General features: G+C 43.8%; 102 protein-coding genes and 1 other RNA gene. 64 read left to right on the forward strand and 39 right to left on the reverse strand.

What is annotated here, in order from left to right; genetic code table 11:
• Positions 1-219: 219 nt before the first annotated feature.
• From RTN07_RS01835 to RTN07_RS01850, 4 genes are all read left to right on the forward strand, one after another.
• On the forward strand, positions 220-912 hold the full coding sequence (locus RTN07_RS01835; protein WP_076774625.1) for a DUF4124 domain-containing protein: 693 nt from the start codon (positions 220-222) through the stop codon (positions 910-912).
• 44 nt (positions 913-956) lie between these two features.
• Positions 957-1,607, forward strand: coding sequence for a 4'-phosphopantetheinyl transferase superfamily protein (locus RTN07_RS01840; protein WP_312175134.1), 651 nt, complete (start codon positions 957-959; stop codon positions 1,605-1,607).
• A 272-nt stretch (positions 1,608-1,879) separates the two neighbouring features.
• Complete coding sequence (locus RTN07_RS01845; protein ID WP_312175137.1) at positions 1,880-2,092, forward strand: cold shock domain-containing protein; 213 nt, start codon at positions 1,880-1,882, stop codon at positions 2,090-2,092.
• Positions 2,093-2,216: 124 nt separating this feature from the next.
• Complete coding sequence (locus tag RTN07_RS01850; RefSeq protein ID WP_312175139.1) at positions 2,217-3,392, forward strand: DEAD/DEAH box helicase; 1,176 nt, start codon at positions 2,217-2,219, stop codon at positions 3,390-3,392.
• Positions 3,393-3,475: 83 nt separating this feature from the next.
• Here RTN07_RS01850 and RTN07_RS01855 read toward each other — a convergent pair whose 3' ends face one another.
• Together RTN07_RS01855 and ssrA are read right to left on the reverse strand one after the other, a co-directional pair.
• Complete coding sequence (locus tag RTN07_RS01855) at positions 3,476-3,814, reverse strand: septal ring lytic transglycosylase RlpA family protein (RefSeq protein WP_062330141.1); 339 nt, start codon at positions 3,812-3,814, stop codon at positions 3,476-3,478.
• 340 nt (positions 3,815-4,154) lie between these two features.
• Positions 4,155-4,515, reverse strand: a transfer-messenger RNA (tmRNA) gene (gene ssrA / locus RTN07_RS01860).
• Between the two features lie 278 nt (positions 4,516-4,793).
• Here ssrA and RTN07_RS01865 point away from each other — a divergent pair.
• Positions 4,794-5,591 (forward strand): hypothetical protein, encoded by a 798-nt coding sequence (locus RTN07_RS01865; RefSeq protein ID WP_312175146.1) that lies wholly within the window; start codon positions 4,794-4,796, stop codon positions 5,589-5,591.
• 47 nt (positions 5,592-5,638) lie between these two features.
• Here RTN07_RS01865 and RTN07_RS01870 read toward each other — a convergent pair whose 3' ends face one another.
• The 3 genes from RTN07_RS01870 to ilvA form a co-directional block, all read right to left on the reverse strand.
• Positions 5,639-6,388, reverse strand: coding sequence for a YebC/PmpR family DNA-binding transcriptional regulator (locus RTN07_RS01870; RefSeq protein ID WP_282840924.1), 750 nt, complete (start codon positions 6,386-6,388; stop codon positions 5,639-5,641).
• A 151-nt stretch (positions 6,389-6,539) separates the two neighbouring features.
• Positions 6,540-7,883, reverse strand: a complete 1,344-nt coding sequence (locus tag RTN07_RS01875) for an ABC1 kinase family protein (RefSeq protein WP_312175149.1) — start codon at positions 7,881-7,883, stop codon at positions 6,540-6,542.
• Between the two features lie 212 nt (positions 7,884-8,095).
• A complete protein-coding gene (gene ilvA, locus RTN07_RS01880) occupies positions 8,096-9,646 on the reverse strand; it encodes a threonine ammonia-lyase, biosynthetic (protein WP_312175152.1) in 1,551 nt (516 codons plus the stop codon).
• 224 nt (positions 9,647-9,870) lie between these two features.
• Between ilvA and rpiA the strand changes: the two genes are divergently transcribed.
• Positions 9,871-10,560, forward strand: a complete 690-nt coding sequence (rpiA, locus tag RTN07_RS01885; protein WP_159676155.1) for a ribose-5-phosphate isomerase RpiA — start codon at positions 9,871-9,873, stop codon at positions 10,558-10,560.
• 120 nt (positions 10,561-10,680) lie between these two features.
• On the opposite strand, the gene phbB is transcribed toward rpiA, so the two are convergent.
• Complete coding sequence (gene phbB / locus RTN07_RS01890) at positions 10,681-11,454, reverse strand: acetoacetyl-CoA reductase (protein ID WP_312175156.1); 774 nt, start codon at positions 11,452-11,454, stop codon at positions 10,681-10,683.
• Between the two features lie 582 nt (positions 11,455-12,036).
• Between phbB and glnE the strand changes: the two genes are divergently transcribed.
• From glnE to RTN07_RS01925, 7 genes are all read left to right on the forward strand, one after another.
• Positions 12,037-14,859 (forward strand): bifunctional [glutamate--ammonia ligase]-adenylyl-L-tyrosine phosphorylase/[glutamate--ammonia-ligase] adenylyltransferase, encoded by a 2,823-nt coding sequence (glnE, locus tag RTN07_RS01895; protein WP_312175159.1) that lies wholly within the window; start codon positions 12,037-12,039, stop codon positions 14,857-14,859.
• Positions 14,860-14,944: 85 nt separating this feature from the next.
• Positions 14,945-15,889, forward strand: a complete 945-nt coding sequence (locus RTN07_RS01900; protein ID WP_007116868.1) for a branched-chain amino acid transaminase — start codon at positions 14,945-14,947, stop codon at positions 15,887-15,889.
• Between the two features lie 112 nt (positions 15,890-16,001).
• Positions 16,002-16,829 carry a glycosyl transferase gene (locus RTN07_RS01905; RefSeq protein ID WP_312175162.1) on the forward strand — a complete coding sequence of 276 codons (828 nt, stop codon included), beginning with the start codon at positions 16,002-16,004 and terminating at the stop codon, positions 16,827-16,829.
• A gap of 10 nt (positions 16,830-16,839) precedes the next feature.
• Positions 16,840-17,709 carry a glycosyl transferase gene (locus RTN07_RS01910; RefSeq protein WP_312175164.1) on the forward strand — a complete coding sequence of 290 codons (870 nt, stop codon included), beginning with the start codon at positions 16,840-16,842 and terminating at the stop codon, positions 17,707-17,709.
• 15 nt (positions 17,710-17,724) lie between these two features.
• Positions 17,725-18,822 carry a glycosyltransferase gene (locus RTN07_RS01915; protein ID WP_312175166.1) on the forward strand — a complete coding sequence of 366 codons (1,098 nt, stop codon included), beginning with the start codon at positions 17,725-17,727 and terminating at the stop codon, positions 18,820-18,822.
• Positions 18,823-18,840: 18 nt separating this feature from the next.
• Positions 18,841-19,596 carry a glycosyltransferase family 25 protein gene (locus tag RTN07_RS01920; protein ID WP_096488768.1) on the forward strand — a complete coding sequence of 252 codons (756 nt, stop codon included), beginning with the start codon at positions 18,841-18,843 and terminating at the stop codon, positions 19,594-19,596.
• A gap of 16 nt (positions 19,597-19,612) precedes the next feature.
• Entirely contained in the window at positions 19,613-20,710 is a 1,098-nt protein-coding gene (locus RTN07_RS01925) for a glycosyltransferase (protein WP_312175169.1), read from the forward strand.
• Here RTN07_RS01925 and RTN07_RS01930 read toward each other — a convergent pair.
• The 5 genes from RTN07_RS01930 to aspS all read right to left on the reverse strand — a co-directional run bounded on the left by RTN07_RS01930 (position 20,688) and on the right by aspS (position 26,039).
• The gene (locus tag RTN07_RS01930; RefSeq protein WP_312175171.1) at positions 20,688-21,542 is read right to left on the reverse strand and encodes a hypothetical protein; all 855 of its coding nucleotides are present in this window, start codon (positions 21,540-21,542) and stop codon (positions 20,688-20,690) included. The two genes, RTN07_RS01925 and RTN07_RS01930, sit on opposite strands and share 23 nt — an antisense overlap.
• The gene (locus tag RTN07_RS01935; protein ID WP_312175174.1) at positions 21,533-22,342 is read right to left on the reverse strand and encodes a hypothetical protein; all 810 of its coding nucleotides are present in this window, start codon (positions 22,340-22,342) and stop codon (positions 21,533-21,535) included. Before RTN07_RS01935 ends, RTN07_RS01930 begins: the two co-directional genes overlap by 10 nt.
• Before the next feature lie 108 nt (positions 22,343-22,450).
• Positions 22,451-23,233 (reverse strand): glycosyltransferase, encoded by a 783-nt coding sequence (locus RTN07_RS01940; RefSeq protein ID WP_409455524.1) that lies wholly within the window; start codon positions 23,231-23,233, stop codon positions 22,451-22,453.
• An 18-nt stretch (positions 23,234-23,251) separates the two neighbouring features.
• On the reverse strand, positions 23,252-24,196 hold the full coding sequence (locus RTN07_RS01945; RefSeq protein ID WP_312175176.1) for a lysophospholipid acyltransferase family protein: 945 nt from the start codon (positions 24,194-24,196) through the stop codon (positions 23,252-23,254).
• Positions 24,197-24,218: 22 nt separating this feature from the next.
• Positions 24,219-26,039 (reverse strand): aspartate--tRNA ligase, encoded by a 1,821-nt coding sequence (gene aspS, locus RTN07_RS01950; protein ID WP_312175177.1) that lies wholly within the window; start codon positions 26,037-26,039, stop codon positions 24,219-24,221.
• Positions 26,040-26,289: 250 nt separating this feature from the next.
• Here aspS and sohB point away from each other — a divergent pair, with 250 nt between their 5' ends.
• The 4 genes from sohB to RTN07_RS01970 all read left to right on the forward strand — a co-directional run bounded on the left by sohB (position 26,290) and on the right by RTN07_RS01970 (position 31,408).
• On the forward strand, positions 26,290-27,282 hold the full coding sequence (sohB, locus tag RTN07_RS01955) for a protease SohB (protein WP_312175180.1): 993 nt from the start codon (positions 26,290-26,292) through the stop codon (positions 27,280-27,282).
• 121 nt (positions 27,283-27,403) lie between these two features.
• Positions 27,404-28,066 (forward strand): DUF1543 domain-containing protein, encoded by a 663-nt coding sequence (locus RTN07_RS01960; RefSeq protein ID WP_312175182.1) that lies wholly within the window; start codon positions 27,404-27,406, stop codon positions 28,064-28,066.
• Between the two features lie 134 nt (positions 28,067-28,200).
• A complete protein-coding gene (locus RTN07_RS01965) occupies positions 28,201-30,291 on the forward strand; it encodes an AAA family ATPase (protein ID WP_312175185.1) in 2,091 nt (696 codons plus the stop codon).
• Positions 30,292-30,319: 28 nt separating this feature from the next.
• Positions 30,320-31,408, forward strand: coding sequence for a type I glyceraldehyde-3-phosphate dehydrogenase (locus RTN07_RS01970; protein WP_312175186.1), 1,089 nt, complete (start codon positions 30,320-30,322; stop codon positions 31,406-31,408).
• 100 nt (positions 31,409-31,508) lie between these two features.
• Here RTN07_RS01970 and purH read toward each other — a convergent pair whose 3' ends face one another.
• From purH to prmA, 4 genes are all read right to left on the reverse strand, one after another.
• Entirely contained in the window at positions 31,509-33,089 is a 1,581-nt protein-coding gene (gene purH / locus RTN07_RS01975; protein ID WP_312175190.1) for a bifunctional phosphoribosylaminoimidazolecarboxamide formyltransferase/IMP cyclohydrolase, read from the reverse strand.
• 152 nt (positions 33,090-33,241) lie between these two features.
• Complete coding sequence (locus tag RTN07_RS01980; protein WP_409034774.1) at positions 33,242-33,571, reverse strand: helix-turn-helix domain-containing protein; 330 nt, start codon at positions 33,569-33,571, stop codon at positions 33,242-33,244.
• 253 nt (positions 33,572-33,824) lie between these two features.
• Positions 33,825-35,003: a DUF3426 domain-containing protein gene (locus tag RTN07_RS01985; RefSeq protein ID WP_312175193.1), complete on the reverse strand. Its 1,179-nt coding sequence runs from the start codon at positions 35,001-35,003 to the stop codon at positions 33,825-33,827.
• Between the two features lie 234 nt (positions 35,004-35,237).
• On the reverse strand, positions 35,238-36,146 hold the full coding sequence (gene prmA, locus RTN07_RS01990; protein ID WP_312175196.1) for a 50S ribosomal protein L11 methyltransferase: 909 nt from the start codon (positions 36,144-36,146) through the stop codon (positions 35,238-35,240).
• 227 nt (positions 36,147-36,373) lie between these two features.
• Between prmA and RTN07_RS01995 the strand changes: the two genes are divergently transcribed.
• Positions 36,374-36,520, forward strand: a complete 147-nt coding sequence (locus RTN07_RS01995) for a hypothetical protein (protein WP_312175198.1) — start codon at positions 36,374-36,376, stop codon at positions 36,518-36,520.
• Here the strand turns inward: RTN07_RS01995 and mrcB are convergent.
• A complete protein-coding gene (mrcB, locus tag RTN07_RS02000) occupies positions 36,517-38,967 on the reverse strand; it encodes a penicillin-binding protein 1B (protein WP_312175201.1) in 2,451 nt (816 codons plus the stop codon). The genes RTN07_RS01995 and mrcB overlap by 4 nt on opposite strands.
• A 187-nt stretch (positions 38,968-39,154) precedes the next feature.
• Here mrcB and RTN07_RS02005 point away from each other — a divergent pair, with 187 nt between their 5' ends.
• Entirely contained in the window at positions 39,155-41,893 is a 2,739-nt protein-coding gene (locus RTN07_RS02005; RefSeq protein ID WP_312175204.1) for a heavy metal translocating P-type ATPase, read from the forward strand.
• Positions 41,894-41,913: 20 nt separating this feature from the next.
• Here RTN07_RS02005 and RTN07_RS02010 read toward each other — a convergent pair whose 3' ends face one another.
• The gene (locus RTN07_RS02010) at positions 41,914-42,834 is read right to left on the reverse strand and encodes a hypothetical protein (RefSeq protein ID WP_312175207.1); all 921 of its coding nucleotides are present in this window, start codon (positions 42,832-42,834) and stop codon (positions 41,914-41,916) included.
• Positions 42,835-43,199: 365 nt separating this feature from the next.
• Between RTN07_RS02010 and RTN07_RS02015 the strand changes: the two genes are divergently transcribed.
• Positions 43,200-43,985, forward strand: a complete 786-nt coding sequence (locus RTN07_RS02015) for a DnaA ATPase domain-containing protein (RefSeq protein ID WP_239742054.1) — start codon at positions 43,200-43,202, stop codon at positions 43,983-43,985.
• Positions 43,986-44,062: 77 nt separating this feature from the next.
• Positions 44,063-44,755 (forward strand): DUF2057 family protein, encoded by a 693-nt coding sequence (locus tag RTN07_RS02020; RefSeq protein ID WP_312175211.1) that lies wholly within the window; start codon positions 44,063-44,065, stop codon positions 44,753-44,755.
• A 68-nt stretch (positions 44,756-44,823) separates the two neighbouring features.
• Here the strand turns inward: RTN07_RS02020 and gspM are convergent, their stop codons facing one another.
• The 8 genes from gspM to RTN07_RS02060 form a co-directional block, all read right to left on the reverse strand.
• The gene (gene gspM / locus RTN07_RS02025; protein WP_312175213.1) at positions 44,824-45,315 is read right to left on the reverse strand and encodes a type II secretion system protein GspM; all 492 of its coding nucleotides are present in this window, start codon (positions 45,313-45,315) and stop codon (positions 44,824-44,826) included.
• Positions 45,316-45,336: 21 nt separating this feature from the next.
• Entirely contained in the window at positions 45,337-46,641 is a 1,305-nt protein-coding gene (gspL, locus tag RTN07_RS02030; protein ID WP_312175216.1) for a type II secretion system protein GspL, read from the reverse strand.
• A gap of 36 nt (positions 46,642-46,677) precedes the next feature.
• The gene (sixA, locus tag RTN07_RS02035) at positions 46,678-47,130 is read right to left on the reverse strand and encodes a phosphohistidine phosphatase SixA (RefSeq protein ID WP_312175219.1); all 453 of its coding nucleotides are present in this window, start codon (positions 47,128-47,130) and stop codon (positions 46,678-46,680) included.
• Between the two features lie 33 nt (positions 47,131-47,163).
• Complete coding sequence (locus RTN07_RS02040) at positions 47,164-48,390, reverse strand: NAD(P)H-dependent glycerol-3-phosphate dehydrogenase (RefSeq protein ID WP_312175220.1); 1,227 nt, start codon at positions 48,388-48,390, stop codon at positions 47,164-47,166.
• Positions 48,391-48,478: 88 nt separating this feature from the next.
• Positions 48,479-49,051 carry a nitroreductase family protein gene (locus tag RTN07_RS02045; protein ID WP_312175222.1) on the reverse strand — a complete coding sequence of 191 codons (573 nt, stop codon included), beginning with the start codon at positions 49,049-49,051 and terminating at the stop codon, positions 48,479-48,481.
• Between the two features lie 2 nt (positions 49,052-49,053).
• The gene (locus tag RTN07_RS02050) at positions 49,054-49,707 is read right to left on the reverse strand and encodes an FMN-binding negative transcriptional regulator (protein ID WP_312175224.1); all 654 of its coding nucleotides are present in this window, start codon (positions 49,705-49,707) and stop codon (positions 49,054-49,056) included.
• A 44-nt stretch (positions 49,708-49,751) separates the two neighbouring features.
• Entirely contained in the window at positions 49,752-50,876 is a 1,125-nt protein-coding gene (gene zapE, locus RTN07_RS02055; protein ID WP_159769828.1) for a cell division protein ZapE, read from the reverse strand.
• A 200-nt stretch (positions 50,877-51,076) separates the two neighbouring features.
• Entirely contained in the window at positions 51,077-51,772 is a 696-nt protein-coding gene (locus tag RTN07_RS02060) for an alpha/beta hydrolase (protein WP_312175233.1), read from the reverse strand.
• Positions 51,773-52,041: 269 nt separating this feature from the next.
• Here RTN07_RS02060 and RTN07_RS02065 point away from each other — a divergent pair, with 269 nt between their 5' ends.
• Positions 52,042-52,434: a hypothetical protein gene (locus RTN07_RS02065; RefSeq protein WP_312175236.1), complete on the forward strand. Its 393-nt coding sequence runs from the start codon at positions 52,042-52,044 to the stop codon at positions 52,432-52,434.
• Positions 52,435-52,502: 68 nt separating this feature from the next.
• On the opposite strand, the gene RTN07_RS02070 is transcribed toward RTN07_RS02065, so the two are convergent.
• Entirely contained in the window at positions 52,503-52,994 is a 492-nt protein-coding gene (locus RTN07_RS02070) for a hypothetical protein (protein WP_050324312.1), read from the reverse strand.
• 201 nt (positions 52,995-53,195) lie between these two features.
• Between RTN07_RS02070 and RTN07_RS02075 the strand changes: the two genes are divergently transcribed.
• Entirely contained in the window at positions 53,196-53,564 is a 369-nt protein-coding gene (locus RTN07_RS02075) for a hypothetical protein (protein ID WP_312175240.1), read from the forward strand.
• A 107-nt stretch (positions 53,565-53,671) separates the two neighbouring features.
• On the opposite strand, the gene ppc is transcribed toward RTN07_RS02075, so the two are convergent.
• Positions 53,672-56,527, reverse strand: a complete 2,856-nt coding sequence (gene ppc, locus RTN07_RS02080) for a phosphoenolpyruvate carboxylase (RefSeq protein WP_312175242.1) — start codon at positions 56,525-56,527, stop codon at positions 53,672-53,674.
• 305 nt (positions 56,528-56,832) lie between these two features.
• On the opposite strand from ppc, the gene RTN07_RS02085 reads away from it, so the two are divergent.
• The 9 genes from RTN07_RS02085 to RTN07_RS02125 all read left to right on the forward strand — a co-directional run bounded on the left by RTN07_RS02085 (position 56,833) and on the right by RTN07_RS02125 (position 66,783).
• Positions 56,833-58,815 (forward strand): propionate--CoA ligase, encoded by a 1,983-nt coding sequence (locus RTN07_RS02085; RefSeq protein WP_312175244.1) that lies wholly within the window; start codon positions 56,833-56,835, stop codon positions 58,813-58,815.
• A gap of 58 nt (positions 58,816-58,873) precedes the next feature.
• Complete coding sequence (locus RTN07_RS02090; protein ID WP_312175246.1) at positions 58,874-59,482, forward strand: PAS domain-containing protein; 609 nt, start codon at positions 58,874-58,876, stop codon at positions 59,480-59,482.
• A 108-nt stretch (positions 59,483-59,590) separates the two neighbouring features.
• A complete protein-coding gene (locus RTN07_RS02095; RefSeq protein ID WP_312175248.1) occupies positions 59,591-61,084 on the forward strand; it encodes a CoA-acylating methylmalonate-semialdehyde dehydrogenase in 1,494 nt (497 codons plus the stop codon).
• Positions 61,085-61,253: 169 nt separating this feature from the next.
• Entirely contained in the window at positions 61,254-62,414 is a 1,161-nt protein-coding gene (locus RTN07_RS02100) for an acyl-CoA dehydrogenase family protein (protein WP_007116828.1), read from the forward strand.
• Positions 62,415-62,443: 29 nt separating this feature from the next.
• Positions 62,444-63,220, forward strand: coding sequence for an enoyl-CoA hydratase (locus RTN07_RS02105; protein ID WP_284033924.1), 777 nt, complete (start codon positions 62,444-62,446; stop codon positions 63,218-63,220).
• Between the two features lie 13 nt (positions 63,221-63,233).
• On the forward strand, positions 63,234-63,674 hold the full coding sequence (locus RTN07_RS02110) for a hypothetical protein (protein ID WP_099807927.1): 441 nt from the start codon (positions 63,234-63,236) through the stop codon (positions 63,672-63,674).
• A 13-nt stretch (positions 63,675-63,687) separates the two neighbouring features.
• Positions 63,688-64,884, forward strand: a complete 1,197-nt coding sequence (locus RTN07_RS02115; protein ID WP_312175252.1) for an enoyl-CoA hydratase/isomerase family protein — start codon at positions 63,688-63,690, stop codon at positions 64,882-64,884.
• Positions 64,885-64,918: 34 nt separating this feature from the next.
• The gene (gene mmsB, locus RTN07_RS02120; RefSeq protein WP_312175254.1) at positions 64,919-65,845 is read left to right on the forward strand and encodes a 3-hydroxyisobutyrate dehydrogenase; all 927 of its coding nucleotides are present in this window, start codon (positions 64,919-64,921) and stop codon (positions 65,843-65,845) included.
• 122 nt (positions 65,846-65,967) lie between these two features.
• On the forward strand, positions 65,968-66,783 hold the full coding sequence (locus tag RTN07_RS02125) for a Cof-type HAD-IIB family hydrolase (protein WP_312175256.1): 816 nt from the start codon (positions 65,968-65,970) through the stop codon (positions 66,781-66,783).
• Positions 66,784-66,886: 103 nt separating this feature from the next.
• Here the strand turns inward: RTN07_RS02125 and RTN07_RS02130 are convergent, their stop codons facing one another.
• On the reverse strand, positions 66,887-67,642 hold the full coding sequence (locus RTN07_RS02130; protein ID WP_050324324.1) for an IclR family transcriptional regulator: 756 nt from the start codon (positions 67,640-67,642) through the stop codon (positions 66,887-66,889).
• Between the two features lie 266 nt (positions 67,643-67,908).
• On the opposite strand from RTN07_RS02130, the gene xthA reads away from it, so the two are divergent.
• Genes xthA through RTN07_RS02145 form a run of 3 tightly spaced genes read left to right on the forward strand, consistent with a single transcriptional unit; the run spans position 67,909 to position 70,161 of the window.
• Complete coding sequence (gene xthA, locus RTN07_RS02135) at positions 67,909-68,721, forward strand: exodeoxyribonuclease III (protein ID WP_312175259.1); 813 nt, start codon at positions 67,909-67,911, stop codon at positions 68,719-68,721.
• Positions 68,722-68,750: 29 nt separating this feature from the next.
• Positions 68,751-69,965, forward strand: coding sequence for a bifunctional glutamate N-acetyltransferase/amino-acid acetyltransferase ArgJ (gene argJ, locus RTN07_RS02140; RefSeq protein WP_312175261.1), 1,215 nt, complete (start codon positions 68,751-68,753; stop codon positions 69,963-69,965).
• 31 nt (positions 69,966-69,996) lie between these two features.
• Positions 69,997-70,161, forward strand: a complete 165-nt coding sequence (locus RTN07_RS02145) for an NF038104 family lipoprotein (protein WP_167541431.1) — start codon at positions 69,997-69,999, stop codon at positions 70,159-70,161.
• A gap of 101 nt (positions 70,162-70,262) precedes the next feature.
• Here RTN07_RS02145 and RTN07_RS02150 read toward each other — a convergent pair whose 3' ends face one another.
• Both RTN07_RS02150 and RTN07_RS02155 read right to left on the reverse strand, forming a co-directional pair.
• Positions 70,263-71,039 (reverse strand): TrmH family RNA methyltransferase, encoded by a 777-nt coding sequence (locus RTN07_RS02150; RefSeq protein ID WP_312175263.1) that lies wholly within the window; start codon positions 71,037-71,039, stop codon positions 70,263-70,265.
• Positions 71,039-72,016, reverse strand: coding sequence for a class 1 fructose-bisphosphatase (locus tag RTN07_RS02155; RefSeq protein ID WP_312175266.1), 978 nt, complete (start codon positions 72,014-72,016; stop codon positions 71,039-71,041). The genes RTN07_RS02150 and RTN07_RS02155 overlap by 1 nt, the downstream gene beginning before the upstream one ends.
• Positions 72,017-72,265: 249 nt before the next feature.
• On the opposite strand from RTN07_RS02155, the gene RTN07_RS02160 reads away from it, so the two are divergent.
• The 3 genes from RTN07_RS02160 to RTN07_RS02170 all read left to right on the forward strand — a co-directional run bounded on the left by RTN07_RS02160 (position 72,266) and on the right by RTN07_RS02170 (position 75,060).
• A complete protein-coding gene (locus RTN07_RS02160; protein ID WP_409455528.1) occupies positions 72,266-73,249 on the forward strand; it encodes an aspartate carbamoyltransferase catalytic subunit in 984 nt (327 codons plus the stop codon).
• Positions 73,250-73,314: 65 nt separating this feature from the next.
• Positions 73,315-74,481, forward strand: a complete 1,167-nt coding sequence (locus RTN07_RS02165; RefSeq protein WP_312175269.1) for a dihydroorotase — start codon at positions 73,315-73,317, stop codon at positions 74,479-74,481.
• Between the two features lie 54 nt (positions 74,482-74,535).
• A complete protein-coding gene (locus tag RTN07_RS02170) occupies positions 74,536-75,060 on the forward strand; it encodes a DUF2127 domain-containing protein (protein ID WP_144917556.1) in 525 nt (174 codons plus the stop codon).
• A gap of 82 nt (positions 75,061-75,142) precedes the next feature.
• Here RTN07_RS02170 and RTN07_RS02175 read toward each other — a convergent pair whose 3' ends face one another.
• Positions 75,143-77,158, reverse strand: coding sequence for a YihY/virulence factor BrkB family protein (locus RTN07_RS02175; protein WP_312175272.1), 2,016 nt, complete (start codon positions 77,156-77,158; stop codon positions 75,143-75,145).
• 250 nt (positions 77,159-77,408) lie between these two features.
• Here RTN07_RS02175 and wrbA point away from each other — a divergent pair, with 250 nt between their 5' ends.
• Positions 77,409-78,014 carry an NAD(P)H:quinone oxidoreductase gene (gene wrbA / locus RTN07_RS02180; protein ID WP_076775979.1) on the forward strand — a complete coding sequence of 202 codons (606 nt, stop codon included), beginning with the start codon at positions 77,409-77,411 and terminating at the stop codon, positions 78,012-78,014.
• Between the two features lie 13 nt (positions 78,015-78,027).
• Positions 78,028-78,450: a hypothetical protein gene (locus RTN07_RS02185; RefSeq protein ID WP_312175274.1), complete on the forward strand. Its 423-nt coding sequence runs from the start codon at positions 78,028-78,030 to the stop codon at positions 78,448-78,450.
• A gap of 65 nt (positions 78,451-78,515) precedes the next feature.
• On the opposite strand, the gene RTN07_RS02190 is transcribed toward RTN07_RS02185, so the two are convergent.
• Entirely contained in the window at positions 78,516-79,184 is a 669-nt protein-coding gene (locus RTN07_RS02190; RefSeq protein ID WP_312175275.1) for an alpha/beta hydrolase, read from the reverse strand.
• Positions 79,185-79,416: 232 nt separating this feature from the next.
• On the opposite strand from RTN07_RS02190, the gene hrpA reads away from it, so the two are divergent.
• From hrpA to lpxA, 14 genes are all read left to right on the forward strand, one after another.
• A complete protein-coding gene (gene hrpA, locus RTN07_RS02195; protein WP_312175426.1) occupies positions 79,417-83,619 on the forward strand; it encodes an ATP-dependent RNA helicase HrpA in 4,203 nt (1,400 codons plus the stop codon).
• A 321-nt stretch (positions 83,620-83,940) separates the two neighbouring features.
• Positions 83,941-85,428 carry a 30S ribosomal protein S12 methylthiotransferase RimO gene (gene rimO / locus RTN07_RS02200; RefSeq protein WP_198510998.1) on the forward strand — a complete coding sequence of 496 codons (1,488 nt, stop codon included), beginning with the start codon at positions 83,941-83,943 and terminating at the stop codon, positions 85,426-85,428.
• Positions 85,429-85,436: 8 nt separating this feature from the next.
• A complete protein-coding gene (locus RTN07_RS02205) occupies positions 85,437-85,781 on the forward strand; it encodes a DMT family transporter (RefSeq protein ID WP_099807945.1) in 345 nt (114 codons plus the stop codon).
• Between the two features lie 213 nt (positions 85,782-85,994).
• Entirely contained in the window at positions 85,995-86,723 is a 729-nt protein-coding gene (gene pyrH / locus RTN07_RS02210; RefSeq protein WP_312175278.1) for a UMP kinase, read from the forward strand.
• Positions 86,724-86,767: 44 nt separating this feature from the next.
• Positions 86,768-87,322: a ribosome recycling factor gene (gene frr / locus RTN07_RS02215; protein WP_007116803.1), complete on the forward strand. Its 555-nt coding sequence runs from the start codon at positions 86,768-86,770 to the stop codon at positions 87,320-87,322.
• Positions 87,323-87,366: 44 nt separating this feature from the next.
• Complete coding sequence (uppS, locus tag RTN07_RS02220) at positions 87,367-88,107, forward strand: polyprenyl diphosphate synthase (protein ID WP_312175280.1); 741 nt, start codon at positions 87,367-87,369, stop codon at positions 88,105-88,107.
• 19 nt (positions 88,108-88,126) lie between these two features.
• Positions 88,127-89,014: a phosphatidate cytidylyltransferase gene (locus RTN07_RS02225; protein ID WP_312175282.1), complete on the forward strand. Its 888-nt coding sequence runs from the start codon at positions 88,127-88,129 to the stop codon at positions 89,012-89,014.
• 265 nt (positions 89,015-89,279) lie between these two features.
• Complete coding sequence (gene ispC / locus RTN07_RS02230) at positions 89,280-90,500, forward strand: 1-deoxy-D-xylulose-5-phosphate reductoisomerase (protein ID WP_312175284.1); 1,221 nt, start codon at positions 89,280-89,282, stop codon at positions 90,498-90,500.
• A gap of 128 nt (positions 90,501-90,628) precedes the next feature.
• Entirely contained in the window at positions 90,629-91,996 is a 1,368-nt protein-coding gene (gene rseP / locus RTN07_RS02235) for an RIP metalloprotease RseP (protein ID WP_312175286.1), read from the forward strand.
• Positions 91,997-92,326: 330 nt separating this feature from the next.
• A complete protein-coding gene (gene bamA / locus RTN07_RS02240) occupies positions 92,327-94,720 on the forward strand; it encodes an outer membrane protein assembly factor BamA (RefSeq protein ID WP_312175287.1) in 2,394 nt (797 codons plus the stop codon).
• A gap of 13 nt (positions 94,721-94,733) precedes the next feature.
• Complete coding sequence (locus RTN07_RS02245) at positions 94,734-95,246, forward strand: OmpH/Skp family outer membrane protein (protein WP_312175288.1); 513 nt, start codon at positions 94,734-94,736, stop codon at positions 95,244-95,246.
• A gap of 109 nt (positions 95,247-95,355) precedes the next feature.
• Positions 95,356-96,408 (forward strand): UDP-3-O-(3-hydroxymyristoyl)glucosamine N-acyltransferase, encoded by a 1,053-nt coding sequence (lpxD, locus tag RTN07_RS02250; RefSeq protein WP_312175290.1) that lies wholly within the window; start codon positions 95,356-95,358, stop codon positions 96,406-96,408.
• A gap of 129 nt (positions 96,409-96,537) precedes the next feature.
• Entirely contained in the window at positions 96,538-97,053 is a 516-nt protein-coding gene (gene fabZ / locus RTN07_RS02255; protein ID WP_203171797.1) for a 3-hydroxyacyl-ACP dehydratase FabZ, read from the forward strand.
• A 247-nt stretch (positions 97,054-97,300) separates the two neighbouring features.
• Entirely contained in the window at positions 97,301-98,077 is a 777-nt protein-coding gene (gene lpxA / locus RTN07_RS02260) for an acyl-ACP--UDP-N-acetylglucosamine O-acyltransferase (RefSeq protein ID WP_050324348.1), read from the forward strand.
• A 117-nt stretch (positions 98,078-98,194) separates the two neighbouring features.
• Here lpxA and tgt read toward each other — a convergent pair whose 3' ends face one another.
• The 4 genes from tgt to RTN07_RS02280 all read right to left on the reverse strand — a co-directional run bounded on the left by tgt (position 98,195) and on the right by RTN07_RS02280 (position 101,624).
• Positions 98,195-99,331 (reverse strand): tRNA guanosine(34) transglycosylase Tgt, encoded by a 1,137-nt coding sequence (tgt, locus tag RTN07_RS02265; protein ID WP_138018920.1) that lies wholly within the window; start codon positions 99,329-99,331, stop codon positions 98,195-98,197.
• A gap of 67 nt (positions 99,332-99,398) precedes the next feature.
• On the reverse strand, positions 99,399-99,965 hold the full coding sequence (locus RTN07_RS02270; RefSeq protein WP_312175293.1) for a hypothetical protein: 567 nt from the start codon (positions 99,963-99,965) through the stop codon (positions 99,399-99,401).
• Entirely contained in the window at positions 99,962-101,035 is a 1,074-nt protein-coding gene (gene queA / locus RTN07_RS02275) for a tRNA preQ1(34) S-adenosylmethionine ribosyltransferase-isomerase QueA (RefSeq protein WP_312175294.1), read from the reverse strand. The genes RTN07_RS02270 and queA overlap by 4 nt, the downstream gene beginning before the upstream one ends.
• Positions 101,036-101,042: 7 nt before the next feature.
• Complete coding sequence (locus RTN07_RS02280; RefSeq protein ID WP_007116790.1) at positions 101,043-101,624, reverse strand: acyl-CoA thioesterase; 582 nt, start codon at positions 101,622-101,624, stop codon at positions 101,043-101,045.
• 115 nt (positions 101,625-101,739) lie between these two features.
• Here RTN07_RS02280 and RTN07_RS02285 point away from each other — a divergent pair, with 115 nt between their 5' ends.
• Positions 101,740-102,318: a DUF924 family protein gene (locus RTN07_RS02285; RefSeq protein WP_312175296.1), complete on the forward strand. Its 579-nt coding sequence runs from the start codon at positions 101,740-101,742 to the stop codon at positions 102,316-102,318.
• On the opposite strand, the gene queG is transcribed toward RTN07_RS02285, so the two are convergent.
• On the reverse strand, positions 102,315-103,442 hold the full coding sequence (queG, locus tag RTN07_RS02290; protein WP_312175299.1) for a tRNA epoxyqueuosine(34) reductase QueG: 1,128 nt from the start codon (positions 103,440-103,442) through the stop codon (positions 102,315-102,317). The genes RTN07_RS02285 and queG overlap by 4 nt on opposite strands.
• A gap of 70 nt (positions 103,443-103,512) precedes the next feature.
• Between queG and RTN07_RS02295 the strand changes: the two genes are divergently transcribed.
• Positions 103,513-105,225 carry an NAD(P)H-hydrate dehydratase gene (locus RTN07_RS02295; RefSeq protein ID WP_312175300.1) on the forward strand — a complete coding sequence of 571 codons (1,713 nt, stop codon included), beginning with the start codon at positions 103,513-103,515 and terminating at the stop codon, positions 105,223-105,225.
• A gap of 111 nt (positions 105,226-105,336) precedes the next feature.
• On the opposite strand, the gene RTN07_RS02300 is transcribed toward RTN07_RS02295, so the two are convergent.
• Positions 105,337-105,813, reverse strand: a complete 477-nt coding sequence (locus tag RTN07_RS02300) for a DUF4124 domain-containing protein (protein WP_096488819.1) — start codon at positions 105,811-105,813, stop codon at positions 105,337-105,339.
• A gap of 757 nt (positions 105,814-106,570) precedes the next feature.
• Here RTN07_RS02300 and RTN07_RS02305 point away from each other — a divergent pair.
• The 8 genes from RTN07_RS02305 to RTN07_RS02340 all read left to right on the forward strand — a co-directional run bounded on the left by RTN07_RS02305 (position 106,571) and on the right by RTN07_RS02340 (position 114,039).
• Entirely contained in the window at positions 106,571-108,286 is a 1,716-nt protein-coding gene (locus RTN07_RS02305) for an acetolactate synthase 3 large subunit (protein ID WP_312175427.1), read from the forward strand.
• A complete protein-coding gene (ilvN, locus tag RTN07_RS02310; protein WP_096488820.1) occupies positions 108,286-108,777 on the forward strand; it encodes an acetolactate synthase small subunit in 492 nt (163 codons plus the stop codon). Before RTN07_RS02305 ends, ilvN begins: the two co-directional genes overlap by 1 nt.
• 56 nt (positions 108,778-108,833) lie before the next feature.
• Positions 108,834-109,850, forward strand: a complete 1,017-nt coding sequence (ilvC, locus tag RTN07_RS02315) for a ketol-acid reductoisomerase (protein ID WP_007116783.1) — start codon at positions 108,834-108,836, stop codon at positions 109,848-109,850.
• A 135-nt stretch (positions 109,851-109,985) separates the two neighbouring features.
• Complete coding sequence (locus RTN07_RS02320; protein WP_312175302.1) at positions 109,986-110,537, forward strand: hypothetical protein; 552 nt, start codon at positions 109,986-109,988, stop codon at positions 110,535-110,537.
• Between the two features lie 211 nt (positions 110,538-110,748).
• Positions 110,749-110,961, forward strand: coding sequence for a cold-shock protein (locus RTN07_RS02325; protein ID WP_007116781.1), 213 nt, complete (start codon positions 110,749-110,751; stop codon positions 110,959-110,961).
• Positions 110,962-111,430: 469 nt separating this feature from the next.
• Positions 111,431-112,180 carry an electron transfer flavoprotein subunit beta/FixA family protein gene (locus RTN07_RS02330; protein ID WP_219331180.1) on the forward strand — a complete coding sequence of 250 codons (750 nt, stop codon included), beginning with the start codon at positions 111,431-111,433 and terminating at the stop codon, positions 112,178-112,180.
• A gap of 83 nt (positions 112,181-112,263) precedes the next feature.
• Positions 112,264-113,196, forward strand: coding sequence for an electron transfer flavoprotein subunit alpha/FixB family protein (locus RTN07_RS02335; protein ID WP_076776032.1), 933 nt, complete (start codon positions 112,264-112,266; stop codon positions 113,194-113,196).
• 207 nt (positions 113,197-113,403) lie between these two features.
• Positions 113,404-114,039, forward strand: coding sequence for a hypothetical protein (locus tag RTN07_RS02340; protein WP_157797019.1), 636 nt, complete (start codon positions 113,404-113,406; stop codon positions 114,037-114,039).
• 89 nt (positions 114,040-114,128) lie between these two features.
• Here RTN07_RS02340 and corA read toward each other — a convergent pair whose 3' ends face one another.
• On the reverse strand, positions 114,129-115,289 hold the full coding sequence (gene corA, locus RTN07_RS02345) for a magnesium/cobalt transporter CorA (RefSeq protein ID WP_312175429.1): 1,161 nt from the start codon (positions 115,287-115,289) through the stop codon (positions 114,129-114,131).
• Positions 115,290-115,343: the final 54 nt, after the last annotated feature.

Here is a 115,343-nt window from a genome sequence, read left to right on the forward strand (position 1 = left end):
TTCAAAAAACCCAACTTCACATTAAGTTGGGTTTTTTTATGTGAAATTTTTAGGCTAATAGGCAAAATTATTTAGGGATTGATTATCAAGCTTGCTAAAATATGCACAATAATGGGTTTTGAGGGGAAGGCTTATATGATTTTGACAAAATATAGTACAGATAATAAATATAGTACCGATAATAATAGTAGTTTACGCTATGGTTATAACTTTCCACTTATGGCTTCATTGTTATTGCTGTCACAGTTAAGTCATGCTCAAGTGTATAAGACGACCACCTCAGACGGTCAAGTGGTATATACCGATAATATCAATACCGCTTATCAATACAATAAAAGCAGCAAGAATATCAGCGTATTAGATAAATTACCCACCCAATCACAAGTATCATCGACGATCAATCAATCAACAAAGACATCTAATAACTTGAACAATGAAGTTGATAACGCAGCGAGTACGGCTACTGACAATCGTTTGCCTGATAGTTTAGGTGATAGTTTAACTGATCGCTTATCGACCCAATCTATCTCAGCAAGCCACCAGGGCGATTATGTCATAAAAATTGTAGCGCCTGAAGCCGGGCAAACGCTGCGACGGGGTAGTCAACCAATTGAGATTAACGTTGCTTTGACACCGAGTTTAAAAACAGGCGATAGAATCGTCTATCAACTCAATAACCAAACCTTAGCGACCATAAAAGACACTAGCTATACTATCGCAACTACCACGCTCGATCCTAACCCTTATACCATTACTGTAAGTGTTGAAAACATCTTAGGGGAAGTCATCGCGCAAGACACTCGCGCTATTAATCTCATCAGTAATAATGTACTGTATCAAAAAAAACGTAAAGCAATTGCAGAAGCACAAAAGAAGAAAGCCAATCAACCTTGGTATAAAAAAATACTTTAAGGCGTGATTAAATTTGCTTATCCCATAAGGCACTACCATAACCGATGCAGTTTTATCCAATCGAACACCATAGCTGGGTGGCTATTGATATTCACCATAATTTGGGTGAACAGGTTACCCTATTAACCCATAAATCAGGGTCGATGTCTTGTCGTCAATTACTAAAAAAGCTACAGCAAGCGCTCAATGTGACAGGCGAGTTAATGGATACAAACTTTCCTTATCATTTTATAACAGCTGACGGTTACACTTGGTATGTCAGTTTTAGCCATAGCCGCCAACATGCCGCAGTATTGATTTCGCCCTATACCAATATCGGCATTGATGTCGAAGACACCGCAATTAGTCATCAGGTTGCTTCGCGCTTTTTTTCACCCCATGAATACCAATGGTTGAATCAAAAGCCTGCAGTCAATCAAGCAGTTTTACGAAACCTACTATGGCGACTTAAAGAATGTTCAATCAAAACCCATCAACATGCCGACAAGCAATTAATCAAAGAATTAAAGCATGATGTGCTAGATGAATGGGGCGAGGAAGTTATCAATCAACTTATTGGCGCCCATGAGATAAATGCTAAAGATAAGTCTAAAAATAAGCCTAAAAATAAGCCCATACAATGTGTGCAAACCGACGCTAAAATAATTGGCAATTTTAGTAGCAAACCTTGCAGTTTTATTATTGTAAACCGTTAAATAAGGCTAAAAAATCGCTGTTTAAAAAAATAACCAATTCTTACGAAATTACTTTTTTTTGTAAAAAACCCGTGCTATGATTGCTATAAGAACAATTTACTATGTGAGCGACATTGTAGAGAAATGTTTTAACAAACTATTACAAAAGCTTAACTAGTATATTATTTAGCAGGCGTAGGTAGCGGGTAGCTAAACTTAACTAGGCTTAACTAGCCTTGTTTAAAAAACTACTTTAAAAACCTACCATTAATAGTGTTAAAGGAAGTTATAATATGTCAGTTCGTGAACAAGGCGTTGTAAAATGGTTTAATGATTCAAAAGGTTTTGGATTTATTCAGCGTAACAGCGGTGAAGATATTTTTGTTCATTTCCGCGCGATTCAAGGTGACGGCTACCGTTCACTTCAAGATGGTCAAAAAGTTGAATTCATCGTGGTTGAGGGTCAAAAAGGTCTTCAAGCTGAAGAAGTTACCAAAGTCGAATAAGTTGAGCCAAAAAGGGGTTGAAGTGTTATTTTTGACCTTTTTGCAAACCAAGTTGATGTCATTAACTTGGTTTTTGTTGTTTCTCATAGCCAATGATTGATTGGTCAAAATAGGTTAACTCTCTGTGTTTCAAACTTTCTCACAACTACCTCTTCATCCAGCGCTCAAACAAGCGATTGACCAACTAGGTTATCAAACGCTGACCCCTATACAAGCGCAGATATTGCCCAATACACTCGCTGGGCAAGACGCCATTGGGCAGGCACAAACAGGTACAGGTAAGACAGCAACGTTTTTACTGACCATCATCAATGAATTGCTGAATAATCCTATAAACCCTGAGGTTGATGGCGATCGTTTTTTGGGTGAAACCCGTGCGCTGGTGCTCGCGCCGACTCGAGAATTGGCTCAACAAATTTATCAAGATTGCCTTGAACTCACCAAGTTTACCGAACTGCATACTGTTTGTTTGCTCGGTGGCACAGACTATGAGACGCAGTTAAAGCAGCTGCATCAAAAGTTTGTCGATATCATCATCGCCACCCCAGGTCGTTTGATTGATTTTTGCTTTCAGCACCATGTGTATCTCGATCGTCTTGAAATTTTGGTATTAGATGAAGCAGATAGAATGCTGGATATGGGATTTATACCTGATATCAAACGCTTGATTCGTATGATGCCTGCCAATACGCATCGGCAAACCCTGCTTTTTTCCGCTACTTTTAACCAAGATGTGATGAATTTAGCTTATCGCTGGTTATATCAGCCGATTTTTGTAGAAATTGCGCCTGAACAAAAAACCAGTCAAAACATCGAGCAGTTATTTTTTACCCTGATGGAATCGGATAAACTGGCGGCGTTACAGCAAATTATTGAAAAAATTTCCCCCAAGAAAATGATTGTCTTTGCCAATCGTAAAGACCAAGTCAAGCGCCTGTATGACAAACTTAATCGTCAGTATAAAGTAGTGATATTGTCAGGGGATGTCATACAGGCCAAACGCGAGAAGTATTTGGCACAATTTCGTCAAGGCGATGCCAATATTTTAGTGGCGACTGATGTTGCAGGGCGAGGTATTCATGTGGATGATGTGGCTTGTGTGGTCAATTACACCTTGCCAGACAGTCCTGATGATTACGTTCATCGTATCGGTCGCACCGGTAGGGCAGGCAATAAAGGCATGAGTATAAGCTTTATCAGTGAAAACGACGGATTTAACTTACCGGCTATCGAGCAATATTTGGATGAAAGTATCAAAATGCAGCAATGGTCGAATGATACCCGTTTTTTAGAGGATTAAATTTTTTAATTGATAAAACATTAAGGGCGCTATCAATCAATAGCGCCCTTTTTTACAGCAAAAATACATTAATAAAAATAACGCTATAATCTAACGATATCGACTTTAGCAAGACCATTTGAAGGATTAGCAATTCTGCTAAAAGCACCTTTTGACAAATCTAGCGTACGGCCATATTTGCCGAACCCACCTGTGTCAGTCACGCGTACAACCACACTTTTACCATTGGCTTTGTTAGTGACTTTAAGTAGGCTACCTAATTTGTGCACGTTGCTGGCGGCAGTCAGTGCATTTTGATTGAATTTCTCGCCAGACGCCGTGGTACGACCATGATGCTTGCCACCATACCATGAAACAACATCAGCATTGGCTTGCTGGGTGGCTAAAGTAGTAACAAACAAACTGGCAATGATATATTTCATCGGATGTTCCTTTTATCAATTAAAGCGGTCAATAATCTGACTGCTTAAAGGTATCAAGGGGCATTTCCCGTGATTTACATAGTAAAAACAAAGTAATATTGTTTAATATCACTTAAGCGGTGTGTATTCTAATTACAAAGTTATGTTATTTCAAATATTTTATTGTAAACAAAATCTTTAATATCGGATGTGTTTTGCTAAACATATAAATTGTGTAACTATATCAGCTAGTTTTTCTAACCTGTTGATTTTGTGTAAAAATGCTATCTTGAGTCGCTAATCGGATATAAAAAATGCAAAAAAAAGAGAATGCAAGTTATTGCATTCTCTTTTTTATATATGGTGGAGATGGCGGGAGTTGAACCCGCGTCCGCCAGCACTACGCCCATGACTCTACATGTTTAGATTCTGTCTATGGCTTTAATGGTTGGCGAACCGACAGTCAGGATGCCAACCACGAGCCTCTTAAGTTTTGCTCAAATTGGCGAGACAACAATTTAAGCTATCCATCGTGCGTTCGCTTCAAGGAGAGCAACCAGACCAATGGCAATCTGTGCCGTCCCAAGCAGCCCTTAGGCTGCTAGAGCGTAAGTTTCGTCGTTTGCGACTAGTTTAAAATGTATATTTTATTTACGAGTGGACATACTCACTCGACATGCATCATTGAGTTTCATTACCAGCGTCGAAGCCAGAACATCCCCAAATGAACTGTTAATTATATAAGGTTAGTAGCTTAAAATACAAGGCTAAACGTCATAATAGTCAGATAAATTACTAAAAACACACAGACCCCAAAACCGTTCAGATTATTGTCATGCATTTGACGTATTGACCTGATAAGCTGAGGTGTTGAAGTAAGTAAAATTTTTTTGATATATTTTTAGTCAAAGAAACAATAGGCTGGGTAACTTAGAATAGGTAAATTAGACTGAGCCATTGAATAAGCTAATCAGGTAATTAATGAATGGCAGGTAGCTGAATGGCAAGTAGCAAAAAAAATTCGCCAAGCATCATGCGGATGTCACAAAATCAGCTCAAACGCCAGCGTGAATGGGTGTATTTGGTGCATTTTTTAGCCATGCTGCATTTACATCCTGCCAAAACCATCTCAGGTACGGATGATGGTAATGAGCCTGATTTTACCTGTATTTTTTATTGTGACAAAGGTGAATACGCAATTGGCATCGAATTAACCACTTTGCCAAGACTACGCGATAGACTCAGTAATGACAATTTAATATTAAAGCGTTGGTACTGGCAGTCACTGCTACAGGTGTCAACCAAATTTACACCAACGCGGTTTAATGGTGCGGGCGAGATAGTAGGTGCCAAGGCTAATTGGGCCAATTGGGTCAATTGGCAAAAGATTGATAATCGTAATATTTCAAATATATCGCAGCAATTTATCGAGCCATCGAGTGATTTGTCGCATCCTACGCTCAGTAGCAAATTACAAAACGGTATTGCCAAAACCATGCGTTGGTTACCCAGTGCGTTTTTTACCGATATGGCAGATGAAAACGAAGATTTACCAATTGATTCCTACATCAATCAAAGTGATATTGATGCGGTGATGAGCAAAAAAGCGCATAAAGTCCAAGCGTACCACAAAAAAAGAGCGTTGGATGAAATCTGGTTATTGATTCATACCAATGAACAGCAAGAAAAGGGCGTATTAACTTTTGATACAAGTGAAGCCTTGCATCACGGTAGTGAGTTTGATCGAGTGTTTTTAACCTTATATCCCACCACGACACTGCTACAAATTGCTCAATAAAAAAGGCTAAATCTACATTTAGCCTTTTTTATACTGAAAAATTTCATTTAATCATCAAGTTGTTCCATGACATCATCAGTAAAGTTGACGTTGGTATAGACTTCTTGCACATCGTCCAAATCTTCTAGCATATCAATCATTTTCATGATTTTTTTAGCGTCTTCGACATCAGTGACATCTGCCATGGTTGAAGGGGACATGGTCACTTCTGCGTTGTCGGATTTTAAACCGGCTTTTTCTAAGGCATCCATCACGTCACCGAAATTCTCTGGCTCAGTGACCACTGTGATGCTATCACCGTTATTTTCAATATCGGTTGCCCCTGCTTCAAGCGCGACTTCCATGATGGTGTCTTCTAGCGAAACATCATCAAAGGTAATTTCACCGCGTTTGCTAAACATATAAGCCACTGAGCCTGATGTACCCAAGTTGCCACCATTTTTGCTAAAAGCGTGACGCACTTCGCCAACAGTACGGTTGAGGTTATCCGTCATGGTCTCGACAATCACCGCAACACCGCCCAAGCCATAGCCTTCATAGGTGATTTCTTGCATGTTGTCATTATCACCGCCGCCGGCACCACGTTCAATCGCCCGTTTTACAGTGTCTTTGGTCATATTAACTGAGTTGGCTTTTTCCACCGCCGCACGCAAACGTGGGTTATTTGCTGGGTCTGGGTCGCCTTGTTTGGCAGCAGAGACCAGCTCACGAATGATTTTGGTAAAGATTTTACCTTTTGCCGCATCTTGTTTGGCTTTACGGTGTTTGATGTTTGCCCACTTGGAATGTCCGGCCATGAGTGTATCCTTTATCTAACTTAACCTATATAACTTGGTAATCTGATTTTCAAAATTTTGCGTGCGCTATTATAAACGAGCAACCCGGATTTTTGATAGGGGGTTGCGCCTATGTCATCGCAGGAAATGTTATTGAAAGTGAAAATCAAACCTAAGGGCGAGGCGAATCATCAGGTCGTGGCAATGTCGGCAAATCAATATAGCGGTGTATCAACTCACTTAAATCAATGGTTACTTTTAAATTGACCAAGTTCCAATACTGTCCAGAAATGGTTCGATCAAGCATCATGGTAAGTGGGGCAGGTTGAAAGCTTTGCCAGTATTTAAGCGACTCTTTTGCTTTGGCAATCGCTTGAAAATGGGTTTGGCTGGTGGCAAAGTCATAAGGCGCATGTTTGGATAAATCAAACAACTGGGTAAAACCATACGGGGTCAAACCAATCTGCAACCAATCGTTATAAAAGTCCGTGGGCAGTGGCTCATCATTGTCTTTTTTGATGCCAATGCTGACCAAATCTTGCTCAAGCGCTGTCACATCACCGCTTAAGCAGTGAATGGCAAAGCGTTTGAATAACGCAACTTCGTCATGGCTGTAAGATTTGATACCACCAAAGTCATAGGCAATGACCGAGCCATCAGGGCGAAACGCAAAGTTACCTGGATGGGGGTCACAATGCAGACGGTACAGTTTGAACAATTGACCGGCACTAAAATCAAATAGGCGAGTAGCGATTTTTTGTTTGATGTCATTGCCCCAAGTGGCAGCCACTTCGAGCTTTTCACCCAGTTCTTGTGATAGGGTTAAAATACGTTTGGTAGAATGGCTATGAAAAACTTTGGGGATAATCAGCCCATCATCATCACTGTGGAAACTGCCAAAAATTGCTAAGTTATGGGCTTCTTTGCTGTAGTCAAGTTCGTCATACAGGCTATCACGGATTTCTGCAAAAATTTTATCTTGCAAGGTTTTATCCATATTGAGCACGCCAGTTATCTTAAGCGCCAAGCGAACGTGTTTTAAGTCACTATCGATGCTGGTATCAACGTCAGGGTATTGCACTTTGACCACGACCGCTTCACCGGTTGGCAACACCGCTTTATGGACTTGACCGATAGAGGCTGCCGCAAAAGGTGATTGATCAAACTGGGCAAACAACGCCTCAATCGGTTGCCCCAATTCTTTTTCAACCTGCTGTTTGATGACGGCAAACGGCATGGGCGGCGCGTCTTTTTGTAATTTCTCCAGCGCTTTTGAGACTTCAGGCGGGAACACATCTTTATACTGCGAGGCAATTTGACCGACTTTCATCACCGCGCCTTTCATTTCGCCTAAGGTGTCGGCGATTTGCAGCCCTACGGTTTGCAGCATTTCGCTACGGGCTGTGAGTTTATCTTCTTCAGAGCCTGCAAAAGACTTAATAGAATTTTTAGCTGCTTTCCCTGCGATACTGGCAGTCATACCGGCAAGTTTTAAAAAACGTTTTTTTGATGACATAGTGGTTGTCTTATAGCAGAATTTTTTAATTAATTTATCAGTGAAACTATCAGGTAAATTATCAAGTTTTAAGTATTGAGATTAGCAGAAAATGGCTATTTTTACTATGTACCGTGCTGAAATTTAGCGAATTTTGTGCATAGCTTGGCATAAAAAACTTGGCACAAAAAAAGGCGCCACGATGACACCTTTTTTATCCAAACCGTTAAAAACTATTGTAAAAATAAGCGATAGCCCAAGTTATCGGTGAGGTTTTCGCACTCATAGCCAATGTCTTGCAGTTTGGCAAGTAATTGCTCGGCGGTTTGCTCACCCATTTGAATGCCTGCTAAGATACGCCCTTCAGCCGCCCCATGATTGCGATAATGGAATAAAGAAATGTTAAACTGTGAGCCCAATTTTTCAAGGAAGTTGAGCAGCGCACCAGGACGCTCGGGAAATTCAATGCGAAATAATTGCTCGTCTTTTAATCCCGCATGTCCACCGATTAAATAGCGAATATGGGTCTTGGCGACTTCATCATCGGTCAAGTCAATCGCGGCATCATCGGCTTCATTGAGTAACTGGTGGATTGCTTTGCGCTCTTTTTCCCCTTCTTTGAGGGCGATACCGACAAAAATATTGGCAGCGTGATGGGGGTAGTTGGGGTTGGTGTTGATGCGGTAGTTAAATTCGGTGATATTGCGACCTTTGAGTGAGCGGCAAAAATCCAAAAAGGCGCCTGTGCGCTCAGGAATGGTCACCCCAAAAATCGCTTCTTTTTTCTCACCAATTTCGGTACGTTCAGCGATATAGCGTAACCGGTCAAAATTCATGTTGGCACCACATAAAATCGCCACGCAGTTTTTGCCCTGTAGATTATGATCTTCGATGTATTTTTTCATACCTGCGACAGCAAGCGCCCCTGCAGGCTCAACGATGGTGCGGGTTTCATCATACACGTCTTTAATCGCCGCACACACTTCATCATTGCTACAAGTGACCACATCAGGCTCGACCACGGGACCTGAGTTATCGCTTTTTGGCATACGGCAGACGTCAAACGGTATTTCACCCAGCTGCGCGACTGCCACCCCATCGACGAACAAGCCCACTTGGGGCAGACGTTTGCGTTCACCGGTATCAAGCGCAATTTTGAGACAAGCTGCTTCTTCTGGCTCGACTGCCACGACTTTGACATGCGGTGCAACTTCCCCCAAAAACGCCGCGACACCTGAGATTAAGCCACCGCCACCAACCGCAACAAACACATATTCCATTTTACGCCATTGTTGTACTAGCTCCATGGCAATGGTACCTTGACCTGCGATGACCAATTCATCGTCATACGGTGGGATAAAGGTCAAACCATCGGTCTGGGCGCGTTCAATGGCATAGCGGTTAGATTCATCAAAACTATCGCCATATAGCACCACATTACCGCCCAAGGACTTGACGGCACTGACTTTGATATCGGGGGTGGTGGTCGGCATCACGATAATGTTATTGAGTCCCAAGCGGCTAGCCGAGAAGGCGACGCCTTGCGCGTGGTTGCCGGCAGAGGCACAAATCACGCCTTTGGCTTTGTCTATTTCACTCAACTGGCTAATTCGATTGTAGGCACCCCGCAGCTTGAAAGAAAACACTGGCTGAAAATCTTCACGTTTAAAACGAATATCGTTGTTAAACCGTTCACTGAGTTTTTTGGCGGGTTCAAGCGGCGTTTGAATAGCAGCATCATACACGGTCGCTTGAAGGATAAGGCGTACCCAATCTGATAACATAATAATGACCTAAGTTTGAAAAATACGTTTGAAGATTTATTTTTACCCTCTATGTTCTTTCATAACTAAAACACAGTAAATCGTTAGAGAAGTAAAAAATAAGTGATTAGATTAGGACTTTAGGGTTTAGCTTGCAAGTGCTTTTACGGTAAAATAAGTTGGGTAATTGATAGCATTAAGTTTTCTATCTGTTTTTTTGATAAATTCCTAACAAGGCTGGGTCTATGAGTACGATGAATGCAAGCACGCAACAACAACAAAAACAAGCCGTGGCAGCAGACGCGTTAAAATATATCGAATCAGGCATGATTTTGGGCGTGGGGACGGGTAGTACCGTCAATTGCCTCATTGAATTATTGCCAAAAGTTAACCTAAAGGGCGCTGTGGCAAGCTCAAAGGTCACCGAAGATAAGCTTAAAGCCCTCGGTATTGAGGTGATGGATTTAAATTTCACGGGTGAGTTAGACTTATATATTGATGGTGCCGATGAAGTAAACGAGCACTTACAGCTAGTCAAAGGCGGTGGTGGCGCTTTAACCCGTGAAAAAATTGTTGCCGCTGCTTCTAAGCAGTTTATTTGCATGGTTGATGAAAGTAAATGGGTGCAGCAATTAGGCGTTGGCTTTCCACTACCGATTGAAGTGTTGCCACAAGCGCGCTCGTATGTGGCGCGTGAGCTGGTGCAGCTTGGCGGTGAGCCGGTCTACCGTGAAGGATTTGTCACCGATTATGGCAATTTAATTTTGGATGTTTATGGCTTAGATATCGGCTTGAACATTGAGAAGGTAGCAGCGTTTGAAGCAAAGTTAAACAATATCGTTGGGGTGGTATGTAATGGGCTATTTAGCGCACAGCGCGCTGATATCTTGCTGATGGCAACGGCAGATGGCGTGAAAAAATTGACAGCCAAGTAAGTAACCAGTAAGTTAACGCTTGTCAGCAATGTTGTCACACAACAAAAAAGACCAAGTCACGATGACTGGTCTTTTTTAATTTATAACCGATTTAGTTCACAAATGCTAATGGCAAGCTCATTAGTGCATGTATTGACCGCCGTTTACGTTGATGGTCTCACCTGTGATATAAGCAGCGCCATCGCTGACCAAATATACCACGGCAGCAGCAATCTCTTCAGGTTGGGCGAGACGACCCATTGGGATGCCGGCTTTAATGCTTTCCATCACTTTTTCTGGCACCGCCATCACCATCTTAGTACCCGTATAACCCGGTGCAACCACGTTAACGGTCACCCCAGATTTAGCGCCTTCTAGTGCTAGCGATTTACTAAAGCCGATGATACCCGCCTTGGTGGCTGAGTAGTTAGTTTGACCAAACTGACCTTTTAAGCCATTAACTGAGCTGATACTGACAATACGCCCAGATTTTTGCTCAAGCATTTTGTTAAAAACCGGTTGGGTGACCGTGAATAGTGATTTTAAGTTGGTATCAATCACCTCTGACCATTGCTCATAAGTCATTTTTTTGAAAGTCGTATCACGGGTGATACCTGCGTTATTTACTAGCACATCAATGTGACCTGCTTTTTCAATTGCATCAACAATGGCTTTGGTGGCTGCTTCATGGTCAGTGAGATTGGTTTCAACAAAGGTGAAATCGCTGGCATTCATGCCTTCTTCTTTTAACCAAGCTTCGCCGCGGTTGACTGTACTATCCGCTTTATGGGTGTAAGTTGCAATGATGTGATAGCCAGCTTGGATTAGCGCATGACAAATAGCCGTGCCAATACCACCTAGCGCACCTGTTACCAGGGCAATTTTTTTATTTGCAGTTGGGTTGTCCGTTGTCATCACAATACGCTCCTTGTTTGTTGTGATTGTTGGTTGTACTAAAAAATTCAATGATTAGGGTAGTTTATAAGATAAATGTGTTGGTTTTTTTACAATTTAATATGCGGCTAAAAAATCAGTCACACGTGATTGATATCAGGGTCACAAAAAATCTATAGACCGAATATTCACATAAATTTATTGACTTTTACTTCCTTGTTTTTTTCATCATATATGAAAATTTGATAACTACCAATATTTTTTACGTTTTTATTTTTATTACAAACATTTTGCTACGCGCAAACGAGTATTTATAGGTTTGTGTGCTAAAAAAATTTGCAACAATAGCGGTTTGTGCTAGGCTATAAGGATAATTTTAAGCAATGTAAGATTGAGCAAAATACCTTGTATCAACCGCACTTAATCAAGGCTAATTGCTAAATTTCTTTCCTGATGGTACAAAGTTGGCTTAATTGTACAAACTTGATTGGACAAGATTGATTGTATCGATACGCAAGCGTGAATGCTTAGTACTTATATATACCACGATGAGCTGGGTCTGTTTATTTAGTCTGTTTATTTATTTGCCACACGGAAATTAGAATGCCGCAACGCTTACCGACGATGGAACAAATCGCTGTATTACAGCAAGCTAGTAATTTTGGCTATCAGTATTGGCAGACTAAAACAAACGTTGTACAAAGCTTTTTAAAAAGCTATCCGCTTACCCAAACGCTCGATGTCCAACATATCAAAGATTTAATACGCGATTATACGCTGGATGAAGATTACCAATTGGCGGATGAAGCAGCCGTTATGAGGGGGCTGCGTCATCTACGTAATTTGTTGATGGTGCGCTGGATTTGGCAAGATGCATTAAATCTGATTAGCCTAGAGCAGCTGACATGGGAGCTATCAAAATTTGCCGATTATTGTCTCATCTTTGCCAAAGACTATGTGTATCAAGATTTAATCAGTCGCTATGGCGAGCCGTATTTTTTTGATGAAAAAAATAAACCACATAAAGATGATTTAGCCATCATCGCCATGGGTAAAATGGGGGCAGAAGAGCTCAACTTATCCAGCGATATCGATTTGATTTTTGTCCATCAAGGGCAAGGTGAGACGGTGGTTGACCCGTTAAAACAACCAGGGTCAAAAGCTGCTAAATCCATCGACAACAAGAAATTTTTTACCAAATGGGGTCAAGGCATCATCAATCTGCTGGATAAAAACACCCAAGACGGTTTTGTATTTCGCATTGATATGCGCCTGCGTCCTTGGGGCGATGGCAGTGATTTGGCAATTCATTTATCGGCACTGGAAAAATATTTTGCCCAACATGGACGGGCATGGGAGCGATTTGCTTGGCTAAAAGCCAGAATCGTCAATCCTGTCACCTTTAGCGATAGCTTAGAAGCCCTTATCAAGCCGTTTGTATTTCGTTATTATGTCGATTATAGTGCCTTTGCCGCCCTACGTGAGATGAAATCGCTGATTCAAAACCAAGTCGAACAACGTCAAGATACCGACAATGTCAAGCTTGGGGCAGGTGGTATCCGTGATATTGAGTTTATTGTGCAGTCGTTTCAGTTGATTTATGGCGGGCGTGTCAGTGATATCAGAGTAAAAAACTGCCTACAAGCGATGAGCCAACTGGAAAAACATGGCTTTATCGATGCTGTGACCCATGAGCAATTGGCACAAGCCTATCGTTTTTTACGCAGATTAGAGCATGGTATCCAAGCCATCAATGATGAACAAACCCAGCGATTACCTCAAGATGCCATGCAGCGACATCAGCTTGCCCAAGTGTTGGGGTTTGCCGATTGGGCGGCATTGTTAGCCAAACTTAATGAATACCGCCAAATGGTAAAAATACCTTTTGACGAGCTGGTCAGTGATCGTCAGCAGTCTGATGAACAACTACAAGTGGATCATCAGCACAATTTATCTGAGCTTGAGCAAAAATTAAGTGCTGACAATAAAGATAAATTAAGTCAGTTTTGGCAAAGTAAGCTCATCGCAGGGCTTAGTGAAGAAGCCAAGACTCGCTTAAATGCTGCCTATCCGATTCTAATCAATGGGTTGTTACATTCTGATTTAAGCGAAGATGCAATCAACGTGGCGTTGCCTAGAATGTTGACACTGCTAGAGGCGGTAAGTCGTCGGTCAATTTATTTGGTCATGTTTGTCGAAAACCCAACGGCAGCCGCCAAATTGATTCCCATGTTGGCAGCAAGCCCTTGGATTGCGAGCGAATTGGTCAGTTATCCTGTTTTGCTGGATTCATTTATCCGTGAAAAATACCGTCATTTACCTGATAAGGCAGAACTTAGTGACATCTTGCGTCAGCAGTTGTTACGGGTAGAGCCTAATGATGAAGAAGGGCTACTCAACGCCTTTCGTTTTTTCAAAAAAACCCAAGTCTTGGCAGTGGCGGCGAGTGATGTGTTGGCGGATAGACCGTTGATGAAAGTCTCTGATTCACTCACCTTTATCGCTGAAGTGGTTCTTGAAAAAGCGTTGCAACGGGTATTTGGTGAATTGGTAAAAAAACATGGGTATCCTGTTAATGCCCAAGGCGAGCCTGTGAGTGAAGCGCATAATGGCTTTGCGATTATCGGTTATGGTAAGCTTGGCGGACTTGAGATGAGTTATAGCTCAGATCTTGATCTTGTGTTTATTCATGACATTGATGAAGAAGCGATGACGCTCGGTGAAAAACCCATCAGCGGTATGAAGTTTGCCGCACGCCTAGCCCAAAAACTGATGAATTATTTGACCACCCAAACGCGCGATGGTCGTGTCTATGAGATTGATATGCGTCTGCGTCCTTCGGGTCAAGCGGGTATGATGGTGGTTTCTACCCATGCGTTTGAACTTTACCAAATGCACAAAGCTTGGGCGTGGGAACACCAAGCGTTGGTTCGCGCTCGTGCGATTTGTGGCGATAACCGCGTGATGACGCGATTTGACCAAATTCGTAAAGAAGTATTGTGTCTGCCGCGCGATAAAGATAGTGTCCGTATCGAAGTATCGACCATGCGGCATAAGATGCAAGACCATTTGGGCAGCAAACCGCATACCAAGCAGCAAGGGTTATTCCATCTGAAACAAGATGCAGGCGGATTGGTTGATATTGAGTTTATTGCCCAGTTTGCTGTCTTGGCGTATGCCAATCGTTATCCTGCGTTGGCAGTTTGGAGTGACAATGTGCGTATCTTTGAAGCGCTTGCCAAAACGGGCATCATCGAGGCAGAAATATGCCAACAGCTAACGCATGCTTATCTTCGCATCCGCAGTATGACGCATCGGTTGGCTTTAGCAGAGCAGCCGATACTGGTAGATGAAGCCCAGTGGCATGAACTACGTAATTTTGTTGATGCGCAATGGCATCGTTTAATCGGGCAGCGTCCAGAATAGATGTAACATCACTTTTTATTTCAAACAAAAACTTTTATTTCAAACAAAAAACTTTTTATTTCAAACAAAGCACTAGGAGTAATCAATGGCAACAATTCCCAGCATGGCAGACCGTGATGGTTTTATCTGGATGGATGGCAACATGGTAGACTGGCGTGATGCCAAAATCCACGTATTAACCCACACACTGCACTATGGTATGGGCGTATTTGAGGGGGTGCGAGCCTACAAAACCCATGATGGACGTACGGCGATTTTTCGTCTGGAAGATCATACCCAGCGCCTGCTAAATTCAGCTAAAATTTTCCAACTTGCTGTACCCTATTCGTATGAAGAAGTATTACAAGCACAAAAAGCCGTGGTACGTGAAAATAACCTTGAATCGGCATACCTACGCCCATTGATTTGGGTAGGTTCTGAAAAATTGGGTATCGCTGCCAAAGACAATAGCATTCACACCATCGTCGCCGCTTGGGTTTGGGGTGCTTATCTGGGTGAAGAAGGCATGGCAAAAGGTATCCGGGTAAAAACCTCAAGTTTTACCCATCACCATCCAAACGTCACCATGTGTAAAGCCAAAGCCGTCAGCAACTACCCAGTATCTATCATGTCAAACCAAGAAGTCACCCGTCATGGCTATGATGAAGCGGTATTGATGGATACCCAAGGCTATGTTTGTCAAGGCTCAGGGGAAAACTTATTTTTGGTCAAAGACGGTGAGCTTCATACCCCAGATTTGTCAGGGGGGGCATTGGACGGCATTACCCGTCGTACGGTGATACAGTTTGCACAGGACTTGGGCATCAAAGTCCATGAGCGTAGAATCACCCGTGATGAGTTTTATATCGCGGACGAAATCTTTATGACAGGTACTGCTGCCGAGATTACCCCAATTCGTGAATATGATGACCACGTCATTGGCTGCGGCGCGCGTGGTGAAATCACCGAAAAACTGCAAAGTCTATTTTTTGACGTGGTACAAGGCAAAAATGATAAATACGCGCACTGGCTCAGCTACGTGGATGAATAATCGGTAAAATTGTAGATAAGTGAAAATAAGTAGATAAGTGAACATAAAAGGATAGTTATGTTAAAATGACTATCCTTATTTTTTGAAAAATTATCGGTACTTTGGAAGTGACATGACAACATCGAGTGCAACCACCCCGCTTAAACAAATTATTTGTATCAAATGGGGCACCAAATATGGCGCAGATTACGTTAATAAACTCTATGGGATGGTAAGCCGTAATATCACCCCGCCGTTTCGCTTTGTCTGCTTTACCGACAATACCGATGGCATCCGTCCTGAAGTAGAATGTCAGGATTTGCCGCCCAGCGATATTGTGATGCCTACCAATACCCTTGGTAAATGGCCTAAGTCACGGCTTTGGAATGCACAGCTTGGCAATGTCACAGGAACGGTATTATTTTTAGATCTTGATGTAGTCATAGTGGGTAGCCTTGACGACTTTTTTAGTTTTGGCGATGACGATCAGACGGTTTTATCTTACAACCCAAGTAACCCCTTAGAGAAGCTAGGTCAAACCTCGTGTTTTCGCTTTAAAGTCGGTAGTTTGGTTAGTTTGCTAGAAAAATTCCGTGCCGATCCACAAGGGGTGGCGGATAAATATCGCTTTGAGCAGCGTTTTGTCACTCGTAATGCCCCAGGCGGGGTTAAGCTTTTTCCCAAAGAGTGGGTGGTGCATTTTCGCCGCAAATGCCGGCAGCCATTTCCGCTAAATTATTTTATTCCGCCAAAACTGCCTCATGATGCACGCATTATTATTTTCCCTGGGGATTTGTATCCGCAAAATGCGATTGCAGGACAATACAATAAAAATTCTGCTGATAACGCTAAAGAACATTTAGGGCAATTATTCACCGCTGAAAAAATCAAAAAACCGATTTCGCATTTACGCCATTTTATTTTGCCGACTGATTGGGTGGCAACGCATTGGCGAGAATAGAGGATAAACTATGGCGAACTTAGACCAACCTATCAAAATCTTTATCGGCTGTGATCCTAATAACAGCGACCTTGAGCAGATGATGGTGCTAGATTATAGCTTGCACAAACATACCAGCGAGCCTGTCGAGATTATCTGGATGCAGTTAAGCCGTGACCCAAGCAGCGTATGGTATTCCAACCCGCAAACAGGCGAAGGCTGGCATACCGAAAAATGGGCGACCCCGTTTTCGGGCTTTCGTTGGGCAATCCCCGAATATTGTGGCTTTAGCGGACGGGCGATTTATATGGATGCCGATATGGTGATGTTGGACGATATCGCTAAATTGTGGCAGCACCCGATATCCGATGAGGCGATTCTTGCGGCTAAAGGCGATGGCGATTTGATGCGACTGTGCACCTGCGTATGGGATTGCCAAAAAGCCAAGGATTATCTTGAGCCTGTCGCCCATCTACAAGCCGATCCTGAGAGCCATAGCAAAATGATGGCAAAATTTAAAGCCAATCCGCAACTCATACAACTCTACCAAGACAGCTTTAATTGTGTGGATGGCGAAGATTTAGCGATTGAGGATATTCGGATTTTGCATTATTCGGACATGGGAACACAGTTTAGCCATAAATATTCCTTACCGCGCTTACAAGCCGAGGGCAAAACGCATTGGTTTGATGGGCAGATTTTGCCGCACCCTCGTCAAGATTTGGTTGAGCTTTTCGATACCTATTATCAAGAGGCAATACAAGCGGGCTATAGTATTGAAAACTATCGCACTACGCCGTTTGGCGAGTTTCCGAAAAGAACTTATAAAAAAGGTTACAAAGGTAATGCGGTCACTCGTCCTGCGAAAAAACCTTCTTTATTTAGTCGTTGGTTTAAATAGTCAATAGAGTATTAAATGGCATTGGTTCAGTCACAAAAAATCGTATTAGTGATTAATTCACTGCAAGGCGGTGGGGCAGAAAAATTTGTTTTGACCTTGGGGGAAGCCTTTTACCAGATGGGTTTTGAGGTGCATATTGTCCGATTTGACCCGATTGTCGAACATACATTAAGCGAAAATTTAATCTATCATCTTATTCCTTTTCGCAATTATCGACGGTTTCCGAAAGGTAAAATTCGGCATTTCTTTTTTGCTCGCGCGGTCGATGGCTATATCAATAAACATATTGGTCAGCCTGTGGCAATATTCGTGAACTTATACCGTGAACATGAGGTATTTTATTATTCAAGGCAAAAAAAGGTGGCGTATGTCATCCATAATCAACTGAGTGAAAAATTAAAACTTGCTACCTTATCTCCCAAGCAGCTTTCTTACTTTCAACGGATTTATACCAAATACCCTGCTATTTGTGTGAGCGGTGGGGTGGAGCAAGATTTTGTCCGTCAATTTGGCGAACCGACCAAAACCACCACGATTTATAACCCCATCGACCGTGATAACATCCGTGTATTAGCTGAGGCAGCCAGCCCAGATTTACCCGCCATTACCCGACGGGGCTATCTTATTCATGTGGGCAGTTTTAAAGCGCAAAAAGGGCATGAAATTTTATTGCAAGCTTATGCCAATTCGGCACAGACATTGCCCTTGGTATTGGTGGGTAAGGGTAATTTGAAAGCGCAAATTGAACAAAAAATTATTGCGTTAAACTTGCAAGATAAAGTGATTTTAACTGGGTTTCAAAAGAATCCTTACCCATTGCTAAAGCACGCCACAGGATTTGTGTTATCCTCTCATTTTGAGGGCTTTGCATTGGTATTGGCAGAGTCATTGGCATTGGGCGTGCCTGCGATTAGCACCGATTGTCCGTCAGGACCTAGTGAGATTTTGCCGCCGCAGAATTTGGTGGCAGTGGCAGATATCCCTGCTTTAACTGAAAAAATCAACCAATTAATGAGCCATCCTAGCCAGTTTAACGTGCCATTTAACGAAGCTTTTTTGCCGCAAAATGTTGCCGGTCAGTATTTGGCGTTTATGGGGGTTGATTGTGAATAAGCCCAAGCGAGAAAAGTGATGCTAAAAAATTATGTGATTAGTCTCGCTCATCATAGCAAGCGGCAAAGCCATATCCAACAAGAGTTTGCTAAGCAGCACATACCTTTTACTTTTTTTTCGGCGGTCACCCCGGATAAAAATACCCAAGTCGCTCAGCGACTGGCGATTGATATCACAAAGTCGGTATCTAGTGACACCGAAATTGCCTGTTTTTTAAGTCATGCTAGCCTGTGGCAACACTGTGTGGATGAAAATCTTGATTATATCGGGATTTATGAGGATGATATTTTTTTAGGTCAGCAGTTCGAGCAGTTGATTCGTCAAATTGATGTTTTGCAAAGCCAAGCTATCGATATTTTAAAATTAGAAAAGGTAAGCCCAAGGGTGCATTTGGCTCATCCGATAGTCTTACCTCAGAGTAAACGGACGATTTATGAATTAAAGTCTCGCCATTTAGGCGGGGCAGGTTATCTGCTATCCCATCGCGCTTGTCAGTATCTATTACAATATATTAGAAACCTACCGCAGCTTGAGGCAGTCGATGTGATGCTATTTGATGTGGGAAAATACCCCAAAGCCCTGCCTGTATATCAGCTTGTACCTGCTATTGTGATTCAGGAGCATCATCTATTACCTCAAGTTGCTTTGGCAAGCAGCCTGCAGGCAACCAGAAGCCGAGAAATTAAACGACCTTTAACAGGGCTACAAAAAATCAAACGTGAAGTCCTGCGTGCGACACGCCCACTATATATGACCAACCTTACCTTTGAATAAACCTAAGGAGCCACTTGTGAGCTGCAACCCCTCAAATATCATTGTGTTGGTTATCAACTGCTTGCAGGGGGGCGGGGCAGAAAAGTCAGTATTGACGCTCGCGGAAGGCTTTTATCAACTGGGCTATAAAGTCCATGTTATCCGATTTAAAGCCACCACAGAATATGAGCTTAGCCCACACATTGATTTTCATATTGTCAACTTTAAGTGGTTTAAATTAATCCCCAGTGATAGGGTGCGTTACCAACAATTTGCCAAACATTTAGATAACTATATTTTAACGCATATTGGTCAGCCATGTTTGACGATTTCAAATTTGGAACGGGCGGACAAGGTGTTAAGCTATAGCCAATTACCCAATGTTATTCATGTGATTCGTAATACACTTTCTCAAGAACTGAAATTAGCCCAAGCTCGCAATAAGCCTATGGATATAGCGCAGCTAAAGACGACCTATCATGCGCAGCCTTGTGTGGCGATTAGTGAAGGAGTGGCGGTGGACTTTAAGGCGACCTTAGGGCTGACGAATATTACCACGATTTATAACCCGATTGATAACAAACTTATTGAGGCAATGGCAGAGGCATACCCGCTAGAGATTGCGGAGTTTATTGTGCATGTGGGCAGCTTCAAGTACCAAAAAGCGCATGATATTCTGCTAAAAGCCTATGCCAAAACCTCTCAACGCTATCCGCTGTATTTGGTGGGTCAAGGCAAGCTGATGGCAGAAACCAAACAGCTTGCGGTTGATTTAGGCATTAGCGACAAGGTGGTATTTACTGGCTTTAAATCCAACCCTTATCCGTATATCAAACACGCTAAATGCTTAGTGTTAAGTTCTCGATTTGAGGGCTTTGGGCGAGTGATTGCCGAAGCATTAGCCGTGGATACGCCTGTAATAAGCACCGACTGTCCGTATGGTCCTAGTGAGTTGTTACCAAGGCAAAGTCTTGTCCCTGTCGATGATATTGACGCCTTAGCCCAATTATTAGAACAAGCAATGGCAAATCCATCAGCGTTTGCCGTGCCGTTTGATGAGCGATTTTTACCCAAAAATATCGCTAATCAATACATTGAGCGATTCGTGACCTCTAATCTGCACGATACGGAATAAATGTAAACAAATCCTTAGAGATGGGCGAGTGGTTATAAATTTGCACGCCTTTTTGCTGATAGTTGTTGGCTACCCAATCAAACGAGGGTACGATACGGTGGGTGATAGCCTTATCAAGTTTGGTCGGGGCAGCATTGTCTTGGTTTTCATAAAACCGTGGCTGCTGGCTATTGATTAAATCAATGCCATACAGATGTATCATTTGAAACCCTAAAGAATAAGCAAGCTGTAACGCCACCAACGCTACCGTTCCCCCTTCAACAAAGCCGTAACGAATATCCCAAGACACACCAATTTTTTTGTTGATGCTATGATAAGGGCTATGTTTTAGGTGTTTTAGTCGGGTACGTTTATTGAGTGTGACAGCTATTTTGCCTAAAAGGCTAGTTTGCTGAAGGGCAATCAAACTATCATCAATCGGTCTATCGACTGGATAGATGATATAGATATGGTCGGCATATTGAACTAAAAAATCGGGCGCATCTTGCCATAGTTGTTCTGCTACTAACGCACTGATATACAGCGGATACTCCCCCCGATAATATTGCAGCGGAATACTACAGTTATGCTTAATAAAGCGTGGGTCGGTGATGACATACGCCACAATCTTATCAAATTTATAGTGTTCGGTCAGGCTAATACTGCCATTTACAAATATAACCGACTCACAACCAAGCAGGTCAATGGCATTGGTTTGGATGCTCGGTCCTGACGCCAAAATATGTACCGTCGTATCAGAGACTTTTGGTAGCACAAATGCAGGATTGACAATACGTAGGGCGATTGTCTGAGTAGATTGAGTAAATATCAAAGAATGATTGGCTACCACCATGCTGATTTTTCATCCTTATGTAGTTGTTTTAATGTGGTGAATGCGCTAGGTTGGTCATGCAATCTAGCAAACACCTTGAGTAAGAGTGTGGTAGAAAAAGGGTCTTCAGCGTAAAAATGCTGATACCGCTCACGCATATGTTTTAGTGTATCGTCCTTACCTAGCCTAAAATAGGTCAAACCAGCATACAGTGGTTTATGATGCGCGTACAAAATAGCGGATTTTTCCTCATCTAGGCTGGTAGATGAACGACACAGATACTGCTGGGTTTCGTAGACTTTTACCGTATTAATCAAAGTAATAATATTGAGTAATATTGCCTTTCTAGTGGGCTTTGGATCAAAATCAATAAAGGTATCGCAGGCAGAGGCAATCCACCGTAAACTTAAATTATCCATCAAATAGTCAGTCTGCGTTTGCCAAAGATGGGTAAAGGTTTGAAAAGTTTTTTCAGGTTGAAACCGGCGGCGTAATAATACAATCAGTATCGCATGGTAAAAACTAAGTTCAGATTGTCCTATAAACTCGCGTTGCAACGTGGTTAAATGCGTGTATAAATTGCGAATACGCCGTGGCTCATAGTCCTTAAGCGGGTTTATCGGCTCATCCACTTGGGTATCATCTAATAAATGGGGGTGAGCTTGAATAATCGTGTCAATGATAGAACAAGTATCACTATCAATCACACGACTTTTCATCGCCTCAATATTTTGCCCGGCATAGTAGTCAATAATTTGATTCGCCCCAAGGCGTTTTTCACTTTTAAATAATAAAATAAACTTACGATACCAGTTTGCCATTTTTTATTATTCCTAAAACCGCAAGCTTATGTGAAATTTCTTCTAAGTTTAATTATCCAATGCTCAATTATCCATTAACTATCTAAGGCTTAACTATCAAAGGTTGAGTTATCGCCAATAATCCCTAATCCAGTTAGTGGGTAATACCTTACGATACCACTTACCGCTTTTGCCCATGATGGCATCGGGTGGATTTACTTCCCCATGAAAAATCACCATTTTTGCCCCTTTAGGCAAAATCGGCGGTTTGACAAAACTTAAGGGAAATGGCTGCACACATTGGTATTTAAAGCTCACGCACCAAGACGCATCCCAATATTCAAGGTGATGATGCTCACGCAAATAATTGGATAGGTAAGCTTGCTCATGGCGCACTTGGCTACGAATCTTGTCAAAATTTTGCTCAAAATTTGATAACAAATTCGGATAGGTATGTTGTCCAACCTTGAAACGATACACCGATGAATTACCCACCATGCGCCACGGTTTTTTCCAATCACGGATAATCACCACACTGTCATCGTGCTGCGCTTGATAAGTAAAAAAGCAATCAATATTATCGACAATCACAATATCAATATCCAAAAATAACGCCGTGCCTTTCAAATCATATAATTCAGGGCTAAAGGTGGTCAGTTTTTTCCAGCCACGTTCAGGAATATTACTGGGTAAATTGAGCTCAGGAATTGGGTAGCATTTGACGTTGGCATCTATCCCTGTACTATCATCGGTCAAACATACCATTTGAAAGGGCAGTGTTAAATATCTGTTAACCATATTGTACAGGCGATTAACGTACTCAGCACCGTATTTGGTGCCCCATTTCATACAAATAATGTAACGGTTTTCATCGGGCAAAGCAGGCGCTGAAGTATAATTTGGTAAAGTCATAAGTAAATGATTATCATATTAAGTGAATGGATTGATAATATCATGATTGCCAAGTTTTGGATAACGCTGGCGAACCGCTACCGCGATAGATGGCTTGGCATTATAAATAACCGGAAATCCTGGCACACGTTTAAAGCGCTTATAGCCCCACATGTATTGACTAGGGAAACGATCAATCATCCGCTCGATGGCGTGGTTCATCGCGGTTGAAGCTGTCACCATGTTTTTATCATACAAGGCGGGGTCAGTTAACTCATCACAATAAATATCAAAGCCTTGACCATCATCACGGCGTACACAGGTCAAACCTACCAAGCTACACTTTGTTTTACTGGCTAATTTGCTAGCAAGAGTACTGGTTAGTGTCGGAATACCAAAAAACGGCACCACTTCACCGCCAGATGGGTCAGGGACATGGTCAGGTAATATGATACTAAAACCGCCTGCTTTTAGGGTTTTAAAAATCGCTTTGACCCCAGTCGCATCAGTTGGTACCAAAGTTGCATTTAGTCGCTGACGCCCTTGTAGCACAAACTGATTGGCTTGTTCACCTTTCACGGGTTTATACATGATGGTCGGTGCGCCGAACTGGTTGAGCCACGCATTCATGATTTCCCATGTTCCCAAATGCGGCACAATTGCAAGCATGCCATTGGGATTTTGTAAGCCTTGCATTAAAACTTGTTGATGATGCACGGTATGGATTTGTTTGACCGACCACGCAGGTGGCATCGCCCAGCTTTTAGCCGATTCCACCATATTTTTGCTTTGATTGGCAATACAGGCTTTGGCAAGCTGGTCACGCTGAGTTTCGGTGAGTTCAGGATAGACAAGTCGTAAGTTAGTATCCACCGTTTTCATGATACTTTTGTCACGACGAAGTGAAATGATAAAGCTTGCGATATGTGCCAATAGATATAGCATCCACATTGGCACATATTTAAGGAGAGTAAAGGCATTCATCTAATTAAAGGTGTGACCTTGATTAAGATTGTGGCGCTTTACTGTCTTTTTCGCGTATACGGATACCCAATTCACGCAGTTGTTTGCCATCCACAGGCGCAGGGGCTTCAGTCAGCGGACATTCAGCCGTTTTGGTTTTTGGGAAGGCGATGACGTCTCGAATCGATTGTGAGCCTGTCATTAGCATAATTAAACGGTCAAGACCGAATGCCAAACCACCGTGCGGTGGCGCACCGTATTTTAGCGCGTTAAGTAAGAATGAGAATTTCTCTTCGGCTTCGGCTTCAGAAATACCCAATGCTTCAAATACCGCTTTTTGCATCTCTAAGGTATTGATGCGCAGTGAACCACCACCGATTTCAGTACCGTTTAATACCATGTCATAGGCGATAGACAGCGCGGTTTCTGGGTTGTTTTTCATCGCTTCAACCGTGCCTTTTGGCTTGGTGAAGGGGTGGTGCACCGACGTCCATTTACCCCCCAGCCCATCACCACTGTCGGTTTCTTCAAACATCGGGAAATCCACCACCCAAAGCGGCGCCCACTCACAGGTCAGCATATTTAGGTCTAGACCCAATTTGACACGCAGCGCACCCATGGCATCATTGACGACTTTGGCTTTATCCGCGCCAAAGAAGATGATATCACCGGTTTGCGCCTCAGTACGTTTAATCAGCTCGATTAATACTTCATCGGTCATGTTCTTGATAATCGGTGATTGCAGACCTGATTCTTTATCAACACCGTTGTTAATGTTGCTCACATCATTGACTTTGATATAAGCCAAACCTTTTGCGCCATAGATGCCGACAAATTTAGTATATTCGTCAATTTGTTTACGGGTAAGGTCGCTACCCTGTGGCACCCGAAGCGCCACCACACGACCTTTTGGGTCTTGAGCAGGGGCTGAGAATACTTTAAATTCCACAGACTGCATGATATCAGCCACGTCAATTAACTTCATAGGAATACGCAAGTCTGGTTTGTCAGACGCATAGTCACGCATGGCTTCAGCGTAGGTCATACGTGGGAAGGTATCAAATTCAATGTTCATCATGGTTTTGAACAAGTCTTTGGTTAATCCTTCGGCAATGTTCATGATATCTTCATCACTTAAAAATGAGGTTTCGATATCGATTTGGGTAAATTCTGGCTGGCGGTCAGCACGTAAGTCTTCATCACGAAAACATTTAGCAATTTGATAATAACGGTCAAAACCTGCCACCATCAATAACTGTTTAAATAGCTGAGGCGACTGTGGTAGGGCATAAAACTCACCATTTGACACGCGGCTAGGTACCAAATAATCACGCGCGCCTTCTGGGGTGGCACGGGTCAAGATAGGGGTTTCTACATCCAAGAAACCTTGGTCATCTAGGTAACGGCGAATGGTTGATGTCGCTTTGGCACGAAACTTCATACGCTCTTGCATCTCTGGACGGCGCATGTCTAAAAAGCGATATTTTAGGCGCAGTTCTTCAGAAACGTTGGTAAACTCATCATTGAGGGGAAATGGCGGCGTCTCAGAAGTGGCGATTGTTTCGATGTCTTTGGCCAATAACTCCACTTGACCGCTGGTCATGTTTTTGTTTTCAGTACCGGCATAACGCTGACGCACACGACCGGTAATTTTGAGCACATATTCAGAACGCGCGCTATCTGCTGTAGCGAATGCTTCTGGGGTATCTGGGTCGATGACCACTTGCAGTAGGCCTTCACGGTCACGCATATCCAAGAAAATAACCCCACCGTGGTCACGGCGACGATGCACCCAACCGCAAATAGTGATGGTTTGGTCGTTTAAGTTTTCGGTGACAAGCCCGCAATAGTGTGTACGCATCATAATGAAGCAATCCCAATATTTTTCGTAATGTACGAAGTAGCAAAAATTTTTATAAACGAATATTATGCCTTGTTTACTCAAATTTCACAATATGAAACACGGTTTATCATGCATCTCTACTAGCCATGCCTGTCACAGACATTTCGCGAATATTGTGTGGATAAGCGATTGAAAACAGCAAAATAAACGCTATATAAAACCCATTGTGTCAATTTTTTCCTTAATTAGAGCCCTTAATTAGAGAGTTATTATGCTATTTCAAAACGCCAAACATCCGCTTGAAATGAAAGTCACCCATTTAAATAAAGTCAAAGCCCAGCGCAAACAACAATTACAATTGCAAATGGTGAATGATAAAGGGTTAACATCACTCATCAGCCGCGCATTGACAGACTTGACGAAAAAAGACAATCCCAAAAAAACCCCTTCAAAATTTGGTCTGTTCAAAAATAAACCCGCTAACAAAAATTGTTTTGTGCTGGATTTTCATGGCGATATAAAAGCCACTGAAGTACAGCAACTGCGTGAAGAAATCAGTACGCTATTGACGGTTGCGCAAGCTGAAGATGAAGTCATTGTGCGTCTTGAATCCTCAGGTGGCATGGTACACGCGTATGGTCTAGCGGCAGCGCAGTTGGCACGTATCAAAGAAGCAGGGCTACACTTAACGGTCTGTATTGATAAAGTCGCCGCCAGTGGTGGCTATATGATGGCGTGTGTGGCTGATAAAATTTTGGCGGCGCCATTTGCGGTGGTGGGCTCGATTGGTGTGGTGGCACAAGTGCCTAATTTTCATGATTTATTAGAAAAACATGACATCGATGTCGAAGTATTTACCGCAGGTAAATACAAACGCACGGTAACCGTGTTTGGTGAAAATACCGAAGAAGACAAACAAAAATTCCAACAAGAACTGGAAGAAACGCACAAACTATTTAAAGACTTTGTGCGTAAATACCGTCCAAGTTTGGATGTTGAACAAGTGGCAACTGGTGAGCATTGGTACGGTGAAGATGCGATAACGCGCAATTTGGTCGATGCCCTGCAAACATCGGACAGTTATATCTTAGAAAAAATGACAAATAGCGAATTGTATGCCATTCAATCTCGCCAAAAACCGACCATCGCGCAGAAGCTAGGCATCTCGCAAGCGGCACAAGCGGTGGTAGCGACGGCGATTGATAAACTACCAAATGCGTTGGCAAAGTTAGAAAGCGCTAAAATGCAGATGGTCAAAAAATAACCGTAAGATAAAATAATAAAAACCTGTGGTGATAAAACCTGTGACAAAAACCCGTGACGAAAACCTATGAGGCTTGGCAGGTTTTTAACTTTTTAATGGCGAAACATTTGGGCGTATAACTATGAAACTATTTATGTTAAAAATCGGGGCGCGCCCCCAAGGACGACTCATTGAACAGCATGATGTGATGTTTGTGATTGCAAATAGCCTAAGTGAAACAATTGAGACTGTCAATCAGCACTGGCCGGCAGTCAAAAACAACTGGCACTTAGACGCATGGCGAGAAGTGAAGCGGGTGGGTGATTATCAAATTTTGTTGTCGACAGATAGCTTTTCAAAGGATGGATTGTCAAAAGATAAAGCGCTTGCAGATAGCAGGTTTGAAGATGATAGGGTAGATAACAAATTAGATAGTCAGGGCAAACAACTTTATTTTGTCAATTTAGGCGGTTATCTACCGGGTCAATTTGAAGAGTTCCATTATAAAACACTTGTGGTAGCCGAGACGCTAGGTAAAGCAACGGCGCAAGTTAAAAAAACGGCATTTTATCAAGATTATACATTTGATAATGTCGATACCGCCAAAAGCGGCGTGGCAACCAGTCATGTAGATGATAAGTATCAACTCGACTTGGATGATATTCACTGTGTGGCTGATTTACTGCCAAATGACGTGGCGTTAACCATTCAGCCATTAACCGAGCCTGAAAAAAATCAGTTACCTGACGATGCGCTACATATTGGTTATTTAAGTCTCAAGCAAATCAAAACCATGATTGACTAACCCGTGAAGCGTTTGATGGCGTATTTTGGTGCTGTCAATCATTGCCTTTCATAAGCTTTGCCTTTATAGTAGGCTCATTTTTAACTCGCTTTTTTTAACCCCTTCTTTTTATCTACAAAAGCTCTTTATAACCAATGAAACAAGCCACCGCCCTTGATATCCTTAAAACTGGTAAAAATGTATTTTTAACAGGCTCAGCAGGGGCGGGCAAGACCTATACCATCAATCAGTATTTGCATTATCTGCGCGCAAGGGATGTGGCGGTGGCGGTGACGGCAAGCACAGGTATTGCTGCTACCCACATGAACGGCATGACCATTCACAGCTGGGCGGGCATCGGCATCAGTAATGAGTTAACCGCCAAAGACATCGCCCGCATCAAAAAACGCACGGTGGTTGTGGAGCGCATTGAACGCACCAAAGTATTGGTGATTGATGAAATCTCAATGCTGCATCGACAGCAATTTGAGCTGATTAACCAAGTGCTACAAGCCATCAAAGAAAACACATTGCCATTTGGTGGGATACAGCTATTGGTCGCCGGAGATTTTTTTCAGTTGCCGCCGATTGGTGAGCCCCATGAGAGCAACCGAGATAAATTTGCCTTTATGGCGCAAGCTTGGTTGGATGCAGATTTTCAAATTTGCTATTTATCTGAGCAGCACCGCCAAAAAACTGACAAAACAGCGGTGGCAGGCAACACGTATTATGGCTTGGATTTAAATGCGATTTTAAATCAAATTCGTAGCCAACAGTTTACCCCCCATATCATGCCTGCTTTGACCGCTACGGCTGAGCATGTGCTAGCCGACAACCGTACCCGACTGTTTACCCACAATGTCAACGTGCAAGCCATCAATGAGCAGGAACTTGGCAAACTTACCACAGCGGCGCATACTTTTCACGCTTGGGGAGAAGGCGATGAAAAGCTCGTTGAAACGCTAAAAAAATCCGTGCGCAATACCCCCGAACTGGTGCTCAAACTTGGTGCAAAAGTGATGTTTATCAAAAACAACGCCGAGCTTAATGTCTCAAATGGCACCATGGGCAAGGTAGTTGATTTTGTTGCCACTACCCTTAAACAACCAAATAAACAAACAGACGATAGTCCATCAAAAAACAGCCCGTCAAACAATCATCCATCTGAGCCGCTCGATGAACAAGCGCTAGCAGCAGATGCAAGTGCCTTGCTCGATGCCATTGAACAAGAACAACAAGCCGATATGGCTGACTTGCTGGATGAAGTCAATGGGGGTCAATCACAACAAACTCACCCCAGGGATGAGGAGAGGGATGAGGATGATACCGCCGCGACAGACACGGCTGATGACAAATTATCGGAGTTACTTTATCCCTTGGTTGAGCTCAATGACGGCCGCAAAGTCATTGCTGAATATGATTCATGGCGTATTGATGATGAAGAGGGCGAAATACTCGCTGCCTATTATCACATCCCCTTGACGCTAGCGTGGGCGATTACCATTCACAAAAGCCAAGGCATGACGCTGGATGCGGCAGAAGTGGATTTGTCGAAAACCTTTGAAAAAGGGCAGGGCTATGTGGCTTTATCACGGTTAAAGCAGCTATCTGGACTACAATTACTGGGCGTCAATGAATTAAGCTTACAGCTTGATCCCTTAGCGCGCGGGGCTGACCAGCGATTTCAAGCGATCAGTGCAGAGCAAGAATGTGAATTTTTGACGCGCAGTAAAAAACAGCTCAATGACCTTCATCGTGAATTTATCATTCAATGCCGGGGTACGCTGGATAAAGAAAAAATCGCTGCGTATGAAAATCGCGCCAAACAACAGCAAAAACTGATTGAAAAACGTCGCCATGCTGTACAGCAGCTGCAATCTTTGGCGGATGATGCGGCAGGCGTTATCACCCCCACGGTGCTTGAAACCAAAGCCCTGCTGGATGAAAGTTTGACCATTGCAGAAATTGCGCAAGCCCGTAATCTCGCCCAATCAACCGTGATGGGACATATCGAGAAAATTGCTGAGCATTTTCCCCGCGCTAACATAGCGCATCTACGCCCTGAGGACAAATGGCTACAGCCGATTGATAAGGCGTATCAAAAAATAGCCAAACGTGATGACAAACGCGATAAAGATAACGATGGCAAAATCAAAATTCGTGCGATTGTCGAAGAGTTAAGAAACGCCTATTCTTATAATGATGTCAAACTTGCCTTGTTGTTTTTAAAACCGCATGGCAATTGAGCACTTGTTTAGTAAGGAATATCCCTGATTGAATGCTTCTACCATCAAACCTTTTAACATCGCTATTAATGGCTTTGGTCGTATTGGGCGCAACGTGCTACGTGCTTATATCGAACGGTTTTGTCAAAATCCTTTACAATTACAGCCGTTAAATATCGTCGCCATCAATGATATTGCTGAGCCAGCAACCCTGTTACATTTACTCAAGTATGACAGTACCCATGGTCGATTATCTGCGGTCAGTGATATTCATATTGAATTAAAAACAGTGGATTTGGGGGAAAAACAACAGCATTTCTTACTATTAAGCCAAGGGGAGTTTCGGCAAAAAATTGCATTGATACAGCAGCCCATTGCCACCAAATTACCTTGGGAAAAACTGGGCATCGACATGGTGCTTGAGAGCACGGGTCATTTTCGTAGCTATGAACAGGCGTCGCAGCATATTATCGCGGGCGCCAAGCAGGTAATGATTGGGGCTGCTCCGTTTGATTATGTAGATGCCAGTATCGTCGTGGGCGTCAATGACCATGAGCTTAGCCGTGATAAAAAGATTTTATCCAGTGTGTCGTGTACCACCCAAGCGCTCGTGCCTTTACTATATGTATTGCACCGTGCCTATGGTATCGAATCAGCAATGATGACCGAAATCCATGCGGTAACCGCTGACCAAACCGTGCTTGACCAAGTGCACCGTGATTTGCGCCGTGCACGGGCTTCTGGGCATAACATTATCCCAACCACATCAAGTAGTATCGCTGCGGTCAATCGGGTGATGCCGCATATGGCAGGCAAGGTGAATGGGTATTCTATCCGCGTACCGACCATGGATGTCGCGGCAATTGATGTGACATTTACCTTTGACAAAGCCACGGATGTTCCCGCTATCAATCAGCTGTTAAAACATGCCAGTGAACAAGATTTATCGGGTATCATGGATTACAGCGATGAGCCATTGGTGTCCAGTGACTTTATCCATGATGCGCATTCATTGGTGATTGATAGCTTACAGACCATGAGCGTGGGGCGGCAATTTAAAGTGTTTGCTTGGTATGACAATGAATGGGGCTACGCCAATCGCATGCTCGATATTTGCCAAACCTTAGCCAAACTCTAAACCTAAGCTATATACTCTAACGAAGCTATAAAAAGAAAAAAATTATCAATTAAAAAAGGCGAAACCTAGTCAGTTTCGCCTTTTTTATGCCTAACAAAAATTAATGTCTAAAATGACGCATACCGGTGAACACCATCGCAATGCCATGTTCATCGGCTGCAGCGATGGTTTCGTCATCGCGCATGGAGCCACCGGGCTGAATAATCGCCTTAATTCCCACCGCTGCAGCATTATCAATACCATCACGGAATGGGAAGAAGGCATCTGATGCCATTACCGCACCCACAGGCGATAGACCAGCGTGCTCAGCTTTAATCGCGGCAATACGTGCTGAGTTGACGCGGCTCATTTGACCTGCGCCTACCCCAATGGTACGCCCATCTTTGGCATACACAATCGCGTTGGATTTCACATATTTGGCGACTTGCCAAGTAAATAGCAAATCATCGAATTGTTGCTGAGTCGGCTGTACTTTTGTCACCACTTTTAAATCATCTAAAGTGATTAAGCCTAAATCTTGCGCTTGCACCAATAAACCACCGGTGACGCGTTTGAAATCAAACTGGGCTTGGCGCTCACTTGGGTTTGGTAATTCACCGCAGACTAACACGCGCACATTTTTCTTGGCAGATGTGACATCGAGCACACCCTCGGCAACGCTTGGGGCGATAATGACTTCAACAAATTGCTGATCCACAATCGCTTTTGCTGTTTTGATATCTAATTCACGGTTAAAGGCAATGATACCGCCAAACGCAGATTCTGGGTCAGTGGCAAAGGCTTTTTGATAAGCATGGGTTAAGTCGGCATCCACGGCCACACCACAAGGATTGGCGTGTTTAACAATGACACACGCAGGCATATCAAACGATTTCACGCATTCTAACGCCGCATCGGTATCTGCGATGTTATTGTAAGATAGTTCTTTACCTTGTAATTGCTTGGCAGTGGCAATACTGGCTTCTTTTTGACCATTAACCTGCGCTTTTTCGACATAAAAAGCGGCTTGTTGATGCGGGTTTTCACCATAGCGTAAGTCTTGCGCTTTGTCCATTTGCACGTTAAAGGTACGCGGGAATTGGTCAGCCGATTCAAAGCTTTGCAGGCGGTTGCCTAAAAAGTTGGCAATCATACCGTCATAATGTGCGGTATGCTCAAATGCTTTTACCGCTAAATCAAAACGGGTGGTATCACTGATACGGCCGTTTGCTGTTAGCTCACCCAAGATGGCTGCATAATCGTTGGGGCTTGTCACAATGCTGACATGGTCATGGTTTTTTGCCGCGGCACGCACCATGGTAGGACCACCAATATCAATGTTTTCGATGGCGTCTTCTTTGGTGACATTTGGGTTGGCAACGGTTTGGGCGAATGGATATAAATTGACAACCACCATATCAATGCGGTCGATACCATGTTCTTGCATAATCGCATCATCCGTGCCGCGACGACCTAAAATACCGCCATGAATTTTTGGATGCAGGGTTTTTACCCGACCATCCATCATCTCTGCAAAACCTGTGTATTCTGCGACCTCAGTCACTGCTAAGTCATGTTGTTTGAGTAGTTTGTAGGTGCCGCCTGTTGATAGTAGACGAAAACCGTGGGTGATTAGACCTTTGGCAAAATCCACAATACCCGATTTATCAGAAACAGAGAGCAATGCATAAGCTTGATTCATAATTGACTCGACTCGTTGACAAAAAAACACTAGGGGCAGAAAAAACAAAAAAGTCAGTTATGACGAACTGACTGATTGGCTTTCATACCCCAGCTCTATAAATCCCTAAATATAGGGATATCTTATCATAAAAAAGCGGGTATTTTTATCAATTATAGCAATTGGTGGGTTTTGAGTTTTTTCCGCAATGTACCGCGGTTAAGTCCTAAAATCTCGGCGGTTTTGGTTTGATTGCCGCGGGTATGTTCAAGGACGACACTGATTAGCGGTTTTTCAAATTGTGACAACATAAGCTCATAAAGTTGGGTCGGTTGTTGTTCTTTTAAATTATCGAAGTACTCTCGCACTACAAGCTCAATGTGATGAGCTAGGCTTGCGCTGGGAGAAGTTTGCGATGGGGTATGGGTAGTGTAGGGATTAGATGGGTTATCTGACATATTGGAATACTTGGCGCGATTTTGTAAAGCAACAGAATTGGGCATAACAGATTCTCAAACTAAATTTGATTACAAATTTATTGAATAATTCGTTAGTTAACAGATTAAATAAAACTTAAATATCAAGACGAATAATAAAGTTATTAGTACTTATACTAAAACAATTATGAAACTGATAGCAAGCTTAAGTTGTTTACAATATGTAAAATTCTGCGATAAATACTAGATACTGGAGGCTTGGTGTATCAATATTGGAATGAAGCTAAAAAGAAGCTCAATTGAATGAAGCCAAAAAAATTTAATAAATCAGCTCAATATTAGCGGCTTGAACTTTGGTTTTTGGAAAGTCAATACGCAATTTGACGGGTTTTATTTGATGCGGCATCAAATAGTTGTTACCGGCTTCCAAATAATGGCTAGGGGTGAGTAGGGTTTGCGCAAGTATGGTATTGCCACTGCGCAGCGAAACCTTAACACTCGGATAGACAATATTATTATCCGTGGTATTGGTCAGAGTAAATATCATGTCAGTTTTCCCCGCTAGTTTGGATGAATGGGCAAGCGCTAGCATCTGCACATCAATAAGACCCGTATCAGCGATAGGCAATTGACAGGCAGGGATTTTATGGCAAATATTTGAGAGCACGGCCGCGTTTGTTTTTGAAGTGATTAGGGTGTCGATGTTAAAAATAATATATTGCGCGGCTAACAAAAAGACTAATAATAAGCTACCTAATCCCCAAATAATGCCCATATTAAAAATTTTTGCATTCGCCAATTGCTGCGAGGAAACTTGTTGTGACAAGCGTTCATCAATCTTTTGTTGATAGGCTAACAAATCTGCTTGTTGCTCACTACGAGTATCAATCGGAATTTGGTCAAAAATATCTGTGTTAAACACCCCATCCATGCCTCGCTTGGCGCCGGCTGTGTCGTCCGCTGCTTCGTTGTCATCCGCTTGTGCCATTAAGCTTAGCAGCCAAGCCTGCTCATCGCCTAACGTCTCGTTATCTTGGGCGAGGTCTATCGCTTCAACGGCGTCCTCATCGCCAATCAATACTTTGGGGTTGGTATTTTTGGCTATGGGCAGTTGGTCAAAATTGTCTATAATCTCTAAGTCATCTATGGTGCTGTTTGATTTAGCATAGGCTGATTTTGTATGAGATTGTGACAAGGGATAGGGTGAGATGGGTTTAACGGGTTCATCGACAATGAGATTGCCGGCTTCATCAATACCTGACTCATCGTCAAATAAAATCTCCTCAGATTTATCATCGATGAGCGCTGAGGGCGTCTGAGGGTTTGGGCTTGAGAGCGGATTGTTGTTAGCAAATTTTTTTTGTTCTAGCTGTTCAGTAGCTGAGAAAATGGTTTTGCAATAGGAACAACGAACGTACCCATGTCTAACGGCTAACTGTTCATCATTGATTTTAAATGCGTGTTGACAGTTTGGGCATTTGGCATTGTACAAATTCATCGCAACATCACTTCCCTTTTAGCATTTTTAGTTTGCGTCTTTGATTGTTAATAATGTCGTGTGCTAAATCATTTAATGACGAATAAAAAATAAAGTCAACAAATTTTCTAGAATTTATGTTCACTAGGCTGCTAGCTATGTTACTAGCTATGTTGTTAGGCTGTTACTAGGCTTTGACGGGCAAAAGACGACCTTACTTCCTTGTAAGGCTTTTTATACCAATCGCGACTTGTTCTACGCGCGGCGAAAACCTGAGAGGCGATGCCAATGTTTATCTTCCTGCGCGCTAAAGGTAAATTCGCCATCCATCTCAAAATAAGGCTGATAGGCAGCTTTTACATCTTCCACTTGGTTTTCAATCAGACCGGCCAACACAATGCTACCTTGAGATTTCAATAATGTCGCAAAATAAGGGGCAAGGCTCATTAGTGGTTTGGCTAAAATATTTGCGGTTATCAAGTCCACGGGCAAAATAGCCTGCTGTTTACAATAGTCACTAAATTGTTCGGGTAAAAATGCCTGAAGCTGATCGGCTACCTTGTTGCGCTCGGCATTTTGATGGGTGGCTAATACCGCTTGGGGGTCAATATCGACCGCATACACCTGTTTTGCGCCTAACAAAAGCGCCGCAATGCCCAAAATACCTGAGCCGCACCCATAGTCAATCACCACTTTATCTTGCAGGGGCTGTTCTGTCAGCCAATCAATACAAAGACGGGTGGTTGCATGATAACCTGTGCCAAATGCCAAGCCTGGATCCATGATGATGTTAATCGCATTGGGGTTAGGGGGTGACATCCATTTGGGCACAATCCAAAGTCCATTGGCACATTCAATGGGATGGTAGTTCTTCATCCACTCACGTTCCCAATCTTTGTCATCCACTCGGCTGGTCCAAACTCGCGTCGCCACCACATCATTGGCGATATCTTGACTCAAAGTTTCCAAATTACAATCACCATCAAATAGCCCAGTCACAATCACATCATCCCACAATGGCGATTCACCTGGCAATGGTTCAAATAGCGGTTGGTCACCTGCATCATCTAAACTGATACTGAGCGCATCGGCTTCTAGCATCAAGGTTTCCGCCAGTTCGGCTTGCGATTTTTCGCATTGAATATGTAATTGCTGCCAAGGCATAAACAGTCCTTAAAAATAACAAATAAAATAATGAAAAAATAAAATAATGAAACAATAAAAGGCGAGCGCACTGAGTTGGTAGTATAAACGCATTCAGCCAAAAATGCGATGTGACTCAAAAATGAAAACGCCCATGTTATTGCTTGGCGCACCTAAGCCAAAACACCTAGCGGTAAGGGTAAGGACAAATAAGAAGGTTTGCCTGTTATTGTCTTTAAAACATTTCTTTGACCGATTTTTCTAACCAAGACTGCGAGCGCGGCGCTGCATTGAGTGGTTGGTTGGTATGGGTCGGGTCGCTGCTATTATTAGCGGTATTGGGGGTATTAGGGTTAGTCTGGGTATTCCCCGTATTAGTCGCCTCATTTTGCTAAGGATTGGCTGCAGGTGGGTTATTACCAATGGTATCTTCATCGGTTTGTCTACGCTCAATATTGTCATAGCGCTGTTGTTGGCTCTGTCCAAACTCACTCATTGCCTGTTGTTGCTGTGCCGCAAATCTAGCTTCTTGCTCACGTTGATAAATTTGCACCGCACATTCACTACTATCTTGCGGTAGATTGTCGGTATCAACAGGTACATAGATGGCATTTGGACATTTTTCATTGGATAATTGTGATTTGCCGTTTTCCATCCATAGCCATTCGATATTGCCTGGCGCGATGAGATTAACCGGGGTAAGCTTTTGCTGCTTCATAAAATTCATCCACATCGGCAAAGCGCCATTACCGCCACTTAGACCTGTGGGTTTGTTGTCATCTAAACCGACCCAAACAACGCTGACCACATTGCCACTATAACCTGCAAACCACGCATCGCGATAATCATTGGTAGTCCCTGTTTTACCTGCAAGATTGAGATTGTCACCGAGCGCTAGCGCCGCTTTGGCGGTACCTTGCTTGATGACCTGCTGCATTGCATAATTGGTGAGATAGGCAGCCGTGGGGTTGATAACTTGCTGATTTTTTTGTTCCATGCCCTGAACCACTCGTCCTTGGTCATCGATAATCGTGCGAATGGTATGAATTTCATGACGCAAGCCACCGGTTGCCAGTACTTGATAAATCCCCAACATATCCATGGGCGATAGATTCACCGCGCCAAGCAAGGTAGATGGATAATTGGGCAATGGGCTGTTGATACCCATACGGTACAATTGATTTAAAAAATTGGGAATACCGACTTCCATGCCCACACGCACTGCGGCTTGGTTATAGGAATTGGCTAAAGCGCTGGTGAGTGGGACAATACCATGACTGCCGCCACCGTAATTGCTGGGTGTCCATGTCTTACCATCGGTCATTTTTAGCACAATCGGGCTGTCATCGACACTACTTGATAAATTGTAACGACCCTGCTCAAATGCGGTTAAGTAAATAATCGGTTTGAGTAAAGAGCCAACTTGGCGCTTGGCATCGACGGCGCGATTAAAACCGGTAAAATCACGACTACTTCCCACCACAGCGAGCAGTTCACCGTTGTTGGGATTGGCGCTGACTAGGGCGGCTTGCAAATTAGTGAGCTGTTTGGGATTACTTTTTTTTAACTGATTGACGCTTTGAATGACCGCGCTGGTAGCGGTTTTTTGAACATTGGGATCAAAACTGGTAAATATTCTTAACCCTTCGTTTTTGAGATCGTTGGCATCATAGGTACGGGTGAGTTCTCGCTTGACCACATCGAGATAATCAGGGAAACGCGTTTTACCAATCACAGGATTGTAAGAGATGCTCAGTGGCTGTTGCACCGCTTCATCATATTGCTGTTGGCTGATTTTACCGGTTATGAGCATATTACTCAGCACCACGTTACGGCGTTTTAGGGCAGCATCGGGGTAGCGTAGCGGATTGTACTGGGTAGGACCTTTGGCAAGCCCTACGAGCATCGCCATTTGGTCGAGTCGAAGCTCTTTTAGCGGACGGTTAAAGTAAAACTGCGAGGCAAGCCCAAACCCGTTGATGGAGTGATTGCCATTTTGACCTAAGTTAATCTCATTCATATAGGCTTGCAAAATCTCACTTTTGGTGTAATGCATTTCCAGCAAAATCGCCATCACTGCTTCATTGGCTTTACGTTTGATAGTACGATCTGAGTTGAGATAAAAGTTTTTAACCAGTTGCTGGGTGATGGTGGAGCCGCCTTGGCGTGAACCGCCCATAAAATTGCTATAAATCGCACGTCCTATCCCGCGGATAGACACGCCGTGATGCTGATAAAAACTGCGGTCTTCGGTTGCCACCAGCGCATCAATTAATGGCTGCGGATAGTCATTGATGGTCAAAACGATGCGATCTTCATTGTTGTCTGGATAGATACCGCCAATAAAAATTGGCTCAACCCGCGCCACACCCGATGGATTGGGATGGGTACTTTGTAATTTTTCAATTTGGTTATCTTTGAGCGTGACCTTAATAATTTGCGATGGCTCAGTATCGTTGGCGGCAAATTTAAATTCGCGGGTATGAATATAGTACTCGCCATTTTTTTTGGTGAAAGTGCCGGCATTGTCATAGTTTTTGTCAGGGGCATAGGTGAGTAAATTTAACCAATTTTCCAATTCATCATCGCTAAGGGGATTACCCACCGTCAACGTTAACGGTTGCGAGTACACTTTTGCAGGGATATTCCAGCGTTTGCCCTCAAATTTTTGGGTGATGACATTATCTTGGCGCACCAAATATAACCCAAGCAAGACCAAGCCGACCAATACTGCCACCACAAAGATGAAACTCAGGATAAACATTCCTTGTTGGTTTGAGCCATGCTGGAATTTAGGCGAGTTTAGGCGATTTTTAGCGGCAGAGATAACGGTTGAATTCATACAAAAATGCGTCACGATCAAGGGTATAAAAAAGTGCTTTATCATGACCCAAAATACGCCAAAATACAATGTAAACATCGTGCTATTTTGCCACGTTTATACAGGATTTTTAAACTTTAATAGACCGTTTTGGAGTACAATAACAGTCATTTTTGGGTGAGTTAGGGTTTTTGCCCTAGGGGATTTGATGATGCCAAACAATAGCCAATTTGGGGCAAAACAATCGGATATTGGGCAGTCGGTTGTGACCGATGTGCCTAGCCGTACGCATAATGAGGTAGGTAGCAAATTTACTACCACATATCAAGATGTGGAGCTGGTGTTGCCAGCAGAAGGGCATTGTTTTCATTGTGGCGACCCGCTACCGAGCCCGCCATTTTTTACCCATGTATTGGGTGAAAATCGGGCGATGTGCTGTATGGGCTGTCAGCTTGCTTCGCAAAGTATCATCGAGGCGGGGCTTGAGCAATACTATCTTGACCGCAGTGAAATCAATCGTACCGCCAGTCTCCCTGATTCGTTATATCAGCTACAAGCCTATGACCACGATGATATCAAATCGCAATTTATTTACCATCAGCAAGGGCAAAGCGTTGCCGAGCTGTCAATCAGCAATTTGCGCTGTGCTGCCTGTAGTTGGCTGATTGAAACCCAATTATATCGCCTTGATGGCATGGACACTTGCCAAGTCAATCTCACCAATCAACGGATGCGCGTGGTATGGGATGAGAAAAAACTGCCGATTAGCCAAATTTTGGCAAATGTGCAAGCCATTGGGTATGATGCCAAACCCTATCGGCAAGATACCCATGAAGCGATGCTCAAGCGAGATAATCGCCGTATGTTGTTTCAATTGGGCATTGCGGCATTGGGTGCCATGCAAGCGATGATGTTTGCAGTGGCGCTATATTTTGGGGAATATTCAGGTATCGGCGTCAACGATCGGCAATTTTTACGCTGGGTATCGCTGTTTGTTAGTATTCCTGTGTTTTTGATTGCAGGATTGCCATTTTTTCAATCGGCGTGGTCAGCGATTAAAGCCCGCCAAGTCAATATGGATGTGCCGATTAGTATCGCCATTGTCATTACCTTTTTGGCAAGTTTATATGCGACATTGACTAGCACAGGCGAGACCTATTATGACTCGGTTAGTATGCTGATATTTTTCTTATTGGCGGGCAAATTTGTCGAGCACAATGCCAGGCTGAAAGCTGCCAATTTAGCCAATGATTTGGTGGTCGTCGAGCCTGTGTTGGTCGCAAAGCTGGGTCATGAAGCGCCGTTAGCGCTAGAGAATACGGATACCTCACAAGTAGCGCTATATGCCAGTCAATATAAAGACCTTTTTTATCAGTCACTTAGTGTAGACCCTGCCAATAGGGGTGATAATGAGCAAATGGTTTCGGCGCAGTCGCTAAAAGTTGGTGATATTGTCCGCATTGATGCCGGTAGCAGTATCATCAGTGATGGTATTTTGCTGTCGGATAGTGCCACGGTGTCCGAAAGTTTATTGACCGGGGAGAGTGACTTAATCATCAAACGCTTGGGCGATAGCATTGTGGGCGGTAGCCAAAATGACAGTCAGCCGTTTGTGATGCAAATCACCACATTACCCAATGATAGCCAAATGGGCGTGATTGACAGGCTAGTGAATCGCTCGCTCAGTGAAAAGCCGCAAATCGCCTTAAAAGCAGACAGACTGGCACGCTGGTTTGTCGCGCGGGTACTGGTGATTGCCAGTATGGTGTTTTTGGCATGGTATTTTATTGAGCCGAGTCATGCCATTTGGGCAACGGTTGCCGTATTGGTCGCTACTTGTCCCTGTGCCTTGTCACTGGCCACGCCCATCGCATTAACCGTTTCTACCAATCGATTAGCGAGCCTTGGGTTTTTGGCGACGCGCGGGCATACCATTACCACACTCGCTGAAGTCACCCATGTAGCCTTTGATAAAACCGGTACATTGACGTACGGTCAACCCAATTTGATGGCGATTGAAACGCTGGATGTACCGTATGGTGTTAAACAAAATCCCTCAGTAGATTTTACTGAAGATGACGCCAAAAACGAAGACGAGATAAAAAACCATTTTTTAAGTATTGCAGCGAGCCTTGAAGTGGGTAGTCGTCACCCCATTGCTCATGCGTTATTGACAATGACTCGGCAAATGCATTTGCCCGCTACCAGCGATTTGGTACACATTCCGGGGGGCGGTCTGCAAGCTACGATTGATGGGCTAAGTTATCGTCTAGGTCATCATGGTTTTGCAGTGCAATCAGGATTAGACGATGGGTTACTGCCAAATCTGAGCAAACACCAAGCCAGCACCAGTGTGACCTTATCGAGACAAGATAGCCTAAGCAAAAAATGGCAACCACTGGCGCATTTTTATTTTCATGATAAAGTCCGAGAAGGCGCCTTAGCTACCATTAAACATCTCAAAGACCAAGGCGCGCAGGTGCTGATGCTTACCGGTGACCCTAGTGCTCAGGCGCTTGAGGTAGCGCGCGAGCTTGGTATTGACACAGTTTATAAAGGTCTTACCCCGAATGATAAGGTACAACATTTAAAAGCCCTGCAGCAGCAAGGACACATCGTGCAAATGGTCGGGGATGGGGTAAATGATGCGCCGGTACTTGCCGCTGCCAATATCTCAACCGCTATGGCGGGTGCGGCAGATTTGGCGCAAGTCTCCAGTGACTCTTTAGTGCTCAATGGTCAAATCCAAGTCGTGGCAAAAGCGCGTGAAGTGGCGTTCAAGACCGATCGCATTATTGCCCAAAACTTCAAATGGGCGCTAGGATATAATTTTATCGTACTGATACCCGCTGCGTTAGGTTATGTGCCGCCTTGGTTGGCTGCGATTGGTATGTCATTGAGCTCACTGTTTGTGGTGCTTAATGCGTTACGTCTCAAACGCGCTTAATAGTGCAGTTTAACAAAGCTTTATGCTTTTGGCTTACTAAAATCATACGCCGTGACTATTTGCGCGTTTTTGGCAAAATCGATGAAATAGTAGAAGTATTTATCATTCTCATCAATCACCCGATCGCCATTGGTATCAGCTTGGGTTGAGAAGTAAAAGCGTTTGGTCTCAGGCAGCCATTTATAATGTTTAAAATATTGATTATTGGGCGTGAGTTTCAATAAATTTTTGCCATTCAAATCGCTTAAATACAAGGTGAGCTGCTGATCGAGATTGGTTTTATTGTCATTATCATCAGCTATCTCTTTGACTTCATAGATAAAATAGCCTAGCAGTAAGGTGTTGCCGACTTTGACTGCCAATGGGCTGGTTGCTTCTTTAGCGGCTTGCGGTTGGTTGGTTGCAGTTTGCGACATGGTAGCTTTCTTCTGCGCTTTTTTGTCATCTTGGGTTAAATCTACCAAGGGCGTGTGCACCGCTCTTATCACAAAATTATCTTGTGGAAACAGCCGGTGTACTTGCCCAGTTTTTAACCCTTCAAACACAATATTGTAAACACTGCTTTGAAATTCATACGCAGCAACTTCTTGGAAGTAACTGACGGGTGATTTTTTAGCATCACTGCCATCGCTGTCATATTTGCGATTGATAGGCACTGACGGAATAATCGGATGCAGTAGATTGGGCACACCTGCCAAATACACCGGAAAATCCATGCGTTTTAACCCGACTGTGGCAGGTGGGATACTGGCTGGGGTTTGGGCAATGATGACTTCAGGTACGTTAGACGGCGAAGGGGCGTCGCTCGCTCGGTTATTTGTCTCAGGGGTGGGCTGGCATGCGGTAAGTCCCAAGCCTAGCCCTATAGCGCTCAAGGTGCTCATAGTGATATGTAATGGTCTAAAAAAATTCGCATCACGCCATTGGTTAACAAAAGACATAAGAGTCTCCATTACAAAGATAATCAAATATACTACTAAAATGATAAGACATGTACAATCTTTGGTTATATCATCGCATTCAGCGCTATAATGGCATTGACTGTTTTTGTCTTGAGTGTTTCAAAAACTAAATAAGAAAGGTAACTAAATTTGAAATAACCCGACACGGGGCAAAAGGCGCGTGAGTAGCTATTTCATAAATTTAGGTTATAATAGTGAAAATTTAGTTAGACGCTTTATTTTTTGCTTTTAAACTTTTAAGGATAGGGCGGCGAACTGGGCAGCACTATGTTTGCCGACCTATATTTATAGTGGTTTATGATTTATTTTCAAAAAGGGATATCTTACCGATTGCGAGTGCATGAATGTCGGAACAATTAAGTCTAAACTTAAATATCAAGCAGTCCGCGAGTATCAGTGACTTTAGTGGTCCAGGCTGGGTATCAATCATCGATGTGGTGCGCCAAATGCATGTAGGGCTATTGACGCAGCTATATCTATACGGCGAGCGCGATACAGGTAAAACCCATCTACTCAACGCTATCTGCGAATCCTTCCGTGATATCGACCAATCTGTTATTTATCTATCGCTGCGTGAGCTGATAAATGCCAACATGGATGCCATGGTGTTGTCATCGCTAGAGAATACCACAGTGATTGCGCTTGATGATATGGATGAAATTCAAGGTCATCCTGAATGGCAAGAAGCAGTTTTTCATCTGATTAATTTATCGCAAGAATACGGCAATAAAATTATTTTTGCCAGTCGTTTGCCTGTCAAAGCGTTAAATTTTGAGCTGCGAGATTTGCTATCAAGGCTTGCTCGAGCCGCGACTTTTCAATTGCCAACGGGCAGTGATAGGCTTGATAGACAGCTGATTTTGGAATCGGTATTACGCCGTCGTCATTGGCACTTTGACCCGCGCATCATCGACTATTTGCTCAATGAAGGTCCACACCGCATCGGTGCGATGTTAGCAGTATTAAACGAATTGCAGCCATTATTTTCTAACATGGAACGCACCCCATTAAACAAAGTGAGCAAAGCCAAAATTCAAGATGCGATGAACATCATTGATAATTTAACGCTCAATTTTGAATTGGCGGATTTTGATGAAATTGCAGAAAATGAGAATTTTTTAGATTTTTGACCGGGTTTGTCATAGGAATTGCGTGATAAATGGGTTAGAATCCATTAACAGTTTGATGTAAAACAACAGGATATCCTATGAATAAACAGTACTTATGGACGGCTGCCGCGTTGACTGCGGGCGTGTTAGCAACCACACAAACATTTGCCCAGGTCACCTTGAATGTTGCTGATAATACCGTGGTGACCGCCATTAATGGTCAAGAAGTCAAAAACGGCTTGCTTTCAAAACCGCAAAAAACCTACAAACTTGAGCCAGGCAAACATGTAATTACTGCCAAGTACAATCGGTTGTACGAGCTGCGCGGTGACAATCACGATGTGTTACGTTCAAGCAATATTAGCGTTCCAGTAGAGCTTGCCGACAATCAAACGTATGTTTTGGATATGCTAGGTCAACCAGAGGACTATAATGCCGCCAAAGAATATGTCAAACAACCCACACTAGCGGTGCTACAAGGTAAGCAAATCATTGCAAGTCAGCAAGCCACATCCAGCAGTAGTTCAAGCATTTTTAGTGGATTGGGTAATGCGTTAGGCGGTGTGTTTAGTGGTAGCTCAAAAGCGGTTGAAGCCAATCAACAAACCATCAATGCCTTAGGACAATCAGGGGGCGCGATTCCCGCTATCAATCAACCTAGTAATCAATATGGCAATCAAGCGGTTGTGACCACGGTCAGTTCATCGGATAGTCTCGATCAATTTATGCAGTTATGGTTGAGAGCAACGCCAGCAGAGCGTGATAAAATCCGTCAGTGGGTGCAAAAATAATCAGCCAATGCGCCACCATGCGCTAAAATAACGATGCCAAGTGCATCGTTTTTTATGGTCTTTTACCATTAGTTAATAGATAAGACAGATTGTACTTCAAGCTTATCGAGGGCTGGTTGGTTGATTTGTAGTTGCTGGATGCGGATACCTTGTTGTTCAAACTGATTAAGTATATTGGTGATTACGCTGGCCTGCGCGTGACTAAAGGCCACTTGGATAGTATTGCCATTCTCGACCACTTGCGCATTGACAATACCTGATTGGGTGAGTATTTGTTTGATAGCATCGGCTTGACTGACTTGTTGGGTTTGGTTGGGATTGATGTTACCTGCTTGACTGCGTAGCCAAAACACATCTGCCATGGTTTCATCGTATTTTTTTTGTGCTTGGTTGGCTTTGCTATGCAGCGTCCAACCACCGACACCGACCACAAAAAAAAGCAAGAACATTGCCAATATCAGCAGCGCAATCTGATCACGACGTGATAAATTTTGAAAGGCATGACCCAGAGGCGTGGTTAGTTTTTGCAGGGATTGGCTCAGTGAGGGGTGCGGTTTCATAAATTCATCTCAGTCGTGGGTTTATTCTGCCAATTCAATATCTATCATCGCAAGGGCACTGCCAGCAGAAGTTGGCGCCACTGCACTGGAAACCGCACTGGCAGTGTTCGAAGACATTGCAGCGGGCATAGCAGCATCCACAGACCCTAGCTTGGCTTTTATCCCTTTGTTTACCATGTCATTGACGGCTTTGTTTAACGAGTCGGCGCTTGATGATAAAAGCTGCAGTTGTAAGTGATTATTTTGAAAATTAAGCTGCTTGGCGGTCAGTTGGTACTGTTGCAATACGGGCTGTATGGACGACAATATCTGAAGTACGTTTGGCGTGGCTGATTGCTGAGTGGTTAATTTGCCAGATAACTGTCGCTGCAGGGTGAGTTTGCTACTAAGCGGCTCATTGGGGAACCACTGGGTATATTGCTGAGCTAGCAAAATTGCAGCTTGTTTTTGTGCTTGGTTATAATAATACCAACGAAGCGCATCGACCATAAAGGCTGTCAGCAGCGCACAAACGGTGACTAGGGCGATGACTTTGGCATAAGGCGCAAGCGTCGTTTTGCCTTTGATTGTCGCAAAGTTAAAAAAATGTCTGATCGGGTCTTTGATTGGGGTAGGCAACAACTCAGACGATGCAATGGATAAATTAGGCATACTGGCTAATTGCTGGGCAACGGTTTCATCGTGAAAACCCGTTAAATATAGCGTTTCTAGCATGGGTAATTTAGTGAGTACCAGCGGTAAAAAACTAACCGCCATGCCGTGATAAGTATGCAGTTTTAATAACTGGGTATCTGCATCTTGGTAGTAGACCGCGCTTGTGGTAGCCCTCGTCTCTGTAGCCCTCGTGTTTGTGCTCGTAGCTATCCTAATATCCATTTTAGTATCAATTCTAGTATCTATAGTCGGCAGCAGTAAAAAATCTGGCACTAAAGCGATTATCTCAATACCCGCCAACGAGGCAGCATTGATCCATGAATGAATATCGGCAGCATGAAGCCCAAATAACGCGGGGAATTCGCTGTTGGTTGAGGTTGGCTGGATTTTGACTTGTAAATCGTCTACCGACCCAATGCTGATATCTTCAAATAAGTAGCGTCTACCGGTGTCGCCCAGAGCGTTGAGCTGGCTTGCTGAAAGGGTAGGCTGGATTGTTAATAAATTGACACTAGGAAAATAGAGACAGGCTTGCAGCTTGGCTGATTGCGTGGTTTGCAAATTGGCAAGGGTCGCAAGCGTTTGCCAATCGTCAGCCGTTTGCCAAGTCTGGGTGGTTTGTTGCCATAAACGTAAGGCAGCATGCTGAGTTGGCAACCAAATATGAATCACAGAAGTGTCCTACACAAAATTGACAAATTAAATCACCTAACAGGTGGGAACAAAACGTTTGATCTCAGCGGCAAGACTGGGTGCCAATATACCCATATCATACACACGCGCTTCAGCCAGTGCAAAACCCTCTAAGGGATCATCCGTGAGAATATGGGCAATTTTAGCAATGATATTCATATGACAAACTACCACCATGCAATCGCCAACCAATTCGCTTAGCGCATCCACGGCGATGTCTGCATCGTTATCGGGGGTGATGCCCTCATACGTGGTCACAGGCACATGGGGAAAAAATTGCTGGATTTGGGCAAGGGTTTGCTGGGCGCGGTTGTAAGGACTGACGATAAAATGGTCGGGCTCAAAGTTTTCGGCAAGCCACGCTGCGGTCTGTGAAGCTTGGGCTTGACCCAGTGCTGATAAATTTCTTTCATGGTCTGGCAGGGTATAAGCGCCTGCATCGCCATGACGAACTAAAATTAATTGCATGTATTTACCTAAAAATGTTTAAAATAGTGTTTGTCAGTTATGCTTTGGCTGTACTTGATGCGGCATGACAAATTCCACATCACTTCTAAATCCTGCTTCCATTAAGTTTAACGCAACCCCAAGCGGCGCTTTGTCTTCATAGATAATATCGTGCAAGGCATGGGTAATTGGCATATAAATACCCGCTTTCATGGCTTTTTCATTCACCTGCTGGATAGTATTAATTCCTTCCGCGGTTTGCCCCAGTTTTTTGATGGCTTGGTCAAGGCTCATGCCACGCCCTAGCATATTACCAATCTGGTAGTTACGGCTTAAGGTCGATGAACAAGTTGCATACAAATCACCCACGCCCGACAACCCCAAAAAGGTCAGGGGATTAGCCCCCGCTTGGACGCCAAATCGGCTCATCTCCGCCAATGCGCGGGTTAAAATCATGGCTTTGGTGTTTTCCCCGATGTCATAGGCAGCCGCCATGCCCATGGCGATGGCATAAATATTTTTAAGCGCACCACCAAGCTCCACGCCAATTAAATCATCACTGGCAAACACCCGAAAAAACGCACTGTGCAGCGCTTTTTGTACCGCGAGCCGTAGCGCTGCAGATTGGCTGGCAATCACGGTGGCAGATGGCATATTATTCATGATTTCTTTGGCGAGATTGGGGCCGCTCATCACGCCAAAAGCCACATTGGGCAATTCATCCGCGATCACATCACTCATTAGCGCAAAGGTATCTTTTTCCATACCTTTGGTTAAAGACACGATGGCTTGAGCGCTGATAAAAGGCGCAATTTTTTGTAAAGTTTCGCGAAAAGCAGCGCTAGGCACTGCCACAAAAATCAAATCTTTGCCTTTGACGGCTGCTTGCAAATCATGGGTAAATTGCAGGCGCTCATCAAGCTTATGGTCGGGCAAGTATTTTTTGTTGATGTGGGTTTTTTGCATCGATTTGACGCTGCGCTTATCGCGTACCCAAAGCGTGACTTCGCAGCCATTTTTGGACGATAAATTTGCCATTGCCGTACCAAAACTACCACCGCCCAGCACGGCAATTTTGAGGGGTGCAGGCTCGTTGGCGAGCTGATTGTCTAAGTCTGTCTCTACGTCTAAGTCTTTCTCTAATAGCGCTGGGGTGTCAGGCTTAGACTTTTTGACCGCTTTTTCAATGACGTCGGCAAACAGCTTACTGGCTTTTTCACGATTGACATTCAGCTTTTCTAAATTTTCACTTAGATTGGTTGCTAACTGGGGTTTTTTCATTGAAAATCCTTGAATCCACTTGTCCTGCAAATACTGATAACAGGGCACCCTTTACATGAGCAAAATATAAAAACGGCTAGCTTAGCCGTTAGTTTGTGCCATTATCATAAACAATAAATGGTGTGACGTCTATCTTAGAACGCGGCGGGATGGTCGACACGGCTGTGCCAACATACACAAAAGCAATGACTTGGTTATCAGCGGTTACATTAAACAGTTGTTTGATTGCAGGTGCATTGGCAAGTGGGCCGGTGCGCCATACGGTGGCAAACCCTTGTGCCATTAAGGCAAGCAGGAGATTTTGCACCGCACAACTACTTGCCGCTATTTGTTCCCAATGGGGGACTTTATCATGGGGTTTAAAATCGGTCACACACGCGATAATCATCGGCGCACGCAGCGGCATGTTTTCCGATTTGGCGAGGGTTTTTTCGTCAGTTTCACCTTGTGCCATCGCGGCATTTTTTAACGCCGTGCCTAAGTTGTTGAGCCCTTGGTTTTCAAGTACGATAAAACGGTACGGGTTTAAATCCTTGTGATCGGGGGCAGATAGGGCGACTTCAATCGCTTGTTCGACTTGCTCGCGGTTGGGTGCAGGAGCGACAAGGTTGCCGATTGAACGGCGCGATTTGATAAAGTCTAAAATTTCTGAATTTGTCATTTTTATTCCTTAAAGAGGTTATTGATTAGCGTTGCCATATTATCCGCTGTCGCTGATTGCAGTTGTGTTAAACCGTCAATCACGCCTTGCTGATTATCCAAAGTTTTATTTTGGCTAAGTTTAAATTTGGCTTCAAAATTATGAATGGTTAACTTAACCCCCACAATCGCGCGGCACATGCCATTGATATAATCACTTGGCGCATCACTTAAAGACCAAGGCTCATGACTGGGGTTAGTTTGTTTAAGTTGATGCTCAAAAAAATCCGTCATCGTCGCGACAATCTGCTTGATTTGAGTTGCGTCTGTGATTAGTTGCGGTGTCACCGAAAAAATCACCGATTGATAATTCCACGTCGGCACTTCTTTATGGGTAATCGCCTTAGTAGGATACCAATTTGGGCTGATATAATGACCTTGGCTAGTAAAAACAACTTTCCAGTTTTTAGCGTCAATCTTTACAATCGGATTGACTTTTGCCACATGACCCATCAAATAGCCAAGCGGATTTTGTTCATCTACTTGCCAAAGTAGCGGAGCAGGGCAGATTTCAACCGAATCGCCGTTTGATGCCATTATGTTTGCTAATGGCGACGCAGCAATAAAATCTTTAACGGCTTCAAAATCGGTTTGAGAAAAATCTTTGGGAATATACATCGTTAAAGCCACTCACCTGCATAATAATTAAGGCTTTGGATTATTTAAATGGTCATATCTTCTTTTTTTATCTCATCCAAACGATGTTCCGCTTTGAGATATTCTTCTGATTGCATCTCTAACAGCCGTGAGCGCGTACGCTCAATTTCAAACGCCAATTTTTGCCCATCATACAGTTGTAAAATCGGCTGTTCTGCACGTACCAAAAGCTTGACGCGGCGATCATAAAACTCATCGACGAGGTAAATAAAGCGCCTTGTCGGGTCAGCGATAATATCGTTGAGTATAGGCACATCGTCCACCAGCACCGTGCTAAAATCATTGGCGATTTCAATAAAGTCACTGGCTGAGCGCGGCTGCATACATAACGCCCGAAAATCAATGTACAAGGTGTTTTCGGTGCGACCTTTGATGGCGATATCACGACCATTGATATGAATGGGGTCTTGGATAATGTGTTGGTTGTTGCTTAGCGCGGTAAAGCGGTTGGCAAGCCAGTGGATGTTTTCTTTGGTCAACGGAGACACGTAAAGTTCGGCTTGCTGCAATACGCGCAGACGGTAGTCGATGCCACTGTCAATGTTCATGACCGTACAGTTTTTTTCAACTTCGGCAATGGCAGGTAAAAAACGGTCACGGTGAATACCATTTTTATATAAGCCATTTGGCGCGATATTTGATGTGGCAACCAAGGTGATGCCTTTTTTAAATAGCATGGTAAACAAATCGCCCAAAATCATCGCATCGGAGACATTGGAGACAAAAAATTCATCAAAACAAATCACATCTGCTTCATTATGGATGATATCGGCGACCTTTTGTAGCGGGTCTTGTTGACCTTGTAGCTTGTTGAGCTCGGCGTGTACCCGCTTCATAAAGTGATGAAAGTGCTGGCGCATTTTGCTGTCGGCGGGCACCGACTCAAAAAACATATCCATCATCCAAGTCTTACCACGACCCACGCCGCCCCACATATATAGCCCTTTGGGCGGCTCAGTACGTCTTAAAAAACTAAATAGCCCACGTTGTTTGGCGCGGTTGTCCATGATTTGTTCATAGACATTGTCCAAATAAGTCATCGCAGCGCGCTGCTGTGCATCTTCGCTAAACTCACCAGATTTTAGCGCAAGCTCATAGCGTTGTAAGGGTCGTAAATTTGAGTTGGGCATGTTGTCTCTCAGCGTAAATTAAAAAGTTGTCAAATTTTCATTTCAACGTGCTTTGACGTAGGGGTATTCAATAAATAGATGCGATTAAATAGACGGCATTAAGGTGCCAGATAGCTCACGATGTCAAATACACCAAAAACCCGAATCAAAAACACCCATCAAAAACACCAATCAGGAACTAGGATAAAATAAAAACTGCGTTATTTGCTACTTAACGCTTCAAGCAGCTGTTTTAATTGCCCTAATTTACCATGAAAAAAGTGCCCTGTATCGTCAATGATGTGCGTTTGAATACCAAAGTTTTCCCCAAATTGTTGTAGCGAGCTTGGCGCAATCACTTCATCATTCGCACCATAAATCATAAAGGTTTGCGCGGTGGGCAGTAGCAAATCTGAGGTGTCGTTTTTTTCAATAGAAGGGGCAATCAATGCCAAATCCGTAATGTCAAAATCATCGACGCCCAAAAATGCGCCTTGTTCATTGACAAGCTGGGCAAGCTTGGCGGCGACAAATCCGCCAAACGAAAATCCGCCAATCCATAGCTTGCGCGCCTCGGTTTGGCTATGAATCCATTGCAGCACGGTTAACGCGTCTTCGATTTCACCTGTCACATTGCCATACTCGCCCGTTGATTGACCCACACCGCGAAAATTAAAGCGTACCACATGCATGTTTTGGTCGCGGGCAAAACGATACATGGTGGTCACCACTTTATTCATCATCGTGCCTTCTTGCAATGGATTGGGGTGACAAAGAATGGCAACACGCTCAACTGACGCGGCGTTTGGGTTGGCAACGCCCGTTGAGTCAGCTTGCCAAAGTGCGTCAACTTCAAGCTTGCCGCAAGGGGCATCTATTAATTGCGAATGGGTTAATGAATGGGCAGGTGAGCGCATAATCGTCCTAATCTAAGCAAAAAACGTTAAAAAAACCACCCATCATGCTAACCAATTTCACCCAAAATAGCTAGTTTGAAAATCAACAAACCAGCCAATTGTTGCGCAGATTTTATGATTTGTAAGACCACTTGCGGCGGCTCATTTTTTACCACACACTAATACAAGCCATCAACCAGATTCTATTGTTAAAATGGTGAGTTTGCCTGTATTGTTGATAATTGATGGGAAACTTAACACCGCTATTGAAAAGGGACAGCCTGCAGATCATGAAATCATCTCTCAAACCGTCTTTATTAAACATCACCCCATTAAAAATCACTACTATCACGCTATTAGCAGCAATGAATTTATCTGCTTGTCAAAGCACACCAACCAATTTACCCGTGCTACAGCGCGCGAACAATACTCTAGAAACCACCGGGTTAGGCAAAAGCAAGAATATCGCCAAATTAAATGCGTTACATATCGCAACTGAGCAGTGCCGCGGAAAATCGCCCATCGTGTTGACCGATAGCTACCAGTATAACGGCGTGTTGGATGAAAACATGGGACGCGCGGCTGACCAAGCCATAGGTATGATTGGTAGTGTGTTTGGCAGCAAAAAAACCCTTGCCCGCGATGATGATTACGAATATACCATCACCTTTAAATGTCCCTAATTGTTAAAGTCAAATCATCTATCAATAAAAAAAGGTTAGGAGCGTTCCTAACCTTTATTGTTTTTGTATCACTGGCGATTTAACAAATGCTGATTGAGCTGTGCAATCACCGCTTTATCGCCTAATTGATTGATACTGTCACGAATTTTTGGAATCGGCTCGGCAGCAATCGGCTGACTATCAAATAGCTTTAACAGCCGCAGTTGTAATGCTGGCTCACCTTGCTCAATGACAATATCTACGAGGGTAGGCACATCAAAGGGCAAATCCGAAGTTGATTGTGCCATTGCCACCGCATGATAAGCGCCATGTGGGTCTTGGTCGGTTATAATACGGGTATTTACCGCTCTGTAAGCTTTTTCTGAAGTACCGCCTAGGACATTGATTTTGTGTAAACAGTTGAGCGCGGAATTATCTTGTAATTGTGCAATAGCAATGATGTCTTCAGCCTGCTCCTGCAAATAGGCACGTTTTTGTGCCAGTGCCTCTAATTGCTGCTCAGTCAGTGGCTCAGCGTTTTCGGCTTTTTTTAAGTTGGCATTAAATTGAATTTCTGACATGGCTATCCCCTTGTTTATGTGGTTATTAGATAAGGGTTTTTTTTATAAAATCAAATCCACCGGTTAAACGAGCACATTTTAATCACAATCAAGCTATTTAATCACAATCCAGTTATAATCAATCAAAATCACAAAAGGGCGTGCTATGTTAGTGTTAACACTAAATCCTGACCATATCAGTGTAACGTTGCAAGATAACCTATGGGACAATGGCTTACGCTAAAAGTAATTGCAGAGACATTGCACGCATTGCCGCCCACTGAATTGGCTTGGGAAACGGCAATTATGCGCATAGAAGATGCTATTTCACCGCTAAAACCTAGATTGCCCAAAGATGAATTATTAAAGGTGATAGGGGCAGAGGATTTACGCTTACTAGCGTTTGAGCAAGATGACAATGGCGGCTATATTCGGGCTGAGATACTAGAAAAAGCTTTTGCAGTGCTGGCGGGCTATCGCTCGCTGCGAGATTTGCCTGCTATGCCCAATGACCTAGCGTTTTATGCCAAGGTATTGCTACTACGAGAATGGGTGCACCATTTGGATTTTGATAAGGTTTATTTGGGTTAATTGTCATCAACAAAACAATCGTCAATAAAAAACCGTCAATAAAAAAATCGCCAGTACACAACCAGCGATTTTTTTAAAAAGTAATTTAAGACTGTTTTGAACGCTTACTAACCGGTATTTCTTAAGCCTTGGGCAATACCATTGATAGTTAAATGAACCAAGTTAAGCACTGCGGTATAAGACGTTTCATTATCGCTCGTCGTTTCATTGGTGGTTTCAGTGGTAGACCTTTCATCAGCAGTCGCTTCGCGAAGTTGTTTTAATAATGCCACTTGCAACCAGTTCAAGGCATTCAAATACGGCAGGCGTAGCGCAAGTGAGCGTGCCAATGTACGGTTATCATCCAGTAGCGTTTCTTTATTGGTCAGTGTCAGCAAGGCTTTAAGGCTGCGGTGATATTCTGCAGTAATAAGTGCAAAAATAGCGTTGGCTTCAGTGGCATCGTTGGCAAGCTCAACATAGGCTTGGGCGATTTCGATATCGGTTTTTGCCATGACCTGTGCCATATTCGATAACATGGCTTGCATAAAGGCGCTGTGTTGGGCGTTGTGTTGCAGTTTTGCTAAGTTGTCTGGGTTATCTGCAATCAGTTTTTCAACTGCGGTGCCAAAGCCATACCATGCTGGTAGCATCAAGCGATTTTGCATCCAAGAAAATACCCAAGGAATCGCGCGCAAATCTTGAATACGCGCCAAAGACTTGCGGCTAGCAGGACGTGAGCCAATATTTAAACTGGCAATTTCTTTGACCAAACTTGTCTGCAAGAAATAGTCAATAAAATACGGCTGAGTGATAAGCGCGCGATAGCAATTAAAGGCTTCATGCGATAACTGATTCATTAAGTCGCTATCAGGGCTTTCGCTATGGCTTGGCAATAGGCTCGCTTTAAGCGTTGCGGCAATCAGCGTCTCAAGGTTGCGTTCCGCGTTGCCCGCATCGGCATATTTTGCGGTAATAACTTCCCCTTGTTCGGTAATGCGGATTTGACCATCCACTGAGCCTTCTGGTTGTGCCAAAATTGCCTCAAATGACGGACCACCACCACGACCTACGCTACCGCCACGACCGTGGAATAAACGCAGTTGAATGGCATATTTTTCTGCCATTTCGACTAGCTGAATTTCAGCTTGGTATAGCGACCATTGACTGGTGACATAACCGCCATCTTTGTTACTGTCTGAATAACCGAGCATAATCTCTTGCAGATTGTCACGACTGGCTAGCACCGATTTGTACCAAGGTTTATCCAGCAATTCACTCATGATGCGGGTACTGTTTTGCAGCGCCTCAATGGTTTCAAACAAAGGTACGATATTGATACGGCTCACGGGTACGCCATCTTTGACCAATAATAGCCCTGATTCTTTCAATAACAACGCCAATGCCAACAAATCACTCACTTGTTCAGCATTGGAGATAATACTTTGGGTAATCGCTTTGTCACCAAAGCGATTTTTGATATCGGCTGCGGCTTGAAAAATCTCTAGCTCGCGCTGGGTTTGTGGCTCATAAGTGATATAGGGGTTATATAAAGGACGTGCAGTTGCCAATTCACGCAGCAGCACACGTTGACGCGCGGATTCAGACAAAGAAAGATAATCTTCTAAATCGGCATGTTTGAACAAATCATGGACGGTTTCGGCATGAATCCCTGAGAATTGGCGCAAGTCCAATGGCATCAGATAAAACCCAAATACTTCCACGGCGCGGATGATATCGGTGAGTCGTTCATTAGCCAGTAACTCACTGCCATTGTCCACCAATGACTGATAAACAACGTACAAATCATCTAAAAACTCGTCACAATCAGCGTAGGGCTCACTAAGTCCAAAGCGACAACCGTAAGACAAATCAAACGTATGCGAGGTAGCGACTAAACGTGACGAGATAAACCCGATGGCGCGGCGATAAGGCTCTTCTTCTCTAGAGATATTATCTTCTTTGGATTGCTCGGAGAGTGCCAGTACCGCATCGCTCACTTTGACATGGCGGATAGATAGCGGCAACTCTTGGTACAGCTTGCCCAGTTGGTCACGATAAAAGTAAAACACCGTTGCCGCTTGGCGTTTGAACGCATAGCGAAGGGTATCGGCTGACACAAACGGATTGCCGTCACGGTCGCCACCAATCCAACCACCGATATTAAGTAAGTTTGGCATGTCAGTGTCGGGGAAACGCTCTTTTAGCTGATAATCTAATTTGCGATACAAACTTGGCAGGGCTTCAAAAAAACTTAAATCAAAATAGGCAATGCCATTGTCGATTTCATCTTTGACCGTAATTTTGAAATGGCGGGTTTCATTGGTTTGCCACTGCGACAATAACGTGGCTTCTAGTTGCTGCTCGATACGATGACGTTGGTAGCCAATCGCAGTGTGGTATTCCTCAAGTAAAGCACGGATTTGACGGCGCAGTGATAAAATCGTTTGACGCTGTACTTCGGTCGGATGCGCGGTCAATACCGCACTGATAAAGGTATCATCAAGCTGTGCTTGCAACTCATCGCTGTCAATCCCTTGGGCTTTTAATTCATCAACCACATGGGCAAAACTACTTTTTGAGGCAGATTCGTCTTGTTCGTGGGCAAGGCGGCGGCGCTCATGGTGCATGTCTTCGGCGATGTTAAACACTTGCGCAAATAAGCCGCAAGCCCGAATGAGATTCTTGCGCTGTTGATGGTTGAGCGTTGGCAAAATGGCTTGAATAGTCTGCTGGGGGTCTTCGCCATTTAACAGTTTATTAATGGTTTGTTTCACCGGTTCTGAGGTTTGCTGCTCAACGACCGTTATCAGCACGCGGCTAAGTAACTGGGTGTCCGCTAGCAAAGGAGAGTCTTTATCATTATCGATAAGCTCAACAAGTGCCGTATTTGACGGATGCGAGTTTAAAGGGGTTAAGCTTAAAACGTGAGGCGGTGCAAGGCTTTTTTCATTTTCAGCTAGGTTGGCGTTGGTCTGGCTCATGACTTTTCCCTTATTTGCTTTAGTCTAAAAAGTGTAACAGGACAATTATGTTAGCACAAACTATTATCACCATAAGAAATACTAATCGTTAAAAATTCGAAATATAAAAAATTCAAAATTAATTTGGCGAGGCTTGACGTTAGCGAGTCTATTTGCTATATTCAAAACGATACAAAACGTATCATTTGAATTTATGAAGTGGATTCAAGGAATGAATTCAAGCAATGAGATGTTTTGCCAACATCTAAAAACCAAACCTGCAAGCGACTTTCACCATCCGTTAAGATTCTAGCTAAGGACAGCCAATGAATTTCTCTGACTTATACAATCAATCCATCAACGACAAACAAGCCTTCTGGGGCGAGCAAGCCAAACGAATCTATTGGCATCAACAACCTACCCAAATTTTAGACGATAGTAAGCTGCCCTTTGCCAAATGGTTTGTCGGCGGCGAAACCAATTTGTGTTACAACATGGTCGATCGCCACCTTGAAAACCGGGCAGAGCAAGATGCCTTTGTGTGGGTCTCTACCGAAATCAATGCTGAAATGATTGATAATTACCCCAATATTCAGAAAGCTTTTAAGGCACTTGGCAACCCTGTTGAACTGTATACCGACTATGCCAAACGCCGTTTAACTTACAACGATTTATACAAAGAAGTGAACTATTTTGCCGATGTGCTAAAACGTCATGGTATTGACAAAGGCGACCGTGTTGTCATCTATATGCCGATGATTTTGGAAGCGGCATATGCCATGCTGGCTTGTGTGCGTATCGGGGCGATTCATTCGGTGGTATTTGGCGGATTTGCCTCGCATAACCTCGCTGTACGCATGGATGATGCCGAAGCCAAAATGGTGATTACGGTCGATGCAGGGCTGCGCGGTGGCAAGCTCATTAATTACAAAAACTTGGTCAATAAAGCAGTCGAAGAAGCCAAAGTCAAAACCAATGTGCTGGTGATTGACCGTGGCATTATGCCATATACAGCAGAGCCGCAGGACATCGACTATGTCACCGAGCGGGCAATAAGTGCTGATAACAATGCCAAAGTCGATTGTGTTTGGCTAGAGTCCAATGCGCCATCGTATCTATTATATACCTCAGGCACGACAGGCACACCCAAAGGCGTACAGCGTGATACAGGCGGTCATGCAGTAGCCCTTGCCACCGCGATGGATTTTGTCTATAACGGTAATGCTGGCGAGACGTTTTGGGCGATTTCGGATATCGGTTGGGCAGTGGGTCACTCGTTTAGCATCTATGCCCCGTTACTGGCAGGCATGACCAGTATCATATATGAAGGTTTGCCAACCACGCCAAACCCGGGGATTTGGTGGCGGATTGTCGAAGCCAATAAAGTCAATATTTTGTTAACTGCACCGACAGGCGTGCGGATGCTACGTAAACAAGACGAAATGTGGATGAGCCGTCACGATATCTCAAGCCTAAAAGCATTCTTCTTGGCAGGTGAGCCACTCGATGAGCCAACGGCCCAGTGGCTAACAGGTCACATGGGGGTGCCAATCATTGACCACTATTGGCAAACTGAGTCGGGCTGGCCCATCCTAAGCCATGCCCCAAAATTTGCAGACAATCCCGACCACAAGCCACACAAACAAGGCACACCCGGCTATCCGATGTTTGGATATGACGCCAAAGTCATCAATGGAACCACAGGCGAACCCTGCCAAGCCAATGAAAAAGGCATGTTGGTGTTGGCCGCACCTTTACCACCTGGGTGTTTGACCACCGTTTGGCGAAATGACGAGCGTTTTATCAATGGCTATTTTTCACTACTTGATGGCAAACAATACGCAACATCAGACTATGCGGTGATGGATGAATACGGCTACTACTATATTCTAGGGCGAACCGATGATGTCATCAATGTGGCAGGTCACCGTTTGGGTACCAAGGAAATCGAGGAGGCCATCGGTCATCACCCCGAAGTCGCCGAATCAGCGGTTGTTGGCATCCATGATGAGCTTAAAGGTGAGCTACCCATTGCCTTTTGTATCCTAAAAAATCATGACTTAGTAGCAGAAACCGAAAACCGTTTCCGCATTGAGCAGCAAATCGTGGGTGAAGTCGCAAGACAGTTGGGCGCCCTTGCTAAACCTGCGGCTATTTATTTTCCCAAAGCTTTACCCAAAACCCGCTCAGGCAAAATCTTACGCCGCTCTATCAAGGCGCTGGCGGAAGGCAAAGAAACAGGCGACATGAGTACCCTTGATGACCCAACTGCGATTGAGGCGGTCAGACAAGCGATGGCGGATTACTAATGGCAATTAAGTTGTCCACCAATAAGTTGTCAGGGCTTAAAAATCAGGGGTGATTGTGATGGAAAATTATGCCTTACTGGCTTTTAGGCACGCGCCCACGCCGATAGTGGTATTAAGCTATCGGCGTATCAAAGCGCTCAACGATGCCTTTGCCAATTTGTTCGGTTATGCGCACGATGAGCTACTCAATCAATCGATGCAAAAATTGTTTCCCAGTGTCGAAGATTTTGAAAAAATTGGCAAAGAAGCATTAACAGGTTTGGGATTACAGACCAACATGCATTACTGCGATGAGCGCTTTATGCGTCATAAAACAGGGGAAATATTCTGGGCAACTACCCACGGACGCACCTTAACCCCAGATGACCCCTTCAAACTGGCAATTTGGCATTTTGAAAAAAAACCGCAATTATCGTCCGAATCGCAGCTCACCGCACGTGAAGCCCAAATTGCGCAGTATGTGGTCAATGGCTATACCTGTAAAGAGATTGGTAAGTCACTTGGTTTATCCCCCAGAACCATTGAAGTGCATAAAGCCAACTTAATGAAAAAATTGGGCGCTCGCAGCAAAGGTGAGCTAGCCTCAAAAATTATTGTCATTAACCCTATGGCAGCCGCCCAGCAAAACTACTCCAGAAAAACTACTCCAGAAAAAATACTTAAGTAATTAAGTATGATTGACAGTACCCCCCCCAACTCATTCACACTGTTTTGCAACGCGTTTAACGCTATCAAACGCTATACACCCAACACGGTAAAAACAAGGATTGTTACGATGACTACCCAAACTGTAAAACAACTCATCAACGGCGAATTTGTCGAATCAACCACTAGTGAGTGGATTGACCTGAGCAACCCAGCTACCCAACAAGTGATTGCCAAAGTACCCCAAACTACCCCCAATGAAATTAACCAAGCTGTCGCGGCGGCGGCAGAAGCGTTCAAAACCTGGCGCAAAACCCCAATCAACACGCGCTCACGCATTTTCTTAAAATACCAACAACTGATTCGTGACAATATGGACGAGCTTGCCGCCATGCTCACCGAAGAACAAGGCAAAACCCTAGCCGATGCCAAAGGCGATGTGTTCCGTGGTCTTGAAGTCGTCGAACACGCCTCAGGCATTGGCAATCTGCAACAAGGCGCGTTTATCGAAAACGTAGCGACTGGCGTGGATATGTATAATATTCAGCAACCACTTGGCGTGTGTGCAGGTATTACCCCGTTTAACTTCCCCGCCATGATTCCACTTTGGATGTTCCCAATGGCGATTGCCACCGGTAACACCTTCGTATTAAAACCGTCAGAACAAAACCCGATGGTCACCATGCGCTTGGTAGAGCTGGCGCTCGAAGCTGGAATTCCAAAAGGTGTGTTAAACGTGGTGCATGGCGGCAAAGACACCGTTGATGCCATCTGTGACCACCCCGATATCAAAGCCATTTCATTTGTCGGCTCAACCGCAGTCGGTACACACGTCTATAACCGCGCCAGCCAAGCAGGTAAACGCGTCCAATGTATGATGGGGGCTAAAAACCACGCCGTCATCCTACCAGATGCCAACAAAGAGCAATGTCTTAACCAACTAGCCGGTGCTGCATTTGGTGCCGCAGGTCAGCGCTGTATGGCGTTATCCGTGGTGATTCTAGTCGGTGAAGCCAAAAACTGGGTGGGTGACATCGTGGAACGTGCCAAAAAATTGGTGGTGGCAGCCGGTAAAGATGACAAAGACTTAGGACCTGTGATTTCAAAAGCGGCCAAAGCGCGTGTTGAACGTCTAATCCAAGCGGGCGCGGATGAAGGCGCACAAATCCTGCTCGATGGTCGTGGTATCAAGGTGGAAGGGTTTGAGAACGGTAATTTTGTCGGACCGACTATTTTGGATAACGTCACTACCGATATGACTTGCTACAAAGAAGAAATCTTTGGACCGGTGCTTGATATCATGTACGCCGATAGCCTAGATGAAGCGATTGCCATTATCAATGCTAATCCAAACGGTAATGGCACGGCTATCTTTACCCAATCAGGTGCGGCAGCGCATAAATTCCAACAAGATATTGATGTGGGGCAAGTCGGTATTAATTTACCCATTCCTGTGCCACTACCGATGTTCTCATTCACCGGCTCTCGCGCCAGTAAGTTGGGTGACTTAGGTCCTTATGGTAAGCAAGCGGTGCAGTTTTATACCCAAACCAAAACCGTCACCGCCCGTTGGTTTGATGATGAAGCCAGCAAAGGCGTTAACACTACCATTTCATTAAAATAAATAGACGTTAACATTTAATATTTCGTGATTAAGACTGATTGAATTGGGCTATCAGGTTAAAAACGTTATAGCCAATATAGCCAAGCGTCGTGATTTTGCATTAAGTTAAAGCAACGCTTGGCAACGACTGATGGCATGGATGTAATTTAGCCATAAAAAGGAATTTACCATGAATTTTTCCCTTACCGAAGACCAACAAGCTTTTGCTGATTTGGCTGCTCAATTTGCCGCCAAATCACTAGCACCTAACGCTGCCGAATGGGATGCCACAGGCTATTTTCCCAAAGAGGTGTTCAAAGCCGCCGGTGAACTGGGCTTTATGGGGCTTTACACCAACCCTGATTTTGGCGGACTGGGCTTGCCGCGCCTTGATGCGGCAATTATCTTTGAAAAACTGGCGTATGGCGATACTTCAACTGCCGCATTCATGACCATTCACAACATGGTCGCTTGGATGATTGGCGAGTTTGCCAAACCCGAGGTTGCCGAAAAATACTTGCCTGAATTATTAGCGGGCGAAAAATTGGGTAGCTACTGTTTGACAGAGCCCAATGCTGGCTCAGATGCGGGTTCATTAAAAACCAAAGCCGTCAAACAAGGCGACTATTACCACATTACTGGGCAAAAAATGTTTATCTCTGGGGCAGGGGCGACCGATGTGCTTGTGGTGATGGCGCGCACCTCGGACAATGGGGCAAAAGGCGTGTCTGCCTTTATCGTCGATGCCAACAGCGATGGCATCAGCTACGGCAAAAATGAACATAAAATGGGCTGGAAAAACCAACCGACCGCCGCGGTACATTTTACCGATGTCAAAGTCCCTGCCGAAAATCTACTGGGGGAAGAAGGACAGGGCTTTACCTTTGCCATGAAAGGCTTGGATGGCGGGCGTATCAATATCGCCACGTGTGCGGTGGGTACGGCTCAAGCTGCTCTTGACCGTGCCGTGCAGTATGTACAGGAGCGTAGTCAGTTTGGCAAAACCCTTGACCAATTCCAAAATGTGCAGTTTAAACTTGCCGATATGCTCACCCATTTGGTATCGGCTCGGCAGATGGTGCGATTGGCGGCGTATCATTTGGATAGCAAATCGCCCGATGCCACGGCGTATTGTGCGATGGCAAAACGCCTTGCCACGGATTTGAGTTTTGATATCGCCAACCAAGCGCTACAGCTACACGGGGGCTACGGTTATCTACAAGAATATCCCCTAGAGCGTCATGTGCGCGATTTGCGCGTGCATCAAATCCTAGAAGGCACCAATGAAGTGATGCGGATGATTGTGTCTCGCAAAATGATGGAAGATGGGGCGTTGGCAAGATTGCAATAAATTTAAAGGCATTTTAAAAGGAATTTACCATGTCAAATTACACCAATTTAAAATTAACAATCGACAATCACGTTGCGGTTTTGACGCTCAATAATCCGCCTGCCCACACTTGGACAAAAGAGAGTTTAGCCAGTTTAAAGCAGCTCATTAGCGATTTAAACGACAGCAAGCAAGTTACCGCTTTGGTAGTGCATGGCGATGGCGAAAAGTTCTTTAGTGCAGGGGCGGACTTGAACAGCTTTGCCAGTGGTGACAAAGGACAAGCCGCGGAGATGGCGATGGCATTTGGAGAAGCGTTTGAAGCGTTGTCCAATTTCCGTGGCGTGTCAATTGCCTGTATCAACGGCTATGCGATGGGTGGCGGGCTTGAGTGTGCCCTAGCGTGTGATATCCGTATTGCCGAGAGCCATGCCCAAATGGCACTCCCTGAGCTATCGGTTGGCTTATTGCCGTGTGCAGGCGGTACGCAAAACTTGCCGTGGCTGGTGGGTGAAGGCTGGGCAAAGCGCATGATTTTATGCGGTGAGCGTATCAAAGCAGATAAGGCGCTGCAAATTGGTTTGGTGGAAGAAGTCGTGGAAAGCGGCAAAGGGTTAGAGACGGCTTTAGAATTGGCTCAAAAAGTGGCGAAGCAATCCCCCGATGCGATTGCGTCGAGTAAAACCTTGATTATGTCGGCACGTTATCAACCACCAAGTTTTAACTGGATAAAGGAACGTGAGTTATTTATTAAGCTGTTTGATGGCGACAACCAACAAGAAGGCGTCAATGCGTTTTTAGAAAAACGTAGTCCTGAGTGGAAATAAACAAAAACTATTTATGAGTGAAATTCAACTATTCTTCATAACTGATATTACCAATTTAGTTTTTGCATATGAGCACCCATTAAATGAAGAATGGGAAAATAAACTACTAATAAAAAATCATTATACTTATATTGATGATAAATTACTTAGATATTTAGCTGATAGTTTAGAATGGGTTAATTTTAGTGTTGATGATAAAGACGTGGTTTATCAAGGATTAGATTTTGAAGGTGTGAATACGCTTTATCCAAATCAAATAACCATTTTTAAAAAGTTAATTTTGGCTTGGATTGCAGTTTTTGAAAATGCAAACCAAACATTTGATTTAAACCGTTTTAACCAAACTCAAACTTTTGATAAATCCACTGTTTTAACGCAACTTTATCAATTAGTTGAGTTTTGTCAAATTGTTGAAAATAACCCAAATAAATGCTTAGTACATATCGGACTATAATAGGAAAATAAAAATGAGCGAGGAAAACCAACAACCTGTAATATTTGAAACCATAGCCACCCACTGTGGTCACCACATCGGTACAATGACCCTAAACGACCCGAAAGCCCTAAACGCCCTAAGCATCGATATGTGCAAACTGATGGCAAATCAGCTCACCAAATGGGCAACTGATGACAACATCGTCGCCATTTTGCTAAAGGGAAGTGGCGACAAGGCATTTTGTGCAGGGGGCAATATCCGCAAACTGTATGACAGCATGACTGACACTCCGCCCCAAGTGCCTATGCAGCAGCCTAATCCGTACGGGGTTGAATTCTTCGAAAACGAATACAGCCTATACCGGCAAATGCACTTTTACCCAAAACCGATTGTCTTGTGGGGTAATGGTATTGTCATGGGCGGTGGCATGGGCTTGATGGCGATGTGTAGCCATCGTATCGTCACCGAAACCACCCGTTTTGCCATGCCAGAGATTACCATCGGCTTATACCCCGATGCCACAGGTTCGTGGTTTTTGGCGCGTATGCCTGCCAAAATTGGGCTGTTTTTGGGCTTGACAGGGGCGAACTGTAACGCCAACGATGCGATTTTCTCTAGCCTTGCCGAGTATGCCGTGGCAAGTACAGAATATGACAAAGTGCTTGACGCGCTAAAACAAGCCAATTGGCAAGCTGACAACAATTTACATGATATCGCAAGCCAAGCCTTAGCCAAAATTCATCATACTGAGCATTTAGCAGACAGTCATTTGATGATGCATTTTAATACTATCCAAGCGCTAGTAAACAAAGGCTCAGTGCATGATATAGATGCAGCCTTGCGCGATGATAACTTCACCAAAGTCAACGGCGAAGCGGATAAATGGCTCACCAAAGCGGTCGAGACTTATCAGCACGGGTGCCCTGTTAGTGCGGCATTAACGGTTGAGATGTTTAAACATGCCAGCAAATTATCGCTTGAGCAAGTGCTATATATGGAGATGAATGCGTCGCTACATTGTGTCAATTACCCCGATTTTCGTGAGGGTGTACGCGCCTTACTGATTGATAAAGACAAATCGCCAATATGGAGTAAAACCCTTGATGAATGCGATGACCGCTATATCCAGTCACATCTTGCGTCAGCTTTCCCCAATAGCGAACATCCTTTTGAGTCTTGGTTGGGTAGCGATTCGCTCTCAGCAAAATTAGCCAAACGTGCTGTATAAAGTTTACAAACACCACAACATACAAGGATTGTATATGCCAAATAATCGACAAACAGCCATTAAAAAAATTGCCTTTATCGGGCTTGGTAACATGGGCAAACCGATGGCAGAAAATCTCATCAAAAATGGCTTTGCCCTTAACGTATTTGACCTAAACACCGCCGTGCTAGACGACCTTGCCAAACAAGGGGCAAACGTGGCGACTTCACCTGTGGACGCAAGCAAAGAGGTGGATATGGTCATCACCATGTTACCTGCAGGTCAACATGTCAAAGAGGTGTATCTGGGTAAAGACGGTAATCAAGGCTTGCTCGATGTGGTGAGTAAAGATACCTTGCTGGTCGATAGTAGCACCATCGCAGCGAGTGATGCGCGTGAAGTTGCCCAAGTCGCGGCGGAGAAAGGTATTGGTTTTATGGATGCGCCCGTATCAGGCGGTACGGCAGGGGCAGCAGCAGGGACACTTAGCTTTATCGTGGGCGGGCAAGCTGAGCAATTTGAGCAAGTCAAACCCGTGCTAGAAGTGATGGGAAAAAATATCTTTCACGCGGGCGAGGTCGGTGCAGGTCAAGTCGCCAAAATCTGTAATAACATGCTGCTTGGCGTGATTATGACAGGGACAGCCGAAGCCATGAATCTGGGCGCCAAAAACGGATTAGACCCAAAAGTCTTAGCCAGTATTTTGTCAGCCAGCACCGGTCGTAACTGGGCGCTGGAAGTATGTAATCCGCATCCCGATGTTGGTGACGCCATGCCATCAAGCCGTGGTTATACCGGTGGATTTATGAGTAAACTCATGCTCAAAGACATGAACCTTGCCAAACAAACAGCCAATGATACCAAGGTGGTGACGCCAATGGCAGACCAAGCGACGGCGCTTTACACCAAACATAGCGAGCAGCATGGGGATAAAGATTTCTCAAGCATTATGGCGCATTATGATGCGAACGTTCTGCAATAAGTTTTGGCATTTAGCAAAAAGCTAGGATTTTTTTCTGGCTTTTTTCTGATCGTTAATTCAAAAGTTAACCCAAAAATAGGGTAGAATTAGCGTCAATCCCAATTTATCGCATTAGTGTTATTATGTCTAAGCCAACAGTACGCCCCAAAAAACCAAAAATTGTCTTTTTTGATATTGATGACACCTTGTACATCAAGCAGCAAGAAAGGGTGCCGCAATCCGCGATTGAGGCACTTAAAAAATTAAAGCAGCAAGGCATTATGGTCGCTATCGCCACGGGTCGGGGGCGTGCGGTTTTTCCCAAAGCTGTGTATGAGCTCATTGAAACTGTGGGTATCGATGTGCTGGTCACCATCAACGGTCAATGCAGTCACCACCAAGGTGAATTGTTAGCGCATTATCCGATGACCACTGCGCAAATTAAACTGATTACCGATTATGTTGAATCAAACAATTTATCCTATGCCTACATGACAGATACGGAAATTATCGCGTTAGCGGAAGATGATGCGCTGTCAGAAGCTTTGAATTCACTTAAAATAGCTTACCGTACTGCCCGTCATGATGACATTGATTTGTCGATACCTATTTATCAAGTCGTGGCATTTCATCCTGACAACACGCAGGTAAATTTTGAATTCCCCCCGACTTTAAAAATTATGCGCTGGCATAAAAACGGTATCGATATTCTAGATGCGACAGGCTCGAAGGCACGCGGCATTGCGCAGGCACTCAATAAACTGGGGCTGGATTTTGAAGATGCGATGGCATTCGGCGATGGGGTGAATGATATCGAAATGCTACAGACAGTCGGCTTTGGCGTGGCGATGGGGAATGCCCATCCCGATGTGAAAGCGGCGGCTGACTATGTATGTCCGACTGCGTGGGAAGATGGTATCTATCAAGGTTTACAACATTTGGGTTTGTTGCCACATTGATGAGGCAGCAAATGATTAAGCCTCGCCATGTTATATAAAATCTATCAATAGAATCGCTTTGAGCGTTTTAACTTTACCTTGTCAAAAGTGCCAAGGATAACATTTAAATTTCCCCAAAAAACGCATCACGAATATCATCGGCAGCTTTTTGCATATCAGGTACAAACCCAATCAAGTCCTCGAGGGATTTGCGCGTTTTAGGTGCGGTTGTGTACAGTGAGCCGATGTAACGACCTTGGGTGTCATTGATTGCCACGGCAATTGAGACCGCTTGGGCAATATATTCTTCATCAGAAATTGCATAGCGCTGCTTGGCTACCTGCTCAAGACTTTGATTGAGCGCATCCCTATCGGTAATCGTGGCAGGGGTGATAGCGGTTAACGATAAATTTTTTAGTAGCGTCACCCTATCATCTTTTGTGAGCGTACTTAGGTAGATTTTACCAGCCGCCGTACACCAAATGGGTGCTTGCGAATCAGTGGGCATATACACTTGTAAGGCAGAAGGACAAGGTACGCGGTCGGTATATACCATGTTGACGTAATAAGGTACCGCCATGCCACAGGTTTCACCGATTTTATCGACCAGTCTTTGCAAAATCGCAAACCGCTGAATCGCCACTTGCTGGCTTTGCCAAAGATGAATCGCCATATGCCGCGTACGCGACGCAGGCACAATCGTACCATTGATATCGACCCGCACAAAGCCTTCTTCTTGCAGCTGCTGTATCAGCCGGTGCATGGTTGGTTTTGGAATATCCAAAATCTCAGACAAATCCAGCGGGGATAAAGGACGCTGTGCCGCAGACACGGCTTCGATGATTTTTAAAACACGGGTAATAGAAGAAACTCGAGCCATTATATTGTCTTTTTAAGTCTAGGGTCAGCACGTCGCCAGAAAAAATTGAAAAAAATATTTTGCAAAGTTAGCAGTGATTAAAGTGCAAGGTTTTTTGATTATACCAAAATTTTTTTAAACTTCACCTGCTATTTGCGGGTTCATTATGCATAACCTCAGTGTTGCAGACCCAATTTGCTTTCAAATTGAGCTTGTGGGCAATATCCGCTAATATAGTCGGCATTTAACGCTTAACCAAGCCACATTTATCAATTTGGGGAAAACACATGCCGCGTTTTGTCAGTTTTAATATCAATGGATTGCGGGCGCGCCCACACCAGCTTGAAGCCATTCGCGATATCATCGCGCCCGATGTCATTGGGCTACAAGAAACCAAAGTACATGATGATGCATTTCCGCTACAGAGCGTGCAGCAATTGGGCTATCATGTCGAATTTTTCGGGCAAAAATCTCATTATGGGGTGGCGTTATTATCGCGACAAAAACCTATTTTTGTACAAAAAGGCTTTCCAACCGACAGCGACGATGCGCAGCGACGATTTATCCATGCGCGCTATGATTTTAATGGCAAATATATTGATGTGCTCAATGGCTATTTCCCGCAAGGCGAAAATCGCAAGCATGAAACCAAATTTCCGATGAAGCGTAAATTCTATGCCGATTTAACCCACTATATCTTGCAGCTTAAAGCAGAAAATCGCAGTATGATTTTGATGGGGGATATGAATATTGCGCCGCTTGATTTTGATATTGGCATTAGCGAGGATAGTGTTAAACGTTGGCTAAAAAATGGCACGTGCTCGTTTTTGCCAGAGGAGCGAGAGTGGTACCAAGCCTTGCTTGCGACAGATTTGTATGATACTTATCGGGCGTTATATGCCGACGGTCAAGCGCTGAGCTGGTTTGATTATCGCAGCAAGGGATTTGACGATGAGCCAAAGCGTGGGCTGCGCATTGACCATATCTTGATGACGCCTGATTTGGCGGATAAGCTCAACGGTGCAGGCGTCAGCTATGATTTGCGTGCCATGGAAAAACCCAGCGACCATGCCCCGATTTGGGCAGATTTTTTGGATTAATCAATTAAACAACAGTAAGGAGCGCTCTCATGCCAGTTGGCAATGTCGAACTTGTAAAATTAAACCCAGTGAAAGGGATAAAAATTGGCATCACCGAAGCCCACGTGCGCTACGCAGGGCGCAAAGACTTAACGGTTTTTGACATCATAGCGGGCGCAAATACCGCGGTTGTCACCACACAAAACCAATTTTGTGCCGCGCCTGTGCAGTTGCTGCGAGAATTTATCGCCAAAGACAGTCCCCGTTATTTGATTGTCAACACAGGCAACGCCAACGCTGCCACAGGTGAAGACGGTAAACAGCGTGCCAAAACAACGTGTGTGGCACTGGCAGAAAAAACCGCTGTCGCGGCCGAGCAAGTATTGCCATACTCCACCGGGGTGATTGGGGAAACCTTGCCAGCGGATAAAATCATCGCGGGGTTAGACAGCGCCTTAGCCAATTTAACCGAAGATAATTGGCTTAATGCCGCTCACAGCATCATGACTACCGATACCACCCCAAAAGGACATAGCGAACAAGTCACGATTGATACCATCACCTATACCGTGACAGGTATCTCAAAAGGGGCGGGCATGATTCGCCCCAATATGGCGACCATGCTTGGCTTTGTGGCAACCGATGCCAACATTGAAAAATCGTTGCTACAACATATCTTGACCGACACGGTGAATCGGTCATTTAACCGCATCACGGTGGATGGCGATACCTCGACCAATGACTGCTGTACGTTGATTGCCACAGGACAAGTTGGGGAGGTGATTGACAGTGAAAATCACCCACATTATCAAGCAATTTATCAAGCAATTAAAAATGTGATGATTCGAATCGCTCAATTGATTGTACGCGATGGTGAAGGGGCAACCAAATTTATCACGGTCAAAGTGACAGGCGGTGAAACCGCTGAAGAATGTGCCAAAATCGCGTATGAAGTGGCGCATTCACCGCTGGTAAAAACCGCATTTTTTGCCAGTGACCCAAATTGGGGGCGTATTTTGGCAGCGGTAGGCAAAGCGGGCGTGATGCTCGACCAGTCAAAAGTGGCGGTATCACTCGATGAGGTGCGTATCTGCGAGCGTGGCGGCTTGGCACATGACTATACCGAGGCGCGTGGCAGCGAGGTGATGAAGCGTCCTGAAATTACCATTCATATTGAATTGGGTCGCGGGCAGGCGAGTGATACCGTCTATACCTGTGATTTATCATACGAGTATATCAAAATCAATGCTGATTATCGTTCTTAAAGTCAATCTTAAAGTCAATTAAAGGTAACGAATGAAAAAACTAACCACTCTGCTTTTTTTGCTGACCACCGCTGTTATCTTACAAGGGTGTGTGCATAAAATTGTCACTGTCCCTGTCAAAGTTGCCTACAAGACCACCAAAGGGGTGGTCAAAGGCACGGTAGCCGTCGCCAAAGCGGTGATACCAGGCGGCTAATACCAAGCGATAATGACGACAAAAAAGACTAAGCACAGGCTGTCTAGTCATTTATGTCACACTCATTCATTGATGGCATTGATGGCAATTATTTATGGCAATCATGCGTAGCGTCTTTGCCGTAACATTTCATACAGGCACAGTGACCCTGCTATCGCCACGTTTAGGCTTTCTTGACCATTGGGCTGGGGTAGGGCAATCGGGGCAGATTGACTAAGTAACCTCTCATCGACGCCTTGTCCTTCATGTCCCATAATTAAGGCTAACGGTTGTCTCAAATCGGTCTGATAAATAATATGATCGGTATGTGAGCTCGTGGCAAACATCGGCACTTTGACCTTCATTAAAATCTCATCTACGCTGATGCCTTCAAAAATCGTTAAACTAAAATTCGCCCCCATGCCGGCTCGCAAGGTTTTGGGCGACCACGCCGATGCTGTGCCCGTGGTACAGATAATGGTTTTAATTCCCACAGCAGATGCGGTGCGTAACAGCGTGCCTAAATTGCCATTGTCCTGCACACCATTGATAATTAAGCAGTCGCTGGTGATGGGCTGATTAAAGTCTAAATGCGGCATATCAATCATCGCCATGATGGGCAGGCTCTCGCCCAGCGTGCGAATCTCTTTATACAGATTATCGCTAACCGTTAACGTTTTAACATTTTCAAGTCGGTTTAATAAGGCATTGATTTCGTCATTGTGTAAGCCACTTTCACTGACAATCACGGTGTCGGGCGTGAGATTGGCGTTGAGGTACGCTTCAAGCAAATGCGTGCCTTCAATCACGGTTTTGCCCAGTTTTTTACGCTGGCGCGACGCAGTGAGAAGGGCATGGGCAGTTTTGATGGTTGGGTTGTCTTTTGAAGTGATGAGCATTATTTGACTTCTTCATGTAATTTTTTCACATATTCAACTTCGTTTTTTGCTCCCAGTACCACAGGCACCCGCTGGTGGATACTGGTCGGCTCGATATCCAAAATACGATTGACTGCATCGGTGCTCATGCCACCCGCTTGCTCAATCAGCAAGCTCATCGGATTGGCTTCATACATCAGACGCAGTTTACCGGGTTTATCGGGGTGTTTGGTGTCAAATGGATAGCTAAAAATCCCCCCACGGCACAAAATACGGTGAATATCGCCCACCATCGCCGCCACCCAGCGCATATTAAAGTCTTTACCACGCACGCCAGTTTTTCCCGCCGTAAACTCGTCAATATAACGCTGCATGGGTGGCAACCAATAGCGATAGTTGGAGGCATTAATCGCATACTCCTTGGTATCTGCGCTGATTTGCACTTGGTCTTTGATTTGCACAAACGCTTTGGTGTCTGGGTCAAGACTAAACATGGCGACACCCTTGCCAAGCGTGATTGACATCACAGTGGAGGTGCCATACAAAATATAACCCGATGCCAACTGCGCCGTCCCTTTTTGCAAAAAGTCCTCATCCGTCGCAGGGTGACCTTGGTTGTTGTAGGGTAAAATCGAGAAAATTGTACCGACTGCCATATTAATATCAATATTAGATGAGCCATCAAGCGGGTCAAACAGTACCAATACATCGCCATGTTGATTGGCAGGGGTGGCGTTATCTAATTCTTCAGAAGCCACGCCCGCGCAATGCGGATTGCCGCTCAAAGCGTCTAGCAACAAATCATTGGCAATGACATCGAGTTTTTTTTGCTCTTCGCCCTGCACATTTTGGTTACCCGCTTCGCCCAAAATATCCGCGAGCGCGCCGCGTTTGAGCAAGTCGCTGATTTGAATGCCGACTTTGGTAATGGTGGTAATGATATCGGCAACGGCAGGTTGGGCGTTTTGCGCGGCAAGATAAGTTTCAAGATTTGACATAAGTAGACCTTATTATAGGAATTTACACAGCATGAATTAAAAAAAATATAGACAATTTGCCGCAAATTGTAGCACTTTTTGACCCGTCGTATCAGCGATAATCGCAAAATATTGGCGTATTTATTCCAGCCGATTTACGGTAAAATAGGCAAAATTTATACAAATAACAACAAATCTAGGTGGCTGATGAATATTTTAAACACCCAAACCTTATCTAACGAAGCACTGCAGAGCAAGCTTGATCAGGCGATGGCAAAGCCAGAGCTGACCGCAGCAGGTGATTTGCGGCATTTTATCGGCGTAGAAGGATTATCCAAAGCCCAGCTGATGGCCATCATCGAAAAAGCCAATGGTTACTTAACTGATAATGCCGGTCGCCCCAACAGCATCCGTAACAGTGATGAGCTTGAAGGCTGTACGGTGATGAATTTGTTCTTTGAAAATTCTACCCGTACTCGAACTACCTTTGATGTGGCTGCCAAACGTCTTGGCGCCAGTGTCATCAGTATCGATATTGCCAAATCCAGCACCCAAAAAGGCGAAAGCTTACGAGATACGCTGTGGAATCTTGAAGCCATGACAGCGGATATTTTTGTGGTGCGTCATTCATCGAGTGGCGCCGCACATTTTATGGCAACCGAAGTCACCCCAAATATTGCCATTATCAACGGTGGTGACGGCTGGCACGCGCATCCGACCCAAGCGATGCTCGATATGCTCACGATTTATCGTGAAGCGCCAAGACCGTTTGAGGAATTAACGGTAGCGATTATCGGCGATATCAAGCATAGCCGCGTTGCCCGTTCGGACATTGCAGCGCTCAAAACCTTGGGGGTTAAAGAAATTCGCGTCGTGGCGCCCAAGACATTATTACCAAAAGGCATTGAGCGGTATGGTGTCAGTGTCTATAACGATTTAGACTCGGCAGTGGTTGACTGTGATGTCATCATTGGTCTACGTATTCAAAATGAGCGTATTGGCTCGCCGCTGTTGCCATCGACATCCGAATATTTTAAAGCGTATGGCATTACCACCGAACGCCTTGCCCTTGCCAAACCTGACGCGCTTGTCATGCACCCAGGACCGATGAATCGCGGCGTTGAAATCTCATCAGCTGTTGCCGATGGTGAGCAATCGGTGATTTTAAAACAAGTCAATAACGGCATTGCGGTACGTATGGCGGTGTTGGCACTGGCTATGCAAGGGCAACGTGCCGCACGCAGCGCATCTTAAAATTTAGCAAAAAAAATGACAAAGTAGGCAAAACCAAAGTAGGCAAAACCAAAGTAGGCAAAACCATGACGCTTCAAAATCTTTTACCTGCCAACTGGCAATTTGATACCACGCAGCTTAACCCTATCGACAGCCATGGCAAATGGCTATTACCGCCGCTGGTGGATTTATGTGCGCGTTTGCGTGAACCTGGGCACCAGTCGCATGGCACACTAAAATCAGAAGGCGCCGCGGCTCGAAAAAACGGTTTTTTGCATGTCGTTATACCACCTGATACCAATCCCGTGCTTGAAAACGGCTCGTTACTGGCAGGCTTGCGAGAGCGGGCTTATCAAGATGGTGGTATTTATCTGCATGTGCTAGGGGCGATGACCGCAGGTCTTGAAGGTGAAAAACCCGCCAATATGCTTGGGCTGAAGCAAGGTGGCATCATCGGGGTCAGCAATGCTCGCCGCAAATTCGCCAATGATGACGTACTACTGCAAGCACTGGATTATGCAGCGACTTATGACATCAAAGTATTTTTTTACCCTGATGAACCCAGTTTATCCAAAAACGGCGTCGCCCATGATGGCTACATCGCATCTTATCATGGCTTGGCAGGGATTCCTTGGATTGCTGAAACGGTGGCGTTATCCAAGCAGCTGTTGATTGTTGAAGAAACAGGCGTATCGGCACATTTTGGTCAGCTGACCACCAAATCCTCGATTGATTTGATTCGCTGGGCGAAACAAAGGGGCTTGCCGGTGACCTGTGATGTGGCGATGCACCAGTTACATTTAACCGATGATGCGTTGATTGGTTTTAATGCCTTGGCGTATGTGTTGCCGCCCCTGCGTTCCAATACGGATAAAAAAGCACTGCAAGAAGGCTTGCAAGATGGCACGATTGATGCGATTTGTAGCCACCATGAGCCATTGGCAAAAACCGCTAAACAAGCGCCATTTGCGGAGTGTAAACCCGGTATTAGCAATTTTGATACTTTTATGGGGCTCGCTTGTCAATTGGTCAAAGAAGGTATTTTAACCCCAGAGCAGCTGGTAGAAAAAATCGCACTCAATCCTGCTAAAATCGCTGGCATTGAAGCTAGCTATCATCAAACGGGCGGGGCGGTGCTGGTTGACCCTAGTTTGACTTGGACCGTGACAAAAGAATCGATGATATCGCAAGGCAAAAATACGCCATTTATCAATAGCGAGCTGACAGGGAAAGTCGAGCAAGTCTATTTTTAGGCTTGTTTGAAGCTTGTTTTAAGTTTTTTTCAAGATTGGATACGGTAATGAATTATGCCAAAGGCGTTTAAGCAGATAGCCCCACCAGTGCCTAATAGGCATCATGCCAAGAACGCCATCATCATGGTTGCTATCTATGAGCTGGTAAAAGGATTGGTAGCGCTAGGGGTGGCGGCTATTATTTTTGTAGGGCATGATAAATTGCAATGGATTGCGCGGGTGGTTTCACAGGCGCTGCATCGTATCATGGGTATGGCACTGCACCACCAAATAGAGGCATTGAATCACTATGCTTGGGTCGCCAACCAAAATTGGCAAAAAGCCTTTTGGATAGTCGTAGGCTATGCGCTGCTGCGTTTTGTGGAAAGCTACGGTCTTTATCGAGATAAGATATGGGCGTATTGGTATAGCGTTTTGGGCTACGGCGTGTTTTTACCGCTTGAGGTCTATGAGTTGTTTAGCCATCGGTTTAATTGGCTTAACTTTTTGATACTGCTAGTCAATATCGTCATTGTGGTGGTGGTCTATCGCAATATGCACGCCAAAGGGTTGTTGGGTAAAAAGATGACACAGGCTTAAGCTATCTATAAAAAAAGGCGATAAAAAAAGGGCAGAATCTGCCCTTTTTTACTCGCCAAACTAGCTGTTTTTACTTCCCAAACTAGCTGCCGGGTTTATCATCATCCGTGATGATTCTTGGATCTTTTTTTTCAGAGTGCTGTTGAATCTTTTTAGCGATAAAATTAAACGGATTGTAGGGACTTTCTAACACTGCAGCAGGAACAATCTGACGAATTTTAGCCATCACTGCCGTATTGTCACCTTTTGGTTTGTCATCATCCGCTAGGATTTTTGATTGGACTGTTTGGGTGGTGGTAATTTCATTACTAAAACTCGTGTCATCTAGGTTACTGATATCCCAACGCATATTGTCAAAATTATTGGCATTTAAATAATTATCAATCGCAAATTTATGCTCGTCTGTGGCATTGCCATTTTGTGGGGATGAGGGAGTCGCTTTGTTTTCGCTATGACTGTCGTATTCACTATTACTTTCTTCAAGCGTTTTTAGCGGATGTTTGTCATCTAACCCATTATCATTTGACAGGCGAGTGTGATTATCATGACCTTGCTTAGCAACTGATGATTCATGTGATAATTCATCCGATAACTCATCGTTATTTAAGGCATTAAAATCACGCGGTTGACTCGATAAGCTACCCTGACCTTTAAAATCAAGCGTACCATCAAAGCCAGTCGCTTGCTCGGCGTCAGTTTCTTTGATGCGTTTATCTTCATTGACCACGTCACTGACTTGCCCCCCTGATAGTCCTGAGCCTTCGCGTTGACCGGCTAGTTTGTTACCTTTCCCTTTTTTTCCCTTATCTGGCTCAATATCTTCGGTATTTGGGGTTTGACGCGGCGCGATACTATCAAAAATACTTGCCATCGATACATCAAAATTATATTTGAGCATGGCTTCACCACGGGCTAAGGTATTAATCCATTGCACAGTCCAAGGCGCGTTATTTTTAAGTTTTCGCAAATCCTTTTCATGCGGTAAAGGATAGGGCATATTTTGGTAAAACTCCCAAAAACTATAATCATCGAGCGAGCGTTTAAGGACATATTCATCTTTGTCGCTGGTTGTGATGAGATTGTTATCTTGTAAAAAGCTAATATAAGTGTACCAATTTGGCATCTCTTGGCGACCTAGCACATCACGCAGACCAGCTTCGGTAACGACATTGCCTTTTTTATGCTCACGGTATAACACGTTTAACATATCCATCAAGCTAAACAAGGCATGACGTGGGAAGATTTCTTTGGTCTCAAAAATGGTCAAACAGTAGCTGATTTGCACGCCAAGCAAGATAATATTCCAAGAAATATAAATCCAAAGTAAGAACAACGGCAAAATCGCAAACGCCCCATACACCGCTTTATAACTGGTAAAGTTGTCAACAATTGCGCCAAAGGTGAGTTTTAGGATTTCAAAGATAATCCCAACCACAACACCGGCAACCAGCGCATGTTTAAAACGTACTTGGCAGCGTGGTACAAACCAATACATGGCCACCAGACCCATCAGCATAATTGCAATGGAGCCGATTTGTACCCAAATCGCCCAGTCAATCCCATAACCACCAATCTTTTGATTTAAAAAACTCAAACTTTGAACGGTACTCGAGACAATCATCGCTAACGCAAGCACAATAGGCAACAGGGTAATAATCACCCAATAACGCACAAGATTGAGCCAGCTGGTCTCTTTTTTTTCAACGCGCCAAATTTGGTTAAACGCGGTTTCAATCGTCATTAAAGTGGAAATAGTGGTAAAAAATAAGATACCCACACCGATGATGGTTAAATTGGAGGAATTGCTGGTAAATTGGTTAAGATACTTGGTGACCTGTAATCCGGTACTGGGCAAAATATTACTAAATATTAAGTTTTGAATCTGCTCACGCGCTTCTGCTAACTGCGGGATGGTGGAGAGAATCACCACCAACAAGGTTAAAATCGGCACAATAGACAGCAGCGTGGTATAAGTCAATAATGCAGCTTTTTGACTACAATTATCATCGATAAAATTTTTGATAAGGTACATCAAAAACTGCACCCATTTATGTTTAAAAATGGATAATTTTTTTAGTTTGGCAATGAGTTCATTCATAATAGTTCTTATTGATAAAAAATTTCAAAGTTTGACCATCAAATCGGCGAAAAAGGCAGTGATTGTATGGCAGTATGGTATCATATTCAAAAAAATTGTTTATTGAATTACTGTGAACAGTTTTGGTGTTTTGCAATTGGCAATCTGGCTAGTAGATTGCCTTGACCCTGCCATCAAAACTCATCCATCAAAATTTATTCACCCAAACTAGCTTGACGTAACAATTATCAAAATTGATGTGAGAAAAACCATGAGTCAACCTTATATTTTAGTCTTGTACTACAGCCAAAATGGCTCAACCAAAGATTTGGCGTATCTGGTCGCACAAGGTATTGAAGACAGCGGCACGGGCATAGCCGCTCGGATTCGCACCGTACCCAAGGTCAGTAGCGAGACTGAAAAAGTTGCGCCAAGTATTCCTGATGAAGGTGACCTGTACGCCACCATGGATGACTTAAAAAACTGTGTGGGACTGGCATTGGGTAGTCCCACCCATTTTGGCAATATGGCAGCATCGATGAAGTATTTTTGGGATAATAGCGTCACAATTTGGCTCGCGGGGGATTTGCAAAACAAACCGGCATCTGTATTTACCAGTACGGGCACCATGCACGGTGGGCAGGAGACGACGTTAACTAGCATGATGACGCCGCTACTGCATCATGGCATGGTAATTGTGGGAATTTCGTACAGTGAGCCTGCGCTCAATACCACGAGCCAAGGTGGAAGCCCGTATGGTGCAAGCCATGTCAGTGGCGCAAAGCATGATCACATCATGAGCGCAGACGAAAAAACATTAGCCATCGCCCAAGGTCAGCGTCTAGCCAAAATTGCCAAGGCATTACAAGCGTTATGAGAAAACAAGCGTTATGAGAAAAAAAGACCCGCACTCACTATCTGCCCCCAAACCCATTTATCCCATCCACCGACGCTTAACCATAGTATGGTGGGTTTGGCTGGGGTTTCGATTGCTGGCAGTACCGTTATTGACGCATTGGTTGGCAAGTGCAAAGCCTGCTATGGTCGGCGGGATTGCTTGGCAAGCTTTGTGGTTGATACCCGCGCTATTATCAACGCCTTATATCGTGAAAGGCAAAAGCCCATACGCGCTATTGCTGCTAAGTATGCTCACTTTTGTATATTTGGGCGGCAGTGGTATGGTTGCACTAAAATACGGCTATCAAATGCATTGGGGGTTGATGGCGGTTTGGTTGGTGGATTTTGTTTTATTGGGTTTGGTGAATTATTGGTTATTTATCTTACTCAAACGACTGCCAAAGATGAATGGCTAATTGCTAAAAGAGCGCAGCATGTCAGGTACGCTCTTTTTATGCTAAAAAATTATGCTAAAACATCGTTAGGCCAACACATCATTTAGCCATTTACCGATAATTTTGAGTTGCGGCATACATACTTGGTGCGCCATCGGATAGCTGTAAAACTGCGGCTGATAACCTTTTGACTCAAGCCATGCTTTGGCTTCTTGCCCAAGCTGTACTGGGACGACAGGGTCTTGTGTGCCATGATGAATAGCGATGTTTAGATTTTTATTGGCATCACTTAAAACTAGGCTGTCTTTGGTTGCTAAATAAGTCGATAGGGTTAACAGTCCGGCTAATGGTTTGTCATAGGTGAGTGCCGTCTGATACGCCACCGCACCACCTTGTGAAAATCCTGCAATCACGATATGCTCAGGTGCCACACCGCGCTCGGCTTCACGCTTGATTAATTCTCCAATCGAGCGAGCGGATTGTTCAATCTGTGCGGTGTCGATTTTGCGCTCAAGCGACATTTCTAAAATATCGTACCACGCTGGCATCACATAACCTTGGTTGATGGTTACAGGAATGGCGGGGGCGTGAGGAAATACAAACCGTATGCCATGGTTACCATCGAGTCCCAAGTCAGGGACGACCGGTTCAAAGTCATGACCATTTGCGCCCAGTCCATGTAGCCAAATCACCGCTCTGTCAATCGGCAAGTTATTAGGGTTGTGAATGACTTCAACCGTTTTTAATAAACTCATAAATTCTCCTTTCATGTTAAACTAACAAATGTCATAAAAATTAATTGTCATAAAAATAATTAGCCGATAGCTTAAAAATAGGGATAACGCTTGATTTTAGCTTATTCATACCACATTATCTAGGCAATGTTTACCATAAGAATAGCCTAAGTGAATGAAAGAACTTATATCCACTGCTGTACCATTAAATGATCCTCAACTAGACAAGCCTCAAAATGTGAAATTACCTGTCATGGCAAAAGACAGCTATTATCTGTCACGCCTTGCCCAACAGTTAAAACAAATCAAAGACAAAGAAAGTGAAGACTATACGTCAAGATTTGACCGCTATCAAAAACAACTCAAACACTCGCAAGAGAGAGTGAAAAGCCGTATCGCCAGTATACCAACGATACACCTAAACGAAGACTTGCCCGTCAGCCAACAAGCCGATAGACTCATCAAAGCCATCCAAGACCACCAAGTCATCATCGTGGCAGGGGAGACAGGCTCAGGCAAAACCACCCAATTACCTAAGATTGCCATGCTCGCAGGGCGAGGGGTAACAGGGCAAATCGGACACACACAGCCAAGACGATTAGCGGCGCGTAGTGTGGCAAATCGCATTGCTGAAGAATTAGGGGAAACGCTCGGACAGACAGTCAGCTTTAAAGTGCGTTTTACTGAGCAAGGCTCATCGGATTCTATTGTCAAACTGATGACCGACGGTATCTTGCTTGCTGAAATGGCGCATGACAAGTTTTTGAGCCGCTATGATACCATTATCATTGATGAAGCCCACGAGCGCAGTCTTAACATTGACTTTATCATGGGTTATCTCAAGCGTCTATTGCCAAAACGTCCCGATTTAAAGGTGATTATCACATCGGCAACGCTCGACACAGCAAGGTTTAGCCAGTATTTTTCTAGCGTTGATGGTAAAACCAAAAAAGCGACGCCCGCGCCTGTGTTTGTGGTTGAAGGTCGCAGTTATCCCGTGGAAGTGCGCTACCGTCCGTTGACGGAGGAGATTGTCACAGGTTCGGATGATGACAGCTTTGATGATGTCGAAGATAACTTGCCGCGAGCGATTACCGCAGCGGTGGAAGAGTGCTACCAAGACGCTGCCAGCAAAGGACATGCTGACCAAGCGGATATTTTAATTTTTGCGGCAACAGAAGCGCAAATTCATGATTTGGCAGATATTTTAAACCAATATGCCCCCCGTCATACTCAGATTTTGCCGTTATTTGCCCGTCAAAGTTTTGCCGAGCAGCAGCAGATTTTTCACCCGACAGGCGGACGACGCATTATCATCGCCACCAACGTTGCCGAAACCGCCTTAACCGTGCCCAATATCCGCTACGTCATTGATTTGGGGTTTGCTCGGATGTCACGCTATGACTATCGCTCGCGGGTACAACGACTGCCGATTGAAGCGATTAGCCAAGCTGCCGCCAATCAACGAAAAGGTCGCTGTGGACGTATCGCGGCGGGTGTGTGTATCCGTTTATATTCAGAAGAAGACTTTACCAGTCGTCCGGAATTTACCGAGCCTGAAATTTTGCGTACTAACTTGGCGTCGGTGATTTTGCAAATGGCAAACTTGGGTCTGGGCGAGGTAGAAAACTTTGACTTTATCCAGCCACCCGACAATCGACTGGTCAATGATGGGCGTAAACTATTAGAAGAATTGGGTGCGATTGCCACTAAAAAACCTGAAAATAGCCTAAGCACATATAATAACAATAGCAAAGGTCAATCCAAACGCCATCCAAATCAACTCACCAAAGTCGGTCAAATGATGGCAAAAATGCCCATAGACCCTCGTTTAGCACGTATGCTGATTGCAGGTGAGCAATACGGTTGTCTCAAAGAGCTATTGGTGATTGTATCGGGCTTATCAGTGCAAGACCCTCGAGAACGCCCGAGCGATAAGCAAACCCAAGCTGACCAAAAACACGCATTATTTCGCCAAGCCGACAGCGATTTTTTATTTTATCTCAGTCTTTGGCAGGCAATTCATGGGGCCTTATTTAAAAGCAGTGGATTTAAAAGCAGTGGATTTAAAAACAGTGATCTTGACCGTCAAAAAAATGCAATGCTAGACGATGAAGCCGCGCCAATCGCGCAAAGCCCGTATGAAAACGACAAATTAACCAACAGCCAACGTAAAAGCTTTGCCAAAAAACATTTTTTAAGCTCGCCGCGCTTACGTGAATGGCAACAAACCCATAGCCAGTTGTTGCAAATGGTGGATGGCTTAAAATTAACAATCAACCAAGAGCCCGCCAGTTATGTGCCTATTCACCGAGCATTGCTCACGGGTCTGCTGTCGTTTATTGCCCAAAAAGTCAATGATGTCGATAAAAGCGGCAAGCTAATCAAAGCCAAACGCGGGGAGTATGTCACCGCGCGTCAGCACAAAGCCAAGATTTTTCCTGCCAGTACCTTGTTCAAACAAAATCCGCTATGGGTGATGGCGTTTGAGGTGGTTGAGACCTCGCAGGTGTTTATGCGTACCGCTGCCAAAATCGAGCCAGAGTGGATTTTGGCGATGGCAGGGGATTTGCTCAAATACCATTATTTTGAGCCGCATTGGTCAGCCAAAACGGGGCATGTCAAGGCATACGCCCAAATCAGCTTGTTTGGTCTGATTGTGGTACACAAACAACTGATGAATTATGAGCGGGTCAACCTTAGCGAGTCTCGAGAAATCTTTTTGCGAGATGCCTTGGTCTTAGGCAATTTAAATGCCCCGTCCACAGGCGATGGTAAAAAGGGCAAGTTGCCGCCATTTTTGCAGCATAATATAGATAAAGTCGCTGATGTCTCCTTGATTGAAGATAAGCTGCGACGTCGAGACTTGCTGGTTGATGAAGAGCAATTATACGACTTTTATGCCAAGCGAGTGCCTGAGCATATCGCTAGTCGCAAAGTATTTGAAGATTGGCGAAAAGAGGTAGAAAAAACGGACCCACAGTTTTTATTTTTTAGTGATAAAGATGTACTGAACGAACAAGCACCCGCTACCCAAGCTTTCCCAGAAACGTGGCAACTGGGTAATTTGAAACTACCCCTGTCGTATATTTTTGACCCGACCAGCGACGATGATGGCGTGACCATTAAAGTCCCGCTCGTTGCCTTACCACAGGTTGATGCGGTTGAATTACTGTGGGGTATTGCAGGGTGGCGCTATGAGCTGGTTTTGCAGCTATTAAAGACGTTGCCAAAAGATATTCGCCGTCAAATCGTGCCCGTGCCTGATACCGCCAAACAAATTTTTGATACGCTTGAAAAAAACCACCATGGCGGACTGCTAAGGCAACTGTGCCAAGCCTTAAACCAGCGCGGTGTGCGTGGAGCAAACAATCAATTTGTAGAGCCAAAAGACTTTAATCCAAGCGAGGTTGAAACCTATTTGCAGCCACAAATTGCCCTAGTTGATGACAAAAACCGCCTGATTGAAAAAGGGCGAGATATTGACGCATTAAAACTGCGTCATCAAGTCACCACAAGTCAAGCTGTCGCCAGTGGTAAAGGTGTACATAGCGAGTTTCCCGAGCATTTTAACTTTATGCAAAACCGTCACAGTGCAGGCGTGATGATCAAGCAGTTTTCGGCACTGGTTGCTGATGGACAGCCAAGCTATAGCGATAAAAAGGCTGTGTCTATTCAGCAATTTACCGATGTCAGTGTGGCACTCAACAAACACCGTCAAGGCTTGCTTGCTTTAATCGGCAATGAACTTGGCGCAAAAGCCAGACAGCTTACCAGCCAAATTGATAAAAACTTTAAACTTGCCTTTGCGCCGCTTGGTGAGCTTGATAGACTCAAAGATTTGCTGATTCATGCCACGCTTGATGCCACTTTTGAAAAATTTGTTGCAGCGTTTGACCATGAAAAATTCACGGCAGGGATTCATGATAAAGAGTTGGTGATTGCCATCAATCAGTTGCCTTTGATGTTGGATGAATTTAACCAAGCCAAAGCCGTGGTGCTTGCCAATTTCTTGAGCGTTGGGCAAAGTGTACTGGCCCAGCTAAAATCGGTGTATGAGCAGTGGCAGCAGGTTCGCCAAAAACTGCTGTTACTTGATCGTGATATTTTTGAAGAAAGTATCGAAGATATCGAAGACCAGCTTGATGATTTGAGTTTGTCGGACTTTGTGTATCGCATGAGTTATCAGGATTGGCAGCAATATCCGCGTTATTTGCAGGCGTTGTTGGTGCGACTTGATAGACTTGAGCACAATTTGGATGCCGATCTTGATGCCGTGTATCAGCTTGATAAACACATGGAAAGGCTGTCTGTTAAGGGTAATGATGAGACAATTATGCCGTATCGTTGGTTGGTTGAGGAGTTTCGGATTCAGCTGTTTGCCCAGCCGATGAAAACCCGCATGCCAGTCTCAGATAAACGCCTAGAAAAATTGTGGGATGAGTTGAATATTTAAAACAAAAAATCCGTCAAAATTTGGCGGATTTTTTATAAAGTATTGATTTAAAATAATTTTTCTAAAATTTGTTTCAACTAAAATCATGACCAATAGTGTTTTTTGCAGGGTATGGCTTGTATTGAATGGTCATGATGGGGAGTGCTACAGTTGATAGGGATTTTACGAACAATAGGTTATGAACAATAGATTGATTTTTTTAGCATCTGAGATTTTTATATCTACGGGCAATTTGATTCGATGAAAAATTAAAAAGTTGATTTGGTAAAAACAGCAAAACTTAGTAAAATAGTCAGATTAAATTTTTTAAAAGTGAAAGTCATGCCAAGCCAACCGCAAGTTTTTAATCCCCAGTCTACCAATAAACCCGCCACCCACCACCAAGCCAACCATAATGAAAACCGTACTGTAGGTCAAAGCGCCAGCCAAACGGCGCACCAACTGGCTCAAGATATAGTAACGACAAAAGCGCCTAAGATTGGTTTTGTGTCGCTTGGCTGCCCCAAAGCTTTGGTGGATAGCGAGCGCATTATCACCGAGCTTAGCCGTGATGGCTACCAAGTCGCCAGTGACTATGATGGTGCAGATTTGGTGGTGGTCAATACTTGTGGCTTTATCGAATCTGCGGTGCAAGAGTCGCTTGATGCCATTGGTGAGGCAATTACCAAAAACGGCAAGGTGATTGTCACCGGTTGCCTTGGTAAAGATGCCGAAAAAATCAAAACCATGCACCCAGCCGTGCTTGCGGTGACTGGCGCACATGCCTATGAAGAAGTTGTCAATGCCGTGTCGCATTATGTGCCAAAACCTGCACCATCAAAAACTTACGACCCAAAAATCGACCTAATCAATGATGCGGGCATTAAGCTTACGCCAAAACATTATGCTTATGTCAAAATATCCGAAGGCTGTAACCACCGCTGTACATTCTGTATTATCCCAAGCTTTCGTGGTGACCTCGTTAGTCGCCCGATTGACAGTATCATGACTGAAGCGGCTGCGCTCAAAAACGCAGGCGTTAAAGAACTCTTGATTATCTCGCAAGATACCTCAGCCTATGGCGTAGATCTTAAATACAAAACCAGTTTTTGGAATGGCATGCCCATCAAATCCAAATTTTACGATATGTGCGAGGCACTGAATCGACTGGGCATTTGGGTGCGTTTGCATTATATCTATCCTTACCCACATGTTGATGCTGTGGTGAAACTGATGAGTGAAGACAAGCTACTGCCATACCTTGATATCCCGTTCCAACATGCCAGCCCCAATGTGCTCAAAGCCATGAAGCGCCCCGCGCATAGCGAAAACGTACTGGAGCGCATCAAAACTTGGCGCTCGATTTGTCCCGATATTGTCATTCGCTCTACCTTTGTGGTGGGTTTCCCTGGGGAGACGGAAGAGGATTTTGAATATTTGCTTGACTGGCTCAAAGAGGCGCGATTAGACAGAGTAGGGGCGTTTACCTATTCAGAAATAGAAGGCGCGGCGGCAAACGATTTACCGAACCCTGTGCCAGAGGCTATCAAACAACAACGCTATGAACGACTGATGGCGTTACAGCAACAAATCAGTGCCGAAAAACTGGCTGAGAAAGTGGGTAAAACCTTAAAAGTGTTGGTTGATGAGATTGATGAAGAAGAAAATATCGCCATTTGCCGTAGCTATGCCGATGCGCCAGAAATTGACGGTCACGTGTATGTGGATAATATTGATGCATCGGTTAAAGTCGGTGAATTTTTAACTGTCACCATTGATGAAGCCAATGAGTATGACCTTTTTGCCAGTTTTACCGGTGAACTGTTATAAGGATTGTCATGTCTCAATCAATGATAGCGTATAGTCTTTTAGCGATTGCGATTGTCAGTGAGGTTACTGGTTCAACTTTTTTGGCAAAATCAGAGGGATTTAGCAAACCCTTGCCCACTATTATCACCATGATTTGTTTTGGCATTGCTTTTTATCTTCTTTCACAAGTTATCAAAATCATACCACTGGGGATTGCTTATGCCATTTGGTCAGGGGTGGGTATTGTGTTAACCGCTATCATTGGGTACTTTATTTTGGGTAATAAACTGGATTTACCCGCCATCGCGGGTATGAGCCTAATTGTATTGGGTGTGATTGTGATTAATCTGTTTTCTCATTCAGCCACGCATTAATCCAGGCATTAATAATCCACGCATTAATATGGTGCCTTGAGTATAGCGACTTGATAGTTTGATGGCTAAAGCCGATTGAATTCTCGAAGTTAGAGCAGGGTAAAAATTAAAATGACTGTTGAAATTATCTTTACACTATCTAAAAAGCGTTAATTTTGTTAAAATTTCGCCATTTGCATTATTTGCTATCCAACAGCCAACAAGAGGTCAACCATGTCTGATAAAGCTCCCCGTTACCAACGTATTTTGCTCAAACTCTCTGGCGAGGCCCTGGCAGGCAAAAATGATATGGGGATTGATTCAGGCGTATTAGACAATATGAGTCTTGCGATTGCGCACTTGGTAGGATTGGGCGTGCAAGTGGGTATCGTGGTCGGTGGTGGCAATTTGTATCGTGGCGCTGCGCTACAAAAACAAGGCTTGGTGGGCCGTGTCACAGGCGACCAAATGGGTATGCTGGCGACCGTAATGAATGGCTTGGCGATGCGTGACGCCCTAGAGCGCCGTAATATCAAATGCCGTTTGATGTCAGCCTTACCAATTGGCGAAGTGACTGAAAACTACAGCAGCCGCAACGCCATTCGCTATTTAAAAAACAATGAAGTGTGTGTGTTTGTCGCAGGTACCGGCAATCCATTTTTTACCACGGATACCGCAGCATGTTTACGTGGCATCGAGATTGAAGCCAATTTAATCCTAAAAGCCACCAAAGTCGATGGCGTGTATAACAAAGACCCAAATACCCATGACGATGCCGTCAAATACGACGAACTCACCTTTGACCAAGTGCTAGATCAAAAGTTGGGGGTGATGGATTTGACTGCGATTGCCTTGCTGCGTGAGCATAACGTACCGCTGCAGGTATTTGATATGGCAAAACCCAATGCGCTGCTTCATGTGGTGATGGGTGAGTCAGAAGGTACCAAAGTTATCAATCACTAAGATAGTTTATAAATTTGACATACATAGTTTTAAAAGGATACAACATGATTAACGATATTAAAAAACAAGGCGAAGACAAAATGAAAAAGGCGATTGAAGCCTTAGAAAATGCCTTTAGCAAATTACGTACAGGCCGTGCCCATCCTGGTATTTTGCAGGGTGTGATGGTGTCTTACTATGGCTCTGAGATGCCACTTAATCAAGTGGCGAGCATCAACGTTGAAGACTCTCGTACCCTGTTAGTGCAGCCTTTTGACCGTAGCATGGTGCAGGCAGTCGACAAAGCAATTCGTGAATCAGATTTGGGTCTCAACCCAATGAGCGCAGAAGTGATTCGGGTACCACTCCCCGCATTGACGGAAGAAACCCGTAAAGATATGCAAAAATTGGCACGTCATGAAGCCGAAGAGCGCCGTGTATCTGTGCGTAATGCCCGCCGTGATGCCAACAATGCCTTAAAAGCCTTGGTAAAAGACAAGCAAATCTCAGAAGACGATGAACGCCGCGCCAATGACGACATCCAAAAAATGACCGATAAATACATTGATAGCATTGATAAAATGCTCTCTAGCAAAGAAGCAGAGTTAATGGCCGTTTAATCGTTGTTTATCCAATAAAAGAACCAATTCATAAGAAGTAGGTCATGGTTGAGTCAAAGGCAGCAATGCCACAACATATTGCCATCATTATGGATGGCAATAACCGCTATGCCAAAGCACATGGGCTACCAACCGGTGGCGGGCATATTGCCGGCAAAGATAATTTAGACCCTTTGGTTGAGCATTGTATGGATATTGGTATACGTGCGTTGACGGTGTTTGCTTTTTCTAGCGAAAATTGGCAGCGCCCAGCCAATGAAGTAGCGTTATTGATGAAGCTGCTTGAGCAAACCGTCCATGACCAATTACCGCGGATGCTGCGTCATCAAATTTCTTTGCGCTTTATCGGTGATAGGGGTGCCTTGACGCCGCATTTACGCGCCATTATGCAAGATGCAGAAGAGCAAACTGCCCATTTTACTAAGATGAGTTTGGTGATTGCCATCAGCTACGGCGGTCAGTGGGACATCGTCAATGCCTGCCGCCAAGTTGCCAAGCAAGTGGAACAAGGCGCGCTTACTGCCGATGCCATTACCCAAGACGATTTTGCACGCCACCTGTCGCTTTCGGATTTACCCGCCGTTGATATGTTAATCCGTACAGGGGGTGATTACCGCATTTCTAATTTTCTACTTTGGCAATGTGCGTATGCTGAGTTATTTTTTACCGAAACGCTTTGGCCAGATTTCAAGGCGGCTGAATTAGACCAAATGATTGATATTTTCATGGGTCGTGAGCGTCGATTTGGTAAGACCAGCGAGCAAGTATTAGGTTTGGGCTTTTAATTAATCAATAGGAATTGTCATGTGGGAACGCATTAGAACCGCCATTATTTTGTTAGTGATTGTTGGCGTTGCAATGTTTGCTACCCGCGAGCCTATTTTGATGTTGCCGCTATTGTTTGTCGGTGCAGGCTTTGGGGCTTTTGAGTGGTCAAAGCTCATGCCGTCACTTGAACAAAATCCCGACAGTTATGTACCGCCTACCACCCAAATGCCGACCAAACCTGCCAAGCCAATCGATTATATATATAGCCTTGTGGTGTTAGCGATTGTCAGTGTGTTATTGGTAATGGCAAAGCTGACTGGTAGTATAGCCTCTTGGGTGTTTTTTTGGCTGGTTGCGGCGCTGATTTGGTTGGTAGCGATTGGCTGGATTCGCCGTTATCCCAATAATACGCAAGCTTGGTATGGTAAGCATCTATACGTCATTGGTATGATTATACTGTCATCCGCCATTACTGCGATGTATTATTTGTGGTCACTTTCAGCTTGGTGGCTACTATATGTTTTCGTATTGGTGTGGTGCGCGGATAGCGGTGCTTATTTTGTGGGACGAAAAATTGGCAGACGCAAGATGTCCCCACACGTCTCACCCAATAAAAGTGTGGAAGGCTTACTTGGTGGACTTGCTACAGGCACGCTTGTGGTGATTGGCGTCTCTTTTGGGTTGTTAAACGATTGGTCTATGCTGGCTATTGGGTTGTTTTTGCTCTTATCGTTGCTCACTATCATCATGTCCGTGTTCGGTGATTTATTTGAAAGTATGCTAAAGCGCCATGCAGGCGTCAAAGATGCTGGGGCATTGTTGCCAGGGCATGGGGGTATTCTTGATCGCATTGACTCGCAGCTTTCAGCCGTGCCAATTTTTGCGTTGGGGTTTTGGGCGATGAAATTTTACGGCTTAATTTAATGCTACATTGCGTTTATTTTTCAAAAATTTTCACATCTGCTTAATATTAATTTGTTCAATTCCAATCTAGCCAATATCAATTTGTTTAATTCACTAATCAATGCAAGCTTGTTTTTCATCCAATTTTTTTTGCGCAACTGCTTGTCGATTGATGCTTAAAAATCTTCTCGCGTGTTAATATGCTTATCACAGTGGCAATTTGCCGCTGTAAAAGCAAAATGTTAGGTTTAACTGCCGTCTGCCCGCAACTTACTAGGTCTTTGTAATGCTATCTTCAACTCACACTATACCGCAAAAAAACATTGCTATTATGGGCGCAACAGGCTCTATCGGCGATAGTACGCTATCGGTCGTTAGCCAGCATCCTGATTTGTATAACGTGGTCGGGGTGACAGGGTTTTCACGGCTGGATAAACTGCTGAGTATTTGCCAGCAATTTAAGCCCACCTATGTTTGTGTTGCTAAAGAAAAGGAAACAACATTTGCGCAGATGCTCAGCGAGGCTCATCTAAGCTGCAAGATTTTGATTGGTGAACAAGGTTTGGCCGAGCTTGCCACGTTAGCAGAAGTGGACATGGTGGTTGCGGCCATCGTCGGCGCTGCAGGCTTGCCATCAACGCTGGCAGCGGCTAACGCGGGTAAAACTATTTTGCTCGCCAATAAAGAAGCGTTAGTCATGGCAGGTGAGCTGATGATTAAAGCCGTCAAGCAGTCAAATGCCAAATTGCTCCCAATTGATAGCGAGCACAATGCCATTTTTCAATGTTTGCCTACCGCGGTGCAACAACAGCGCAATGCCATTCATGATGATAACCATGGTATTAAAAAGCTTTGGTTAACGGCCTCAGGTGGGCCTTTTTTACACAAAACACTCGATGAGATGAAACGCGCCAGCATTGCAGAAGCTGTCAAGCACCCGAACTGGTCCATGGGGCAAAAGATATCGGTAGATAGTGCCACCATGATGAATAAAGGCTTGGAGCTGATTGAAGCAAGTTTTTTATTTGATATGCCAGTCTCTGACATTGAAGTAGTCATTCATCCGCAAAGCATCGTGCACTCTATGGTTGAATACAACGATGGTAGTTTTTTAGCGCAGCTTGGTAGTCCTGATATGCGTACCCCCATTGCCCATGCTATGGCATACCCCAATCGTATCAGCAGTGGGGTGGAACGTTTAGATATTTTTAAGTTAAGTAATTTAAATTTTGTCCGACCTGATTTAGAAAAGTTTAAATGCCTAGGGTTAGCCTATCAAGCCATGCAACAAGGTAGCTATGCGTGTATCGCATTAAATGCCAGTAATGAGATAGCCGTTCAAGCATTTTTAAATGGTGAAATCCGTTTAACCGATATTGCCGATATCAATGAAAAAGTGCTATTGCAAGCTGAAAAACAGCCGATTGGGTCATTGCAAGCGATTTTGGCGGTCGATAAACTAAGCCGTGAACAAGCACACCAATGTATTGCCGATTTAAACGCTTAAATAATGCTTAAAAAAGCTTAAAAATAGTTGGCAACACTGGTTGATAATCGTTAAGAAGGACTACATAACTTATTAAGATACCGATAGTTAAATTATTTTTAGCCTGTGATTTTGTCAAAAGGATAGCCATGAATTTTATCTTGACCGTTTTAGCTGCGATTGTGGTACTAGGACCTTTGGTGGCACTACATGAGTGGGGGCATTACATTGTCGCTCGGCTATGCGGTGTCAAGGTATTGACCTATTCAATTGGGTTTGGTCCAAAGCTGCTAAGCTGGACAAGTAAAAAAACTGGGATTAATTACGCTGTCTCTGCGATTCCGCTCGGCGGCTATGTCAAAATGCTCGATGAGCGAGAAGGCACAGTCAATCCAGCTGAACGTCATTTAGCCTTTAATACCCAACAACCTTGGAAAAAAATCGCCATCGTCGCAGCAGGTCCGGTGATGAACTTACTAATTGCGATTTTTTTGTATTGGCTGCTATTTATCACACCAACCCAAGTATTGGCGACCAAAGTCGGCAGTATTTTGCCCAATTCACCTGTCAGTCAAACCAGTCTCACAGTTGGTGACGAAATTGTTGCGGTCGATAATAAACCCATTCAAAGTTGGCAGGATATTAACTATGCGTTAGCCGATCGCATGGGCGAGTCGGGGCAGGTTAATTTAACGGTGAATGGCGCGCAAGGTCAAACCAATGTCGCCGTGCCGATACAGCGCTTTATGAAAGTAGAAGCGGGTAAAGCAACCAATCCCATTGATAGTCTAGGCGCGATTCCATGGCAACCAAAAATTCCGGCGGTGGTCGGTGAAATCGTCCCAAATAGCGCTGCCGCGCGTCAAGGCCTGCAAGTCGGTGATACCATCACCCGTGTCAACGGTCAACCAGTGAGCGATTGGCTGGCGTTTTCACAAGTTGTCAAATCAAGCCCCGAGCAGTTATTAACCCTTGAAGTACAGCGCCAAGGCAAAATCATCCCCTTAAAAGTCATGCCACAAGCAAAAAAAGATACTATGGGCAATCGATTTGGACAAATTGGCGCAGCGGCAGCAGCATCTAAGGTCACGCCGCCACCTGATTATATAAAAACCATTCAATATACCCCCATCCAAGCGGTGGAAAAATCCGTGCATCAAACCGTTAACTTGAGTGCCATGACCCTCAAGTCAATGGGTAAAATGTTGACGGGCACCATTGGGGTAGAGAACCTATCAGGTCCCATTACCATTGCCAAAGTTGCCAATCAAAGCTTTAGCATCGGTTGGGAAGCGGTATTGTCGTTTATGGCGATTATCAGTCTAAGCCTTGCTGTGCTCAATTTATTACCCGTGCCTGTACTTGATGGCGGTCATATTGTCATGTATGCCTATGAGGCTATTTTTGGTAAACCCATGCCTGAGAAAGTACAAATGATGGGAATGAATATTGGTTTAGTTTTGCTTGCAGGTTTCATGCTGTTGGCGATTGGTAACGATATCTCACGCTTGTTTTAACCGACCCAAATTTGGCTAAAATATTGATTTGTAGTTTTGTTTTTTCGCTAGACTTTACGCAAAATTTAGCTTACCTTATGCCAGTAAAATTTATTTACGGATCTCTTGTACTTTGATAATACAAGCTACACATCAAAGACAAACTATTACTAGAAGTTTAATCAAGTCACCCTTTTTGATAGCATTTGTTATTTTTAGCTAACCAAACTTAGATTACCAAACCTAGATACAAACCTAGATAAATACCTTTGGCTAACTAAGTTTGGATACCTAAAAGTGACAGGTTTCATGCATTATCTTTGGGCAGTCGTCAATTCGGAAACAAGTTATATGCGAAATTCAGCGTTATTTTTGGTTGCACCGTTAGCACTCGTTACCTCGTATGCACAAGCGGCAAATTTTACCGTGAGCGATATTCAATTTAATGGATTGACACGGGTATCCGCTGATAACCTCTATCCCGTGCTTGCTGTCAATACCGGTGAAGTAGCAAACGATGCCAATATCGCAGCTAGTATCAAAGCCCTCTATGAAACTGGCAATTTCTCAGACGTTAAAGCATCCCAATCAGGCAATAAATTGGTATTTGACGTGGTAGAGCGCCCAATTATCGCAAATGTCACTTATGAGGGTAATAAACTCATTCCAAAAGAAGCATTGACCGAAGGCCTAAAACGTATTGGTATCGTAGAAGGCAATGTGCTAAAACAGGCGACAGTTGAGCAAGTGCAAAATGAGCTAAAACAGCAATACAATCAGCAAGGTTATTATAATAGCGAAGTTAAAGTGACCCAAACGCCCTTAGACAATAACCGCGTTGCGCTTAAATTTAATTTTGTTGAAGGTAAAGCGGCGCGTGTTGTCGATATCAAGGTAATTGGTAACAAACATTTTAGCGACAAAGAAATCAGACAGGCGATGAGCATCAAAGAAAGCTCATGGATCAATGTGATTAGCAAATCTGACCGCTATGCCAAAGAAAAGCTTGCGGCAAGTTTAGAAAATGTCACCGCCATGTACCAAAACGCGGGCTTCGTCAAATTCACCATCAATGATGCCACTATTAATTTAAGTCCAGAAAAAGACAAAGTGTTTATTGAGCTCAATCTTACTGAAGGTGAGCAATATAAATTTGGTAATGTCAACTTTATGGGTACGCCCAACTACGATACCGACAAGCTTCGTAAGCAAGTAGCATTTAAGCCAGGTGAGCGTTATTCACAACGTCAAATGACGACAACTTTACAAAATCTTGGCACACTGTATGGTAACGATGGCTACTATTTTGCCCAAATCCGCCCAGTGCCCCGTATCAATGAGGACACTCGCACGGTAGATGTCGATTTCTTTATTGATCCTGTGCGTCCTGTGTATGTGCGCCGTATCAATTTTACCGGCAATAATAAAACCGCAGATGAAGTATTGCGCCGAGAAATGCGCCAAATGGAAGGCGCATTGGCCGCCAATGAAAAAATCGATTTGTCGCGCACGCGTTTGATGCGTACAGGCTTCTTCAAAACTGTCAACATGGATGTCAAACCTGTCCCCAACACCCCCGATCAGGTAGATATCAATGTCGCAGTAGAGGAGCAGCCATCAGGTACTAGTACCATTGCGGCTGGTTATTCACAAAGTGGTGGTATCACTTTCCAAGCAGGTTTAAGTCAATCTAACTTTTTGGGTACAGGTAATCAAGTCAATATTTCGTTATCGCGTTCTCAGACGTTAGATAGTTATAATTTGGGCTATACCAACCCGTACTTTACCCCAGATGGGATATCGCAAAGTGCCAGTATCTATACACGCAAAACCAAATATGACAGAAAAAACATTTCAAACTATGTAACAGACTCGTATGGTGGCACCTTAGGTTTTAGCTACCCGATTGATGAAAATAAGAGTTTAAGTGCTGGTCTCACACTTGATAGTACCAAAATCAAAGCAGGCGCTTTGTTAGCGGTATCAAACTATCAATACTTAAAAGACGAAGGTACTCTGCAAGTAGGTTCAGACTCTGATGGCAATGAATCATTCGAATCAGACCCATTTAATACCGCGAGCCTAAATTTAGGCTGGAATATGAACACGCTTGACCGTGGGCGTTTTCCAACCAACGGTATGTCACATAACGTCAATTTGGAACTGGCCTTCGGTGATGCCACTTACCAAAAACTGGTCTACCAAGGAAACTACTATCGCCCATTCCTAAAAAATACCGTACTACGCGGTTATACCAAGTTAGGATATGGTAACGATTTACCTTTCTGGAAAAATTTCTTCGCAGGGGGTTATGGCTCAGTGCGTGGTTATCAGAATGCCACTTTAGGCCCTACCAGTAATCGTTATTATCCAGTAAAAAATAATAATGGGGTCGATAATTACCCAGAAGAGATTGGCGGTAATGCACTCGCGCAAGTGGGTACTGAATTAATCTTGCCGATGCCGTTTAAAGGCGATTGGGCAGACCAAATCCGTCCGGTGTTATTTGTTGAAGGGGCACAAGTGTTTGACACCACCAATAAATATGACCAAAAAGTCACAGTGAATGGCAATACCGTATCGCTATTAAATGAAAAAGACAATAACATGCGTTTTAGCGCGGGTGCAGGCTTCACTTGGATTACCCCAATTGGTCCAATCTCATTAAGCTATGCCGTTCCGCTCAATGATAAAGATAAAGATAAAGTCGACAATGTACAGTTCGAAATTGGACGTACATTCTAAAAGGTCTATGTATATGAAAATAATCACTCAGTTAGCCACAGCAAGTATTTTAAGTGTATTGGCAATGCCAGTGTTTGCCAATACCGTTGCGGTTTGGAATTCCCAAGTTGCCATCAGTAATACTAACATCGCCAAAACCAAAATTGGCGTGGTGCAAGCGGCGGTCAAACCAAAGCAGCAGCAGCTTGATAGCTACAAAGCCACCATTGAGCGTTTGCAAAAACAATATGCCACGCAAAACGCTCAGATGACCCAAGCACAAAAAGATGATTTGCGTAAGCAAATTCAAACCAACCTACAAAACTATGAACAGGTTGCCAGTCAAATCCAGTCCATTATTGATGCCAATGAGGCAGAAGTGATGCAGCGAATTGCCCCCAAAATCCAAGCCATTAAAGAAACTATTGTTCGTCAAAAAAATATTGATGTACTCATTGATAATCGTGATAGAATGGTTAGTTATGTCAAACCTGAATGGGATGTAACAGCAGATTTTACCAAAGCGATTAACGATCAAGTAAAATAATATTTTTTAAGCGCAGAGGTTTTAGCAAAAACGCAATATTCGACTATTGCGTTTTTTATTTTGTGTGTAAAATTAAGGCAAATTTTAAGCAAATAATTGGAGTAATCAAATGGCGTTCACCCTCACACAAATTTTGGATTTTTTAGCTAGTGACGTCATTGACCAAGGGGATGCAAATACCCGCCAAAATTTGCAGAAACAAATTTCCAAAATCGCTGCCCTTGAGGATGCCACCGACAGCGATATCACGTTTATTGCCAATTCTCTATTTGAATCAAAATTGCAAACCACGGGCGCGGGCGCCGTGCTAGTCCCCGCATCTTTGCAGGAAAAATGCCCAAGCCATAGCGTCGCCATCGTGGTCAAATCACCTTATGCCGCGTATGCCAAACTGACCGCATTGTTTGAACCGACGCAAGCGTATCATCAGACAGTCAACCCTAATTTATCGGATAGTTTGATTCACCCGACTGCCATTTTGGGTAACAATCTGCAGTTGGGCGACAACGTGCGTATTGGGGCGTATAGCCAAATCGGTGATAACTGCGTCATTGGTGATGGTGTCAAGATTGATGCCCAAGTCAATATTCAGCCCAATGTCGTGATTGGCGAAGGTAGCTTAATTGCGCCGCACGTGTACATCGGTCATGATTGTGTATTGGGTAAACATGTCAGCTTGCATAGTCATGCCAGCATTGGCAATGACGGCTTTGGCTTTGCCCCTAGAGGCAGTACAGATGAAGCAGGTTGGCAAAAAATTCACCAATTAGGACGAGTGATACTGGGCGATCATGTCAGCGTAGGCAGCCACACCTGTATCGATCGTGGTGCGCTGAATGATACGGTTATCGGTAATCATGTCATTATCGATAATTTGGTGCAAATTGCCCATAATGTAAAAATTGGTGCTGGCACGGTGATTGCAGCGTGTGTTGGGATTGCTGGCAGTACAGAAATTGGTAAACGCTGTATGATTGGTGGCGCATCAGGTTTTGCAGGTCATATCAAAATTTGTGATGATGTCACGATTACTGGCATGACGATGGTAACCAAATCGATTCACCAACCGGGGGTATATTCTTCAGGCATGCCAGTGATGCCCAATAGCTTATGGAAAAGAGCGTATATTAATTTTAAGCAACTTGGCAAACCAAAAAGTTAATCGTTACCTTTATCCATCAAATAATTTGAGAAAACAACTGTAAACTCAATCTTAAAACCGTTACAATAGCTATTTCTCACAAATCTATTTTTTTGATAAAGATGATTTAAAAGCATAAAGGATATATCCATGGATTTTGATAAGTTGATTGATGAAGACATCGCGGGCCTTGCACAGATTGGGGTGACATTACCTCTCAATGCCGTTGTGTTACGTGATTATCTGCCTCACCGTTATCCTTTTATGCTATTAGACAGAGTTACTGCGGTAAAACCCAATGAGTGGATTACCGGTGTTAAAAATATCACCATTAACGAGCCTTTTTTTAATGGTCACTTTCCTGAAGAGCCTATCATGCCAGGCGTCTTAATGATTGAAGCCATGGCGCAGGTAGCGGGTGTACTGGGTTTTATCAGCAAAAATGTCAAACCCAGAGATGGTTATATTTATCTGTTTGCTGGGGTGGATAAAGTACGTTTTAAACGTCAAGTCATCCCCGGTGATCAGCTTATTTTACGTGCCGAAAAAACCATGGAGCGTCACAGTATCTATAAATTTAGTTGTACAGCGTGCGTGGGCGATGAGTTGGCAGCCAGTGCAGAAATCACCATTGCAGAGCAGCGTACCCAATATCACCAGTCATGACTTTAACGTCATTTTTACATGGCTTGAATAAGGCGCGTTTGAGTAAGCTATAACGATAAAATCTGTTTAAGTTAAGCAAAATCCTTGATAAAAATGGCATACTTTAGTAAAAATGCTATAATGTCGTTTTTATTTTAACCTGCTGTTCATAGTTAGCTTTGCCTATGGTTTCAGCTAAATCTATATATTTAGTTATTTTTGATGTATTTAGTTCTCCTTGAATAGTGGGCTGGTATAAGGATTTTTCATGACGATTCACCCAACGGCGATTATTGATGCCACTGCAACGATACACCCGTCGGTCAAGATAGGGCCGTATTGCATTATTGGTGAACATGTCACAATTGGGGCGCAGACCGTGCTTCACCCCCATGTCGTCATTAGCAAGTTTACCCGTATCGGTGAGCGCAACCAGATTTTTCAATTCGCTAGCATCGGCGAAGACTGCCAAGATCTCAAATACCAAGGCGAGGAGACGTGGCTAGAAATTGGCGATGACAATCGCATTCGCGAAGCCTGTAGTATTCATCGCGGCACGGTACAAGATAAAGGCATTACACGCGTTGGTAGCCGTAATCTGTTTATGGTCAATACCCATATTGCGCATGATTGCGTGATTGGGAGCGACAACATTGTGGCTAATAATGTGGGGATTGCAGGGCATGTCCGCATCGGTAACCATGTGATTGTCGGCGGTAATTCAGGTATTCACCAATTTTGTAGAATTGATGATTATAGTTTGATTGGTGGTGCAAGCTTGATTTTAAAAGATGTTGCGGCTTTTAACATGGTATCGGGCAACCCTGCCAAAAGTCATGGTCTTAATATCGAAGGCATGCGCCGCAAAGGTTGGTCAAAGCAAACCATCGATTATCTGCGCCAAGCTTATCGGGTGATTTTTCGTTCAGGACTGACCAAGGAAGAAGCCATTGTAGCAGTGACCGAGCAGCTATTACCCCAAGAACCTTTGGTACAATTGCTATTGGATTCCCTGATTCATAGTGAACGTGGCTTAGTCAGATAACGTGGTAAGACAAGATGCTAAGAAAGGATAGCGTTGCTATTTAACGTATCAACAGCAGCTTATAAAAAGTAAAAAAGAGCCAAATCGGCTCTTTTTTTATGTGTTTTTAGGTGGGTTTTAGGTCAAATGCAAATCAGGTTTTGGTAAGTTTTGCTGCTGATAAAAAGTATCGACAAACGCATCAAACTTATCATCTTCAATGGACTGACGAATATCTGCCATCAAGCGCTGATAGTAACGCAAATTGTGTATGGTGCCCAACTGTGCCGATAGCATTTCATTGCACTTGAACAAATGATGCAAATAGGCGCGGCTGAAATTCTGACAAGTATAACAATCACATTCGCTATCAAGCGGACTTTGGTCAAAACGGTGCACCGCATTTTTAATTTTAACGGCGCCAAAAGTGGTGAAATAATGACCATTTCGCGCATTACGTGTTGGCATCACGCAATCAAACATATCAACACCGCGGCGTACCGCTTCCACGATATCTTCAGGCTTACCCACGCCCATTAAATAACGGGGCTTGTCGGCGGGCATATCATCGGGTAAGTAATCAAGCACCGCCATCATTTCTTCTTTTGGCTCACCGACTGACAGCCCACCAATGGCATAGCCATCAAACCCAATAGCGAGCAACCCTTCTAAGGACTTTTCGCGAAGGTTGCGATACATACTGCCTTGAATAATACCAAACAAAGCATTCTTGTTACCCAGTTTTTCATGCTCATTTTTACAGCGCTCGCCCCAACGCAGCGATAATTCAAGCGATGTATCCGCTTCGCTAGGGGTCGCAGGATAGGGCGTACACTCATCAAACTGCATGACGATGTCTGAGTTCAGTGAGTATTGAATTTGCATTGATATTTCGGGGGATAAAAATACTTTTGCGCCATCAATCGGCGAGCGAAAATGCACACCTTCCTCGACGATTTTACGCATTGCACCCAGGCTAAAGACTTGAAAACCGCCGGAATCAGTTAAAATCGGCTTGTTCCAACCGATAAAGTCATGTAAGCCGCCAAATTTGTCAATGACATCGGTGGTTGGGCGCAGCCACAAATGAAAGGTATTGCCCAAGATGATTTCGGCACCGATTTCGTGGATATCCCGCGGCAGCATGCCTTTGACGGTGCCATAAGTACCGACAGGCATAAAGGCAGGGGTTTGCACATCGCCATGAGCGAGATGAACCGTACCACGGCGCGCACGGCTCTCGCCTGTAGCGTTTTTATGTAAGGTGAATTGCATATTTTGCTTTAGTAAGTTTTGCTAAAAGGCGGTATTATACCATTAACTTACGTGGCTGAAAATGCTATTAATTTTTAGTTCTTCTAATATCAATAGTAATAAAAAATAACAGGTAAGACAAAACACAAAACGTGCTAACCGCATAAATAATCACCACCCAAAGCGATTGCTTTTTTCTGTGTTCAATATGCTTGACTGCATCGGCATAATCATAAATTACTTTGCCATCGATTGAAAGTTCGTATAAAAGACGTGTGGCATCGACTTGCGATGTTTTTTGTAATGATGCCCAATCAAGGCTAACTGTTTGATTTTCTAAAGGTAAATAGTTATGCAAACAATCTTGAATATAAGGTGTGAATGGACATTGATAAAATCGTAAAGTATTTTCTGATACCACCGCCATATTTGGCAAATAGATAAGTTTGCTGTTGATTTGTTGATAAGGGGTGAATTTAGCCGTACCTTGCGAGTGAAAAAGTTCAGTTTTAGCAGGAATTGGATAGTTTAAAATCATAACTGCAGATTTAAGCGTACTAAAAAAAGCAATGCTAACTGCTAACCACAAACCAACGATTAGGTATAAAGACAATGCAGTCATTTTATTAACAAGCTGAGAAATTACTAACATCATTCTACTTTATCCAACAACATCGCATCACCGTAACTAAAGAAACGATATCGTTGCTCGATGGCGTGCTGATAAGCCTGTTTGATGGGCTCACTGCCTGCAAACGCTGACACCAGCATCAACAGCGTGGATTTCGGCAAATGAAAATTGGTGATGAGCTTATCAATCACCCCAAACCTAAATGACGGATAAATAAAAATATCGGTGTCACCTGACCAAGCCGATAGCATTGGGTTTTCAAAGTTGGCGGTTTTTTGAAACGCCGTTTCTAATACCCGTGTCACAGTGGTACCGACTGCAATCACTTGCCCGCCACGGGCTTTGGTTTGGTTAATCAAATCAGCAGTCGCTTGGGGCAACTCGGCATATTCTGAGTGCATTTTATGGCGCAAAATATCGTCTGTCTTGACAGGGGCAAATGTGCCTGCACCGACATGCAACGTGACAAAGGCAGTATTGATGCCTTTGGACTTGAATGCAGCCAATACGTTATCATCAAAATGCAGGCTTGCGGTCGGTGCGGCTACGCTGGCAAGTTTGGTTGGGTCATGAAATACCGTTTGATAACGGGTTTCGTCATTGTCATCGGCATGGCGCTCAAAATAGGGCGGAATCGGTAATTCACCATAGTGCTCAAGCACAGGCAATATCGGTTGGTCAAACGCTAGTAAAAATAAATTGTCCTCACGCCCCATTACCGTGGCATGGATGTTACCATCGGCAAGGCTCAACGTTTGCCCCTCTTTTGGGCTGCGGCTGGCGCGTACATGACACAAAGCGGTGTGCTTTTGGTTGCCAGTATCATCATCGGGCAAAATACGCTCAACCAATACTTCGACCGCGCCGCCACTGGCTTTTTGCCCAAACAGCCTTGCTTTCATGACCTTGGTGTCATTAAACACCACCAAGTCACCAGCGTTTAGCAAAGCTGGCAAATCCACAAATTGTTGGTCTTTGGGTTGACCATGAGCAGGCAAATACAGCAATCGAGAGGCGGAGCGCACCGCTAACGGATAGCGGGCAATGAGTTCATCGGGCAGTTGATAATCAAAGTCATCTAAAGTTAAAGGCATTTATGGGTTACTCGGTGATAGCAGAATCTTTGGCAAGGTGGACATTGGCTTTAGGAAATGGGCGGATTTTATCGGCGTCCGACCAAGCTTTGACCCAGTCATCAGGTGGCATATTGATATCTTTATAATCCAATGCACTGAGCACTTGCTCAGTCGGCAAAACCTTGCCTGTCACGATGTTGGTGATACCAGTGCGCAGCAGCGCAGAGCAAGTCGGCTGACCTTTGACCCACATGCTTTGTTCAATATAAAACCAGCGCTCATCAACAGCTATCAATCGGGTTTTGATGGTGACTTTATCAAATAAACGAACACGCTTACGATATTGGATGGTACTACCAGCGACCACCAGACCCCAGCGATGCTTGAATAATTTTTTGGCAAGTCCTGAGCGAATGGCAAGATCATTTCGCCCCAAATCAAACAGCGTAAAAATACGTCCGTTGTTCATTTCAAAAAAATTGTCAATGTCGTTGATATTAGCGGTCAAGGTGATTTCGCTGGTATCGGTTAATTGAAGCGAATGACCTTGTTTTTGTTTAATCGCGCTTTTGATGGCATGGGTGCCCAGTCGTAAAAAAGGATACATGGTTGTTCTCAGTCTAAATTTGTGCCACATTATAGGTAAATCGCGCTTGTTTAGCAAAATTTGTCACTATAATTACCCGACAAGTCACTATAATCACGATACAAAAGGAAAGCAAATGACCATTCAATCACAGGTAGCAGCGCAACCCTTATCAGCGGACGCTAAAAAGGTATTAGATTTTTGGTTGCAGGAAAATACTAAACCATTTTGGTTTGCCAAAGATGCGGATTTTGATAAAACCGTAACGGCTAAATTTTTAGCCACACTTGAGCAAGCCAAACGAGGCGAGTTAGGGGATTGGCGAACCAGTACAAAAGGGCGATTGGCAGAAATCATTGTATTGGACCAGTTTTCGCGCAATATTTTTCGAGATTCTTCACAGGCTTTTGCCCAAGATGGCATGGCGTTAGTATTGGCGCAAGAAATCGTCAAACAGCCAGATTTTGGCAAGTTAAATCAAGATGAACGCAATTTTGCTTTAATGCCTTTTATGCATGCGGAATCAGCAAACATTCATCAGCAGGCGTTGCCACTGTTTAAAAAATACGCCAGTAACGATACATTAGCGTTTGAATATAAGCATCAAGCCATTATTGAGAGATTTGGGCGTTATCCGCACCGCAATGCGATTTTGGGTAGACAATCCAGTGATGAGGAAATCGCCTTTTTACAACAACCCAACTCGTCATTTTAACTTTTACTAAGTTGTTGCTGGATCGCCCAATCAATATGTTCTTGTGTGTTTTCGCTTAGCATGGGGCGTTTTTGTTGCAATTTGTCAATAATTGCTTGGCTAAACGGTGTATTACCCAAGGCTACTGCCACATTGCGCATAAAGTTGTCGTAGCCCGTGCGGCGAATTGGCGAGCCTTCAGTTTTTGTCAAAAAATCCTGTGCATCCCATGCCCATAACTCAAGTAGTGACATCTCATCTAAACGGTGACGCGGATTAAAATCCTCAATCGTCGCTAATCTGGCAAATTTATTCCAAGGACAAATCAACTGACAATCATCACAGCCAAAAATGCGATTGCCAATTTTGGGGCGAAGTTCTACAGGGATTTTTCCATCTAATTCAATGGTTAAATACGAAATACACAGCCGTGCATCGACATCATAATGCCCGGTGGGTGTTTTGCGGATGGCATGGGTAGGGCACACATGAATACAAGCACGGCAACTGCCACAATGCGATGATATGGTTTCGATTTGCTTTTTATCCTCTGCCAAAGGCAAGCTGGTGAATAATTCCCCCAACACAAAAAATGACCCCGCTTGTGGGTGAATCAGCAAAGTGTGTTTGCCTGTCCAGCCCAAACCTGCTTGCTCAGCCAACGCGCGCTCAAATATAGGCGCGGAGTCGCTAAAGGGGCGAAATACAAAGTCGTTGGCATATTGCGGATAATCGGTGGTTAGTTTGTCTTGAATCAGTCTGGCTAGGGTTTTTAGTAATCCTCGCATGGTTTTATGATAATCACGTCCTCGAGCATAGCGGGCAATAATCGCTGAGTTGGGGCGCTCGTTGTCTGGTACACTGCGTTTGGGCGGCGGCGTGACCAAATAATCTAAACGCACGCTAATGATACTTTGCGTCCTGTCAACTAACAGGGCAGGGTTAGCACGTTTATCATGATTGTCTTCAAAAAACAGCATATCGCCATGTTTACCTTGGGCTAGCCAAGTTTGCAAGGCATCAAGCTGTTTGCTAAAAATGGGATTGGCGGGATGGACAAAGCCACAATCAGCAAACCCCAACGCCTTGGCTTGCGCCTTTATCCAGCGCTTGAGTGCATTGAGTTCGTTTGTAGTGTCCAACATGCCAACAACCAGATAAAATTAAAATGCTATTATAGCAAAATAAACACCTACCACATCATTGGATCATCTCATGCAAAATAATGCACAGACGGATAAAAATACGGTGATGCAAAACGCCATTGCCTTATATAGCCCCAAACAAATTTATGACATTGAAAAAAACTGGTTTAGCAAAAATGACAGTTTTGCCTTAATGCAACAAGCTGCATGGCAACTTGCACACATCATCAAGCAAGAAAGTAGCAATCAAAAAGGCAGTCGTCTTCAAAAAAGCAGTCACCTTCAAAAAAGCAGTCACCTTCGAAAAAGCAGTTACCTTCAAAAAAGCAGTCACCCTCAAAAATCGGTATTGGTAGTGGCAGGCGCGGGTAATAATGGCGGCGATGCTTGGTTGGTGGCGCATTATGTGAACAAGCTTTGCCCACATTGGTCAATTACCCTAGTACAAGTCGCAGCGCCTAGCACCGTCGACAGCCAAACAGCAAAGCACCTTTACCAGTCAAACTGTGCAAATGCGGCAAAATATTTGACGTTGACAGCATTTCTACAGCCATTCTATGAGCTTGGTTTAAGCTATCAGTATGATGTGGTGATTGATGGGTTATTGGGGATTGGGCTCGATGGCAAGCCTAGCGGTGATTATCAGACAATCATCAATTGGATTAATCAATATCGCAAGCAAAGTGACTTTTGTCAAGTCATCAGCATCGATGTACCCAGCGGACTTAATGCCGCTACGGGCGAAGTGTACGATGACATTGCGATTAAAGCAGACAAGACACTTTGTTTAATCGGGCGAAAGGTCGGACTGCATATCGGGGATAGTAAAGATTATGTTGGCAGCGTTATCGATGTGCCTTTGCTCCCTATTGAGCAATCAGGCATCTTGCTGCATTCCACGCTACCTAACTTACCACAACGTCAGCAGGTGAGCCATAAAGGTACGTATGGTCATGTACTCATCATCGGTGGCAATCGGTTACAGGATGGGCATGGCATGGCAGGGGCGGCGATATTGGCCGCCAATGCAGCATTGAGCAGTGGTGCAGGCAAAGTCACTGTTGCCTGTCATCGTGATTTTCATCCAGCCATTGTCACCGCTTTGCCCAATGCCATGACCGCGGATTTACACAATATCGCTAGCGTCATCGAGCTGATTAACGCGGTGGATGTGGTTGCCATCGGCATGGGTTTGGGTAGAGATAAAGTAACGCTTGATTTATTTAACCAGTATCTTACGGCGATCCAACAATCAGAGAAGCTATGTGTTATTGACGCTGATGGTTTATACCATTTAGCAGATTGGGCAGGCACGAGTGACGGTTTAACTGCTCCAATTCAACCACGATTGGGACAGTCAAACCAACGGTTTTATCTAACGCCGCATTCAGCGGAAGCAGGACGTTTGCTCAATCAACACTATGCTGACATCGATCGAGACAAAATCAGCGCAATTCGGGCATTAGCTCACCAATATGGGGGCAATTGGCTTATCAAAGGGGCACAAACGATTGTGCTTGAACGAGACTGTCTTGAACGAGACAGCATTGATATTTGCGGCTTGGGCAATGCCGGTATGGCAACCGCTGGCATGGGCGATTGCTTGGCAGGTCTGATGGCGGGCTTATTGGGGCAAGCAATTGCCGCACCCATGCTAACCTCCGTGCTCATACATGCCAAAGCCGGTGATACGTTAGCAGAAAAAATGGGTGAATATGCATTGCAGGCCAATCACATGGCATCGGCAATCGGTGACATCATCCATCAAATCACGGACGATTAAAATCATGGCAGGTTAAGAAGGTTCAATAGAAAAAAGGTGAGAATTCACTCACCTTTAACCTTTACACACCGTTAATTTTAATTGAATGCTAAAGTCATATAGCATGCAAAGTTATTTACAGTATTGGCTCACTGTTTGCGCGACTTGCTGACGGCGTAACTCAATTTCACGACCATCTAAATATTTACGTTCACCTTTATTGTCCATTTCATAGACTCGCCCGCCTTGGTTTAGATTAGCAAGGGTATTTTGTAATGATTTACAGCGCTCCGCATCTTGCTGTTTTTTGAGTTGCTGATTTTGTGCTTCAAGCTCAGCAGCGCGTTTTTGATCGGCTGTCAGCGTTGGTGATACACCTGATGCAGCACCTGTGCTATTGCCAGCGGTTGCAGGTGCACGACTACTAGGTCCAAGTTCACGGGTATTGACCACTTGCACTTGTCGCAAATTAACACCATTGGTCGGGGCATATTGGCTATAATGCGGCACACCATTTTTGTCAGTCCACTTGTAGTAAGTGGCTGCATTTGAATTCGCCATAATGAATGGTGATAACATGAGTGATAACAAAAACAGTGGCTTTAACATTGTTTTTCCTATGCAAGAAACTAGAAAGTTATGCGATAGCCTATCACAGCTTGATAGCTTTTAGCAGTAAATTTCGACAAGATAATCGTATAATTTGCTAAAGGTAGTTTTCTAAAAACGACTGGCTCAATCAGTTTGAGATTTTAAAGTTTATCAAGCCTTAAAACCAAGCCTTAAAATCAAGCTTCAGACAATTCATTTATCTATAACTAAAAGTTATTAATTCTAATAGCTTTTTTTTATTGACAAGTGTTAAAAAAACTCACATCATAAGTCCTCTACTGGTCGTTAGTAACAATTATCGTTGGTTACTAATTGGTAAAATCTAAGCTAATTGGCGCTATCCGCTAATTAGGCTCTACAATTGGATGAGAGCATTTTTTACCGTTGTTGTTGTTTATGAATCTAAACAAAAGAATCTAACAACCCTGACTTATCGGTCAACAAAGACAAAAAGTAGCCATCAATTTATACATTACGTAATTTTTGTGATGCTTTCTTTTTTGGTTATCATGCTTTTTGCCCTCGTCTGATTTGTTCACTGTTACCTTATGGCAGTGTTGGAAGATTCTTGCTAATCATTTAGCAATTTTTATCTAAAACAACTTCCCAGTATCATTTTTGAAGACGACCATAAAAGGTGATGACAGTGACTCAAACTACCCAAGCTCCCAATATGACGGGAGAAAACCAAACGGCTCACGCTGCACCCAATTTTGACAAAAAAACCGCCAAAGCCTCAGCAGGTGAACCTGTGATGATGTCTGGTGCAGAAATGCTGGTGCAAGCGCTAATTGACGAAGGTGTCGAATACATTTTTGGCTATCCAGGCGGCGCCGTGTTGCATATTTATGATGCTTTGTTCAAACAAGATAGCATTGAGCACATCCTCGTGCGTCACGAACAAGCAGCGGGTCATATGGCAGATGCTTATTCCCGTGTCACAGGTCAAACAGGGGTGGTATTAGCGACATCAGGTCCAGGCGCCACCAATACGGTTACTGCCATCGCAACCGCGTTTATGGATTCCATTCCGATGGTTATCATCTCAGGTCAGGTGCCTTCAAGCCTCATCGGTGATGATGCGTTCCAAGAAACTGATATGATTGGTGTGTCACGTCCTGTCGTCAAACACAGTTTTCAAGTACGTCATGCCAGCGAAATCCCAGAAATCGTGCGCAAAGCATTTTATATCGCAAGCTCTGGTCGCCCAGGTCCTGTGGTGATTGATGTACCCAAAGACAAAACTGCGCCTAATGAAAAATTCCCTTATCATTTCCCTGAGTCGGTCAGTATGCGTTCTTACCAACCATCGGTTCGCGGTCATTCAGGACAAATTCGTAAAGCCATCGAAACCTTACTTGCTGCTAAACGCCCTGTATTATATTCAGGGGGTGGCGTGATTGCATCAAACGCCAGTGCAGAATTAACCGCATTAGCCCGTTTACTTAATTTACCGGTGACTAATACTTTGATGGGTTTAGGCGCTTATCCAGGGTCGGATAAACAGTTTTTAGGTATGCTTGGGATGCATGGTACGTATGAAGCCAATATGACCATGCACAATTCAGATGTGATTTTGGCTGTGGGCGCGCGTTTTGATGACCGTGTGACCAACAATACGCAAAAATTCTGTCCAAACGCTAAAATTATCCATATTGATATCGACCCTGCATCAATCTCAAAAACCATCAACGCACATATCCCGATTGTCGGTGATGTAAAAAATGTGCTAAGTGATATGCTCGCCGTATTAACAGAAAATAACGCACAGCTTGACCAAGCCGCGCTAAATGATTGGTGGGCGCAAATCAATGAATGGCGTAAACGTCATGGTCTACGCTATGACAAAGACGACAGCAATGGCATGAAACCACAGCACGTTGTTGAGCGCTTATATGAGTTAACCCATGGTAAAGCTATCGTCACATCTGATGTGGGTCAGCACCAAATGTTTGCCGCCCTATACTATAAATACGATGAGCCGCGTCAATGGTTAAACTCAGGGGGTTTAGGCACCATGGGGGTAGGATTGCCTTATGCAATGGCAGCCAAACTTGCTAACCCAGAGCGCGATGTGGTCTGTATCACCGGTGAAGGCTCAATTCAGATGAATATCCAAGAGCTATCAACTTGCCTACAATATAACTTACCAGTGAAGATTTTAAATCTTAATAACGCCCAGTTGGGTATGGTCAAGCAATGGCAAGATATGATTTATGAAGGTCGCCATTCGCACTCTTATATGGATTCATTGCCAGATTTTGTCAAACTTGCAGAAGCTTACGGTCATGTCGGTATCCAAATCACCGACCCAGCCAAACTTGATGAACAACTTGCTTATGCCTTATCACTCAAAGATCGATTGGTATTTATCGATGTGCTCGTCGATAAAAACGAGCATGTTTATCCAATGCAATTAGCAGGTCAGTCAATGCGTGATATGTGGTTAGCCAAAGGGGAGCGTACCTAATGAAACATTTAATTTCTGTCTTAATGGAAAATGAATCAGGGTCACTGTCTCGTGTGGTTGGCTTATTTTCACAACGTGGCTATAACATCGAGACACTGAACGTTGCCCCAACCGATGACCCGACTTTATCGCGTTTGACCTTGACCACAGATACCGATCAAAATAAGATTGAGCAAGTGACCAAACAGTTGCACAAGCTGATTGAAATCGTTAAAGTAACCACGCTGACCGATAATGTACATATTGAGCGCGAACTCATGCTGATCAAAGTACGTGCCACGGGTAGCAACCGCGAAGAAGTGAAGCGCTGTGCGGATATCTTCCGTGCAAGTATTGTTGATATCACGCCCAATGTCTATACCATTCAAATTGTCGGTGACACCGCAAAATTGGACGGTTTTATCGAATTGATGGGACGGGAACGCATTTTAGAGGTGGTACGTTCTGGTGTTATTGGTATCGCTCGGGGTGAAAAAATCCTCAGCGTCTAAATTTACCAACCTTTTAATCTTTTAATAGTAGTTGTTTTTTACACAAGGAAATAGTTATGAACATTTTTTATGATAAAGATTGTGATCTATCAATCATCCAAGGCAAAAAAGTTGCGATTATCGGTTACGGATCACAAGGTCACGCCCATGCATTAAACCTAAAAGACAGCGGTGTTGATGTCACAGTTGGCCTGCGCAAAGATTCATCATCTTGGAAAAAAGCAGAAAATGCCGGTCTAAAAGTGGCTGAAGTAGAAGAAGCAGTCAAGCAAGCTGACTTAGTTATGATTTTGACCCCTGATGAATTCCAAAAACAACTTTACAATGACGTGATTGAGCCAAACATTAAACAAGGTGCAACGCTTGCGTTTGCTCATGGTTTCTCAATCCATTACAACCAAGTGGTACCACGCAAAGACCTAGACGTCATCATGATTGCACCAAAAGCACCGGGTCATACTGTGCGTAACGAATTTGCCACAGGCGGCGGTATTCCCGACTTAATCGCCGTTTACCAAGATGCCTCTGGTCAAGCCAAACAAGTCGCGTTATCTTACGCGATGGGCGTCGGTGGTGGCCGTTCAGGTATCATCGAAACAACGTTCAAAGACGAAACTGAAACGGACCTATTTGGTGAGCAAGCGGTATTGTGTGGTGGTGCGGTTGAACTGGTCAAAATGGGCTTTGAAACCTTGGTTGAAGCAGGTTATGCCCCAGAAATGGCTTACTTTGAATGTCTACACGAATTAAAATTGATTGTAGACTTGATGTACCAAGGCGGTATTGCTGATATGAACTACTCAATCAGTAACAATGCAGAATACGGTGAATACGTAACAGGTCTAGAAGTTATTAATGACCAATCACGTGAAGCGATGCGCAATGCCCTAAAACGTATCCAATCAGGCGAATATGCAAAAATGTTTATCGCTGAAGGTATGTCAGGTTATCCATCAATGACAGCGCGCCGCCGTCAAACCGCTGAGCATGAAATCGAAAAAACAGGTGCCAAACTTCGCGGTATGATGCCTTGGATTACCTCAAGCAAAATCATCGACAAAGAGAAAAACTAGTTTTGCACTCAGTTATTTTTACCAATGGTATCATACTCAATTGGTAAAACAATAAAATGACAATAACCCTGTACTGTGTAAATTTACATGGACAGGGTTTTTTAGTATAAAATAATGGGTATCGATGTAAAGTTTATGAGATTTGTTTTGAATATAGCGTCTGTTTGGCAGTTGTCGACTGCAACTTTGTTACACACTTTTAGCGGTATGAGTGCTTTGCCTACATTGGCAAATCCTTTGAATCACCTGATGGGGGATAGCTATACGTTAAATTGGCAAGCAATTTATCTGGTGGGTACGCTAATTGTCGCCCTACTGATTGCGTATGAATCCATTGTTTTGAAGAAAAACTTAGGAAAACTGCCGCAATCGATGTTATTTAGTGTGAGCTCCATATTAGAAACTGTGTGGCTTATGGTATCTGTGGTCGCCGTATATTATGGCGCATTCAGCAGCATTGCCAAAGTTGTGCCATTTGCCTATATTTTGTATAGCATATTTGGTTGGATTTATGGATTTTATCTACTTAAAGATCAGGCGGGCGATATTAAAGATGTCGATGACATGAGTATGCCCATCAAATATATGGACTATAGCCTATCATTTTCACTGGTGATTATCGTGACCAGCATTGCGATATTTATCAATATGTTGATGAACGGTGTTATTGCCTTTAATCTAGCTTAATAAAGTCAATTTAAATCCCTTTTTAATTGTAACTTTGTGGTAAAAAATTCAAAAAATAGTAGGTGAAACGCTAAAACTAGGCTATACTGTCATTATTCGCTAAAATACACTTAACAAACTTTTGGCGATGACAATTTATAACACCCTGTATTTACCTAAGTAATTGCAAGCGTTATAGATAACATAGTTAATTTTTAATGTAGGATTTTTTATGTCAGATAAAGCTACTGGTACTGTAAAATGGTTCAATGAGAGCAAAGGTTTCGGCTTCATCGCTCAAGACAATGGCGGTCAAGACGTTTTTGCTCATTACAGTGCAATCCAAGGTTCAGGTTTTAAAACACTTAAAGAAGGTCAACGTGTGAGCTTCGTATTGAGCCAAGGTCAAAAAGGCCCACAAGCCGAACAAATCGAAGCACAATAATAATAACTACAAGCTTAATTGTTTGTTTATTAACTGCTTATCTTAATTAGCTTGCAATAAAGAAAAACAACCAGACGATAGGTTGTTTTTTTTTGCGCGTTTGTTTTGTGTTCCATATTCATATCAAACACGAGACATTGTATGTTGAATATTTAGTTAAAAAATTTCCCTAATTATTTTAGTTATGATATATTCGAAAAATTCAAGAATTTTTGATGTTTTCCAACCATTTTTTTATGACTTAAAATTCATAGGATTTTCTTGATTTGTTGGGTAAGTTATCGCAACATATATTATTAACGAAGATAATGGGTATTGTGAGTATTCACAGTATAACTATTCTTTTTAGCTTGCTAAGTTAGCTCACCAAGCTAGTTTAAGTTAAGAAGAATAGGATGTTCATTTTATCATGACTGGGGATACTTGGATTTATCCTCCTTTTTTAATTCATATAACAAACGAGGAACGTATGAAAGCATTAGTTGCTGTTAAACGTGTAGTTGACTATAACGTAAAAGTTCGTGTAAAAGCGGACAACACTGGTGTTGACTTAACCAATGTTAAAATGTCTGTAAACCCATTTGATGAGATTGCTGTGGAAGAAGCTGTACGCCTACAAGAAGCGGGCGTGGTCTCTGAAATTGTTGTTGTATCTATCGGTCCAAAAGAAGCACAAGAACAAATCCGTGGCGCAATGGCACTGGGTGCAGATCGTGGTATTTTAGTTGAAACTACCGACACTGTGCGTCCACTACAAGTGGCAAAAATTTTAAAAGCGATTGCACAAGCTGAAGCTGCTGACATCATTTTACTAGGCAAACAAGCGATTGATGATGACAACAACCAAACAGGTCAAATGCTAGCGGCATTATTAGATGTAGGTCAAGCAACCTTTGCATCACAAGTAAAAGTCGAAGGTGGTAGCGTCAATGTAACACGTGAAATCGATGGTGGCTTACAAACCGTTCAGTTATCATTGCCTGCGGTTATCACCACTGATTTACGTTTAAATGAACCACGTTATGCCAAACTGCCTAACATCATGAAAGCGAAGAAAAAACCATTAGAAGAGAAAAAACCAGAAGATTATGGTGTTTCTACCGCTAGTAACATTCAAATCGTAAAAGTAACGCCACCTGCAGAGCGTAAAGCGGGTGTTAAAGTTAAATCGGTTGACGAGTTGGTCGATAAATTAAGAAACGAAGCTAAAGTTATCTAATTATTAGTTATCTAATCATTTAACTACCTTCAATTTAATTCGTCATTTAACGATAGCGATTATCAAATATTAAGGAAAATCTCATGGCAATTTTAGTATATGCAGAACATGATAATAAAGAGCTGAAAAAAGCAACACTCAACACCGTAACGGCAGCAAGCAAAATCGGTGGCGATATCGTTGTATTAGTTGCAGGTCTTGGCTGTGAAGCCGTAGCAGAACAAGCCGCTAAAGTAGCGGGGGTGTCAAAGGTGCTTTGCGCAAGTAATGCTGCTTTTGAGCATCAACTGGCTGAAAACGTCGCTAAACTCGTGGTATCGCTTGCAGGTGATTATAGCCATATCGTGGTACCAGCGACAACAACAGGTAAAAACTTCTTACCACGCGTTGCCGCTTTGTTAGACGTCAATATGCTAACTGATGTGACCGCTGTGATTGATGCAGAGACATTTGAGCGTCCAATCTACGCAGGTAACGCCATTGCAACCGTTAAAGATACTGAAAGCAAAAAAATTATCACAGTTCGTGCCACCGCATTTGATGCAGCGGCAGCAGAAGGTGGCGCAGCCAGTATAGAGCAAGTAAGCGCAGGCGAAGATGCGGGCAAATCAAAATTTGTCGGTGAAGAGTTAGCAAAATCTGATCGTCCAGAATTAACGGCTGCAGAGATTGTTGTATCGGGTGGTCGTGCATTAGGCAGCGGTGAAAACTTCACCAAATATATTGAGCCACTCGCTGATAAACTAGGCGCTGCGATGGGTGCATCACGTGCCGCAGTTGATGCAGGTTATGTGCCAAACGACCTACAAGTGGGTCAAACAGGTAAAATTGTCGCGCCAAACCTATACATTGCCGCAGGTATCTCAGGTGCCATTCAGCATTTGGCAGGTATGAAAGATTCAAAAGTTATCGTTGCCATCAACAATGACCCAGAAGCACCAATCTCTCAAGTGGCTGATTATTTCCTAGAAGGTGATATTTTTACAGTCTTGCCAGAACTAACTAGCAAATTGTAATTGCCGCTATCATCAGCTACTAAGCGATAAATATATAGGCGATAAATATAAAAAAACCTCATGCTTTTTGAGGTTTTTTTATTTGCTATTTACTGGCTAAGCACTGACTTAATTATCGCTAAAAGTATATTGATTGTTGTATAGCGACTAGGTAATATAATAAAAATTATGGGATTTTATTGATAGTAAATTTTTTGGAAATAAATCGTGAAAATGGATTTAAAAAAATTCCGTACAGAGATGCAGCAGCTGCTTAGCGAGCAGCAACTAGACAATGTGAAAGTACGTCCCTTTATCTGTTCAGGGTCCCCCCTTAATTGCAAAATTATGATGGTCGGCTACAATCCAGCGCGCGAAGTTAATTTAGACGTGTTTGATGCAAGTATTTGGCATGATGACATAGGGTTTGATCGTGAATCGTTTGCTGAGCATTATGACATCGCGAGCTACAATGATGATTTACAGTGGAATCGCAACCATATATTTCAGCAAAATTTGATTGATGAAATCTCAAATCATCCTGTGATTGAAACTTATCTTTATAGTGTTATCACCCCTAAGAAGACTTTACTAAGCCCCCAGCATAAACGTACGCATCTATTTGATTGGCTATATGGTATTCTCAAACCTGTTTTAATCATTACCCAAAATATGGATGTCATTAAATATTTTGAGCGAGAAGCCAATAAAACTCTTGTGAGAAATACATTTAACGCCATTACTTATCGCGATTTACACTGTGTGATTTTGCCCATCAGCCATTTATCCAAAAAATGGAATGACACCGAAATGTACCATTTGAAAGAAGAAATTGATGAGCTGTTTAATTTAATTACTGTTTAGAGAATAGTGTTTAATTGATAAATTTATAAACCAATAATAAAAAAACCTAACAGCATCATCTGTTAAGCTTTTATAATTAAAGATAAAATTTATAACCAACCTGCCTTTTTAAATCGATAGTAAAGCGTGAAACAAATGGTCAAAATAACGGCTAATAAGACATAGTAGGCATAATGCATTTTTAGTTCAGGCATATTTTCAAAGTTCATCCCATAAATCCCTGCGACCGCGGTCGGAACCGCGAGGATACCTGCCCAAGCGGCAAGTTTTCGTACCACATCATTCTGACCCGTATTTACCACTGCCATGTAAGTATCCATGGCAACACTGAGCATTTCGTTGAGTCCATTGACCGCATCGAGCGCACGCAGTAGATGGTCATTGACGTCGCGAAAATACGGTTTGGCTTGGCTAGGGAAACTTGGAATCAAATCAGTCTTTTTATGATTGATAAAAAAATTACAGATATCTTGTACGGGTAAGATGACAGCACGCATATGCACGAGCTGTGATTTTAATTCATACAAATTGCGCAGTGTATGTTTGTTAAAGTTTTCAGAGAAAATTTCCCGTTCTTGCTCACGCAAATAACGCCCTAATTTTTCAGTGATAGGTAAATAGTTATCGACGATAAAGTCTAGAATGGCATGCAGTACAAAGATAGGTCCAAGGCGCAATTTTTCTGGTCGGCGATGACAAAAATCTCGCACACTTTGGTAGCTATGAGAGGCACCTTGACGAATAGTGATAATATATTGCTTGCCCATAAAGATGGCCGTAGTGCCATAACGAATGGTGTTTTCGGTCAATTTGGCGGTTCGTACCACCACGAACACGCTATCATTACCATAGCTTTCAACTTTGGCGCGTTGATGTTCAGCAAAAGCATCTTCGATGGCAAGTTCGTGCAAGTCAAATGCCTCTTGAACTTCTCGAATGGTTTCGATACTTGGGTCATGCAGTCCTACCCAAACAAATACGTTGTTGTTGGATAATTCGCGGCGCACATCATCAAGCTCAATCTCGCCGATTTTTTCCCCAGATTTACGAGAGTAGGCAAAGCAGTTGGCAATCTCATTTTTCCCTTTAAAGCGATCTTCGGTGATTTCAGCTTCAGGGTTGTACTCAGGGGGTGGTACATCGGTAGGTGCGTAGACTTCGACAGTGCCGTCATCGTCATAATCTTCGCCATAGATATAACTATCGTCACCGTGCAAATCGAGCTCTTCATCCGCGATTTCATCATACATGACATCAGCGTTGGCAAGGGTAAAAGAATCCGACGACATATCATGTGGCGGATT

Source organism: Moraxella sp. CTOTU46934 (genome assembly GCF_031979465.1).
Lineage (GTDB): Bacteria > Pseudomonadota > Gammaproteobacteria > Pseudomonadales > Moraxellaceae > Faucicola > Faucicola tetraodonis.

What these genes read in the sequence shown, in the direction of transcription:
- RTN07_RS01835 (WP_076774625.1), top strand. Translation starts at nt 220, where the DNA reads ATGGCTTCATTGTTATTGCTGTCACAGTTAAGTCATGCTCAAGTGTAT.
- RTN07_RS01840 (WP_312175134.1), top strand. Translation starts at nt 957, where the DNA reads ATGCAGTTTTATCCAATCGAACACCATAGCTGGGTGGCTATTGATATT.
- RTN07_RS01845 (WP_312175137.1), top strand. Translation starts at nt 1,880, where the DNA reads ATGTCAGTTCGTGAACAAGGCGTTGTAAAATGGTTTAATGATTCAAAA.
- RTN07_RS01855 (WP_062330141.1), bottom strand. Translation starts at nt 3,814, where the DNA reads ATGAAATATATCATTGCCAGTTTGTTTGTTACTACTTTAGCCACCCAG.
- RTN07_RS01865 (WP_312175146.1), top strand. Translation starts at nt 4,794, where the DNA reads ATGGCAAGTAGCAAAAAAAATTCGCCAAGCATCATGCGGATGTCACAA.
- RTN07_RS01870 (WP_282840924.1), bottom strand. Translation starts at nt 6,388, where the DNA reads ATGGCCGGACATTCCAAGTGGGCAAACATCAAACACCGTAAAGCCAAA.
- RTN07_RS01875 (WP_312175149.1), bottom strand. Translation starts at nt 7,883, where the DNA reads ATGTCATCAAAAAAACGTTTTTTAAAACTTGCCGGTATGACTGCCAGT.
- ilvA (WP_312175152.1), bottom strand. Translation starts at nt 9,646, where the DNA reads ATGTTATCAGATTGGGTACGCCTTATCCTTCAAGCGACCGTGTATGAT.
- rpiA (WP_159676155.1), top strand. Translation starts at nt 9,871, where the DNA reads ATGAGTACGATGAATGCAAGCACGCAACAACAACAAAAACAAGCCGTG.
- phbB (WP_312175156.1), bottom strand. Translation starts at nt 11,454, where the DNA reads ATGACAACGGACAACCCAACTGCAAATAAAAAAATTGCCCTGGTAACA.
- glnE (WP_312175159.1), top strand. Translation starts at nt 12,037, where the DNA reads ATGCCGCAACGCTTACCGACGATGGAACAAATCGCTGTATTACAGCAA.
- RTN07_RS01900 (WP_007116868.1), top strand. Translation starts at nt 14,945, where the DNA reads ATGGCAACAATTCCCAGCATGGCAGACCGTGATGGTTTTATCTGGATG.
- RTN07_RS01905 (WP_312175162.1), top strand. Translation starts at nt 16,002, where the DNA reads ATGACAACATCGAGTGCAACCACCCCGCTTAAACAAATTATTTGTATC.
- RTN07_RS01910 (WP_312175164.1), top strand. Translation starts at nt 16,840, where the DNA reads ATGGCGAACTTAGACCAACCTATCAAAATCTTTATCGGCTGTGATCCT.
- RTN07_RS01915 (WP_312175166.1), top strand. Translation starts at nt 17,725, where the DNA reads ATGGCATTGGTTCAGTCACAAAAAATCGTATTAGTGATTAATTCACTG.
- RTN07_RS01920 (WP_096488768.1), top strand. Translation starts at nt 18,841, where the DNA reads ATGCTAAAAAATTATGTGATTAGTCTCGCTCATCATAGCAAGCGGCAA.
- RTN07_RS01930 (WP_312175171.1), bottom strand. Translation starts at nt 21,542, where the DNA reads ATGGTGGTAGCCAATCATTCTTTGATATTTACTCAATCTACTCAGACA.
- RTN07_RS01935 (WP_312175174.1), bottom strand. Translation starts at nt 22,342, where the DNA reads ATGGCAAACTGGTATCGTAAGTTTATTTTATTATTTAAAAGTGAAAAA.
- RTN07_RS01940 (WP_409455524.1), bottom strand. Translation starts at nt 23,233, where the DNA reads ATGACTTTACCAAATTATACTTCAGCGCCTGCTTTGCCCGATGAAAAC.
- RTN07_RS01945 (WP_312175176.1), bottom strand. Translation starts at nt 24,196, where the DNA reads ATGAATGCCTTTACTCTCCTTAAATATGTGCCAATGTGGATGCTATAT.
- aspS (WP_312175177.1), bottom strand. Translation starts at nt 26,039, where the DNA reads ATGATGCGTACACACTATTGCGGGCTTGTCACCGAAAACTTAAACGAC.
- sohB (WP_312175180.1), top strand. Translation starts at nt 26,290, where the DNA reads ATGCTATTTCAAAACGCCAAACATCCGCTTGAAATGAAAGTCACCCAT.
- RTN07_RS01960 (WP_312175182.1), top strand. Translation starts at nt 27,404, where the DNA reads ATGAAACTATTTATGTTAAAAATCGGGGCGCGCCCCCAAGGACGACTC.
- RTN07_RS01965 (WP_312175185.1), top strand. Translation starts at nt 28,201, where the DNA reads ATGAAACAAGCCACCGCCCTTGATATCCTTAAAACTGGTAAAAATGTA.
- purH (WP_312175190.1), bottom strand. Translation starts at nt 33,089, where the DNA reads ATGAATCAAGCTTATGCATTGCTCTCTGTTTCTGATAAATCGGGTATT.
- RTN07_RS01980 (WP_409034774.1), bottom strand. Translation starts at nt 33,571, where the DNA reads ATGCCCAATTCTGTTGCTTTACAAAATCGCGCCAAGTATTCCAATATG.
- RTN07_RS01985 (WP_312175193.1), bottom strand. Translation starts at nt 35,003, where the DNA reads ATGAATTTGTACAATGCCAAATGCCCAAACTGTCAACACGCATTTAAA.
- prmA (WP_312175196.1), bottom strand. Translation starts at nt 36,146, where the DNA reads ATGCCTTGGCAGCAATTACATATTCAATGCGAAAAATCGCAAGCCGAA.
- mrcB (WP_312175201.1), bottom strand. Translation starts at nt 38,967, where the DNA reads ATGAATTCAACCGTTATCTCTGCCGCTAAAAATCGCCTAAACTCGCCT.
- RTN07_RS02005 (WP_312175204.1), top strand. Translation starts at nt 39,155, where the DNA reads ATGATGCCAAACAATAGCCAATTTGGGGCAAAACAATCGGATATTGGG.
- RTN07_RS02010 (WP_312175207.1), bottom strand. Translation starts at nt 42,834, where the DNA reads ATGTCTTTTGTTAACCAATGGCGTGATGCGAATTTTTTTAGACCATTA.
- RTN07_RS02015 (WP_239742054.1), top strand. Translation starts at nt 43,200, where the DNA reads ATGTCGGAACAATTAAGTCTAAACTTAAATATCAAGCAGTCCGCGAGT.
- RTN07_RS02020 (WP_312175211.1), top strand. Translation starts at nt 44,063, where the DNA reads ATGAATAAACAGTACTTATGGACGGCTGCCGCGTTGACTGCGGGCGTG.
- gspM (WP_312175213.1), bottom strand. Translation starts at nt 45,315, where the DNA reads ATGAAACCGCACCCCTCACTGAGCCAATCCCTGCAAAAACTAACCACG.
- sixA (WP_312175219.1), bottom strand. Translation starts at nt 47,130, where the DNA reads ATGCAATTAATTTTAGTTCGTCATGGCGATGCAGGCGCTTATACCCTG.
- RTN07_RS02040 (WP_312175220.1), bottom strand. Translation starts at nt 48,390, where the DNA reads ATGAAAAAACCCCAGTTAGCAACCAATCTAAGTGAAAATTTAGAAAAG.
- RTN07_RS02045 (WP_312175222.1), bottom strand. Translation starts at nt 49,051, where the DNA reads ATGACAAATTCAGAAATTTTAGACTTTATCAAATCGCGCCGTTCAATC.
- RTN07_RS02050 (WP_312175224.1), bottom strand. Translation starts at nt 49,707, where the DNA reads ATGTATATTCCCAAAGATTTTTCTCAAACCGATTTTGAAGCCGTTAAA.
- zapE (WP_159769828.1), bottom strand. Translation starts at nt 50,876, where the DNA reads ATGCCCAACTCAAATTTACGACCCTTACAACGCTATGAGCTTGCGCTA.
- RTN07_RS02060 (WP_312175233.1), bottom strand. Translation starts at nt 51,772, where the DNA reads ATGCGCTCACCTGCCCATTCATTAACCCATTCGCAATTAATAGATGCC.
- RTN07_RS02065 (WP_312175236.1), top strand. Translation starts at nt 52,042, where the DNA reads ATGAAATCATCTCTCAAACCGTCTTTATTAAACATCACCCCATTAAAA.
- RTN07_RS02070 (WP_050324312.1), bottom strand. Translation starts at nt 52,994, where the DNA reads ATGTCAGAAATTCAATTTAATGCCAACTTAAAAAAAGCCGAAAACGCT.
- RTN07_RS02075 (WP_312175240.1), top strand. Translation starts at nt 53,196, where the DNA reads ATGGGACAATGGCTTACGCTAAAAGTAATTGCAGAGACATTGCACGCA.
- ppc (WP_312175242.1), bottom strand. Translation starts at nt 56,527, where the DNA reads ATGAGCCAGACCAACGCCAACCTAGCTGAAAATGAAAAAAGCCTTGCA.
- RTN07_RS02085 (WP_312175244.1), top strand. Translation starts at nt 56,833, where the DNA reads ATGAATTTCTCTGACTTATACAATCAATCCATCAACGACAAACAAGCC.
- RTN07_RS02090 (WP_312175246.1), top strand. Translation starts at nt 58,874, where the DNA reads ATGGAAAATTATGCCTTACTGGCTTTTAGGCACGCGCCCACGCCGATA.
- RTN07_RS02095 (WP_312175248.1), top strand. Translation starts at nt 59,591, where the DNA reads ATGACTACCCAAACTGTAAAACAACTCATCAACGGCGAATTTGTCGAA.
- RTN07_RS02100 (WP_007116828.1), top strand. Translation starts at nt 61,254, where the DNA reads ATGAATTTTTCCCTTACCGAAGACCAACAAGCTTTTGCTGATTTGGCT.
- RTN07_RS02105 (WP_284033924.1), top strand. Translation starts at nt 62,444, where the DNA reads ATGTCAAATTACACCAATTTAAAATTAACAATCGACAATCACGTTGCG.
- RTN07_RS02110 (WP_099807927.1), top strand. Translation starts at nt 63,234, where the DNA reads ATGAGTGAAATTCAACTATTCTTCATAACTGATATTACCAATTTAGTT.
- RTN07_RS02115 (WP_312175252.1), top strand. Translation starts at nt 63,688, where the DNA reads ATGAGCGAGGAAAACCAACAACCTGTAATATTTGAAACCATAGCCACC.
- mmsB (WP_312175254.1), top strand. Translation starts at nt 64,919, where the DNA reads ATGCCAAATAATCGACAAACAGCCATTAAAAAAATTGCCTTTATCGGG.
- RTN07_RS02125 (WP_312175256.1), top strand. Translation starts at nt 65,968, where the DNA reads ATGTCTAAGCCAACAGTACGCCCCAAAAAACCAAAAATTGTCTTTTTT.
- RTN07_RS02130 (WP_050324324.1), bottom strand. Translation starts at nt 67,642, where the DNA reads ATGGCTCGAGTTTCTTCTATTACCCGTGTTTTAAAAATCATCGAAGCC.
- xthA (WP_312175259.1), top strand. Translation starts at nt 67,909, where the DNA reads ATGCCGCGTTTTGTCAGTTTTAATATCAATGGATTGCGGGCGCGCCCA.
- argJ (WP_312175261.1), top strand. Translation starts at nt 68,751, where the DNA reads ATGCCAGTTGGCAATGTCGAACTTGTAAAATTAAACCCAGTGAAAGGG.
- RTN07_RS02145 (WP_167541431.1), top strand. Translation starts at nt 69,997, where the DNA reads ATGAAAAAACTAACCACTCTGCTTTTTTTGCTGACCACCGCTGTTATC.
- RTN07_RS02150 (WP_312175263.1), bottom strand. Translation starts at nt 71,039, where the DNA reads ATGCTCATCACTTCAAAAGACAACCCAACCATCAAAACTGCCCATGCC.
- RTN07_RS02155 (WP_312175266.1), bottom strand. Translation starts at nt 72,016, where the DNA reads ATGTCAAATCTTGAAACTTATCTTGCCGCGCAAAACGCCCAACCTGCC.
- RTN07_RS02160 (WP_409455528.1), top strand. Translation starts at nt 72,266, where the DNA reads ATGGCAAAGCCAGAGCTGACCGCAGCAGGTGATTTGCGGCATTTTATC.
- RTN07_RS02165 (WP_312175269.1), top strand. Translation starts at nt 73,315, where the DNA reads ATGACGCTTCAAAATCTTTTACCTGCCAACTGGCAATTTGATACCACG.
- RTN07_RS02170 (WP_144917556.1), top strand. Translation starts at nt 74,536, where the DNA reads ATGCCAAAGGCGTTTAAGCAGATAGCCCCACCAGTGCCTAATAGGCAT.
- RTN07_RS02175 (WP_312175272.1), bottom strand. Translation starts at nt 77,158, where the DNA reads ATGAATGAACTCATTGCCAAACTAAAAAAATTATCCATTTTTAAACAT.
- wrbA (WP_076775979.1), top strand. Translation starts at nt 77,409, where the DNA reads ATGAGTCAACCTTATATTTTAGTCTTGTACTACAGCCAAAATGGCTCA.
- RTN07_RS02185 (WP_312175274.1), top strand. Translation starts at nt 78,028, where the DNA reads ATGAGAAAAAAAGACCCGCACTCACTATCTGCCCCCAAACCCATTTAT.
- RTN07_RS02190 (WP_312175275.1), bottom strand. Translation starts at nt 79,184, where the DNA reads ATGAGTTTATTAAAAACGGTTGAAGTCATTCACAACCCTAATAACTTG.
- hrpA (WP_312175426.1), top strand. Translation starts at nt 79,417, where the DNA reads ATGGCAAAAGACAGCTATTATCTGTCACGCCTTGCCCAACAGTTAAAA.
- rimO (WP_198510998.1), top strand. Translation starts at nt 83,941, where the DNA reads ATGCCAAGCCAACCGCAAGTTTTTAATCCCCAGTCTACCAATAAACCC.
- RTN07_RS02205 (WP_099807945.1), top strand. Translation starts at nt 85,437, where the DNA reads ATGTCTCAATCAATGATAGCGTATAGTCTTTTAGCGATTGCGATTGTC.
- pyrH (WP_312175278.1), top strand. Translation starts at nt 85,995, where the DNA reads ATGTCTGATAAAGCTCCCCGTTACCAACGTATTTTGCTCAAACTCTCT.
- frr (WP_007116803.1), top strand. Translation starts at nt 86,768, where the DNA reads ATGATTAACGATATTAAAAAACAAGGCGAAGACAAAATGAAAAAGGCG.
- uppS (WP_312175280.1), top strand. Translation starts at nt 87,367, where the DNA reads ATGGTTGAGTCAAAGGCAGCAATGCCACAACATATTGCCATCATTATG.
- RTN07_RS02225 (WP_312175282.1), top strand. Translation starts at nt 88,127, where the DNA reads ATGTGGGAACGCATTAGAACCGCCATTATTTTGTTAGTGATTGTTGGC.
- ispC (WP_312175284.1), top strand. Translation starts at nt 89,280, where the DNA reads ATGCTATCTTCAACTCACACTATACCGCAAAAAAACATTGCTATTATG.
- rseP (WP_312175286.1), top strand. Translation starts at nt 90,629, where the DNA reads ATGAATTTTATCTTGACCGTTTTAGCTGCGATTGTGGTACTAGGACCT.
- bamA (WP_312175287.1), top strand. Translation starts at nt 92,327, where the DNA reads ATGCGAAATTCAGCGTTATTTTTGGTTGCACCGTTAGCACTCGTTACC.
- RTN07_RS02245 (WP_312175288.1), top strand. Translation starts at nt 94,734, where the DNA reads ATGAAAATAATCACTCAGTTAGCCACAGCAAGTATTTTAAGTGTATTG.
- lpxD (WP_312175290.1), top strand. Translation starts at nt 95,356, where the DNA reads ATGGCGTTCACCCTCACACAAATTTTGGATTTTTTAGCTAGTGACGTC.
- fabZ (WP_203171797.1), top strand. Translation starts at nt 96,538, where the DNA reads ATGGATTTTGATAAGTTGATTGATGAAGACATCGCGGGCCTTGCACAG.
- lpxA (WP_050324348.1), top strand. Translation starts at nt 97,301, where the DNA reads ATGACGATTCACCCAACGGCGATTATTGATGCCACTGCAACGATACAC.
- tgt (WP_138018920.1), bottom strand. Translation starts at nt 99,331, where the DNA reads ATGCAATTCACCTTACATAAAAACGCTACAGGCGAGAGCCGTGCGCGC.
- RTN07_RS02270 (WP_312175293.1), bottom strand. Translation starts at nt 99,965, where the DNA reads ATGATGTTAGTAATTTCTCAGCTTGTTAATAAAATGACTGCATTGTCT.
- queA (WP_312175294.1), bottom strand. Translation starts at nt 101,035, where the DNA reads ATGCCTTTAACTTTAGATGACTTTGATTATCAACTGCCCGATGAACTC.
- RTN07_RS02280 (WP_007116790.1), bottom strand. Translation starts at nt 101,624, where the DNA reads ATGTATCCTTTTTTACGACTGGGCACCCATGCCATCAAAAGCGCGATT.
- RTN07_RS02285 (WP_312175296.1), top strand. Translation starts at nt 101,740, where the DNA reads ATGACCATTCAATCACAGGTAGCAGCGCAACCCTTATCAGCGGACGCT.
- queG (WP_312175299.1), bottom strand. Translation starts at nt 103,442, where the DNA reads ATGTTGGACACTACAAACGAACTCAATGCACTCAAGCGCTGGATAAAG.
- RTN07_RS02295 (WP_312175300.1), top strand. Translation starts at nt 103,513, where the DNA reads ATGCAAAATAATGCACAGACGGATAAAAATACGGTGATGCAAAACGCC.
- RTN07_RS02300 (WP_096488819.1), bottom strand. Translation starts at nt 105,813, where the DNA reads ATGTTAAAGCCACTGTTTTTGTTATCACTCATGTTATCACCATTCATT.
- RTN07_RS02305 (WP_312175427.1), top strand. Translation starts at nt 106,571, where the DNA reads ATGATGTCTGGTGCAGAAATGCTGGTGCAAGCGCTAATTGACGAAGGT.
- ilvN (WP_096488820.1), top strand. Translation starts at nt 108,286, where the DNA reads ATGAAACATTTAATTTCTGTCTTAATGGAAAATGAATCAGGGTCACTG.
- ilvC (WP_007116783.1), top strand. Translation starts at nt 108,834, where the DNA reads ATGAACATTTTTTATGATAAAGATTGTGATCTATCAATCATCCAAGGC.
- RTN07_RS02320 (WP_312175302.1), top strand. Translation starts at nt 109,986, where the DNA reads ATGAGATTTGTTTTGAATATAGCGTCTGTTTGGCAGTTGTCGACTGCA.
- RTN07_RS02325 (WP_007116781.1), top strand. Translation starts at nt 110,749, where the DNA reads ATGTCAGATAAAGCTACTGGTACTGTAAAATGGTTCAATGAGAGCAAA.
- RTN07_RS02330 (WP_219331180.1), top strand. Translation starts at nt 111,431, where the DNA reads ATGAAAGCATTAGTTGCTGTTAAACGTGTAGTTGACTATAACGTAAAA.
- RTN07_RS02335 (WP_076776032.1), top strand. Translation starts at nt 112,264, where the DNA reads ATGGCAATTTTAGTATATGCAGAACATGATAATAAAGAGCTGAAAAAA.
- corA (WP_312175429.1), bottom strand. Translation starts at nt 115,289, where the DNA reads ATGTATGATGAAATCGCGGATGAAGAGCTCGATTTGCACGGTGACGAT.